The organism is Pseudomonas paracarnis (genome assembly GCF_904063055.1).
Lineage (GTDB): Bacteria > Pseudomonadota > Gammaproteobacteria > Pseudomonadales > Pseudomonadaceae > Aquipseudomonas > Aquipseudomonas paracarnis.
Window position 1 is genome coordinate 688,559 of the sequence record NZ_CAJFCN010000001.1, and the last position, 109,712, is coordinate 798,270.

Genomic DNA, 109,712 nt, shown 5'->3' on the forward strand with positions numbered 1-109,712 from the left:
GCGAGTACACGTTGTAGCCACTTTGCATGAACACAATCGTCGGGAACTCCAACAAATCCAGTCCCGTCTTGACCAGCTCGGGATTGGTGACGAGCACGTCGATGCCACGGTCCAGTTGCTCGGCGATCCAGTCTTCTCGGCGGCTGGCATCCACGCTTGCGCGCAGTACCGCCACCTTGAAGCCCTCCTGCTCCAGCAGCCCCTTCAGGCGCGACGTGGTGTCGCGCGTGCCGGTATAGACCGTGTAGGCCAGAACCTTGCGGCCCTGTTCCTTCTCCGCTTTGCAGATATCGATCAGCTCACGCTCCTTGGGGCTGATCTCGAACTCATTGAACTGAGCCGGGACAAACGCCAAGGTGTTGCGCGTGCGCGGATGCACCACGGTCTCCGACCGGAAGCAGCAATCCGGCCAGGCCAGCAGCACGTTGAGCACCACCCCCAGCAAGGTCGTATCGCGTCGCGCCAGAGCCTGTTTCAGCTCTGCGGTCAGCCGACTCGCCAAATCGCGGTAGGCCGCAGCTTGCGCCACGTCCATCTGGACTTCACGAAACTCCTCGTCATACGGCGGCAGGACGTTGCCACCGATGTCCTTGAGCTTGAGAAAGATCGTGAACGGCAGGATGCAGCGCAAGACGCCTTTCGGGCCGAAGCCGGGAGCCTTGACCGTGCGCACCGATACCTTGGTGCCCTTGGCCGTCTTGTGCGCCGTGCCGGCGCTCTCGGAGTAGATGTCCTTGAGGACGCCGTGATCGCGCATGAACGCCATCGCAGCCGAGGTCATGCTGCCGCTCGTGGTCGGGCGGTAGCCGTCTTCGATCATCCGTCCTGGCAGTGCCCGGAACAGCAGGTAGAACAGATCATCGCCGTAGCCGCCCATTAGCGTGCCGGTCAGCAGCAAGGTCTTGCGAGCCTTCGCCGCCAGCACGCCCATGGCCTGGCCCTGGGCACTGCCACCGTTCTTGTACTCGTGCGCCTCGTCGGCGATGAGCAGGTCGAACGTGCCTTGCGGCAGGTAGCGTTTGATGAACTCGGACGGTTGGTAGCCGCCCTCGCCAAAGCCAAACTCCATGTTGGCCATCGCACGTTCCATGCGCGTGGCCTGACGGTCGGAAAACACCAGCTCGCCGTTGCCATCCATGAGGTTGATGAACTCATGGATGTTGTCACCCAGCATCGAGGCCAGGAAGCCGTCACCGAACTTCTGCATCAACTTCTGCGCGGTGACTTCCCCGATGGTCGGGATGCGCTTCAAGGCTTTGAGGACGACCGAGGACTGGTCGCTGCCGGACAGGCTGCGCGGGCGGATCAGCGTCCACAGGGGCGCGGCGCAGTGGCTGCACTTCCTGCGGGACTCCTCGGCTTCGAGCCCGATCGGGTTGACCGGCTCGCCGTCGAGGTCGGTGATGAGTGTGCCGCAGTCCGGGCAGGCCGCCACGTCGCCGTGGCGGGTGCGCCGCTGGTTGAAGACCGGCTTCCAGTGAAACCCCATCCGCATCCTGACGCGCCCCAGGATGAAAAACTCCTGGCCCGTGGGCTGCACCCCCAACTGCTCGCGCAGCTTGATGAGCTTGACCAGCGTGTCCGGGCCATTGAGCACCCAGACCTTGGCGCCGGCCACCGTCTCCTGGATCTCGCGCCGCCACTTGTAGACCAAGTGGGGAGGCGAAAGCACCAGGGTGCGGCGGTAGCCTTCGGCGTTGAGCACGGCGGCCGTGGCGATGCCGACGGTCGTCTTGCCGCAGCCCATTTCACCGTTGACGATCGCAGCGCGTTCGCCTTGATCGACCAGCAGCTCGGCGGCGGCATGGACAACTTCGACCTGGGCTGGGAACAGCTTGCGCTTGAGGCTGGCAACGACGAGTTGTCGCTGTGCCTGTGGTTGGCCGGTATAGACCGGTGGGTTGGCACGGTTGAGAGAATCGAGCAGTTCGTCGCCGAACTCGCCGACGAAATCCTGAAGGCTCAGGGTGAGAGGGTTGGATTCCGCTTCGAGCAGTTCGCCCTGTACGGACGCTGCATCGTTGGCGGTGGTGTCGAGATCGAGGGACATGGTGATGCTCCAAAGAAAGAATGAGGCATGCACCACCCCAGCGGGGCGATGACATGCCCCGTGATGGGAAGAGAGACGGCGAACCGTCGGTGGTTGGACAGTGCAGGCGCTCGTGGCCTGCGGTGACAACTCAGGGTCAGTACTCGGACGGCAGCACGATGCGGGTCGCGCTGCGATCTGCTTCGGTGAAGATGCGGATGCTCAGGTCACGGGTGACGACGTAAAACGAGTCGAGGCGTTCGCCAGACTCCAACGCAGCGTTGTTCTGCTGCCATTGGTAGTCCGCGACGTCGCCCCAGTCGCCACGCATGTGGCGTTCGAAAAACGGCATGGGATCGAGCCGGCCTTCGTTCATCAGGCGTTCGACGCCTTCGCTGAACTCCAGTGCACCGATCTCGAACAGCCGTTTGCGGCGGTGCTTGTCATGTTGGTTGGAGGTCATGTGGCTTCCTTCGGAGTGAAGGGGCTACAGCACCCTTGCGGGGTGTCGGTGGCCCCGCGTTGGAGAAGATCAGTACTCGCTGGGCAACAGCAACGTGGTGACGCTGCGATCCCATTCGGTGATGATCCAGAGCTTCAGGCCGGGTGTGACCTGGTAGGAAGAAAACAGGCGATCCTCACCGGACTTCAGCGCGGCATCGTTCTGCCGCCTGTCGCTGTCGTCGAGGTCGCCCCAATCGCCGCCGAGGTGGCGGCGCAGATAGGGCGTCGGGTTGAGCCGGCCCTGTTGGACCAGGTCATCGACGCCGATGGTCATAACCACCTGGCCTGGCGAGAAGCGCAGGCTCGGTGTCTGGCTGATGGAAAGTGCTTGGGCTGCCATGGAAGGCTCCTGGAGATGGAGGGGCCACGGCACCCCATCGGGGCGACTGGACCCCGGTGGGTGGAAAAAATCGACGGCGAACCGTCGGCGGTGGAGAAGCGATCAGCGAATGGTCAACACCTCGCCCCGCGTGGCGGAACCCGGCGTCATGTCCCAAGCGCGGATGACAGGAACGAACTTGTCGGTGAGGATGCGCGTCTCGGCGATCGAGCCGTCGTCGCGTTCGGTGAATTCCCGCTGGAGCGTCTTGTCCTTGTGGGTGTCACCTTTGACGACGAGCACGCGCCCCGTCTTGGATTGCACGACTCCCGAGATCGCGCCCGCAGCCAGAGCCAGGGCGAGATGCCAGTGGGACAAGGCCCGCGCCGGTGGACGCAGCGTCTGCTGCGCGGCCCCCAAATGGGTATCTCGCGACGGCCAGAGGCCTTGCAGCCTGCCAACCTCATCGGCGAACTGCTCCGGCTCCATCGTCACGCGGAAGAAATGCCCCGGCTCCGCCGGGCTGGCGGGGACGATGTACGGCAGGAACGGCCATTCGCTCGGCAGTTCCTCGGCTTCGACTTCGCCAAGCCCAACCTGCAGCAGCAGATTGCGCACGGCCTTGACGCCATCGGGCGTCTGCTCGCGCTGGCGCACCCGGCGTCCGAAGATCACCACCTGCTTGAACTGCGTTTCCACCGCTCGGTAGATCCGCAGGTCTGTGTAGTGGCGCGTCAGCCAGCCGACCAGCTCCGCGTCGAGCACGTAGCCGGGGACAATGAAGACCAGCACGCCGCCGTACTGCAGCAGGGGCAGCGTGCGCTGGTAGAACAGCTTTTCGAGGCGGGCACGGCCCTGACCCTGATAGCCAATGTTGCCGTTGACGTCCTTGGACAGGTCGCCATACGGCGGATTGAGCCAGAGCAGCCCAAAGGACTGTTTGGAGATCATCGTATCCATCAGGTCCGCGTGCAGGCAGTGATCGACCAGGATGCGGGCATGGCGCGCCCGCTCTGCGTCGAACTCGACGGCGAACGCCCTGGCCTGCTCGCGCCCGAGGGCATGAGCCGCTTCGGCGATTGCCACGCCTTCGCCGGCACAGGGGTCGAGGATGCACATCGGCCCATTGGATTCAGGCGCACTGGGCATCAGTGCATTGAGGGCTCTTTCGAGCGTCGGTTCGTCGGTCGGGAAGTACCCGTTCTTCACAAAGTTGCGGGCGAGCCGCGGGAACATGAGCGCCATGGAAGTCTCCTGGTTGGCGGGATGAATGGCGCAGGCGGGCCTTGGCGTGCCTGCGCAGGTGGTTCAAGCCGCTGCCGTTTCCGGCGTCCAAATCTTGGCCGGGTATGGGTAGGCGGTGAGCACGTCACTGCGGATCAGCGAGCCGAGCGCCTGGGTCAGCGCCGGCACGTCGATGGCGAGCTGATGGCCCACCAAAGGCCCGAGGGCGAATGGCAGGCGGGTCAGCATCTCGTGGCTTTGCAGCAGTTCCAGCACGGTTTCGCGCCAGTGGTCGAGCAATGGCAGTGGGCAGGTGTCCTGCACCAATGTCCACAGGCGGTCAAGCCGGTGGTCGCTATCGCGGGGCAGCAATGGCAGTGCGCTGGCGTTGGCTTTGTCGGGCTTGACGCAGCGCCGATCGAACAGCCACACGTTGGACAGCGAACCGAACAGCGTTCGCCGGTAGGCGCGGGTCATGCGCTTTTCCAGGCGATCGACGTTGCCGACGAACACCGGGACGCTGCCGCCCTGGTCGGTGATGACGTGGAACTGCTCCAGCCCCTGTTCGTCGCGCCCGAGGGTCAGGCGAGCCAGGAACTGCTGGGCGGCGGTGTCTCGCGCCCAGATCGACAGAAAGATCAGGTTGCCCTGGTCATCGCCGACGCAAGCGTCGGCCATCACGTCCGGGCATTCGTCGATGCGGTACAGCGTGGTGGAAGAAGTGTTTGCGGGCATGGTGGTGTCCTCGGATGAACGGGAACAGCACCGCCCGCAGGGGGCAAGTGCTGCCCTTGGGGTGGAAGGAAAAACGCCCTGGTTCAGACCGTCAGCGTCGCATCTGGAGCGGTGGTCGCCTTGGATGTGCGCCGCCGTGCGTGGTAGGCGCGAACGCCTGCACGCCATTCGGCGGACTGCTCCGGTGCGAGGTCCAGATAGGACAGCGGGCACGAGTAGTAGTACGGGTGCATGGATTCGTCCAGCGGCTTGTAGCCCCACTGGCCGCCGCTGCGTTCCAGAAGATCGCAGCGGATGGTGCACAGGGATTGGCCCGGTGTGAGATCACGGTGTACGCCTTCGGCCTTGGCTGTGACTTGCGCAACGGACCAGAGGACGTTGCCATGCAGCGCGTGGGCGATGACCTTGACGCTGGCGCGCTCGGTCTCTTGCGGTGCGATCAGCTCCGCGATCAGTTCAGACCGCGATTGGGGTGAGAAATACCAGCCCATGAGAGGCCTCCTGGAAAAATTGAGCCAGAAGCCTCCCCGGTGGGGAAGACCCCCGGCGGGTGGATGAACACGGCAGATGCGGTGCCCAGTACTACGCAGGTTGCAGTTCGGCCTGGCGGCTCCACTCCTGCGTCTTGAAGTCCAGCGCGTAGCCCAGTTCGCCAAGGCGGGCGATCTGCGTGCGCAGGGTGCGGCGGTCGATGGTCGAATCCAGTTTCACGGACTCGCCCAGCGGCCAAAGCAAGCTGAACAGCGCGACGTCGCCATCTTCGGTACTGCCGGGAGCAGTTGCCGCAGCGGGCGTCGGCGCATCCACGCCGAAGGGCGTGGTATCGACCAGCGGGTCCGTGGATGCCTGCACGGGTGCGGGCTTGGCGGGCTTGGAGGTTTTGGTGGGCTTGGCCGGTGTTGCCGGCGTTACTGCAGGCTGTGCGCCCAACTCTTCATCAAGTGGATCGAGGTCCTGGGTGGCGAAGCTGCGTGCCTCGTCACGGCTCAGTTTGTCGATGTCGTAGAGCGTCATTCCGTCCAGGCTGGCACGGATCTCGAAGCGCATGCCGCCACCGACCGGGTAGGACTTCGGGAAGATGTACCTGATGATGAACTCCCCGTCGTACTTGCCTTCGGGGTATTGCTCCAGCTCCGGGTCCTTGACCTCGAACGTACCGAGGTGCGTGGCGAGGCGTCCGACCGTGAAGGGGCCGTTCTTGCCGCGGATGGTACGCAGCGTGAGCTGGCCGGGGACGACGATGGGCGAAACCGATCTCTCGGATGCCGATGTGGCTGCCATGATGGTTCTCCTTAGCGATTGGGAAAACGACAAGGCCCGCGAGGGCCTTGCCGATCAGAACGAAGCAGCCAATGCCGGCTCCTGCTCCTCGACTTCACCTTCGGGCTCGCGCTCGGCGGGCTCGGCAGGCTGATCGGCAGCGGTGTCGGCGTCCTCGGCTTCGGGCGCGGGAGCGTCCTGGGCCGGCGGCGTATCGGCTTGCGCGGGGCTCGTCGGATAGACCTTGGTGCCGTCGATCTTGATCAGGCCAATGTGGATCAGTGTCGATTCCAGGCTTGCGGCCGGTTCTCCGGCACGCTCACCCTTGGTGCGGATGTACGGATCGATCTTCATGTCGTTGAGACGGAAGGCGATCAGCACCTTGCAGTCCCCTTCGATGGCCTGCACGCACCGGCGAACCAGATGCTCGGCTTCAGGGGTGGTGACGATGGTGTCGAAGTACCGATACTCCGGTTCATCGACAGGCCCGGCCAGAGCGGCGACGGTGCAAGAGAGGAACGGGTCGCCATCTTTGGGCGTGACGTCCTTCGGACGGCTGAGGTAGCCGATGCCGCGGGTGACCAGCTCGTGCTGCCTGATCGAAGCCAGTTCGGCCCGGTCAAGCGGCTCGGCCTTGAGCAGTCGCGCCTTGAGGGACGCGGCGGCTTGGCCTTTCTGCTCACCCTTGTCGCGGATGTACGCATCGCCCCACAGGTCGCCGAGGCGAAAGCGCACCAGTGGGCGCTGCTTGGGATCGTCAACGCCGATGTAGCGCTCGACCAGCTTCTTGGCCTCGGCACCCGAGACCTTGACGTCGAAATAGCGATAGCTGGGGTCCTTTGCGGAACCGACCAACGCGGCGATGGTGCATGCCAGGAAAGGCTGCGCACGGCGGCCGCCCCGAACAGGCACTTCACGGACACGCTGGATGTAACCGATGCCCGAGGTGTGGAGGTCGAAATACGATTTCTCGTTGGACGTGGTGCTCATGGTGAATCTCCATAGGGATGAAGCGGAGACACACCGGCCCCACGCTGCGGGGAAAGGTGCGTAACCCCGCGATGGGTTGATAAGGCGAAAGCATCCACCACCAGAGACTGGTGGCCGCTCGCGGATGGATGCGGTGCGAGCTGGCTCGGTCACGCAGTGGGAACTGCGCCGCAACCTCGAAGACCGATGGTTGCCTGGCATGTCGCTGACAACGTCAGCAGGCATGGGCTCAGCATGGCCGGGCCTCGCGCGCGAGACAGCCATCAATCGGCATTCGGGCGATTCCCTTTGATGAAATCTCACACGGCAGAAAAAAGGCCCTCCTTCCGAATGGAGGGAGAGCCTGTGGGGGGCATGTCGCCTGGTTCTTTTCGTGGTGTTACGCCGGTACAGCGCGGCGCCGTCGGGACGTCTCCGCGCCGATCACGCTCACATCGATCAGACGCCAGCGCCCGTCGTCGATGAGCCGCTCCAGCACTTCGCCGAGCATGTCGAAATACACCTCGTCGTGCCGAACGACCAACTCGCCGTCGCGGCACAGCTCCACCGCATAGGTATCGCTGCCGCGCTGGTAGAGGATCGTCACCCGACCGTCGAACTTCGCGGTCGAAACCGTGAAACTGATCGCCGGAGGCGTTTCGATGATCTTGGCCGGCTTCGGATCGACCCAGGTGAAGTCGTGGGCGCCCGCATCGACCAGCATGTGGGTGATGCGCCGGAACCCGTCGGGCGCCGACATTTCCTCCAACTGCTCGATGAGCTGACCCAGTTCCATACACTGCGGCTCGGGAATGGGCAGCTTGGCCGGCGCGGAGCCGAGGATGTGTGTCTTGACGGTGTAGGGAGTGCCGTCGGACATCATCTCGGTGCGCTCTTCTGGCGTGTCCGCACGCAGACCGTCGAAACGACGACGGGCATAGGGTTGGACATGCACCTTGGTGCCCTCGCTGGGAATGCTGGTCACCAGGTTGGGATCGAGTACCGCGAACTCGCTGGGCTTGAGCTTGACGACGATGGCGTCCTCGCTGGCTGCGACCACCTTGCCGTCGAAGGGCTGGGGATCGATGACAAAGCCCAGTGTCGAGGACTGTGGCTGATCATCGAACACGCGGTACTTGAACGACCGCACGTTGCGGGGCACATGGCCTGCGACCAGCGAAGGCATCAGGGTCTTGATAAGAGAGCGATCCATGTGAATCTCCTTGAGGAAGAACAAGGGATTCCCCGCCCGCAAGGGAGAGGTCCCTTGTGGGTGAATGGGCGCGATGCGTCCGTAGGAAGAAACAACCAGCACGGTTTCCCGCGCTTGCAGCCTTGAAGGTCTTGACTGCCTGGGCATGTGTCGGCAACGCCGACGAACATGGGGCAAGGATGGCCCTTGAGTGAGCCGCCTGCGCTCAGGAAACCGCACCGCGCCGCACCCGCTTTCCTGCGTCGCGACAAGAAAAGGCCCCTCGAAAGGGGCTGGGTGGTCAGGCTTGGTACACGAAGTAGTGTTCGCGCTGGCGTGGAAAGAACACGTGCTTCCACGTGTCACCGCCGGTGTTACCACCGTCGAAGACAACCATTTCGTAGGCATCAATGTCGGTGTCTGCCAGATCGGCGCTGGCTAGATGGCGCATGTGCAGCATGCCGCTCAAGCGCTCGAATACCAGGATCTGGCCGATGGCGTCGTCCTGGCTCATGGCGTTGACGCAGGCTCCAAGCTGATGCTCGAAGTCGCGTGCGGGCGAGATGAGGTCGGGGAACATAAAGTGCTCCTATGAAATAGGACCAGCCTGGCTCCCAGAAAGGAGACAGGCTGGCATGGAGGGCAAAGAGGAAGGTGGGCGCGTGGTGTGTTTGCTAGGACTCGGCCAGCGGCAGGCCCAGCAACACGGGCGCGTCAGCGTCGAGGATGAGGATGCGCACATCGGCCTGGCCAGCCAGTTCCAGGATGTTCGCCAGGTCGTCGGGCATGCCCTTGCTGCGGTGCTCCTGCCGAAGCTGCTCGGCGCTGATGCCATCGGCGTACTCCAGGTTCTTGTCCGTCCAGGGCGTGGAGATCAGCTTGACGCCGATCGCCGGGCTGTACGGAACCCTAAAGGCGATGAACAAAAAGGCCTCCGGCGTGGCAAGGTCCGCCAGATTGGCGAGGTACTGGCCGGTTTCCGGGCTGATGTGTGCGCTGCTGATCTCCCAGCATCGGCTGTAGTAGCCGGTCTCGAAACTCAGGCGCCGCACAACTTCCCGCGCGGCCTCGACCGAATAGCTGTCACCAACGTGGATCAGGCGACCGTCGAAGTCCTCGCCATGAATGGCATAGACCACGGCACCGATCACGCCTTCGCCGTTAACACCTTCATCGGCATCGCATTCGGCCAGTACCTCGGCACTCACAGGTTCAGAGCCGTTCGTGACCACCGCGAAATCGCTGATGACGATGCAGGACGATGAAATCAGTTCCTGGTCGGACAGGTGTTGCTGGCTCGGGTGGATATTTCGCCAGACAGGCGGGCTTCCGTCCTCGTAGCTGATGGACAGCGTGCGGACGATTTTCAAATTCCAGTAGCCGCGAACAAAGGGATTGGGATTCTGAGACATGGGGACGCTCCAGATTGAATAATGGAGCCAATTCCCGCCACCGGGAATTGGACCCGGTGGGTTGAAAGGGGAAAATGCGTCAGGCAGAGGTGATCGTTGGCTTTGATTCAGCCGCCTTACGCTGGGCAACGGAAAGGAAATCGAGGGACATGACCGTGTAGGTGCATGTCCCTCGTGGGGAACGAAAAGACGGGGGTGTGCCAGAAACGGGCTCACCAGCCGCTGTAGTTCAGCATCAAGTCGGCAATGACCTGGCGGCGTTCCAGGTCGAGACCGTCGAAATCCGACAGCCCGTGGAAATGGCAGCGTTTGAGCATGGCACCGCCCTCGTGCGCGTTGTAGAAGCTGACCATGGCGGACAGAAACATGCGTTGCCCGCTGCTCAGGACACCGAGGGGATCGTTGAGCCGCAGCATGTTGGGACGCAGATCCCACTTGCTTTTGGCCTGGTTCAGGCCGTCACGGGTGCCGTCGCCGAACCATTCGGGGCCAGCGATCTCGGCACCACGCTTCCAGGCCTCGAAGAAGGCTTGGGGCGCGGCAGCGAAATGCTGCTCTTCCCGCATGATCTGATCGACGACTTCCTGCGGCAGCAGTTGATTCATGGCGTGATTCCTCCAGTTGGATCAGGGAATGGCGAGCTGGGACCAGCCGCCTCTTTCGAGGGCACGTTGAGCCGCCGCATGGCTGCGGAAGTACTCGTGCGATTCCCGCGAAACGGGACCTTCGGTATCGCGCGTGCCGATGTAGTGGCCGGCGGCGCTTTGCAGGACTTCGAGCGGCAGGAACTTGCCGCAATAGGTCAAGGCCAACTGGCTGAAAGAGGCTTTGTGGGACATGGGTAGGTTCCTTGGAAAAGCGAGGCCTTGTCCCTCACGGGATGGCAGCTCCCGCACGCGGTGGATAAAAAGCATCGGCGTCACGGGGACGCGCGTCCGCAGACTTGATGCGATACGGACTGGCGGGTTACGCGGGAAGAACCCGCGGCAGCCTGGAACCCATGGCTGCTGGCATGTGCTGACGAATCAGCGAACATGCGGGCAGCTTCATGCGGGGGCCGCGCTGCGTCAGTTGCAAAACGGCATTCGGCCCAGCCCGGATTGATCGGCGCAGAGACAGAAAACCCGCATCGAGTGCGGGTTGTCAGGGTGGTGTGCGGGTGCGTTGGCTCACTCGGGCGCGTCGCCCAGGACATGCTGCTTCCACAGGGCGAATGCCTCGTCCTGTCCCAGTTCGGCCAGGACCACAATGGGCTGCTCCTGCCGCGCACGCAGCGAAGCGAAATACGCCTTACGGTCGGCGATGGCCTTGAGGTTGATGCCATCGATAAACAGCAGCTTGCCGCCCTTGATGAACAGCACCTTGTTGCCAAGGTCGCGCTCGAATGCGGCTCGTACTTTCTCCGGTTGTTGCATGCGTCGGTTTCCTGTTGCTGTGGCCGGCCATTGGCTCGGAACGTTGATCGACGAGATAAAGGAGCCGAAGGCTCGCTGACCTTCGGCTCGGGAGGAAATAACCACCCGTGGGCTGTTGCAGGCCCGGTCGTCGCTAGAACCGTCTGCTCATCAGCAATCACACCCGGCCCATGTCGTGGCTGGGGCCGGCATCGTCTGGCGCACATCCGCGCACAAAGGGAGCCCGTTTTTGCGCCGGTGGGCGCCGGCACCGAATACCGCTGACCACAAAGGGTCTCCGGGTGGCTCGCGCTGCCTGGCAAGCCATCGGGGGACCCTTCGCAGTGGGCGGGAGAAACACAGACCAGCAGAACACGGGGGAGACGGTTCGCGGAAAAGATACCTTCAGGTCCCGCAGCCGGGGACGGCTGGACGGGACGCGCACACGGACAAGAAGGCGTTGCGCGCTGGGCGACCCGCAGGGGCGTGCGGGACACGGGCCACGCCTTTGAAACAGGGTGCGGCCCACGGGAAACGGAGTCGGTCAGGCGCCTTTGCGGCCGCTGCTACGCGAGCGCGAAGCGCCACGCTTGGGCGTACCGGATTCGACCGGCAGCGTGCCTTTGCAGTCTGGGTAGCGACTGCACGACCAGAATGGGCCGCTCTTGCCGGTGCGCTGGCGCGTCGCTGCGCCGCACTGCGGGCATGCTGGCCCATGGGAAAGCTTGATGGACAGGGACACGCAGCCGTACTGCGCGATCAACTGAGAAATCCAGGCGGCCTGCTTGCTGAGGAATACGTCCAGGGTGAGCTGTCCGGCCTCGATCATGTCGAGCGCCTGCTCCCACACCGCTGTGGTGCCGGGGTCTGCAATCGCTGCGGGCACGGCGTCGATCAGCGTGAACGCCGCATCCGATGCGCGAATGGAGCGGCCCTTCTTCACGATGTAGCCACGGGCGATCAGCACGCTGATGATGTTGGCCCGCGTCGCCTCGGTGCCGATGCCCGTTGTGTCTTTGAGCTTCTGTTTCAGACGCGGGTCGGTTACGAAACGCGCAACGCCCTTCATCGATTTGACCAGTTCGCCCTGGGTATAGGGCTTGGGCGGCATCGTCTTGAGCGCCTTGATCTCGACCTCGGCCACCTGGCACGCCAGGCCCTCACGCAGCGGGGGCTGCACCTGGCTGCGCGCTGCGGCGTCGCCGTCCTCATCCGCTTGCGGCTCGACCAGCACCAAACGCCAACCCTTGATGACCACCTGTTTACCGGTGGCCGCCAGCATCTGCTGCCCGCAGGAAAACTCAGCCACGGTACGGTCGAACTCGTGGTGCGGTAGGAACTGCGCCAGGTAATGCGCCCGGATCAGCCGGTACACCGCCAGTTCCTTCTCGCTCAGAGCAGAGAGGTTCGCGGGTTCGAGCGTCGGAATGATGCCATGGTGCGCCGTGACCTTGCCGTCGTTCCATGCACGTGAGCGCTGGGAGCGGTCGAGCTGCCCCATGATCGGGCGCAGCGACGGGTCGGTATTGAGCAGGCTGTCCAGGACGATGGGCACCTCGGCGAACATGCTTTCGGGCAGGTAGCCGGAGTCCGAGCGCGGGTAGGTTGTGGCCTTGTGCGTCTCGTACAGGGCCTGGGCGATCTGCAATGTCTCCTGCACGTCCAGCCCGACCTGCCTGGAACAGACCTCCTGCAAGGTGCTCAGATCGAACAGTAGGGGCGGGCCTTCACGCACGCGCTCGGTCCCGACCGACACCACCTGGGCGCTGCCCGCAGCGCGAATCTGCTGCGCCGCCTGCTGGGCGACCGGCTGTTGCAGACAGCGACCGGCGTCGTCGGTGCAATCATCGGGCGCAACCCACTGCGCGGCGAAAGCCTGACCCTCTGCGGACAGAGACACGTCGATGGCCCAGAACGGCACCGACTTGAAAGCCGCGATTTCGCGGTCGCGATCCACGACCAGCTTGAGGGTCGGGGTCTGGACACGTCCGACCGACAGCACGCCGTCGTAGCCCGCCTGCCGCCCGAGCAGCGTGAACAGACGGCTGAGGTTCATGCCGACGAGCCAGTCTGCCCGCGAACGCGCCAGCGCCGAGTAATACATCGGCAGCGTATCGGACGACGGTCGCAGCTTGCCGAGCGCGGTGCGGATCGACGCATCGTTGAGCGCCGATAGCCACAAGCGCTCGATGGGGCCACGGTAGCCGCACAGGTCGATGATCTCGCGGGCGATCAGCTCGCCCTCGCGGTCGGCATCGGTGGCGATGACGAGATGGGTCGCCTTCGCCAGAAGCGCCTTGACGACCTTGAATTGCGTGGCGGTCTTGGGTTTGACCTCGACCCGCCACTGCTGGGGAATGATGGGCAACTGCTCCAGCGACCAGCGCTTGAGCGCCGCGTCATAGACCTCGGGTGCTGCCGCTTCTACGAGATGGCCGATGCACCAGGTAATCGTGACGCCGGAGCCGTTGAGGCAGCCTTCACCGCGCTGCGTCGCGCCGAGAATCCGGCCAATATCCTTGCCCTGGGAGGGCTTCTCGCACAAGAACAGGCGCATGTCCGTCCATCCGATTTCCGTGGTTCATTGAGTTGCTGGAATCGAGGATGCCGGGCACAGCCAGGGGCGGCAGCAAACAAGTCGCAAGCGGTGGCGACCACTTTCACAGGATGGAATGGCTGGGGCGGAGATAGCGTGCAGCCGGGGTGTGCGAGCCGGGAGCCGCGATTTTCGGGAGCGCGTGGAAGCCGGTGGACGTAGATGGAGCTATCCCCTGGGGATAGCTCACGGGTGCATGGAGCTGCGAACAGTGGCCGGCCCATGCCGGGTCACTTCCTACGCCGCGGCTCTTTTGGCACAGCCGGTTCCTGGGCGGCCTGGGGCTTTGCCTCCGCATCCTGCGGCTTCGGACTGAGGGTCACGGACTCGATGCGAAACGGCAGGATGCCGACGCTGCGCGCGTTGATCTGCCAGGTCTCGCGCGGCTGATCTTCGTTGTCCGTCCAGGGCTCGCGCTCCATGCGGCCAACAACCAGGACGCGCATGCCTTTCTGGTAGAGGTTTTTCCAGTGCGCGGTGTCGCGGTGCCAGATTTCCACGGGCGCCCAGAAGCCACCGCGATCCTCGAAGTCGCCGCCTTTGGTGGGGACGGGGTTGTCGAAATACACGTTCAGCCGCAGCAAGCGCCGCGGCTCGTCGTTGCCGTTGGGGAACTCCCGGTACTCGGGCGGGGAGCCAATGTTGCCTTCGCCCCAAAAATGCGTGCTCATGTTGCAATCTCCATGGTGGTTGAAATACCCGTGCTGCGTCGGTGCCGGGCGCTTGCTGGAATGATTGACGCAATCACCGATCGCGCATCGCAGCGGGAATGGATGCGATCCGGCGCAGGTAGGCGTCTTCCGCCTTGGCGGCCTTGCTGGCGCACTCCTGGGCCTGCCTGCCCAGGGTGTGCAACAGGCTGATCTGCATGTTCAGCGTGATGCGCTGAAGCTCGATCGCGTGCAGCTCGGCCAGCAGGTTGACCGGCGTGCCGGTGCTCGCCATCAATTCCTGCCACAGGGCTACGCCCATGGCTGAGCGGTCGTGCTTGCGCCAGCGCAAAAACGCTGTGCCTGCGCCAGTGGTCTGCTGGGCCAGGTCGACGGGCAGCAGGTGGAAGGGATGCCCGACTACCTGTTGCAGCACCTGCCGCTGCGCCAAGCCAATCAGCTCGTCGCGCATGGCGAAGCACTGGCTGGCCCAGGCCTCAAGATCCCCCTTACCCTTAAAAGGCTTTAAAAGGCCTTTTAGAGAGGCAGCGTGTTCCAGCTTCATGAAGGCTGCCTGTTGCAGGCCCTGGAAGTAGCGGGGTTCGCGGTTCGGATCGCTCATGCCTGCTCGCCCTCGACCTCGCCGGCGCTGATTTCGGGTGCTGCGTCAGTGGCGGGCTCGTCGGTGGCGGCCTCGTCGTTGGGGGCAGGCGCTGCAGCAGGACTTTCGACACGCTGTTGCAGGCCACGGCGCACGATGGGCGGCGCGAACTTCGAGCGGAGCGTGCCTTCCAGCACGTCCTGCGGCAGTTCGCCGAATTTCTCCAACGCCGCCCGTGCTGCGGCGTTCTTTGACACGAAGTCGTCGCGCGTACAGCCCGAATAGCGGTATTGCTGGGCCAGCGAGAACAGGCTGCGCAGTGCATGGGCGCCCTCGTTGAGCCAGCGCTCCAAGGTGCTGCGGTCGATGAGCGCCGTGTGGTGGGCGAGGATCAGTTTGCGGGCGATGTCGTCGTAGTCGGCCAGCAGATAGACGGCGGCAAAGCCGAGCTGCGCATTGACGAACAGCGGCAACTTGACGGGCTGCACGTTGAGGTTCTCGCCCAGGCTGAGTGCCGGCGGCACGCTCGCCAGCGCCTGATCCACCTGCTCACGCAGCGATTGCAGCGTAGTCTTGGTCTGGTCGAGCTTGACTTCGATGCGCAGCATCCACCAGTCCGAGTACGGGTCGTCCTGCTCCGAACCGCGCCGCATCTTGTTCATTTGGGCGATGTAGCCGTTCAGGCCGACGATGCCCGGTCGCCCCTCGGCGGCGGCACGGCCATGCCAGATGCGCGAAGCGTGGTGCGTGTGAAGTGTCAGCGACATCGCGCTGCGCAGGGAGCCGAGATTCAGTTGCAGAGGTTCATTGGTTGCCATGGTGTCCGCTCGTTGTGGGAAAAGGAGCGGTCAGCTTCGGCAGGAAGCGGAAGGCAGTCAGTCAACAAACCGAAACCAGCCAGACCCCGGTTCAGCGCGTGGTGGCCGCCTGCGGCGCGAGCTATCCCCAGGGGATAACTCCATGCAGGGCCAGCGAACGCTGCGCGTCGGGATCAGGGCGGACAACACCGATGCTGCGGCAGATGTTCGAGGGGAGGCCTGCGACTGCACGGCATCCGCCCCAACGGTGGAACTATCCCCAGGGGATAGCTCTACTGGCATCCATGGGCGTCCACTTCACCGCCTTGTCGGTCGGCTCACTTGCTGGCGAGCAGATCTCGCAGCCGCTCGATGTGCTGCCTGGCGACTTCTGGTGGCACCGGCTTACCCTGCGTTTGGGGTGGCGGTGCGGGTGGTGGCCGTTCGTTTGGCTGAGTGGGTGCCGGTGGCGGGTCTTTCTTGGTCCAGGCATTGAACTCGCCGTGGATGGCCCGCTGGATGATGCCGAACAGATACCCAGCGGGATTGCGGATGCCGTGGTTGCTACAACGCGCGGCCCATTCGTCCAGCACGTCCTGCCTCAGCGAGGGATCAACCTGCTGCAATGCCACCTTGGCACCCGCCTGCTGCTCCGCCTTCAGTTGCGCAAAGCGCTTGGGCCATTGCAGATCGCCCAGTGCGCGCGCCTGCGCAGTAGTACGTATTTCATTAATACAACTACTACGTACTGTACGGGCCTGCTTCGGATTCCGAAGAGAGACGTCTGGCGCGGGTTTCAGCCCTGCTTCGGAATCCGTAGTGGGTCGTTCGCCATTCCGAAGAAGGCTCGGAGCCCCTTCTTCGGAATCGTGAATGGCGTCCTCCTGTGGATAACTATCGCTGGCCGTGAGGTCCTGGTTGGCGAGACGTTCGGCCATCACCTGCAACCGTGACGGGAGGGTGCGTCCGGCCAGTAATGGGTCTTCACCGATTTCCTTGAGCGTGTTCAGGCCCACGATCTGCACGGCCTTGGCAGAATGGCCGAGCGCCTGGCTGACGAGTTGCAGGTAGTCCGGGTCGAGCTGCATGGCCTCGAACGGTGTCAGGGGTTCGTCGTGCAGCACGTACAGATTGCCAAGGATGCGACCGGTCTTGGGGTCACGCCGTCGCCGAACCAGGCTCAGCCAGCGGGTCAGGCGCATCAGTGTCAGCGCTCGTGCCACGGTTTCATGCGAGGCCTGGCCTGCGCAGGGCATGGACGCCAGCCAGGGCCGCAACTGCTCGTAGGTGGGAAATGCGGTCACGCCGTCGTCGTTGAGCATCAGCCGGAACACTTGCCAGGCGTTTCGTTCCAGCGGCGTCAGGCGGCGGTCGAGGAACAACTTGCGTGGCACCGTCTCGTGCCGGTTGCCACTGAAGAGGAAAGCATCGCCGGAGGTGGGCGTGGGCGACTGTGCAGGTGTAGACGCAGGTGCGCTGGGGGCGGGCTTGGGCACAAGGTCTTTCAGCGCAGCATCGAACAGCTCTGCGAGTGCGATGGGGCCTTGGCGTCGGACTCGTGGTACGGTGTCGTCCACAGCCATGACTCAAGCCAATCCCTGATCGACCCAGCTCTTGATCGAGGCCCAGACCACCGACAGAGGCAGCGACATGCCTTCGGCCAAGTCCATGGCGGCATCAAGGATGGAGGTTTCGTCTTCGAGATCGACCGTTCTGCTGTTGGTCACGGCCTTCCATTGCCGCCACAGCTCCGTGTCCTGCTCCTCGTCCAGCACGGGGTGTCGGCCCTTGCGCTTGGGCAGACCGAGGATTTCACGGCGAAGCGCTACTTCCTGATGCGTCAAGCCATAGAACTTGCTGACCATCTCCGTGCTCGCGCCCAGCCTGAGCATGCGATCGACTGTGGCGATTTCCTTCTCCACGTCCTGCGCCTGCTGGAGCAGCCGCCGCAGCACTTCGCGGTTGACCGTCACTGAGCACCAGGAGACGTTGGCGTTGGCCAGCACGCTGATCAGCGCGGGATGCTTGAGGGCGTCCAACTCTGCCTCGCCAAACCCCATCAGTTTGCAGCGGCGCAGTTGCCCATTGCGCAGGTCATAGAGGGCCTGGGCGATGACAGCCTGGTTGAGTGGGTGTGCTGTGGACATGCTGGCCTCCCTCGCTTAGGTTCCAGAGTCCGCAGTGCCGGCTTCGAGATCGAGCAGGCGGCGGGCCAGTCGCAGCAGGCGGAACAGCTTGACCAGCGCGGTGTCGCTCAATCGCCCGGTTGCGTCGCCCTGGCCGTGCAGCAGCGCCGGCAGGTCGATGATGACTTGCCCGTTGTCCAGACCGACGTCGGCGGGCTGCTGACCGGCCAGGCAAGCCAACAGCGTATGGACGGCACGGCCCAGCGGCGCTGGGTTTGTGGTGCGAGCACGGCAGGCGAAGCCGATGCCGTCTGGGCGGTCATCGATGCACTCGCCCAGGTCTGCCTCGACCGCAATCTCGCGGGCAAACTGCGCGACGTGGATGCGCAGGTGCTCGGGTGTGTCCAGGCCGGGGGCGATGTACCAGACATCCGAGATCGGATAGAGCCCGCCAGCCTGCACCGGGATGGACTGCAAGACGTTCGCCGAGAAATCGTGCGGCAGTGCATCGCCCAACTGGTCGGCGACCATGCGCTGGATGGACTCAAGCCGCTCGGTTGTCGGCGCCGGCGAGACAATGTGCTCCTGAAGCAGGTCGTCATATACCGCCGAACTGACTGCGCCCGAATGACTGGCATCCGCGTCGCTCTCGCCCGTCGAGGGAGTTGCCGTCGGCATCGTGGTGGGTGGCGCGGTATTGACAGGCGGGCGCGCGATGGCCTCTGGCTCTGGCAAGGCAGGCGGCGTCGGGGGCGACGTCGGCTCGCTGACCAAGGCACGCTGGCGGCTCTCGGATTCGGTCATGTCCAGAGCGAGCACGTCGTAATCAACACCCAGCAATTCGGTCATCTGGCCGATCAGCTCGTCCTGTATGCGCTGCGCAGAGAACTCGTCGGCCTGGACATCGAATTGCGACAGCACTTCCTGAAAGAATTCGTCGAAGCCCTGAACCAGTGAGCGGCCTTTGGCGTAATGCTCCCAGGTGCGCTCGCAGGCCTTGCGCATGACCGACAACCGCTCGACCTGGTGACGCCCCAGGCCGGCGTAGAGCACGGTCGGGATTGCGGGCAGCAGGTAGCGTACCGCGTCGGCCATGCGGCTGATGTGCGACTGCTGCACGGGGTATCCGTCGGCGGCCAGGCGGCGGGCCAGCTCGGATTGGCTCAGGGTGGGGCCGCTTTCCAGTTCGTAGAACTCGCGCGCTTTCTCGACGCCCAAAGCGCGCTCGATGAAGGTGAGGCCACCGCGCAGTTCGTTTTCCGCAAGATGCCCGGTGAGCGCGACGATCTCGCCACGCTCGGGCCATGGGCGGAACAGGCATGAGACCCGAAAAAAACGTTCGTCCCTGGTCTCCGACCAGAGTTCGCGCAGGATTGCCAGTCGCGTGTTGCCGCCATTGCGGATGATGTAGTGATCGTCGCCGGGCCGCCGGGTGATGGCCGGAGCCGCGTCCAGGCCACGCTCGCGGATGGATGCCTTGATTTCCTCGTACACCGGATTGCGCTTCTTGCGCGGGTCGTGGTCGTAGGGGCGCAACTGGTCGAGCGTCACGATCATGGGCGTGTCGGCGATCGGGTCGCTCAAGGTCGTTGCTGACGGGCCGCTGCGCTCGAACCCGGACGCGAGCAGTTTGCCGGCCATCTGCTGGGAGGTGATCTCAGTCATGGCCGCCCCCCTGCGCTAGGGATCGGGTCTCGCGCTCGGCGCGACGGATCTGCGCACGGGCGTTGAGGGCTGCCCGGTGATCGCTGGCCGTCGAGCTGGTGTAGATCGCGGCGCAGCCTGCCTTGGTGAACTTGAGGTGACCGCCCCCCGTGCGCTTGACGTGCCAGCCTTCGCCGACGGCGAACTCGATCAGGGCGCGCAGCCGGCTGTGGCCTCGGGCCAGTTCATGTGCGTTGGCCATGGGGCCTCCTGGTATCAAGAGGCTGTGGCGGACGGCCGGACACTGCGGCAAATCGATCCTGCCACTGCGGGAGCAATTCGCCAGCAAGATCGCGCATGGTGGCGAGCGCGGCAGGAGCGACTCTGCCCACTGGCTGGCGGTACTCGACCCGATGCACCGGTAGGCCGCGCGTCGCGGCACGCGGATAAGCCTCAATGGCCGGCACGTCGGTGGCCAACACGCCGATGTCGGTATGGTCTTGAAACAGATCGCGCAGCGCCTGCTGGATCAGCCGGGCGTTGGCGGACACCGGATGGACGCGGTTGATGAGCAGGTGCAGCGGCGGCGGCTCGATGCCCAGCTGCCGGTACGGCGCAATGTCCGCGAGCAACTGCATGGTGCCGCGCCGCAGCTCGCGGGCGGCGAGGATTTCTGGGGTCACTGGCGACAGCGCGAGGTCGGAGGCCAGCACCGCCATCTCCAGCAGTACCGAGCGCGCGCCCTGGGTGTCGATCAGCACCAGGTCGTAGAGGGGTTTGAGCGCCGGAAGCAGATGCCGCAGCCGCAGGCGCCCGTCTGGCGCGTGCAGCAGCAAGGTGTTCAGTTCGCCTCGGTGGTCGTTGGAGAGCACCAAGTCCAGGCCCGTGATGATCGTGCGGGACACAAGCTGGTCGAGGTCGCGCTCGTTGAAGGCCAGCAATTCATAGATACCGCCCGGCGCGCGGTGAGCCAGCTCGTAGTAGGAGGACAAGGTGGGCTGCACATCGAGATCGAGCAGCAGCACGCGCAGCCCGGCGTCCGCAGCGAGACCACCCAGGTTTGCAGCCGTGGTGGTCTTGCCGACCCCACCTTTGGTTGAAATGATGGATACGACCTGCATGGCGTTCTCCGTATGAGGATGGAAAGTCCGCGGGAGGACGGGTCAGGCCCGGTTGTTGACGCGCTCGTCGATCCACTGATCGATTTCGCTGGAATCCCAGCCCACGGCGCGCACGCCCAGACGCAGCGCCTGCGGGAACTGGCGTTTCTTCATCAGGTTGTAGATGTGGGCGCGCTTGAAACCGGATTTCGCTTCGACTTCTTCCAGGCGCAGGATGCGGCGCTCGTTTGGCTGCAGTACAGGTGTTTGCGACATGGCGGTCACTCCTGAACGCTCAGTGGCGTTTGTTGGCGTGACCTCTATTCAATAGACACGGCTGCGAAAAGACATTGCAAATGCAATCTCCGCGACTGCACATACAAGCTGGCAAATCTCAGAGGGAAGTGCTACGCAGCCGGCGCCTGGCGGTGGCGAACTTGCCGTTCAATGTCCGCTCCGCGATGCCCATGGCACCGCTGTGATGGGCGACCAGCGCGCTGACCACGGCCTCCTGCGTCTTGAAGCTGGAGTACGGCGTGCCCGATGGCGACTGGCCGAGCATCAGCTCCAACAGGCCGCCAACGATGTTCAGGTAGGTGGCCTCGGCTCGATCACTGATCGGACACTGCGCGCATGCCGGAATCACCGTGGGCTGCTTGAGCAGCGCGTCATGCTTGTCCTGCAACTCGCGAAGCTGACGTTTGGTCTGTTCCAGGACGGATTTCAAAGCCTGGCGTTCGACCAGCATGGCTTGCCCTGTTTCCAGAGAGATGAAGGGATGGGTGATGCGCTCGCCGCGGGAGAAGAGAAAGCCGGGCCGCTGCTCGGGGTAGTGCTGGCGCATCCAGCACTTCAGATCGACATGGCGTACCGTCAGATCAGGCGATTCGATCAACGCGGTGTCGCGCGTCGTGATGCCGTGCTGCCCGAAGGGCAGTTCCCCGTTGAGGATGCCGTCATAGATGCGGTCGGTGTACAGCCGCAGTTCGCCCAAACGTGGGCAGTCCAGCGACTGCGGCAGATTCATAGGCGACGAGACCGAAGCCAGGATCACCTGCTCGTATCGCAGCAGTCCGGCCCAGCGGATGGATGCTTCGAGCGGGCGGTAGAACACCTTTGATGTTGGTGCATCATTTTTGTTCTCGTGCATGCTCCGTCTCCTTCCAGGAGAAGAACTACAGGGCCGACTGCTTTTGCAGCCGTCCTCATGGTCGGCCTGTTGTCCGCGCAAGACGCGAGTGATGACACCCGCTTTTGATTACTTCTGATCAGTTCGCGCAACGAGTAGGCGTTGTGTGCTCGATGTGCAAAAATCCATCGAGCACAAGAAAATCGAGCGTCCGTCGCGGCTCGACAGTGACGCTTGCGCTATCAGGATCGTGAGAAGTTGCGGCTCCCGCAAAACCGTATCGGTATGGTCTGATACGCCAGCGGTTTCAAAAAGCGGCGAGCGGTCGGAATCTATTGCTCGGGGCTTGGGATTGGCAACGGAAATCTGCTGGCGTCATATCCGATCTGGATACTGATATAGCGAGATAGCATCACAGAGAAGTCGCCCATGGTGACTGCCAGGCGCAGATTCGACGCGAAACGCTACCTGCTACTGAACATTGCGAGTTGGCCGCGCAGAAGACGGAGGGTTGGTCATGCGAAGCGATCAACCTTTGTTCCCTGCTTTGACCTTGACCGGACGGTGCTGCCGTCCGGCCTCAGCTCAACGGGCGACTAGATCTTCGGGCGTATCAACCAACATTGCCGTTTTTACCAGGCGCTCTACAGTCTGCCTGGCCAGCACCGGAGACGCCTCCGATTGCTCTGCAAGCTCATCGGTTTCTATGGCATGTGCGGCGACCAGTCGAGCTGCAAGATGCAGGTTGGTCGGATCGACTGCCTCGATGACTGGACACTTGCCCAGGGCATCGTATGGCCGCAGCAGTGCGTGATAGATGTGCCAAGTGTCGATGCCGCGCGGCACCAGCTTCAGGACAGCCTGAATCAGCTTGCGTTTGATGGGGTCGAGTTGCCAGTCCGGGACGCGCTGCCCACGGTGACCCAGATGGATCGACAGGAGATTGCCGGCCTGAATCTCGTAAGTGATCCAGCGGCGGGACTTGCCAACCAGCTTGGCGTAATCGGCGACTGATAGGTTGTGAGGCGCCTCGAACATCTCCAGCAATTGCAAGCGCTCGCGCTGCACCTCTGACAGCGTGGGTCGCGCGTACTCGGGCAGATGCACCGCCGAAAGTCGATAGACGGAAGCTGGAACCGCTGGCGCATCCGGTGCAGGCGCAACGATCAACTGAGGGGCGTTTGGATTCAGGGCGGGCGGCTGCGCTGCCGCCTGTCCGGCAATCGTGGGCAGGCCCTGCAGCGTGATGGTCAGGTGTGTGCTGGCAACTTCGACCTGATTCTGCTCGAACAAGTCCAGACGGTCGGCCCAGTCCTGCATCATGACGCGGCGCTGCTCGACGTACTCGGCGTGGTTGTAGGTCGCGCTGATCCGATCCGGATCGGCATGCGAAAGTTGGGCGTCTACCCACTTGGGCGGATAGCCCAATTCATTGAGCGCGGTCGAGATTGTGGCGCGAACGCCGTGCCCAGTGAGCTGGTCTTCATATCCCATACGCTTGAGCGCGCCATTGAGCGTGTTCTCGCTGAGAGGGTTTTTCAGGCACCAATCACCGGGGATGAGATAGACCTGCGCTGGCTTCAGATTTCCCAGCAGATGACGAACGACTTCTTGTGCCTGCAACGACAGTGGCACGATGTATGGCGGGATGTCGGCGAAGCGCTGGCGCTTCTTCTTGGTGAGTTGCTTGCGTTGCTTGAGCCTGACAACCGGGATAATCCACAGACCGCGTTCTAGATCGAACTGATCGGGCGTGGCGTAGCGCAATTCACCGGTGCGCACGCCCGTGAGCAGCAGCAGACGTAGACCCAGTTGCGTATTCAGGCGACCGCTGTACTTGCGCAACGTCTGCAGCATGGCCGGCAGCTCGGGCATGCGCAAAAAGGGGTTGTTCTCGACCGGCGGCAGCGGCATCGCCACCACATCCAAATCCTTGGCCGGGTTGTCGCCCATGTTGGGCACCACCACCGAGGCGTAGGTGAATAGCTGGCTGAACCAGGTGCGCAGTTTCTCGGCGACCGACAGCGAGCCACGCTTTTCCACTCTGCCGATGATGTCCAGCAGATGGGCGCGGGTGACGTCATAGATGGTCAGGTGGCGCAATACGGGAAACACATCCTTGGCGAAGACGCGCCCGATCTGTTTGGGCGTGCTCTGGCGGCCCTCATTTTCCAGAGAGAGGCTGCGGTGGGCCAGCCATTTGTCGTAGATGGCCTGGAAGGTGTGCTCGCCCGCCAGGACGATGGCGTGGCGCTTGCGCTTGCGCTCCGAATGCGGGTTGATGCCCTTGGCCAGCATTGCCCGGGCCTCGTCGCGCAGATTACGAGCGTCTTTCAGGGAAAGCGCGGGATAGCCGCCGAAGGACATGCGCTCGCGCTTGCCGCCCCAAGTGAAGCGGAAGTGCCAGGCCTTGAAGCCGGTGGCGGAGATGTGGAAGTAGAGACCGTCGAAATCGACAAGCGAGTACGCCTTGCCGGTCACCTTGGCCTGTCGAACCTGGAGGTCTGAAAGCATGAGCCCAACTCCTGCGAAGCGAGTTGGATGCCATGTTCCCGACGGAACCCCGGCTCCTCCAGCAACAATACGGTTTTGGGAACCTCCGCATTGCCAATGTACCGCTCAACGTACCAGTTAGAACCGGCTGGGAGTGGATTTCGCTGGATGTCAGTGGATCGAGGTTGGGTGGAAATCCTCAATCCTGACAATGACTTACGGCGTTCTATGGACTCCGGTGGAAGTCCCTGGAAAGTCGAAGTGGAGCGGGTAGAGGGAATCGAACCCTCGTCGGAAGCTTGGGAAGCTACTGTTCTACCATTAAACTATACCCGCTCAGAACGGCTGACTTTGTACCAGATGTTCGGCTGGATTTGAAGTTTTTCTTTGAAAAATGTGAGAGTTGCGTGTGGCGAGGGAGCATGCTCGCCACAGTGTCAGGCTTGATCTCAAAGCGCCCACGCATGTTGCGCCTGGCCCTGGCTATACCGCAACGGGCTGGCGGGCCGCTGCCCTTTCAAGAAGCCCACCACGGCCTCACGGCTATCGCGGCACGCGGCTTTATGTTCCATGTCCAGGAAATGCCCCGTTGCCTGGATGGTGCTGAAGCAGCTCTTGGCCACATGCTGGCCAAACAGCTTGGCGTCGTCTGCGCTGGTGTATTCGTCCCACTCGCCGTTCAAGAACAGCACCGGAATGTCGATTTGCCTGGCCGCCTTGAGGTAGCACTGCCGGTCGCTGTTGAGCACGTGGCTGATGTGGAAGTGCATTTGCCCGTATTCGTGTGCGGCCAGGCTGCTGACATGGCGGTAATTGAAGCGTTTGAACAGCGAAGGCAGGTGCTTGCCAATGGTGCTGTTGACCAAGTGGCCGACACGGTCGCGGTCGAGGTTGCCCAGGTAGTCGACGCCTCGTTCGAGGTAGTCGCGCATCGGCGCATTGATTACCGGCGAGAAGGAGCTGATCACGGCTTTTTCTATCCTACGGGGCCGGTGTGCAAGGGCGACCAACGTGGCGGCGCCGCCCCAGGAGAAGGACAGCACATATTCAGCTGCGAAGTGGTCGAGCAGTTCCAGGAGGATCTGGCCTTCGACTTCCTTGGTGAGCATCTGCTCATGACGGTTATGGATTTTGGAACGGCCAGCGTAGGGCTGGTCGTACAACACCACATTGAATTGCGGGTACAGGCTTTTGACGGTTTGAGCGAAGGACGCCGTGGTCGCCATGGAGCCGTTGACCAGGACGATGGTCTTTGCCGCCGCGTCCGCGCGATAGAACTCCGTGTAAACCCGATACTGACCCTGTATATCCAGCACAGCGATTTCTGGCCTCATGTCGTAAGACTCCTGGCAAGCGGGTAGTGCGCGCAAATCACTTTGCACGTGCTTTATGACAGGTAGGCATACGCCTGGAAAATGAAGGCTCACGTCGGTCCGATGACGGCTGGCCGGCGGGTGTTGTTATGGCGGGCGGTTTGCCGGGAGGGCCCGACGATCAAGCACGGGCGCGGCAGGTGTTTCTTGGAGGTTATAGGGCGACTCATCAGTCATCATCTGGCTGAAGCCTTGATTCAAGCAGCACCGAAGGCAGGTCGCAAGGTAAGCGGTTGGTTTTTTGCCATCACCGGCTGAACGGTCGTCAGATTAGTCGGATCTCGTCGTCAGTCAGTGGCCGATACTGACCCGGCGCAAGCGAGGTATCCAGCACCAAGGGGCCCATTCGCTCGCGGTGCAGGCCGATTACCTTGTTATCAAAATGCCCGAACATGCGCTTCACCTGGTGATAGCGGCCTTCGACGATGCTCAACCGGGCCGTTCTTGGGCCCAGCCGTTCAAGTTTGGCAGGTTGGGTAGTGAGATCTTCAAAGGCGAAATACACCCCTGCCGCGAACGTCATCGCATACTGCGGGCCGATGTCCTGTTCGGTTTGCACGTGGTACACCTTGGGCAACTTGGTCTGTGGTTGCGTGAGGCGCCGTGACCATTGGCCATCGTTGGTGATCAGCATCAGGCCCGTGGTGTTGAAATCCAGGCGCCCGGCGATATGCAGGTCGGCTTTGTCCGGTTCGTGCAGCAGGTCCAGGACCGTGGAGTGTTGCGGGTCCGACGTGGCGCTGACGCAGCCCTGGGGTTTGTGCAGCATGAAATAGCGTGCCGGCTTGCCCGCTTGCAGAATTTCACCGTCAACGCAAACCTGGCTGAACTCACGTACGTCATGGTGCGGATCGCTGACTGCAACACCCTCGACGGTCACCCGGCGCTCCACCAGCAACAAGCGCACTTGTTTACGATTGAACTGTGGCAGGTTGCTTAGGAAGCGATCAACGCGCATGGCGGTTACGCAACTGTTCGTCCACTTGGGCGCAGCGTGGGCACAGGCAGGCTTTATTGCGCACCTCATCCGGCAGGGCTTCAAGCACCGCCGGGTCGATGATGACGCTGTAGCACCAGCAGGCTTGATCGGCCGTGCGCGGATCGGCCAGGGAGCAGTCGTTGCGGGCACCGCAGGCGGGGCATAGGGTCGGTGTGGTCATGGGTCGGTTCAGGCAGGCATCGGGTAGGACAGCGGTAGTTGTTGCACGATACAGCGCGGCTGGGCGGCATTCCATCATCATGGGTTTTTGGCAGACCTTCACTTCGTCTGAAACAGATGTTTCCACTTGTGTCGCGAACGCACCAGATTCGGTTTTTGATGTCAGATGTTTCGTCATTCAGTGAAAGCTGAATGCCGCTCGCCAGCGTCGCTGGAGGAGCTCTTCCGCGGTCCAGGAGGCCGCCATGTATCGACGACTGCTGCTCATCGCTTTGCTCGGCCTGACCCTTTCAGCCTGCGTGCCCTATTACGATGGAGGCGCCACCTACTATCGCTCCGAGGTCTACACCGCGCCGGCGCCAGCCTATTACTACGGCGGCCCGCGTTATTACCCTTCTGGGCGCAGCTATTACGCGCCAGCGCCTCGCTACTATGCGCCACAGCCTCGCTACTATTCGGCGCCGCGCTACTACCAACCAGCCCCGCGCTATTACCCTCGCGCCGGCTACCGACCCTACCCCAACCAGGGGTGGGGCGACCGCTGGGGTAATGGCGGGCGTGGACGCGGTTCCGACCACGGAGGTGGTCGCGGCGGTCACCGTTAAATATCTTGAAAAACAAGCGGCGCATCATGCGCCGTTTTTTATAGGTACCGTATGTCCGTACTGTCAGATTTAACAGCTATCTTTGAGGCGCTAGCTGTACTTCACTAACGAGAAGCCTTGTGCTTTTGCGTGGTGAGACTGAGCAGATGGAATCCCTATGTTCAAACAATTGATTTGCGTGCTCCTGCTGATGAACTGCTTCATTGCATCGGCAAGTGCGGAGCAAGGCTGTCCTTATCCGTCGCAGATCGTGTACGCCGATGGCCATTATCGCGCCCAAGACAACGGCCTGCGCTGGCAAAGTCCGAAGGTCGCGTCGCGTGGTGTTGTCGACGGGTTCATTGGCGCAGTCTTCATGCCGGGCGACGGCGAGGAGAGAGGAAACGGCTACATGGACAAGTGCATCTACCGCACCAACTGGAGCGGGGTAGTAGTAGCGTTGAGGCCAAGCAGGGGCAATGAGATTATCAACATGTCGTTGACCAGCTCCTTGTATTGGAAGCTGCAGCCCGATGCGTTCGAGTTGCCGGTGTATACGTGCGTGGACAGCCAACCGGACAATTGCAAGTTCAAGGTCAACGACAAACGTACAGACCTGTCAGTAGTCAGATAAATCTGCCAGAGGATTTCTACCTTCCCAGGCCTTGTCAAAGTGCGCCTGCACCACCGCTTCCGGGAGTGTGTTGATATCCGGCCAGTGCCAATGAGGCGCCTGGTCTTTGTCGATCAGGCGCGCCCGCACCCCTTCGGCAAATTCCGGATGACGGCAGCAGTTGAGGCTCAGGGTGTATTCCATCTGGAACACCTGGGCCAGGGATAGGTGGCGGGCGCGCTGGAGCTGTTCCCACACCAGATGCGCCGTCAGTGGGCAGCCCTCACTCAGGGTTTTGCCGGCCCGGCTCAATAGCGGGTCGCTGTGGTCGCGCAGCAGGTTCAAGGCGCGCCAGGCACAGCGTACATCTCCTACATCCAGCCATTCGTCGATCTGTGTGCGGCGTGGTAGCCATTGCGCGTCGGGTTGATCGCTGATCGCCTCCTGCGCCAGGGCCTTGAGCAAGCTGTTGAGTTGCATCGCGCTCTGTTCCTGCCAGTTCAGCTGCAGCAGGCCATCGAGCAATTCGTCTTGCTGGTCATCACGCAGAAAACGGTCTGCCAGGCCCAAGTCCAGCGCGTCGCGACCGTTGATATGGGCGCCGGTGAGGCCCAGGAACAGGCCGAGCTTACCCGGCAAGCGGGACAAGAACCAACTGGCCCCCACATCCGGGTACAAGCCAATGCTGATCTCGGGCATGGCCAAACGACTGCTTGGCGTAACGATACGCACGGCGGCGCTTTGCAACAGGCCCATGCCACCGCCCAATACATAACCGTGGCCCCAGCAGATCAACGGCTTTGGGTAGGTGTGCAGGCGGTAGTCAAGGCGATATTCAGCGGCAAAAAACTGCGCGGCCAGAGCCGGAACTTCGCCGGGCTGCTCACGGCAAGCCTGAGCCAGGCTGCGCACTTCGCCACCGGCGCAAAAGGCTTTGGGACCGTTACCGCGTAGCAGCACGCAGACGATCTGCGGGTCTTTGGCCCAGGCCTCCATGCGCTCATCCAGGGCCAGAATCATTGGCAGGGAGAGGGCGTTAAGGGACTTTGGCGCGTCCAGGCTGGCGATACCGATGCGAGCGCCGCCACTGCCGGTCAGTTCTTCGAAATGCAGGTTCATCGTGACCTCAATCGAGAAGGTGAAGGATGAGTATGATCCCTTCGTGGGAAAGTGCCGGTGCTGTGTCAGATCAATTGACAAGCGGGGTCGGCTTTCCTAGGGTTCGCCTCATTCTTTTTTACAAGACAATTCAACTATGACCGATGGCGACCGTATCAAACTCGAACCCAGCTGGAAACACGCTCTGCGTGAGGAGTTCGAGAAGCCTTACATGGCGCAATTGCGCGAGTTTCTGCGCCAGGAACATGCCGCAGGCAAAGAGATCTACCCGCCCGGCCCATTGATTTTCAACGCACTCAATTCAACACCGCTGGACAAGGTCAAGGTCGTGATCCTCGGCCAGGACCCCTACCACGGCCCTGGCCAGGCCCATGGCCTGTGTTTCTCGGTGCAACCGGGCGTGCCGGCGCCGCCGTCGCTGGTCAATATCTATAAAGAGCTCAAGCGCGACCTGAACATCGACATCCCCAACCACGGCTACCTGCAAAGCTGGGCCGACCAGGGCGTGCTGATGCTCAACACCACCATGACCGTGGAGCGCGCCAACGCCAACGCCCATGCGGGCAAGGGTTGGCAGTTCTTTACCGATCGGATTATCGAGGTAGTCAGCGAGCATCAGCCGCACCTGGTGTTCCTGCTGTGGGGCGCCCATGCTCAAAGCAAGCAGAAGCTCATCGACGCCACCAAGCATCTGGTGCTGACCTCGGTGCATCCTTCGCCGTTGTCGGCGTATCGCGGGTTTCTGGGCTGCGGGCATTTCAGCCGGGCCAACAAGTTTCTCGAGCAGAATGGCGAGGCCCCCATCGAGTGGCGTTTGCCACCCGTCTGAGGCCTGGCACATTCAACATGTGGGAGGTTTTAGAGGGGGGCGGGCTGACGGTTCCAGTGCCGAAACAAAGGCTCGGCCAAGAACAGCACGAACAACAAGCGCATCACCTGCATCGCCGTCACCAAGGGCACCGACAGCTGCAGGGTTTCAGCTGTCAGGCTCATCTCAGCGATACCGCCTGGCATCATGCCCAGGGTCAGTGATCGCAGGTCGAGGTGAGTGAGGGCGCTCAAGCCCACCGCCGCTAACGTCGCCAGCAGCATGGTCAATGCCGTGCCAATCAAAGTGCGGCCCATGAATGAGGGCGCGCGACGGAAGAACTGCCGATTGAAGTGGCAGCCCAACCCGCTGCCGATCAACCATTGGCCGATCTGGCTGCCGCCGTCGGGCAGGCCAATGTGTAAATCCCAGGTCACACTGGCAATCGCACTCACCAACAATGGCCCGAACAGCCAAGGGTTGGGTTGGCGCAAGCGTTGCCAGCCCCAGGCAACCAGCGCACCCACCGGAAACAGCAGGGCCAGCCACGCCCAGTCCACCGGCGCCGGGTGAAACTGCGGTGCGCCGCCTCCGAGCAAATACTTGAAGATCGCCGGCACACACAACACCACCACCAGCACACGCAAACTCTGCCCGGCCGCAACCCGGCTGAGCACCGCGCCGTTGCGAGCGCCCAGGTTGACCATCTCCCCGGAACCGCCCGGCATGCTGGAGAAAAACGCCGTGGCGCGGTCTTCCCCGCTGCGGCGCATCAACCACACGCCGACCACACTCGACAAGCTGGTGACCAGTGCACCGAAGAAGATCAGGCCGAAGTGGCTCATCACCTGCTCGATCACCAGTGGGGTGAAGTGCAGGCCAATGCCGATGCCCACCACCCATTGGCCGCATTTGCGCCCGCCGGGAATCTCCGCCAACTGCCAGGGCGTGAGGCAACGCACCAGGATAATCGCCAGCAACGAGCCGACCATGTACGGCAACGGCCAGCCCACCAGGCTGGCCAGGTAACCGCCGGCCAGGCCGACCAGCGGTGTTCCCCACCAATGTTTAAAGGTGACCTCAGACATCGGCCAGGGCACGACGCTGTTGCACGCGTTTACGCCAGATACGCAGCAGCGGTACAAGCAGCATGATTGCGGTCAGCACCCAGACGCCAAAGGTGATCGGGCTCGACCACAGGATTTCCAGCGCACCGTTGGAGATCGACAGCGCACGGCGCAGGTTCTGCTCCATCAAACCGCCGAGGATAAAGCCCAGCAGCAGCGGCGACAGCGGGAAGTCCAGCTTGCGCAGGATGTAGCCGAAGATGCCGATGGCGATCATCAGGAACAGATCGAAGGTGGTGGCATGCACGGCGTACACGCCAATCGCGGTGATGATGGCGATCACCGGCACCAGCGCCCAGTTCGGCACGGCGAGGATACGGGTGAAGATGCGGATCATCGGGATGTTGAGCACGACCAGCATGATGTTGGCGATGAACAACGAGGCGATCAGGCCCCAGACAATGTCCGGTTGCTGTTGGAACAGCAGTGGGCCGGGAGTGATGTTGTACAGCGACAGGGCGCCGATCATCACCGCTGTGGTGCCGGAGCCAGGAACGCCGAGGGTCAGCATCGGCACCATGGCGCCGCAGACCGATGCGCCAATGGCGGTTTCAGGAGCGGCCAGGCCGCGCATGTCGCCTTGGCCGAACTTGCCGCTGGCGCCTGCGATGCGTTTCTCGGTCATGTAGGCAACGGCCGAGGCCATGGTCGCACCCGCACCCGGCAATACGCCGATGATAAAACCCGATACGCCGCAACGAAGGTTCACGGTCAGTACCGATAAGGCTTCCTTGACGTTGAACATCATGCGCCCGGTGGCTTTCACTGCTTCCTGGCCACGGTGGGTTTTTTCCAGCAGCAGGAGAATCTCGCTGATGGAGAACAGGCCGAGTACCAACACCACGAACTGGATGCCATCGGTCAGGTGAATATTGTCGCCGGTAAAGCGGTACACACCGCTGTTGGCGTCGATGCCCACGCAGGAAAGGAACAAGCCGATCAGCGCCGCAACAAAAGTCTTCAGTGGTTTGTCACCGGCCATGCCGCCCAGGCAGACAATCGCAAACACCATTAAGACAAAATATTCCGCCGGGCCGAACGCAATTGCCCACTTGGCCAGCAGCGGGGCGAACAGCACCATGCCGCAGGTGGCGATAAACGCCCCAATGAACGAACTCCAGGCCGACAACGACAGTGCCACGCCGGCCAGGCCTTTGCGGGCCATCGGGTAACCGTCGAGGGTGGTCATCACGGTGGACGCTTCGCCCGGGATGTTCAGCAAAATCGAACTGATGCGGCCACCGTATTCGCAGCCCAGGTACACGGCTGCCAGCAGGATCAGCGCCGACTCTGGCGGCAAGCCCAGAGCAAAGGCGATGGGGATCAACAGTGCCACGCCGTTGATCGGGCCCAGGCCCGGCAACAGGCCGACCACGGTGCCAATCAGGGTGCCGCACAACGCGGTCACCAGGTTATAGGGGCTCAGCGCAACGCCGAAACCCTGGCCCAAATAGCCAAAAGTATCCATGTCAGTTCTCCAGAACGTCGAGCAGGCCGAGGGGCAACGGTACGTCCATGGTTTTATCGAACAGCAGATAAAGACCGACGCTCATCAAGGTGATGATCACCACGCTGGGCAACCAGCGGCCGCCGTACAGCCGTGCCATCGGAATACCGATCAGCATGCTGCTGAGAATGAAACCCAAGGATTCGAATGTGCCGGCAAACACCAGCAGCAGGGCCACACAGATGCCGATCTTGATCAACGTGGGTTGATCCAGCGCGGGTTCATCGTCGGTGTGTTTGGTCGCCTGCGGGCGAATCATCATGTAGATGAGCGCCAGGCCCATCAGCCCGAGCAGCAGCAGGGGAAAGGCCCTGGGCCCTACAGGTTCGTAGGAAAAGGCCGCCTGATACGGCCAGGCCATGAGCGCCAGGCCGATACAGGCCAGTAACAGCGCGGCAGCGAAAATGCGTTGTAAGAGCATAGAAAACTCCAAGGCCCCTGTAGGAGCGAGCAAGCTCGCTCCTACAGGGGCATTACACAAAAAAAGGAGCGATTACTGGATCAGGCCGAACTCTTTGGCCAGCACTTTGTAGTCAGCCACCTGTTTCTTCACGTAGGTGTCCAGCTCCTGGCCCGTCATGGCGAACGGGAACAGCTCGCGCTGGTCACGCAGCTTGGCGAACTCCTCGGAAGCCAGCAGTTTGTCGAAGGCGTCTTTCCACCAGGCGTAGTCGGCATCGCTGACCTTTGGCCCCAGGTAGAAGCCACGCACCACCGGCCAGACGATGTCGTAGCCTTGCTCTTTGGCGGTCGGGATGTCCTTCATTTCCGGCTCATCCAGGCGTTGCTCGGAGAACACCGCCAGCAGGCGCATATCGCCGCTCTGGATATGCGGCATGGAGTCGGAGATGTCGGTACTGCCCACCTGGATGTGCCCGCCCAGCAGAGCCGTAGCGATTTCACCGCCACCCTCAAGGGCGACGTAACGCAGTTCGCGCGGGTTGATCCCGGCGGCCTTGGCGATCAGCGCGGTTTGCATCCAGTCCTGGCTGCCGACGGTGCCGCCGGAGCCGATCACCACGCTGCCTGGGTCTTTCTTCAGGGCTTTAACCAGGTCATCGAGGGTCTTGTAGGGCGAGTCGCTTTTCACCGCGATGGCGCCATAGCTGGTGCCCACTGCCGCCAACCAGCGCACGGCGCTTTCATCAAAACGGCCGAACTTGCCCTGGGCCAGGTTCAGCAACGAACCGCTCGACCAGGCGACCAACGTGCCGGCATCTGCAGGGCGCTGGGCGACGACCGCGTTGTAGGCCACCGCGCCCACGCCGCCTGGCATGTAGGTCACACGCATCGGCTTGGTCAGCAGCTTCTGGTTCACCAGCGCGCTTTGCGCCAGTTTGCAGGTCAGGTCAAAACCGCCGCCAGGGGAGGCCGGGGCGATGCATTCCGGACGCTTGGGTTCGTCGGCGGCCAGCAGTTGGCCGGCGAACAGCATGCAGCCGGCGGCGAGGGCAAATTTACGCAGTGAAGGGGTCATGGCGATCTCCATCGTTGTTGTTATGAGGGGTACTACCAAAGTGCGACGCTATAGCTGACCAGCAAGCGCATTTCATCCGCATCACGGGCCGAGTAGTTGGAACGATAGGTGGCGTTACGCAGGCGCACGGCCACATCTTTGAACGTGCCGCTTTGCACCACGTACTTGATCTCGCTGTTGCGTTCCCACTCCTTGCCGGTCTCGCCGTTCTTGAGCTTGATGTTGTCACCCGAGAGGTAACGGCTCATGAAACTCAAGCCAGGAATGCCCAGCTTGGCGAAGTCGTAGTCGTAACGTGCCTGCCAGGAGCGTTCTTCGGCGCCGGCAAAATCGTTGATCTGCACGAAGTTGACCAGGTACGGGTCGCTGCCATCCACATACGGGAAGGCGCTGTCGCCGGACATGTGCTGGTAGCCGGCGCTGAGCTTATGGCCATTGAGGGCATAGCTGAACAGGCCGTTGAGGGACTTGTTGTCGATATTGCCGCCGCGGGCCGAGCCGGTGTCATCGCTGATGGCCAGCCGCAGGTCGGCGGCGAAAGTGCCAGGGCCCATCGGGCGTGATGCGACCATGCCGAAGAAGTGTTGGCGATACACGTCGTCGAGTTGGGCGAAGTGGTAGCTGCCGGTGATCTTGTCGGCGAACTTGTAGTCGACGCCACCGAAGTTGAAGTGCTTGCCGGTGGCACCGCTGAGGAAGCGGCTGTTCTTGTTATTGAGCGCGATGTCTTCGTAGTTGGTGTCGTCGCGGTCCTTGGCTTTGTCCAGGCGGCCACCGGTGAACACCAGGTTCTTGAATTCCTTGGAGGTGATCAAGCCACCGTTGAAGGTCTGCGGCAGGATGCGCCCGTCGTTGGGCTTGAGGATCGGCAGTTCGGGGATCAGCGAGCCGATTTTCAGCTCAGTCGCCGAGATTTTCACTTTGCCGGTCAGGCCCAGCTTGGCGTACTCGTTGGCGGCGCGGCCGTCATCGTGGGTCGGCAGCAGGCCGGTGCCGGTGCGGTCGGGGCTGGAGTCGAGCTTGACGCCGAGCATGCCCAGCGCATCCACGCCAAAGCCGACGGTGCCGTCGGTGTAGCCCGATTGCACGTTGAGCATGAAGCCCTGGGCCCATTCGTCGCGCTTGGATTGCTGGGCACTGGTACCGTCGCGAAAGTCGCGGTTGAAGTACATGTTGCGGGTTTCCAGGGTCGCGCTACTGTCTTCGAAGAAGGCAGCCTGGCTGAGCGGCGAAAAGCCGGCAAGGGCAGCGGCACTGGCGAGGGCGGTGTGGGTCAGGCGGGAAGAACGAACAGGCGGGCAAGCCTGTGGCTGGGTCGACAGCATCGTGGTGTACTCCGTTATTGTTCTTATTTTGGCGAAAACGCTTCGAGGCGTTTTTCGGGCGCTACGGGTCAGGCAACTCGGCGGGCATAGACCACCGTGGTTGGATGCTAAAGGGCGAAGCTTTCACTAACCTTTCAATCGCCTTTCAATGTTTTCGGGCTTCACAGGCCAGGTTGCGGCTGTAAACTGCCGGGCAAAGCGTGGCGCCGACCACCCCTGAACGAGGTAGAAATCCATGCGTGTCCTCCTGGTTGAAGACCATCTGCAGCTCGCCGAAAGTGTCGCCCAAGCGCTCAAGAGCATGGGTTTGACCGTTGATGTGTTGCATGACGGCGTGGCGGCGGACCTGGCCTTGAGCAGCGAGGAATACGCCGCGGTGATCCTGGACGTAGGGCTGCCGCGCCTGGATGGTTTCGAGGTGCTCGCGCGTTTGCGGGCACGTGGAAAAAACCTGCCGGTGCTGATGCTGACTGCTCGCAGTGATGTAAAAGACCGCGTGCACGGCCTGAACCTGGGCGCCGATGACTACCTGGCTAAACCGTTTGAACTCACGGAACTCGAAGCACGGGTCAAGGCACTGTTGCGGCGCAGCGTGTTGGGCGGCGAGCGTCAGCAAACCTGCGGTGTGCTGGTGTACGACCTCGACACTCGGCGCTTCACGGTCGCAGGCGAGCTGATGACCTTGACCTCCCGAGAACAAGCGGTGCTCGAAGCCTTGATCGCCCGGCCGGGGCGCGTGATGAGCAAGGAGCAATTGGCTTCCCAGGTATTCGGCCTGGACGAGGAGGCCAGCCCCGACGCCATCGAAATCTACGTGCATCGCCTGCGCAAGAAGCTCGATGGCCAACCCATCGCCATCGTCACCTTCCGCGGCCTTGGCTATTTGCTGGAAGCCCGTGATGCATAAGCCCAGCAGCCTGCGCTGGCGCTTGCTGTGCAACCTTGCGTTATTGCTGGTGTTGTTGATGCTCGCCAGCGGCATGAGCGCTTATTGGAACGGTCGCGAAGCCGCCGACACCGCTTATGACCGCACGCTGCTGGCCTCGGCACGCACCATTGCCGCCGGTTTGACCCAGGTGGACGGCACCCTCAGCGCCAATGTGCCCTATGTGGCCCTGGACACTTTTGCCTACGACAGTGCCGGGCGCATTTATTACCAGGTCAATGATATTGATCAGAAACTGATTTCCGGTTACGAAAACCTGCCCGGCCCGCCGCCCGGCACGCCCCGCACCGACGATTACCCGGCCTTGGCGCGGTTCTACAACGCCATGTATTTGGGCCAGCCTGTGCGCGTGGTGAGCCTGCTCAAGGCCGTCTCGGAGCCGAACATGAACGGCATGGCCGAAATTCGTGTTGCGGAGACCGACGAAGCCCGGGTGGCCATGGCCCGCAGCCTGATGGCCGACACCTTGTTGCGCCTGGGCATGCTCGCCATCGGTGCGTTATTGCTGGTGTGGTTCGCGGTGAGCGCCGCGCTGCGCCCGCTGGAACGCCTGCGTACAGCGGTGGAAGAGCGCCAGCCTGATGATCTGCGGCCCCTGCCCTTGGTGGAAGTTCAGGACGAGTTCGGCCCACTGGTACGCTCACTCAACCATTTCACCGAACGTCTGCGCGGGCAGTTCGAGCGCCAGGCGCAGTTTATTGCCGACGCTGCCCACGAGCTGCGCACCCCCCTGGCGGCGCTCAAGGCCAGGCTGGAACTGGGCTTGCGTGCCGAAGAACCCGCCACCTGGCGCAACACCCTGGAAACGGCCGCCCAGGGCACCGACCGCCTGACGCACCTGGCGAATCAATTGTTGTCCCTGGCCCGCATCGAAAACGGTGCCCGGGCCATTGCCGAAGGCGGTGCGCAACTGCTTGATTTAAGCCAATTGGCCCGTGAGCTCGGTATGGCCATGGCGCCGCTGGCCCACGCGCGGGGCGTGGCCCTGGCGCTGGAGGCCGACGAGCCGGTATGGCTGCGCGGCGAACCGACGCTGTTGAATGAGCTGCTGAGTAACCTGGTGGATAACGCCTTGGCCCATACCCCGCCCGGCGGCAATGTGATTCTGCGCGTGACGGCCCCGGCGGTGCTGGAGGTGGAGGATGACGGCCCCGGCATCCCGCTGGATGAGCGGGACCGGGTATTCGAGCGCTTTTATCGACGCAGCCAGCAGGGCATGGGGTCGGGCTTGGGGCTGGCGATTGTCGGGGAGATTTGCCGTGCGCACCTGGCGCAGATCAGCCTGCATGATGGCGAGCTGGCGGGGCTTAAGGTGCGCGTGAGTTTTATCGCGGGTTGATCAGTAAAACATCGAGCGCGCTTCGTCCAGTTCGCTGCGCAGGGCGTCGCTGTGCAGGTCTATGCGTAACTTCGTGATGGCCGGCAATGTGGCAATCGGCGCGGTCCCCAGGGGATGGTCGGTGCCGCGGTGGCAGTACAGCGCGGCGACCTGCACCAGGTCGACGTAGTCCAGGCTTGCAGAGTCGCGCGTCAGGTCCAGGTATTGGCCTGGCACGTTCACCAGCATCTCGGGAAAGTCCCAGACCCGCAGCAGCTTGTCGCCCAGCACCGGGTGGATGCTGTCGATGACGTGGTTGAGGCTGACGGGGTCGGCCAGCAGCTCATAGTGATCCTCGGCATAGGTGAGGATCGGCAGCACGCCGATCTGATGCACCAGGCCACCCAGGGCCGCCTGGTCTGGCTTGAGGTGGCTGTGGCGACGGCACAAGGCGTAGCTCACGCCCGCCACCTCCAGGCTGCGGCGCCACACGTCGCGCATTTTCTGTTCGACCACCTCGGAGCGGGCGTGAAAGATCTGCTCCATCACCAGGCCGATGGCCAGGTTGCTGCTGTAGTTGGTACCAAGCCGGGTGATGGCGGTGTGCAGGTCGGTGACTTCCTGGCTGGCCCGTAGCAACGGGCTGTTGACCACTTTGATCAGGCGCGCCGACAGGGCCGTGTCACGACTGATCACTTTGCTCAGGTGGCTGATGCTGATGTCCGGGTCTTCGGCGGCCTGGCGAATTTTCAGGGCCACCTCCGGCAATGTCGGCAGAACCAGGTCATCGTTGTCGATGGCCGTTACCAACGCTTGTTGGACTTTTTCCGCCAGCTTGTTCATTCATGCTCTCTAGGGTGCTGCAAAAAAGTACGGCGATTAACGCTGGATCTCGCGATCACGGTCCAGTTGGTAGGGCAGGTCAAGCAGGTGCAAGCCCGGGCCCTCCAAGGTGCCCAAGCGCACGTCGCCACTGTCGGCAGCTTCGGCTTGCAGCACAGCGAGAAGTTCAATCGACTGGTCAGCTTTTGCCGCGATGACCACTTCGCCGATTGCGCTGTTATGGCTGGGGGAAAACAGCGGCGTGCCTGGCTCGGGAAGTTCGTCGGCCTCCAGGCTCAGGCGATACAGGCGCCGCTTGAGTTTGCCCAGGTACTGCATGCGCGCGACGATTTCCTGGCCGGTGTAGCAGCCTTTCTTGAAGCTGACGCCACCCACGGCCTGCAGGTTGAGCATCTGCGGGATGAACAACTCGCGCGTCTGGGGCATCACCTGGCCGATACCGGCACGGATCTGACCAAGCAGCCATGCATTCAATTGAGCTTGTTGCAACTGCGCGGCCAATTGGCTGCGCACGGCGTCGGCGTGTTCGGCAGGTACCCAGAGTTCGGCACGGCCCGGGGAAACGCGGACGGCGATCAATGCTTCGTTGCGCGCCACGCTATCGGTCTCGACCGGCAGCGCGAGGCCCAGGGCGCTCAGGGCCGCGTCTGCGTTCGCCAGGCCGAAGCGCGCCCAGGCAGCGCTTTCGTCGGTGAGCTTGGATTTGGAGAACACCGCGTACTTTTTCAAATCTGCCAGCTGCGGTTCAAGCAACTCGGTGGCCATGGCCAGGAGTACGCCATCACCCTGCAGCAGGATGCGGAAGCTCGACTGCATCCGGCCTTTTTGCGTGCAGCGCGCGCCCAGGCTGGCCTGGGTTTCACTCAGGTAATTGAGGTTGCAGGTCAGTTGGCCCTGCAGGAACTTGGCAGCATCAGAGCCGCGGACGGCGAGAACGCCTTCGTGGGACAGGGAGCAGAAAAAAGCGGAGTCAGCCATGGGTCATCGCAGGTCAAAAAGTCATGGGTGCATCATAGAGGGGCGTCCGGCAAATGCATAGTTTCGTCGCGGTCGACCAAAGCCGACTGTTCCGGTGTCGCCTGGGCTGTATACTTGCGCTCTATTTTAGGAGGGCTCCATGGTCGAAGATGTAGAAATCAATCGCCTCTACTGGCACAGCCGTCGCGGCATGCTGGAGCTGGATGTGTTGCTGGTGCCTTTCACCAAAGAGGTGTACGCGACGCTCAATCAGGTGGACCGCGACCTCTACGTCAGGTTGCTTACGTGCGAAGACCAGGACATGTTTGGCTGGTTCATGGAGCGCGCCGAATCCGAAGACCCGGAGCTGCAGCGCATGGTTCGGATGATCCTGGACCGTGTCCAGCCCAAGTAATCGTTTCGAATGCCGCTGGCAGGCCTCGCGGCTGTTGCTGGCGGCCTATGTGCTTGCCCAACTGATCGCGCTGGGCAGCCTGCTGGTTCTAAACCTGCCTTACTCAAGCCTGGGCATCCTGTTATGCCTGGCTCATTGTGCCTGGGTGTTACCGCGGCAAATTCTGCTCACTCACCGTTCGTCGATTCGTGGCCTGCGACGTGACGACGATGGCTGGCAATTATGGAGCGCCGCACGCGGGTGGCACCCTGTGCAACTGCGGCCCGACAGCCTGGCGTTGCCGCTGATCGTGGTGTTGCGTTACCGGGCGCAGGGTGAACGGCGAGTGCGGTCCATCTGCGTGCCAAGGGATGCACAGGCCGCCGATGTGCACCGGCGCCTGCGGGTACGCCTGAAGTTCAGCCGGCGTAGGTGGTTGGCACCAGGATAGTGTCCCGGGCTTCGGGCAGCATCTGTGGATAGTCGAGGGTGTAATGCAAGCCGCGGCTTTCCTTGCGCTCCATGGCCGACCGGATCATCAGCTCGGCCACTTGGGCCAGGTTGCGCAATTCGATCAGGTCGCGGCTGACCTTATAGTTGCTGTAGAACTCGACCCTGTGAGGCTAAACCCAATGGATACAGGGGTTTCAGCCGATGACCGTCAACCACCGCTCCCAAAGTGGGACAAACCTGTTACAAACTGCGCTCGCCAAGCCATACCACTATCGCCGGTCTGGTCGCTATTACCTTCGCCTTCGCCCGCAAGGAACCGTTAAGGGCTTCTTCACGCTGTCACTCAGGACCACCGACAAGGCCACCGCAATGACCATCTCAGACGACATCCTTTCGACCCTCAAGGCCTACCACTTGGACAACCCAGAGGCGTCATGGGATGAACTGCGCGCGCGCCTGACTGACTTCGCTGAGTACAACTTGACGATGGCACACGGTGACAGCTCACTGGTCGCTTACGAGATGATCAACGATGAGCATCACTTGGCGTTGCGTAAGGCGTCCGCAACGTTGCCTCTGAGTGTGAATCAGCAGCGGGCAGTCAGTAAGGCCCTTGAGATCCTTGAGGCCTCTCAGGAGCGTATGCGGGGCCGTTCAGGGAAGCTGGTCGAGATCGTTAAGGACCTCAACGATGAACCTTGTGGCACGCCTGAAGCCCTCTTTCTCTCCCAATCTGTAAATGCTTCTCCGGGTCTGACCTTTAAGTCTCTCTCTGCGCTCTACATGGAGGAACGCAAGGACAGCATTCAGGCCAGCACCATGCGGGACGTGAAGTCATCGTGTGAGGCCATCGGTGCGGTCCTTGGTGACTTGGACATGAAGAGCCACACACGGGAGGACATGAAGGGCCTCAGGGAAAAGCTCCTTGAGGCCCGTAAGCCTTCGACAGTTAAGAAGCTGCTGACCCGGCTATCAACGGTCATGGATTGGGCTGTGAACAATGGCTACCTCGATAAGAGTTTCGATAAGGGCCTGAAGCCAACTAAAGGAGCTGACAGCTCCCGTGAGGCGCTCTCTCAGGATCAGGTAAAGGCCCTGATGGCTCACGCTAAGTCGCTTCCAGTGGACGCTTGGCAGCGCTGGGCGTCGTCCCTTGGAGTGATCACTGGGACCCGTATTGAGGAACTCAGGCAGTTGACCAAGGCTGACGTTAAGCAGGTCGGGACTGTGTGGGTCATCGACATCAATAGGAACGATGGCAAGACAGCCAAGACCAAGAATGCTCTACGTGTCGTACCGCTGACTGACGGGGCCTATGGCTTCGACCTTAAGGCGTTCCTTGAGTTTGTCAGGAAGGCCGACTCTCGGCTGTTCACCTTGGGCGCTGGTCAGTTCTCGAACCTGCTTAATGGTGCGTTACGGGATGTCTTGAGCTTGAACGCTGATCGGACCCAGACTTTCCACTCATTGCGTCACTCACTGGCCGGTGCCTTGAAGGCCGCTGAGGTGCCTGTGGGAACCGCTGAGTCCATCTTGGGTCACGCTTCAGGGTCTATCAGTTATGACCTGTACGGGGCTGGGAGTGCCGTTGAGGTGGGCCGTATGGCGGACGCTCTGGTGAAAGCTTTGAAGCTGGTAAGCTAAGGCTGCATCTATGCTGGTCGCCAACGAGCGCTTAGTATGCGGACATCATGGAACATTAACTAAGTAACGGAGCTGTCAATTGAACAATGGACGTTTCTTCAGTGGCCTCGCTCTTTGTGCAGTGCTTCAAGTCTTTGCGGCTCATGCGCTGGGGCAGGAAAAACTATGGGTCACCACAGATCGTACTGATCGACACACTTGCCCATCTACAGAGTGTGGGGTCGCAGGCCGTCTTATGTTCAGGGAAGGCGTTGACATCTTAGAGCGTAAAGGTCAGTGGGTGCGTATTACTAAAACCTATTCTGCATCCTGTACTGGCGGCGTCAGCGAGTACATTAAGTCTGGAAATAAAGCCTGTACGGCCGTTAATGGCATCAAGGACGGGAAGTTTGCTGAATGGGTTCAGAGCAAAGATTTTAGCCGAGATCGCCCTAAGGACCCTTCAGAGGATGCAAGTGGAGATTACTCTCTCGTAAAAGGTTCAAACGATTATAGGATTTATAAGGACCCATTTGCTAAAGCAGCGCGGGCATTGATAGATGACGGCACTTGTACTGAGGATGACTTCAAGGAAATTGGTGGCTGGATGGCCTCAACGAATCGTGGCGAAGGTGTGTACTTCACTTATTGCGGCGGTATGAAAGTCAACAATAAGGTCTACCTTGATGTCACTTCAGGGAAGACCAGCCGTTAGGTTCGATAAGGACATGCGAGCGGTTGTGAGTCCTGACGTGTTAGCTACACGTTCGTCGAAGATTTAAAAACCCTCACCCAAAGAGGGACAGGCTAAATCAGCGTTGCTTTCCTTTCAAGATGCCGCAAGGTCACCTCAAAGGTGGCCCTCTGCGGGCAAGGCGTGTACGTCCAGTGATCAACGTTACCTCTTTCAGGTAGACCAATGTCCAAGACACCACGACCACCAAGCGCAGCCCTAACGGGATCTGCGGGGCCAGCATCAGGTCCACTGTAGCGATTCTGTCTGCGCACTTCGTGTGAATAGACCCTTGATAGGTTTGGGCCTCCTATCTCTGATCGCACAGTATAAAGGGGCCTTTTAACTTAAAGATCTCTACAAGATGACTCTAAGATTAAGTTTTATTAGTTTAGTTCTATAAATAATAAAAACTTAAAGAGAATGCTCTTAGAGTTACCTTAAGGTCGATCATTAAGATCTTGGGTCTACCTTCGATGTCGTGGTTGTAGAAGTGTGACCGTAGCGGCTCGTTGGTGCTCCAGTATGACCAGATTAAAAACCCTCACAAGAACAGGGACAGACCGCTAAGCTAATCGGTCGTTCTGAATTCCTCTACGCCCGTCGCTGGGCTTTTATCAACGTCAAGTCTTTCTGAATGCTTCTTGAGCCATAGTCGATGCCCGTAGTGGGGCCTTGACGGTCGGCCTGTGGGAGCGAACTCAGGGGGCACTCAAAAGGAGTCCACTACTATGCTGGCCAGCACCAATAACCAAACTGATCTGCTGCCTATCGTGATTGAGGGGCAGACCTTCAAGCCGAACGAAGATGGAATGTGGAATCTCAACGAGATCGCCAAGACTCTGAATGTTCGGGAACCGGGTCAGTGGCGTAATGCTGTTCAAGCTGCCCTGATCAAAGATGCAAATTTGCATGTCTCCCACGGTAACGGGACCCTTGCAACAGAAGAGGGCGCAATTGCATACGCCATGTGGGTTTCAACCGACTTTTACCTGATGGTCATTCGTGCGTTCATCGCCATGCGTAACAGTGCCGTCCGTGAGCTGCGCCATAAAGATGCCCTTCTGGACGCAAACATGCCCAAGGCTACGACTCTCGACATGAAGGCTCGCGGCGCGGGTCTGACATGGACCGAGGCTTGCCGTGTGGCTGGTATTCAACAGCCTCGACTTGCTCTTGAATTTCTCGCAAAGGGGCCGATGTTCGTTCACGTCTGTGACGATTTTGGTAGCCGTACTGGTCAGATCCGACCGAAGCAGCAAGGTTTCTCATCAGGCGCCTTTGTGGCGATCTCATCGGACTTCGGCAACCGTGAAGGCTGGAGGGTCAAACCCCGTGGCCTTGACTGGTTGCGTGCAAATACTGAGACCATCAACGTCGGCGTAGCTGAAGCCAAGGCCGCTCAGGCCAAAGCTAAGAAGGCCACTCAGGCATCCCGTGTGGATCGCTGGGGCCGTGCATGCAAGGAGGCACAGCTATGAGCAGTTCCTTCCTCGACCAGCTCAATGCCCTGTGCGTCACCCCCGCGTCCCGCGTGAAGTTGCTGACCCTCCGTGGCATCTGGCGTGATCGACGTGCCCGTAACAGCTTCTATTGCGAGTCATCATGCGGGGTCCATTTGGATTCCCTACTGGCCCACCTCGAAGCCAATCACCCCGGTCTGAGCGCCTTCGTTAAGTCGATCATCGGGTCACCATCGCTCCACATCGACGGGGTACTCCGTGCACGCTTAAAGGTCCCTTTAGGGAAAGCTCAACGCATCATCCATCTATTGTAACGCCGTCCGCTATCGGCACCAAGATCACACCCCGCCAAGTTACAGACCCGTGATCGCACCAACCCAAACCCAGAAGATATTGATCATGTCCTTGAGAGGTCCGTGCGGCTACTCCTTGCCATCTGGTCACGTTGCCTCTATGCGGCAGGGCCATGAATCAATGTCTCGAATTTAGGAGACACCTACCATGCAATTGAACATTCAAAACGTAACGCCCGAAACTGTTGAAGTCCAAGGCCAGAGCGTGACCCGTACCTTCACTGAAGGCGTGATGCTGTCTGGGCTGATCGCTGGTGCAGGTAAGAATGATTCGGCCCGTGAGGCCATCGTTAAGCAATACCTTGACGCTGGTCTGATCGCTGATGCGTTCCCCGCTGTGGTCCGAGCAGTTCGTGCTCGTGAGGCCCATTCAGCAGCCGAGCGTGAGCGCCAGTTAGCTGAGTCTCGTGCCCATGCTGAGCGCGTTGCTTCCTATGCGACCCCTACGGCCCTTGAGGTCGCCCGTCGCCGTGCCAAGCGTGAGGCCCGCGAAGCTGAATACCGTGCACGTGGTGCTGCTATCCGTGCCGCTAATGGCCGGTCCTCATGGTCCTCGTGGGAATGACTCACGGGCAACCTACTGACTCACACCGTCTTGCCTCCGGTGGCGCTGGCTCTTGTTGGCGTCCCGTTGAACCCCTTCAAGTAAACTTTCAGGAGATACTCAATCATGCCTACTCGTAAACAGAACGCTTTCAAATCCGCCGACCACCGCGAGAACACTGACCGTTACAGCGCACCGACTGCCTATGAGCAGGCCGTGTGGGGCAATGGTGGTAACCTTCAGTTCAACACCCAGGCATCCACAAGCGCCCCATGCAGTGACGGCAGCGTCGCCGCTGAAGGTATCGTTGCGGTCCTTGACGACTTCTTTAATGGTGGCGAATGGCACCAGAACGCCGTTGATGCTATCCCGTGTGAGTTTCGACCTAAGGGCACTGAGCCGACCCCTGTGCAACTGGTCAACATGGTCGACCGCAACGTCGAGTTCGACCCACGTAAGTCGATCTACGACACCTCGACCATTACAAAGGGTGAAGCTGTTGCCGGTGACGTGATCTTTACGGAGCCCACTGATACCGCCGCGTTCTTCTCGCACCGTATGACTCTGTTAGATGCTCATGTGGTGGCAGGTTTCACCAGCAACTCCATCGGCCAAATGCTGGATAAGGCCATGCAGGACTTTGAGAAAGCGTGCGGCTCTACCATCGTGGACATTCTCCTGAAGTCCCCAAGTGTCGAGGTCAAGGAAGTCACCATTGCTGGCACTGGACCACGTGATCGTGCTGAGGATTGGATTGACCAACTAACACTGAGCATCAACCACTCAGTGGGCAACTCCCTGAGTGACTTCGTGCTGCTGATGCACATGACCGAACAGGCAATCCTTGAGCGTGCTGCCCAGCGTGCAGGCGTAGATGATATTGAGGACCTGTTGGGCTGCCGTACCCAGTTCTATTCGGATGGCAACCGTGGCGTCTTCATGCTCCCTAAAGGCTTCGCCTCCCTGTCGTTCCGTGAAGGTAACGACGGTGATGTGTGGTCAATCCTCGCCAGCCGTAACGCCTCGGTACAGGGCTGGGACATCGAAATCACCGGTATCGCTGACGTAATGGCTCAGGCCAAGGTCAAGCTGAAGCTGGCAAACCCAGCGGACCCTACTGAGAAACTTCAGGTCGAGACCGTAGACTTTCCGCTGATCACCCGTGTGGTCGTCAAGCCGTAACACCCGCTGTATCCATGAGGTCCGTAATGGGCCTCATGGGCGAGCTGTTTAGTTGCTATGCTTGGGCATCGACCATGTTACGGCAAGGCCAGCCATGAGTTTTACTCTCTGTTATACCTACAAGGACAAACGGGTGGTTACGAAGATACAAGTCGATCACCTGACCCCATATGCAGCCGTTTGCTTTGCCCTGCTCCAGTCAGGGGCCACCAACGACTCAAGTGGTGGAGGCTGGCCTAAATCCTATGAGGGCATCCTTGAGATTGCCACTCAATACGGTCTCACAAACCTGACGGTTCACCGATCCCTTAACTCTTAGGACAACTTCATGGACACGTTTAGCGCGGCCTACGGGCCTGCGTTGGTGTTCATGTGGCCTTCTGGCTGTATGGGTGCCTCAAGGGCACCTCATGAGGATCTGGCACAAAAATCTGAGTGACCACCTGTAACTACTAACCTGCGCGCTTACCCCCATAGGCCCTCGCATGCTCGCTCAGGCGCACGATAAGGACCCTTGCGGGCAGGTGATAAGGACCTCAGCGTTGGGACAAATGTGCGCCAAAGCTGTTACAAACTGGGGCCCCATGGTGCTACGCTATGGCTCCTAACGTGCCTCATTTGTCGGGTGTAAGGATCGTATCCTTCGCCTCTGGCAGCAGCTCTGGATAGTCCAACGTGTAGTGCAGACCCCGAGATTCCTTACGTTTCATGGCAGACCTGATCATCAGTTCCGCTACTTGAGCAAGGTTCCTCAATTCAATCAGGTCTCTGCTTACGCGATAGTTGCTGTAGAACTCGTCGATCTCATCCAGCAGCAAGCGCACCCGATGTTGCGCCCTTTGCAGGCGCTTGTTGGTGCGCACGATGCCCACATAGTCCCACATGAAGCGTCGCAGCTCGTCCCAGTTGTGAGCGATGATCACGTCTTCGTCCGAATCAGTGACCTGGCTCGCATCCCAGCGGGGCAGGGCGGCTGGTACCGGGATGCGCGGCAGTTGCTCAAGAATGTCCGCTGCCGCCGAGCGGGCATACACGAAGCATTCGAGCAATGAATTGCTGGCCATGCGGTTGGCGCCGTGCAGGCCAGTGAAGCTGGTTTCGCCGATGGCATACAGGCCCGGCACGTCGGTGCGGCCATGCTGATCGACCATCACGCCACCGCAGGTGTAGTGCGCGGCCGGCACCACGGGGATCGGGCCCTTGGTGATGTCGATATTGAAGGTCAGGCAGCGTTCGTAGACGGTCGGGAAGTGGGTCTTGATGAAGGCTTCGGGCTTGTGGCTGATGTCCAGATACACGCAGTCGATACCCAGGCGCTTCATTTCGTGGTCGATGGCGCGGGCGACGATATCGCGTGGTGCCAGCTCGGCGCGTGGGTCGAAGCGCTGCATGAAGCGTTCGCCATTGGGCAGCTTCAAATGTGCGCCTTCGCCGCGCAGGGCTTCGGTGATCAAAAAGCTCTTGGCCTGCGGGTGATACAGGCACGTGGGGTGGAATTGGTTGAACTCCAGGTTGGCGACCCGGCAGCCCGAGCGCCAGGCCATCGCAATGCCGTCGCCGCACGCACCGTCGGGGTTGCTGGTATAGAGGTAGACCTTGGCGGCGCCGCCCGAGGCGAGAATGGTGAAGCGTGCGCCATAGGTATCGACTTCACCGCTGGTGCGGTTCAGTACGTAGGCGCCCAGGCAGCGTTCGCCCGGCAGGCCCAGGCGTTTTTCGGTGATCAGGTCGACGGCGACGCGCTGCTCCAGCAATTGGATGTTGGGGCGTTGGCGGGCCTGATCGAGCAGGGTCTTGAAAATCGCGGCCCCGGTGGCATCGGCAGCGTGAATGATTCGGCGATGGCTGTGGCCGCCTTCGCGGGTCAGGTGGAACTCAAAGCCACCGTCGTCGCTGCCGGCATGTTCATCGCGGGTGAAGGGCACACCTTGGTCGATCAACCATTGGATGGCTTCCCGGCTGTGCTCGACGGTGAAGCGCACGGCGTCTTCGTTGCACAGGCCACCGCCGGCGTTAAGGGTGTCTTCGACGTGGGATTGCACGGTGTCTGTGTCGTCCAGCACCGCAGCCACGCCGCCCTGGGCCCAGAAGGTCGAGCCGTTGGCCAGGTCGCCTTTGCTCAAAACCGCTATACGCAAATGGCTGGGCAGGGTCAGGGCCAGGCTCAAGCCGGCGGCGCCGCTGCCGATGACGAGGACATCGTGTTGAAACTGTTGGCTCATTTGACGGATTCCGCAAAAAGCGATCCAAAGGGGGGCGCAAACAGGACGCCTGGATCGGCGAATCAAAGGGTCACACGGGCCACTAGTATATAGAGGGGTGGAGCGGCACAATAGCCACGCCTTCGTGGCATTGTGAGATTATGCTGCGCAGCGTTGGGAAACGGCCGGTTGGCGGGACGGGAACTTTTTGCATAAGCCCCGACTCAATAGCAGGTTGCCCGAAAGCTGGGAAAACGTTGAGTTTATTGGCCCGTCGGGAGCATTGGACGCGTCACGAAACCGGCGACAAGATTATTCGCGCAGCCGGCACCGACCGTGCTGCGTTTTTCGTGTGTGCCAAATCAGTGCATGCCGGAAACTTGCTTGAAGGGGGAGAACTTTTGCGAAAAGCCCGAGTCTATGTTTGCAAGCCTGATCGTTTAGTTATGCAAGCCTCCTTCAAGTACAACGAGGAGTGTTCATGCTAACCCAGGAAGAGGATCAGCAGCTGGTCGAGCGCGTACAGCGCGGTGATAAGCGAGCATTTGATCTGCTAGTGCTGAAATACCAGCACAAAATTCTCGGGTTGATCGTGCGGTTTGTGCACGACACCCATGAAGCGCAGGACGTTGCACAGGAAGCCTTTATCAAGGCTTACCGTGCACTTGGAAATTTCCGCGGTGACAGTGCGTTTTATACGTGGCTGTACCGCATCGCCATTAACACGGCGAAAAACTATCTGGTGTCACGCGGTCGCCGCCCACCAGACAGTGATGTCAGTTCAGAAGATGCAGAATTTTACGATGGTGATCACGGCCTCAAAGATCTCGAGTCGCCGGAGCGTGCATTGCTGCGCGACGAGATCGAAGGCACCGTTCATCGCACTATTCAGCAACTGCCAGAAGATTTGCGTACGGCGTTAACTTTACGTGAATTCGATGGTCTGAGTTACGAAGACATTGCGAGCGTCATGCAATGTCCGGTGGGGACTGTGAGGTCACGGATTTTCCGGGCCCGAGAAGCCATCGACAAAGCCTTGCAACCGTTGTTGCAGGAAAACTAAAGACAGCGGCGACAGCCAAGAGAGGAACCGCCATGAGTCGTGATGCCCTGCAGGAATCGCTGTCCGCAGTGATGGATAACGAAGCGGATGAACTGGAACTTCGTCGAGTGCTCAACGCATTTGATGACGCCGAAACCCGTGATACCTGGTCTCGTTACCAAGTCGCTCGGGCGGTGATGCACAAGGATCTCCTAATCCCTCGTCTGGATATTGCTGCGGCCGTTTCTGCTGCACTGGCGGATGAAGCCGTTCCGGCAAAAGCCTCGCGTGGTCCATGGCGTAGCCTGGGTCGTCTGGCAGTGGCCGCCTCGGTGACCGTTGCTGTGTTGGCAGGCGTTCGCCTGTACAACCAGGACGAGATCGCAGGCAACGAGCTGGCCCAGCAGACTCAGCAGCCGGTCATGGCCGGTCCGCAAGTCAAAGGCCCGGCCGTGCTGGCTGGCTACAAGGAAAGCACCGATACCACCGGCCCTATGGCCAATGGTGTACTTCAGGGGCAATCCGGCTGGCAAGATCAGCGCCTTCCAGGCTACCTGCGTCAACATGCGCAGGAATCGGCCGCCAAAGGCACTGAAAGCGCTCTGCCATACGCTCGCGCAGCAAGCCAGGAAAACCGCTGATTCGCTAAGGAGCCCTATGCGCGCCATACCGCTCCTTGCGCTTTTGCTCAGTAGTTGGTTTGCACTATCCGCCCATGCCGATGAAGCCCAAGACTGGCTGACTCGACTTGGGCGTGCAGAGCAGCAGCAAAGCTTCGAAGGTACGTTTGTCTACGAACGTAACGGCAGTTTTTCAACCCATGACATCTGGCACCGCGTCCAGGATGGTCATGTCCGTGAACGATTGTTGCAACTTGACGGCTCCGCCCAAGAAGCGGTCAGGGTTGATGGTCGGGCACAATGTGTCAGTGGCACGTTGGTTGCCGGTCTCGGTCATTCGCCTGAGGCACCCTCGCGTATTCTTGATCCAAAAAAACTCACTTCATTCTATGATCTGGCCGTCATTGGCAAATCCCGTGTGGCCGGTCGTAATGCGGTGATTGTGTCGATCAGCCCGCGTGACCCCTACCGTTATGGGTTTGAATTACACTTGGACCGTGAAACTGCGCTGCCGCTCAAGTCCTTGCTGCTAAATGACCAGGGGCAGTTGCTGGAGCGTTTTCAGTTCACCCGCCTGGATACTTCGGCCACTCCTTCTGACCAGAGCTTGCAGCCCGGCAGCGACTGTTCGCCGGTAACAATGTCCGCCGCTAAATCTCCTGACATGTCTGCCACGCAAAAGTGGCATCTGGACTGGCTACCGCCTGGTTTCCAACGGATCAGCAGCGCTACGCGCAAAGATCCCCAAACGAAATCTACCGTCGACAGCCTGATGTATGACGATGGGCTCGCGCGTTTTTCGGTGTTTCTTGAGTCAGCCAACGGCGCTGATGTAAATGAAACCCGCGCTCAGCTTGGGCCGACCGTGGCAGTATCCCGGCGATTGAATACGGTGGATGGCGAAATGATGGTTACGGTGGTGGGCGAAATTCCCATCGGCACAGCTGAACGTATCGCGTTGTCGGTGCGTGGTGAAAAAGCCGCCGCCAAGCCCTGAGATTGTTAATCTTATGTTCATCCTGGTCTATCAATCTGGGCCCGAATTTCGTTGGGTGCTGGGCGTATGAAATCTCTGGACAGCATTTTCACTTGCAAAAACTTCCCATGTTTTTTATAGGTCAGGGTTTGATGGCTCTGGCCTTGTTTGTTCGCGGAGCAAAAATGCCACTCGCAGTATCCGGCGTTTATTGAACCCTGTCGCTTAACCCTGCTCGTCGTAACGGGAGCTGTATGTCGATACCACGTTTGAAGTCTTACTTATCCATAGTCGCCACAGTGCTGGTGCTGGGTCAGGCCTTACCTGCGCAAGCGGTCGAGCTGCCTGATTTCACCCAGCTGGTGGAGCAGGCCTCGCCTGCCGTGGTGAACATCAGTACCACGCAGAAGCTGCCGGATCGCAAAGTCTCGAACCAGCAGATGCCCGACCTGGAAGGCTTGCCGCCCATGTTGCGCGAGTTCTTCGAACGCGGGATGCCCCAACCTCGCTCTCCCCGTGGTGGCGGTGGTCAGCGCGAAGCCCAGTCCCTGGGCTCCGGCTTCATCATTTCGCCTGACGGCTACATCCTCACTAACAACCATGTGATTGCCGATGCCGACGAGATTCTCGTGCGCCTGGCCGACCGCAGTGAACTCAAGGCCAAGCTGATTGGCACCGATCCACGTTCCGACGTGGCTTTGCTCAAAATCGATGGCAAGGATTTGCCGGTGCTTAAGCTGGGCAAGTCTCAGGACCTGAAAGCCGGTCAGTGGGTGGTCGCGATCGGTTCACCGTTCGGCTTTGACCACACCGTTACCCAAGGCATCGTCAGTGCCATCGGTCGCAGCCTGCCAAACGAGAACTACGTACCGTTCATCCAGACCGACGTGCCGATCAACCCGGGTAACTCCGGTGGCCCGCTGTTCAACCTGGCCGGCGAAGTGGTGGGGATCAACTCGCAGATCTACACCCGCTCCGGTGGCTTCATGGGCGTGTCCTTCGCGATCCCGATCGATGTGGCCATGGATGTCTCCAATCAGCTCAAAAGCGGCGGCAAGGTCAGCCGCGGCTGGTTGGGCGTGGTAATCCAGGAAGTGAACAAGGACCTGGCTGAGTCCTTCGGTCTCGACAAGCCGGCCGGTGCCCTGGTTGCGCAGATTCAGGACAATGGCCCTGCGGCCAAAGGCGGCCTGAAAGTGGGCGATGTAATCCTGAGCATGAACGGCCAGCCGATCATCATGTCGGCAGACTTGCCTCATTTGGTCGGCGCGCTCAAGGCCGGCGGCAAAGCCAAGCTGGAAGTGATTCGTGACGGCAAGCGCCAGAACGTCGAACTGACCGTTGGGGCAATTCCGGAAGAAGGCGCGACCCTGGACGCCCTGGGCAACGCCAAGCCAGGTGCCGAGCGCAGCAGCAACCGCCTGGGTATCGCCGTGGTTGAACTGACCGCCGAACAGAAGAAAACCTTCGACCTGCAAAGCGGTGTCGTGATCAAGGAAGTTCAGGACGGCCCAGCCGCCTTGATCGGCCTGCAACCGGGTGACGTGATCACCCACTTGAACAACCAGGCAATCGATACCACCAAGGAGTTCGCCGACATCGCCAAGGCGTTGCCGAAGAATCGCTCGGTGTCGATGCGCGTCCTGCGTCAAGGCCGTGCCAGCTTCATCACCTTCAAGCTGGCTGAGTAATCCGCTAGACCTATAAAAAAGCCCCGCTGCCGGTTAACGGCAGTGGGGCTTTTTTGTGGGCGACGGGTTCAGCTCATCATGCCTTTCACCAGGCGCTCCTGTTCGATCAGCTCACGCTGACGGGCGTCGATGCGCGAGGACAGCGGGAAGTTATTGCCAGCACGCCGCTTGGCAAAGTCCAACTGCTGGATGGCTTGTTGGAAATCCCCCACCAATGCGAAATATTCAGCGCGAGCCTGATGCAGGCCAATAATGTTGCCGGACAAACCGCGTGTTTCAGCAACCTGATACCACACGTCCGGATCGTCCGGCCGCGACTTGAGCAGCCCATCCAGCGCCTTTTCTGCATCGGCGGTACGGTTCTGTTTAAGCAGCAGGTCTACTCGCACCTGGTTCAGCGGATAGTTGCTGGGGTACTGGGTGAGCATGCGGTCGGTACGTTGCTGCGCATCCGGCATGCGGTTGCTGGTGATGTCCAGTTCGATTTGGGCCAGGTTGTAGGTGATGTCGTTAGGCGCCTTGGCCAGCAACGGCGCCAGGCTTTCCCGCGCTTCCTTGAGTTGAGTACCCTTGATCTGGGCGATGGCCAGGCCATAACGCGCTACATCATTTTTAGGGTTTTCATCCAGCTGTGCCTGGAAGCGCTTGGCGGCCAGACCTGGAGTGTCTTCGTATTTGAGCTGCACCCGTGCGCGAATCAATTGATAGCGCAGGCTGTCTTCCTTGCCGCCAGGTTTGGCTTGTTCGGCGCGGTTGCGGGTGTCGGCGATACGCGATTCGGTTACCGGGTGAGTCAGCAGGAATTCCGGCGGCTTGGCGTCGAAGCGGTATTGGCGCATCAGCCGTTCGAACATGGTGGGCATGGAGCGCGGGTCGTAGCCGGCTTTCTCCAGGTTGAGAATACCGATGCGGTCGGCCTCTTGCTCGTTCTGGCGGGAGAAGCGGCGCTGTTCCTGGATCGCGGCGGCTTGTGAGCCGGCAATCGCGGCGATACCGGCATCACCGGCACCCGCAGCAGCGGCGATAATGCCCCCAAGCAGGGCGGCCATCATCGGCAGTTGCATGCGTGATTGCGCTTCCACGCCTCGGGCGAAGTGGCGCTGGGACAAGTGTGCCAGTTCGTGGGCCAGTACCGACGCGTATTCACCTTCGGTCTGTGCATTGAGAAACAGGCCGCCGTTGACCCCGACGATCCCACCGGGAGCCGCAAAGGCGTTGAGCTGTGGGCTGTTGATCAGGATGAATTCCAGGCGCCGGTCATTGACCTGGCTGGTCTCCACCAGCTTGTACACGCTGGTTTCAACGTAATCCTTGAGTTGCGGGTCGTTGAGTTGCGAAACCTGGCCGCGCAGGTAGGCCAGCCAGGCGCGGCCCAGTTGGTATTCCTGTTGCGGCGAGACAATGGCAGAACTGGCATCACCAAGTGACGGCAGGTCGTCAGCGAAGGCCGGGGAGGCCAGCAGGCAGGCCAGCGTCAGCAGGGTAGGGCGCAAAAAAGTCATGCACAAAGCCTTTCGACAAAGAGCTTACTGTAGCCGGACACTGAGCTTGGGACCAGATATTCTAAGCAGCCCGAATGTTTGCCTGGAGTAACACCATGACCGACGCTGTAGCCTGTGACGCCGAACTCGACGCCAGCGGTCTGAACTGCCCTTTACCATTGCTAAAGGCCAAGCTGGAGCTCAATAAAATGGCCAGTGGTGCCGTGCTCAAGGTGACTGCTACCGACGCCGGCTCCCAGCGTGATTTTCGCACCTTTGCCAAGCTGGCCGGCCACACCCTGGAGCATGAAGACGCCGCCGAGGGTGTGTACCGTTATTGGTTGCGCAAGGCCTGAAGGCCTTATCGAGGCAAGATCAAGCCTTGTTCAGCGCCTGCGCTGCCGCCAGAACCGCATCAACATGGCCCGGCACTTTCACGCCGCGCCATTCCTGACGCAGGACGCCTTGGCTGTCGATCAGGAAGGTGCTGCGATCCACGCCCAGGTATTCCTTGCCATACAGCTTCTTCAACTTGATTACATCAAACAGCTGGCAGACCGCTTCGTCCTTATCGCTGATCAGCTCGAACGGAAATTCCTGTTTGCCCTTGAAGTTCTCGTGGGACTTCACGCTGTCACGCGACACGCCGAACACTTCGGTGTTGGCGGCCTTGAACGCGGCGTACTGGTCACGAAAACCCTGGCCTTCGGTGGTGCAGCCAGGGGTGCTGTCCTTCGGGTAAAAGTAGATCACCACTTGCTTGCCCTTGAAGGCTGCAAGGCTGAAGGTCTGGCCGCTGGTGGCCTGGGCCTCGAAATCGGCCACGGGTGTGTCGATGGCTACCGGCATAGAGAAGTACTTCCTTACATTGGGTTCTGTGGGCGCCATGGCTCAATCAAGGCGTCGAGGTTCAGGGCATCGGCGAAATCCAGGAACTGGTCGCGCAACCAACTGATCTGTACACCGGCCGGCAAGGTCACGGTAAAGGTGGCATTGAGCATGGTGCCGCCGGTTTGTGGCGCCTGGTAGGTGTCACAGGTCAGGTTTTCCAGCTCGACGTTGTGGTCGATAAAGAACTGGCACAACTCGTTGACGATGTCCGAACGGTAGGCCGAGCTGACATAGGCTACGTAAGGCAGGGCCTGGGGACGGTTTTCCAGGGCAGCGCTGCGTACCACGTTGACGGTGAAATCATGCTTCTTGGCCAGGCCTGGCAGGCCGGTTTCCAGGCGCGCCAAGGCATCCCAGGAGCCAGAAATCTGCAGGACCAGCGCACTGCACTCGCCATGGCGGGTCAGGCGGGAGGTCACGACGGCGCAGCGGTTCTCATGGCTGGCGCGGCACAGGACGTTGGTCAGCTCCATGGGGTTGGCGCCGAGGGCACTGATAACAAGGAATTGTTCGCGAACTGTGGGGGTGGACATGCAGCCTTCCTAAAGCGATGAGCGGTCGATGCCGTGTGGGCGGTATCGATCAAAGGATCAAGGGTAGCGAAAAGCGTCGCCAAGGGCTAGGAGGTGGCGTTTTCATTGCGTGATCAGCCCGCTTCGGGCGGTGCTTTGGCCTAATGATGGCATTGCCCGTCGTTTAGTTGCGCCAGAACGCATCCTCACGCGGTACTTCGCTTGTACAAGCATCTTGGCGCCAGTACCATTACGGCTCTCTTTTTCCGGCAGGAGCGGTTGCATGATTGCGGGCAGTATGGTGGCACTGGTCACACCCATGGATGCACAAGGTCGTCTCGACTGGGACAGCCTGGGCAAACTGGTGGACTTCCACCTGCAAGAGGGCACCAACGCCATTGTGGCGGTCGGCACCACAGGTGAATCGGCCACCCTTGATGTGGAAGAACACATCCAGGTGATCGAATTCGTGGTCAAGCGCGTAGCGGGCCGCATTGCCGTGATCGCCGGTACGGGCGCCAACTCGACGCGTGAAGCGATCGAGCTGACCAAGAACGCCAAGAAGGCCGGCGCCGACGCTTGCCTGCTGGTGACTCCGTACTACAACAAGCCGACCCAGGAAGGCTTGTACCAGCACTTCAAAGCCATCGCCGAAGCCGTGCAGATCCCGCAGATCCTCTACAACGTACCGGGTCGCACCGCGTGCGACATGAAGGCCGAGACCGTGATCCGCCTGTCCACCGTGCCGAACATCATCGGCATCAAGGAAGCCACCGGCGACCTGCAGCGCGCCAAGGACATCCTGGCCGGCGTGAGCAGCGACTTCCTGGTGTATTCCGGTGACGACGCCACCGCTGTCGAGCTGATCCTGCTGGGTGGCAAGGGCAACATCTCCGTGACCGCCAACGTGGCCCCGCGCGCCATGAGCGATATGTGTGCCGCCGCCATCGCGGGCGATGCAGCCACCGCGCATGCGATCCACGAGAAGCTGATGCCGCTCAACAAGACACTGTTTATCGAATCCAATCCTATTCCCGTGAAGTGGGCGCTGTTTGAGATGGGCCTGATGCCGGACGGTATCCGTCTGCCGCTCACCCGCCTCAGCGAAGCCTGTCACGAACCGCTGCGACAGGCCCTGCGCCAGTCCGGCGTCCTGGTTTAATTGAGGAAGCACTACGCATGAAGCGATTGGCCGGACTTTCCGCACTTGCCTTGATTATCTCCAGCACCAGTGGCTGCGGTTGGGTATGGGGCCCGGAAGGCTACTTCCGTGACCGCGGCAGCGATTACCTGGAAGCGCAAGCAACCAAACCGATGCAACTGCCGCCTGATGTCAATGTCGCCAAGCGCCTTGACCCGCTGCTGCCGATTCCACGCAACGTTGCCGACGACACGGTCAAGGGTGAGTACGTAGTGCCACGCCCACAGCCGATTATGTCCGTGGCCGATGCCAGCGACTACAGCCTGCAAAAAAGCGGCGACAATCGTTGGATCGTGGCTCAGCGTCCGCCTGCCGAGGTCTGGCCGGTGGCGGTGCAGTTCTTCCAGGACAACGGTTTTAGCATCGACCAGCAACGCCCGCAGACCGGTGAGTTCACCACCGCGTGGCAGCAAGGTCGCGAGCTGTCCGCCAACATGGCCCAGCGCCTGCTGGCGGGCGGTGTTGCCGCCGACAGCGAAGCTCGTGTGCGTGTGCGCATCGAGCCAGGCGTGCAGCGCAACACCAGCGAAGTCTATGTGGTCAGCGCCGAGCGTCCTGCAGGCAGCACAGCCAACGTCGATTTCACTCCACGTTCGGTCAACACGGGTGTTGACGCCGCGCTGGTCGACGAAATGCTCGCCAGCATGAGCCGTATTTCCGAGAAGGGCGGTTCCGTATCCTTGCTCGCCGCCCGTGATTACGACACCCCTAGCCGCGTCAGCCTCACCGAAGACGGCAGTGGCAACGTCGTGCTGAACCTGGGTGAAGACCTAGACCGTGCCTGGGCCAGTGTAGGCCGCGCGTTGGAGCAGGGCCCTTGGCGCGTTGAAGACATCAACCGCAGCCTGGGCCTGTACTACATCAACGTGGCTGAAAAGGCTGAGAAGAAGGACGACGAGCCAGGTTTCTTCGGCAAATTGTTCGGCAGCGCGCCGACCAAGGAAGAGATCGAAACCCGTGCCGAGCGTTATCAGGTTCGTTTGAGCAAGGTGGGCGAAAGCGTGCAAGTCACCGTCGAGAAGAACATCAACACCGTCGCGCCAGCTGAAACAGCGCGCAAAGTGTTGGGCGTGATTCAAGACAACCTGGGCTGATCCGATGCGTTTTGCCGTTCTCGGCAGCGGTAGCCAAGGGAACGGTACGCTGGTCGCCCACGATGACACGTATGTGCTGGTCGATTGTGGTTTCTCGTTAAGAGAAACCGAGCGACGCCTGCTGCGCCTCGGTGTTCACCCGGCGCAGTTGAGCGCGATTCTAGTGACCCACGAACATGCCGACCACGTGCATGGCGTGGGTTTACTGTCTCGGCGCTACAATCTGCCGGTGTACATGAGCCGCGGCACGTTGCGCGGGATGCGCAAACCCATCGAGCCGGCAGGTTTTCTGGCTGGTGGCGAGCAACTGCAAATCGGTGCCCTGAGCATCAATGTCGTCGCGGTTGCCCACGATGCCCAGGAGCCGACGCAATACGTATTCAGTGACGGTGAGCGGCGCTTCGGTGTGCTCACCGACCTGGGTTCTTATTGCGCCAAGGTGCTGGAGGGTTACCGGGACCTCGATGCCTTGATGATCGAGTCCAACCACTGCCGAGACCTGCTGGCACGCGGTCATTACCCTTACTTTCTCAAGCAACGGGTGGGCGGCGAGCTGGGACATTTGAACAACCACCAGGCCGCATACCTGGTGTACGAGTTGGGCTGGCAAGACCTGCAACATCTGGTCCTGGCTCACCTCAGCAGCAAGAACAACCTGCCGACGCTTGCCCGGCAATGTTTTGTCGACACCCTAGGGTGCGACCCGGACTGGCTGCAACTGGCCGATCAAGATTCAGGGCTCGACTGGCGACACATCGCCTAGCCCACCTTACTCAAAGCGGAGCCCATCATGGAAAAACGTGAAGAACTCTACCGCGGTAAAGCCAAGTCGGTGTACAAGACCGACGACGCCAACCGCCTGATCCTGCTGTTTCGCAACGACACCTCGGCGTTCGACGGCAAGCGCATCGAACAACTGGATCGCAAAGGCATGGTGAACAACAAGTTCAACGCCTTCATCATGCAGAAGCTCGAAGCGGCCGGTATCCCGACCCAATTCGACAAACTGCTGGGCGACAACGAGTGCCTGGTCAAGAAGCTCGACATGATCCCGGTGGAATGCGTCGTGCGCAACTACGCCGCCGGCAGCCTGGTCAAGCGCTTGGGCGTGGAAGAGGGCCTCAAGCTCAACCCTTACACGTTCGAACTGTTCTTGAAGGACGACGCCAAGGGCGACCCGTTCATCAACGAATCCCACGTCGTGGCGTTCGGCTGGGGCACCGCTGAGCAACTGGCGCGCATGAAGGAGTTGTCCCTCAAGGTCAACGACGTGCTGACCAAGCTGTTCGACGACGCCGGCCTGTTGCTGGTGGACTTCAAGCTCGAATTCGGCGTATTCCACGACGGCTCCATCGTCCTGGGCGACGAATTCAGCCCGGACGGCTGCCGCCTGTGGGACAAGGACACCAAGAAGAAGATGGACAAAGACCGCTTCCGCCAGGGCCTCGGTGACGTGATCGAAGCTTACGAAGAAGTCGCCAATCGTCTCGGCGTACCGCTGTAATCGACGCAAGCATCTGATAGAACGGAAAAAAATCACCTTTGGGGTTTGCTTCCGCGAAACACACTGTTATGATGCGCGCCGTTGGAGAGATGCCAGAGTGGCCGAATGGGACGGATTCGAAATCCGTTGTACCTTCACCGGTACCTAGGGTTCGAATCCCTATCTCTCCGCCATTACATAGAAAAAGCCCCGCAGCTGAATAAGCTGCGGGGCTTTTTCATTTCCAGTCTTTATCAGCGACTGCTTCAGGGATATTTTCCAGTCCTGCCTAACGCTGATCAAGGCGCTCAGACGCTTTGCGATAAGCCTGATCACGCTCATGTTTATCAACGGCGACCACGAACACCGTAATTTCCTGATCGATCACTTGATACACCAGCCTGTACCCGCCACTCCGCAGTTTGATCTTGTAGCAGTCAGGCAGGCGATGTAGGCGATTAGCCTCAATACGTGGGTTGTTCAGGATTTCGACCAGCTTCTTTTTGAGTTGCTGACGGAGGGTGTCACCGAGCTTTTGCCATTCTTTCAATGCACGCGCATCAAAATCAAGGCTATAGGTCATCCAAAGAAACCCTTACGCGTTGAGGCGATGCAAGACGCTCACGTACGGTCGCCATCAAGGCTTCATCCTCTTCAGTCATCAGCACAGGCTTAAATGGCAACTGGCCGCGCTCGGCAACATATTGCAACGCCTGGCGTATCAGTTCGGAAGGGGTGACACCAAGTTTCTCCAGCTCCAGGTAGGCGCGAGCTTTCAGGTCGTCATCGATACGAATGTTGATAGATGCCAAGGGATAGCTCCTTGTGTAATGACGTTGGTCATTACATTGGAGCAATCGGGTTTCATTGGCAAGTTTGTCTGGACATACGGCAGTCGCTCTCATCTGTTGATCCTACTTTTTGGCCGTCGGCTTTGCCGGGCGCTTTTTATCGGTTTCTTTCACCGTTTCCCTTGGTCTTTTCTTCGCCTCTTGCTCGGTTACGTATTCACCTGTGACCGCATCGCGATATCTCGTTGGCATATCAGCACCCTTGACAGTATGTCGCCACGGCGGCGACTTTTTGAGACTAGCTCGCAGGCTTATGCACACAAGGTTCCCGGTGGAGATTCTGGTTACCAAGCTTTGCCGAAACAGGTGCTTACGTTGTGCAGGTTCGGCAGTTTTCGTGCAGGGTTGCGTTGGCTGGGGTTACATCATGAATAAGATCACCGCTGATTCTACCGAAGGGCATGCACGCAAAATCTTTTGCGTAGCCGATGATGTCGGCACCGAAGAAACCCTTATAAACGCCACCGAAACCCTCTCATCCGCCCTTCAATCCGCCTACCAATGCGCCGAAGATCCAGTCAGCACGCAGTCGCCCGTGATCATGGCCCTGGCTCAATTGATCGAGAACGCGCAAGCCTTGGTGGATGCTGTCCTCGAGCGTGATTTCCCCGCGGCCAAATAAATACCTGCTCCCTGAAACGAAAAAAGCCTGCTGAGCTCAATGCTCAGCAGGCTTTTTTGCGCCTACAACCCGGTCAGGCTGGCTGCGCCACCAGGCTATTACTCACCTTGCGTCCCAACACCAGCACGGTCGCAAATCCGAAACCCACCAACACCGTGGCCAGGCTCAACAGCACCGAGCTGCCCATCTGGTCGACGATCCGCCCGCCAAAGAACGAGCCCAGGGCAATGATCACCTGAAACAGCGCCACAAACAGCGGCATGCCGCGTTCTACATCCTTGGGCGCCACGACGAACATCCAGATGCTCGCGCAGGCCGGGAAAGCCCCGAAGGCGAAGCCCCACAGGGCGATCAGCATCGCCGCGCCGGTCATGCCGGTGGCGAAGTAGGGGAACAGCGCGGTGCTGGTGCCGATCATCAGTGCGACCAGCAACAGGGTGTTGCGTACGCTGCGGTTGGCGGCAAAGCCGGCGAAGATATTGCCCAGCACCCCAGCCACGCCATACAGCAACAACAGCGAGCCAATCGTCGGTCCGTCGAAGCCGGAGCTGTGTTTAAAGAACGGTGCGACATAGGTGTATGCGGCAAAGTGTGCGAGACCGATCAGCAGCACGGCGATCAACCCGACCCGTGCTTGTGGGTTGATAAACAAAGCCGGCAGGTCACGGATCTGAATGGCTTTCTCCGGGGTGAGTCGCGGCAGCAGGAAGATCTGCGCCAGCAGTACCGGAATGCCCACCAACGCCGTGACCAGGAAGGTCATGCGCCAGCCCATCAGGCCGCTGAGCCATGTACCTACCGGTACGCCCAACACGGTGGCCAGGGTTACGCCCATCATGATGATCGAGGTGGCTTTCGCAACCCCCACGCCTTTGGGCGCCAGCCGCCCGCTGAGGGCAATGGCGGTGGCCCAGAAGCCGCCGATGCTGATGCCGAGCAATACGCGGCCGAACAGCAGCAGGCTGAAATCGGTGGCAAAGGCCACCACCGAGTTGGCGATGATCATCACCAGTGTCAGGCCAATCAGCAGGTAGCGACGGTCCATGGCGCCAATGCTGACCGACAGAAACGGCGCGGCGAGGGCGGCCATGATGCCGGGTAATGTGACCATCAATCCGGCGTGACCGGCACTGATACCCAGGTCGCTGGCGACGTCGTTGAGTACGCCCACCGGCAGGAATTCACTGGTCACCAGGGCAAAGGCACCCACGGCGACCGAAAGAATCGCCAGCCACTGCTGTTTGACGCTTTGTTGATTATGTTCGGGAAGGCCGTTAGAGGCCTGGCTCGCGCTTGGCATGGTGTGGGATTCCAAGGTGAAAGTCGCCTGAGGTCAGACGCAGGAGAGGGAAGCTGGGGGCGATTATAGGAATCAGTGTTGGCAATCGAGCAGGCGCTCGTTTCGATAGTAATCATCAGTGCTATCGATGTGAGGTTTTTGAAGAGTCCTCACTCAGCATCACAAACGAAAAAGCCCGAAGTTGAGTCAGCTCCGAGCTTTTCCGGTTATGACGATGTTTAAGGTGCAGGGGGGGAGTTTTATTTTAGCTAGCCAGCGCGTTCAGTACATGTACCGGGTCGTTATGGATAGCTTTCAACAACGCCTTTGCCGGCCCAGTAGGTTCGCGACGACCCTGCTCCCAGTTGCGCAACGTACCGAGCTGAACGTCAATCAGCGCTGCGAATTTAGCCTGGGTCAGCCCTGTTGCCTTACGGATCTCTTTAACTCGCATTGAGTCGACATGAAATTCACGGGATGGCTCCCGTTCTCCGCGCAGGATCTCGTTCATCTCTTGAACGCTTTCCATCAATTCATCAAAAAGTCGGCTCATAGCTATCTCCAGTGCTCAATCGCAGCCTTCAGTGACTTGCGTTCGTCGGCGCTCAAGTCCTGCTGTTCATTTTTGGGATAGATCATCAGTAAAACAATCTGTGATGCCGAGGCGAAGTGGTAATAGATCACACGTGCCCCGCCTCGTTTACCATGGCTCTTGGCTGCTACTCGTATTTTGCGGATACCGCCCGTACCCTCAATCACATCGCCTGCAGCGGGATTCGCTACAAGCACGTTCTGAAAGGCCGTGTAGGCATCTTCGTTGATCAATTCTTTAACGCGACGTGTGAAGACCGATGTCTCAATGAAAATCATCGCTAATGTACGCCATTGGCTTAGTTCGCTGCAATCCTAGCCGTGCGCGCTTCGGTGCGCATCCGGTGAGTTGTAACTGCTTTTTGGCGCACTCGGATGCGGCCAATTATGTTCTGGCCAACCGCTCCAAAAGGCACTCAATAAACACCCCCTCCGCCCGACTCATCTTCTGCTCCCGGTTCCAAAGAACGTGAATATCCACATCCGCAATGCCCTCATCCGGCGGCAGCCGCCAGAGCAGCCCGTTCTGCACATCTTCGGCCACTACATGCACCGGCAGGCATCCCAGGCCATACCCGGCAATCACCAGGCGCCGCACTTCTTCCAGGCTGGATGACGACGCCACAATCCGCCCGCCGAACCCTTGCTGATCACGGAAAATAGTCAGCGGCGAGAGCATCCCGCCAATCTGGTCGCTGGTAAAGCTCACGAAATTTTCCGATTGCAGATCCCCTTCGACCAACCCTGTGCGTCCGAACAATGGGTGGTGTTTCCCACAAAAAAACGCATAACGCTGACGCAGAAACAGATGCTGTTCCAGGCGCGGTTGTGGCCGGCGGTTGAGGCTGAGCCCCAGGGTCGCGGTTTTTTCCAGCAGGGCGGCAACGATGTCGGAGCTGCGCATCACTTCGACCTCCAGGTCTACCCGTGGGTGCTCGCGATGAAAGCCTGCGAGAAAGTCATCGAAAGTGTCGGAATTAATCCGGCTGATCATCAGCAAGCGCACTTTGCCGATCACTTCATCACCCGGCTTTTGCAGGGCGTTGCTCATCTGCGAAACCTGGCCGTACATCTCCCCGGCAATGGCGAAGATCTGTTCACCCGCCTCGGTGAGTACGAAGCGCGGGCCACGGCGCAGGATGAGCTGGCAATCCAGCTGTTCTTCCAGGCGCTTGAGCGCCTGGCTGATCGCCGGTTGCGTCAGATGCAGGCGGGCAGCAGCGCGGCTGATGCTCAGTTCCTGGCCGATCACGCGGAAGGTGCGCAGCAGGTTCCAGTCCAGGCGGTCGTTGAGCAGGGGGTGAATATCGCGGCGGGATTCGGGCATGGCATCGCTCGATAATAAGCAGTTTTTATAATTAAGATAATAAATAGAAAATTGACTAATCATAGCCCCAGGCCGAAAAATCGGGCTTAACGAGCGCCACCAGAGCGCACTGGTTTGATCTTCTCCTGCCAAAAAAATAACCAAAGGAGCCAGCCCCATGAAGCCTTCCGCTTCGCCGCAGCCTCGCCGTGCCGCGGCCGCCGCCTTTATCGGCACCATGATCGAGTGGTACGACTTTTACATCTATGCCACCGCCGCCGCGCTGGTGTTCGGTCAGCTGTTCTTCCCTTCCGACGATAAACTGTTCAGCACCATGGCCGCCTTCGGCACCTTCGCCGTGGGCTTTTTCGCACGGCCGTTGGGCGGCATCGTGTTTGGCCATATCGGCGACCGCATCGGGCGCAAGAAGTCCCTGGTGATTACCCTCGTGATGATGGGCGTGGTGACGGTGTGCATCGGCCTGTTACCGACCTATGCGCAGATCGGCGCTGCCGCGCCAGTGCTGCTGATACTGTTGCGAGTGGTGCAGGGCATTGCGGTCGGCGGCGAGTGGGGTGGGGCGGTGTTGATGGCCGGGGAACATGCGCCAAAGGGGCGACGTAACTTCTTTGCATCTTTCGCGCAGTTGGGCAGCCCGGCCGGTTTGATTCTGTCCTTGCTGGCGTTCAGCGCCGTCACTCGTCTGCCGGAAGAAGACCTGCTCAGTTGGGGCTGGCGCCTGCCGTTCCTGGCCAGCGCCTTACTGCTAGTGGTCGGCCTGGCGATTCGCCTGGGTGTGAACGAGTCGCCGGAGTTCCTTGAAGACAAGGCCCTAGCGGAAAAGGCCCGTGCTATTAAAAAGGACCAAGCCCCCGTCCTCGAAGTGCTGAAGACCGCTTGGCGCCCGCTATTGCTGTGCATTGGCGCCAATACGTTGGGGATTGCCGGCGTGTATTTCACTAACACCTTCATGATTGCCTACAGCACTCAGCAATTGGACCTACCGCGATCGCTGATCCTGGAATGCCTGTTCTTCGTTGCCATTATCCAGTTCTGCGTTCAGCCATTGGCCGCCTGGGTGGCGGAGAAGGTCGGCGCTACGCGGTTCCTGTGCGCCATGTGTGTACTGGCAATGGCTTCGCCGTATCCGATGTTCGTCTTGGTCAGCAGCGGCCAGGCGCCCTTGATCATCCTCGGCATTGCCTTGGCGGTGGTGTGCATGGCGTCGTTCTACGCCGTCATCGCAGGTTTTGTCAGCGGCCTGTTTGAAACCCGTGTGCGCTACACCGCGATTTCCCTCGCCTACCAGGTATGCGGCGCGTTGGCCGGTGGTTTGACGCCGCTGATCGGCACCTGGCTGGCTCATCAATACCTGGGCCAATGGTGGCCGATGGCAGTGTTTTACAGCGTGATCGCGGCGGTCTCGTTGGTGTGCGTGCTGGCCTTGTCCCGCCGCCACGCCACGGCTCACCGCCTGGAAATGGCACACAGTTGAGGGAGTCAGTAATGTTGAAGATTAATGGCGAGCGCCTGTGGCATAGCCTGATGGACATGGCCGAGATCGGCGCGACGGCACGCGGTGGCAGCTGCCGTCTGGCATTGAGCGCTGAAGACAAGGCCGGTCGTGAGCTGTTCAGTCACTGGTGTACAGCCGCTGGCCTGACGTTGAGCGTGGACGCTATTGGCAACCTGTTCGCCCGCCGCGGCGGCACCGATAAGGACGCAGCCCCTGTGATGATGGGCAGCCACCTGGATACCCAGCCCGAAGGTGGACGCTTCGATGGGGTGTACGGCGTGTTGGCTGGCCTGGAAGTGATCCGCAGTCTCGACGACCACGGCATCCAGACGCGCAAGCCGTTGGAAATTGCAGTGTGGACCAACGAGGAGGGCGCCCGTTTCACGCCAGCGATGCTGGGCTCGGCGGTGTTCACCGGCACGCTCGCCCTGGATAAGGCACTGGCAACCGCCGATGTAGACGGTATCAGCGTGAACGAGGCGTTGCGCACCACCGGCTACAACGGTGAGCGCCCGTTGGGTGGCGCAGTGGATGCGTATTTCGAAGCGCATATCGAGCAAGGCCCGATTCTGGAAGACAACGCCAACAGCATCGGCGTAGTCACCGGTGGTCAAGCGATTCGCTGGCTCGATGTACGGGTCGAAGGCATGGCCGCGCACGCCGGGACCACGCCGATGCCATTGCGTAAAGATGCGCTGTACGGCGCGGCGAAAATGATCCAGGCCCTGGAAAACCTCGCTGCCGATTTTGCCCCGCAGGGCCTCACCACTGTGGGTGAACTGAGCATCGCCAAGTCGTCGCGCAACACTATTCCCGGCTTGCTCAATTTTACCGTCGACCTGCGCCATCACCGCGACGCCGACATCGACGCCATGGAGCAGCAAGTGCGTGCACGCCTGCAGGCTATCGCTGACCACCGTGGCCTGAGCGTCACCATCACGCCTCACTGGATCAGCCCGGCCACGCCGTTCGACGCCGAATGCGTGGCTTGCGTGCAGGCTGCGGTGGACGGCTTGGGCTACAGCCAGCAGACCATCGTCAGCGGTGCCGGCCACGATGCGATTCACCTGGCGCGCTATTGTCCCACCGCCATGATCTTCATCCCCTGCGTTGGCGGCCTCAGCCACAACGAAGCCGAAGATGTCTTGCCCGACGATGTGCGCCAGGGCACCGATGTCTTGCTCAACGCCGTCTTGAAACGCGCCGGGCGCGTTCATGTCTGAAGGCTGACGCCATGCCCATAGGCAAGTCAGCTCCCACAGGTTTTGTGTTTATTCAGGAGCAACTCATGAAGGCGTTTTTCCACCCCGAACAACTCCTGCATCACCCACGTAGTTACTACTCCCGCGGCCAGATGCGCACGCCCCAGGAGGTTCCCGAGCGCGCGCGCAACCTGTTGCTGGCTGCGCAAACCCTGGGCTTCGATATCCAGCAACCGGCCGACTACGGTCTGGATCCGTTGCTCGCCGTGCACGGCGGCGACTACCTGGCTTTTCTTCAAGAAGCTCACCAGCGCTGGAAAGAAATCCCCGAAGACTGGGGCGACGAAGTCATGTCCAACATCTTCGTGCGTGAACCCAATGCCTTGCGCGGCATCCTGGCCCAGGCGGCACGCTACCTGGCCGATGGCAGTTGCCCCATCGGTGAGTTGACCTGGCGCTCGGCTTATTGGTCAGCCCAAAGCGCCATCGCCGCAGCGGGAGACATCCTCGATGGCGCCCCTGCCGCCTACGCCTTGTGCCGGCCCCCGGGCCATCACGCCCGCTTCGACGCGGCCGGTGGCTTCTGTTACATCAACAATGCGGCCGTGGCTGCGCAAGCACTGCGCCAAGGTTTCCAGCGTGTCGCCGTGCTCGATGCCGATATGCATCACGGCCAAGGCATCCAGGAAATTTTCTACGACCGCGACGACGTGCTGTATGTGTCGATCCACGGCGACCCGACCAACTTCTATCCTGGCGTGGCAGGCTTTGCCGAGGAAAAAGGCGGTGGCGCCGGCGAGGGGTATAACCTCAACCTGCCGATGCCCCATGGTGCCAGCGAAGCGGTGTTCTTCGAAAAGCTGGAGCAGGCCCTGGCAGCGGTGAAGGACTTTTCGGCGGATGTGCTGGTGTTGTCACTGGGCTTCGATATCTACGAGCTGGACCCACAAAGCAAAGTCGCGGTGACGCGGGAAGGCTTTGCGCGGTTGGGAGCCCGCATCCGCGCGCTGGGGTTACCCTGCGTGATCGTGCAGGAAGGCGGGTATCACTTGGAAACGTTGGACAGTAATGCCCAGGCGTTTTTCGGTGCACCAACGGCGTGGAACGCGCTATCAGGCCCTTCACTAAAGGGTGATTGAACGCTAAAAGCCTGCTGATCAGTTTTCAGCAGGCTTTTCAGCCCTTGTCGGGTGTTCGTTCTCATCTGCATGCAACAACGCCGTGTAGTCTTGCCCGCCGTAAAACACCCCCACTATCGATACCGTTTTGAAGTCAGGCTTCACCCTGAACGCAATAATGGTGCTGCGACGATAGTGAGTGATGCGCAAGTCTTTCAGCAGGTTGTCACGGTGCATGCCGCGCAAGGGAAACAGGGCAAGGCTTTCGCAGTAGCTGACAAGATTGTCGATAAAACGCACCGCTACAAGAGGGGAGCCCACATCGCTGATGTAGTCTTCGAGGGCATCGAGCTGCGCCAAGACCTCGGGCGAAAAAACTACCGAGTAGCTCACGCTTGCCCTGTGCCTTTGCCCCGTCGTCTGGCGGCCATATGTTCGCGGACCTGTTCTGGCGATAACCCAAGCTCAGGCTTCGCCTCAAGGGCGGTCGCTGCTGGGATGACTTCGTCTCTGAGCCAATCTTCCATGGCACGATCACGCGCCAGCAACGCCCGCAGGCCATCGCGAATCACTTCACTTTCGCTGGCATATTCGCCAGCAGCCACCTTGGCTTTGACCATGGCAGCCATTTCAAGGGGCAAGGTGATGCTCATTTGCTGGGTTGAGCGCATGGGGTTATCCGCCAGGGTTGAGTAGGATTCAATCCTACTCGACCATTGGCGCGATGCAAGAAGCAACTGATCGATGCCGATGCCCGGCGACTCGTCGTCCATCCAGAAGGGGTAGGTTTCCATGAGTTGCTACGTCTCCAGTTGTGTAGGTCAGGCCCCAAGTATTGACCCGTTTTGGCGATCGCGTGGCCGCAGGCGGCCGATAACTTGCTGATATGTATGACTTCATATGTGTAACAGGATGATCTCGGCAAACCGTCTCGGCATACATGGCGTCCCACCGGCTCCCATACGATAATGCTTGTCACCTCGACCACCTTGGCCAGCCTCCCGTGATCATCAACTTCGACCTCAACGACCTCCAAGCCTTCCGCGCCGTGGTGGACAAGGGCAGTTTTCGTGGCGCTGCCGAGGCCATCCGTATCTCGCAACCGGCCCTCAGCCGGCGTATCGAAAAGCTCGAATCCGCGCTGGATGTAAAGCTGTTCGAACGCACCACGCGGCGGGTCAGCCTGACCATGGTCGGGCGTGCGTTTTTGCCCCAGGTGGAGCGAATGCTCGATGATCTGGACATCGCCTTGATGGGCATCAGCAACGTCGCGTCCACCCGCATGGGCAACGTCACCATCGCCTGCGTGCCGTCTACCGCGTACTACTTCATGCCCCACGTGATCTCCGAATTCCATAAGCTGTACCCGAAGATTCGCCTGCGGGTGTTGGATGCCAGTGCCGGCGAGGTGTGCAATGCGGTGGCCAGCGGCGAGGCGGACTTTGGTGTGAGTTTCAGCGGCAGCCTGGCCGATGAGGTGGAATTCGAGTTGCTGTTGCAGGAGCGCTATGTGTTGGCGTGTCGGCGTGACCACCCGTTGGCTGAGCGTGACAGCGTGAGCTGGACCGAGGCCTATGAGCATGACTACATCGAGGTGGACAAGACGTCAGGCAACCGCTTCCTGCTCGACCAGGCCCTGCGTGGGGTGCGGGTGAAAAAGCCGAGTATCTGCGAGACGCACCACGTGACCACCATGATCGGGCTGGTGGAGGCGGGGCTGGGCGTAGCGATGGTGCCGTCGATTGCGATGCCGGCGCACACTCACCCGATTCTGGTCAGTGTGCCGCTGGTGGAGCCCCAGGTGCTGCGCAATGTGGGCTTGATCAAGCGCCGCGGGCGGACATTGCCACCGGCGGCGCTGGAGTTGGAGCGACTGGTGCGGGAGATGCCGTTCCGGTCAGCGTGACACCGAGTCCAGGCCGGTGGATTGCACCTCCTGCTGGGCCTCGGGCGATGCCATGAACTGCAACAGTGCCTTGGCCTGCTCAGGGTGTTTGGCGTTTACCGGAATGCCCGCGGCAAAGCGCGTCACCGACTGCACGTCTTCCGGGATCTTGCCCACAAACGTTACGCCCTTGACTGGCAACAACTCCGCCACTTGTTGCAAGCCGACCTCGTAATCACCCTTGGCCACCTGTTCGCCCACCGGCACGCGTTGGATCATGGTGCCCTTGGCCGGCATGCCGAGCTTCTTGAACAATTCCTTCTCGACATAAACGCCGCTGGCGCTATCCGAATAGGCCACCGATTTGGCTTTGCTCAGCACGGCCTTCAACTCGGCGTCTGTATTGATCACAGGTTTGGCCGCACCTTCCTTCACCACCAGGCCAATCCGCGAGTCGGCCAGCTCCACGCGGGACGCGGGATCGACTTTGCCTTGTTTGATCAACTCATCCAGGGCATAGCCGACCATGATCACCACATCGGCCTGTTCGCCACGGGCCAGGCGGTTGGGAATCGCTTCCGGCGCCTTGCCCATGGACGGGCCAAGAATGGTCTCGAGGGTGTCACCGCTTTGCTCGGCGTATTGCGGGCCGAGCAATTTATACGCGGCGGTGAAGCCGCCCGAGGTCATGACCTTGAGTTGTTCGGCCTGGGCTGATAGCGCCAGGGTGCCGAGGACGACAGCAGCGAGGGTCTTGAACAGCGGCTTCATTGCGCAGCCTCCTGCATGACTTGGCCGCGGGTATTGGCGCGGCGATACAACGCCAGGGTCGAACACAATGCACACAGCGCGGCGAAGATCATCCAATACGCAGGTGAAGCCTTGTCTTCGGTGATGTGAATGAACCAGGTGGAGATCGCTGGCGTGAAGCCACCGAACACTGCTGTCGCCAGGCTGTAGGCCAGGGAGAAACCCGCCACACGCACTTCCACCGGCATGATTTCAGTCAACGCCGGGATCATCGCGCCGTTATACATGCCATACAGGAACGAGAACCACAGCAGGGTTTCCAGCATGTGCGCAAAGCTTGGTGCGTTGACCACGTAGGACAATGCCGGATAAGCCGTAAGGACAGTCAGCACTGTCATGGCAATCAGCACCGGTTTGCGGCCGAAGCGGTCGCTTAACGTGCCGCCGATTGGCAGCCAGAAGAAGTTCGAAATCGCGACCAGCAAGGTCACCAGCAGGGCGTCCGAGGTGCTCAGGTGCAACACGGTTTTGCCGAAGGTCGGTGCGTACACAGTGATCAGGTAGAACGCGGTGGTGGTCATGGCCACCATCAGCATGCCGCCGATGACCACGGTCCAGTTCTTCACCAGGGTCGCCATCACTTCACGCATGGTCGGGCGATGCTTGCGGTTGGCGAACTCTTCGGTTTCCTGCAGGTTGCGACGCAACACGAAGATAAACGGAATGATCACGCAACCGACGGCAAACGGAATACGCCAGCCCCAATCGGCCACCACCGCAGGTTCCATCCACACGTTCAGGCCATAACCCAGGGCCGCGGCGACGACGATGGAGATCTGTTGGCTGCCCGACTGCCAGCTGGTGTAGAAGCCTTTACGGCCCGGCGTAGCCATTTCGGACAGGTACACCGACACGCCACCCAGCTCCGCGCCGGCCGAGAAGCCTTGCAGGAGGCGCCCCAACAGCACCAGAAACGGTGCCCATAGGCCGATGGTCTGATAACTGGGCACCAGTACGATCAGCAGCGTACCGCTGGCCATGATCGACAAGGTCACGATCAAGCCTTTGCGACGGCCCACGTCGTCGATGTAGGCACCCAGAATGATCGCGCCCAATGGACGCATCAGGAAGCCAGCGCCGAACACGGCGAAGGTCATCATTAATGACGCAAACTCATTAGCGGCCGGGAAGAACGCGGCAGCGATATAGGTGGCATAGAAACCGAACAGAAAGAAGTCGAACTGTTCGAGGAAGTTGCCCGAAGTAACGCGCAATACAGCGTCTACTTTGGAGGGGGCAGCCGTAGGCCGGGAAGGGGTCGTCATGGTTTTGTGTCTCCAGCGTTCTTTTTAAAGTGCTTGTTTCGCTTAAGACTTGGGATAGTGGCTGACACATTTAGAAATGATAAGTGACTAATTTGGATGAATTGATGCGTATTTGCTATCAATCTGGGCCGGCTTCAAAACAGCCTGCTGTGTTCTATGCTTGAAGCTGTATCCAATTCTTATGGGCGCAGACCTTTATGGGGAACGAACAGAAGCAGCACCACGAGCCGGAGCGTGAAGAGCATCGGCAGAAGCCTGAAGAAGAAAAGCCGCAAACCTGGAAGCATCCGGACGACGGCACCGAGCTTTCCGAGCGTGACCAGGAGCGTCCGCTCAAACCCTGAGTAACAGGTCAAACGCGGTCAAATTGTGGGAGCGGGCTTGCCCGCGATGGCGGTGTGTCAGTCAACCAATATGTGACTGACCCACTGCATCGCGGCCAGGCCCCCTCCCACATGTCTATGTGCTCACGCTCATTGGCGGGAAATCATTTGACATATTTGATTTGTGATCACATATTGAGGCCATAACAACCACAACACAGGTTTTGCCTCATGACCGATGGTCCGCTCCTCCTGCCCACCTTGCGTCAGGTGTCCCGCGATACCTTGCAAGACCAGGTCTACCGCCAGATCCGAGAAGCGCTGATGAGTGGCCGTTTCCAGCCTGGCCAGAAACTCACCATCCGTGGCCTCGCCGAAGCGCTCGGCTCCAGCCCCATGCCGGTACGTGAAGCGTTGCAACGCCTGAGCGCCGAAAACGCCTTTGAAGTCACCGAAACTTCCCGCCTGCGAGTGCGTTTGATGACCGCCGAACGCTTGCGTGAAATTCGCGACACGCGGGTAGCCCTTGAAGGCTTGCTGGCGGAAAAAGCCGTGCTGCTCCTGCAAAAACACGACCTCGACGAAATCACCGATCTGTGCAACCAGATGCAACACGCCGCCGATGAGGTCGACGTATCCCGCTACCTGTGGACCAACTTCGCCTTTCACCGTCGCATTTATGCAGTGGCCCAGGCCGAATTGACCATGGCAGCGGTGGAGAATTTCTGGCTGCACATGGGGCCGTGTTTTGCCCTGGTAGCCCCCGATAAAGCCCACCTGCAACGTTCGATGGAAGCGCATACGCGCATCGTTGAAGCCCTGGCTGCCCGCGATGGCGCCGGCGCGCGGGCAGCGGTGACCGACGACATCATGCAGGCCGCCGATTCCCTGGCGCGCTTGCTCGTCAAAAACGACCGTGCGCGGTCGTCTGTATCAGGAGGTAAACGTGCATGAGTGTCCTACAACGGCTACAGCCTTATCCTGGGTTACGTGTGTTGATTTCCGGCGGGGCTGCCGGCATTGGTGAAGTGTTGGCCGCGGCCTATATGGAAGCCGGCGCCCAAGTGCATGTGTGTGATGTGAGCGAGCCGGCGCTGGCGGCGTTTCGGGATAAATACCCTGGCAGCGTCGCGACCCGCGCCGATGTCAGCGATGCCGCGCAGGTCGAGGCGGTATTCAAGGTGCAGCGCGAGCAGTTCGGCGGTTTGGACGTGTTGGTCAACAATGCCGGAATTGCGGGGCCTACGGGAGGTATCGACACCATCAGCGACGCCGAGTGGCAAGCCACCATCAACATCAATCTCACGGCCCAATACCGCTTTGCCCACCACGCAGTACCGCTGCTCAAGGAATCGTCCCACGGCCATTTGCTGCATATCGCCTCGGTGGCGGGGCGGCTAGGCTACGCGTGGCGTACGCCCTATGCGGCGACCAAATGGGCCATTGTCGGCCTGATGAAATCCTTGGCTTCGGAGTTGGGCGAGAGCGACATCCGCGTCAACGCCTTGCTGCCCGGCATTGTCGAAGGCCCGCGCATGGACGGTGTGATCCGCGCCCGCGCTGAGCAACTCGGCGTGCCCGAAGCTCAGATGCGCCAGGAATACCTCAACAAGATCTCCCTCAAGCGCATGGTCACCGCCGAAGACGTGGCTGCCATGGCCTTGTTCCTCTGTTCGCCCGCCGCACGCAACGTGACCGGCCAGGCGATCAGTGTCGACGGTAACGTCGAGTACCTGTAAGCCACGCAAGCACATATCGCGCTGCACCCAGGATTTTTTTCATAAGAATAAAAGTCGGAGAATCGTCATGCCCAAAAATCGCCCTGTCATCATTACCTGTGCTGTTACCGGCGCCATTCATACGCCGTCGATGTCACCGCATTTGCCCATCACCGCGCAGCAAATCGCCGACGCAGCCATCGGCGCCGCCCAAGCTGGCGCGGCCATTGTGCACTTGCATGCCCGTGACCCGATTGATGGGCGCCCTAGCCAGGACCCGGCGCTGTTCGCCGAATTTTTGCCGCAGATCAAGGCGGCCAGTGACGTGGTGATCAACATCACCACCGGCGGCGCGCCGACTATGGGCGTGGAGGAGCGCCTGCAACCGGTGATGCAGTTCAAGCCGGAATTGGCCTCGTTGAACATGGGGTCGATGAATTTCGGGCTGTACGAAATGCTTAACCGCTTTACCGAGTTCCAGCACGATTGGGAACGCCCGTATCTGGAAGAGAGCGACGACCGGATCTTTCGCAACACCTTCCGCGACATTGCCCACATCCTTAATGCCTGTGCCGATAACCGCACCCGCTTTGAAATCGAGTGCTACGACATCGGCCACCTCTACACCGCCGCGCATTTCCTGGAACGCGGCCTGCTCAAACCACCACTGTTTATCCAGTCGGTGTTTGGTCTGCGTGGCGGCATCGGTGGGCACCCGGAAGACCTGGCGCACATGCGGCGCACTGCCGACCGCCTGTTTGGCGATGACTACGTGTGGTCGATCCTCGGTGCCGGGCGTGGGCAGATCCCGCTGGCGACCATGGGCCTGTCCATGGGCAGCAACGCACGGGTGGGCCTGGAGGATTCGTTGTGGGACGGGCCGGGCAAGCTGGCGGCTTCGAATGCCGACCAGGTACGGCGCATTCGCACGGTGATCGAGGCTCTCGGCCACCGCGTCGCCACGCCCGATGAAGCGCGGGAAATCCTCGGGCTCAAGGGGCGTGACCAGGTCAATTTCTGATCCCGTTTATTTATCGACAAAAAGGCCGCGTCATGACGTGGCCGACATTCCCGCACAACAACAATAAGGGGATCACACCATGCGTATCGAAGTGCCCAAGCACGTCAAGACCGGTTCACCCCGTGAACCGCAGGCCCTCAACAGACTGATGTTTGCCAAGTTGATGCCACTGTTGATCATTGCCTACATTCTGAGCTTTCTGGATCGCACCAACATCGCCCTGGCCAAGCATCACCTGGACGTCGACCTGGGTATTTCTGCCGCCGCCTACGGGTTGGGCGCCGGACTGTTTTTCCTGACCTATGCACTGTCAGAAATCCCCAGCAACCTGATCATGCACAAGGTTGGAGCGCGGTTCTGGATCGCCCGCATCATGGTGACCTGGGGCCTGATCTCTGCGGCGATGGCGTTTGTGCAGGGCGAAACGTCGTTCTACGTATTGCGCCTGCTGCTGGGTATTGCCGAAGCCGGTTTATTTCCCGGTGTCATGCTGTACCTGACCTACTGGTTCAACCGCGAACAGCGGGCGCGCGCCACCGGGTATTTCCTGCTGGGCGTGTGCTTTGCCAACATCATCGGTGGCCCTGTGGGCGCGGCTTTGATGCGTATGGACGGTATGCTCGGCTGGCACGGCTGGCAGTGGATGTTCCTACTCGAAGGCCTGCCCGCCGTGGCGTTTGCCTGGGTGGTGTGGCGCAAGTTGCCGGACCGTCCGAGCAAGGCGCCGTGGCTGTCGGCCGAAGAAGCACGCGGTATTGAACAGCGTATCGCCCAGGAAACCGAGGAAGGTGCGGGGGCGGGCGGCCATGCGTTGAAAAACTGGCTGACGCCGCAAATCCTGCTGGCGATCTTTGTGTATTTTTGCCATCAGATCACCCTCTACACCGTGATCTTTTTCTTGCCGAGCATCATCAGCAAATACGGCGAGTTGAGCACCATGAGTGTCGGCCTGCTGACCTCGTTGCCGTGGATCGCGGCGGCACTGGGTGCGGTATTGATCCCGCGTTTTGCGACCACGCCCGGGCGTTGCCGCCGGCTGCTGGTCACTGGGTTGCTGACCATGGCATTGGGGCTGGGCATTGCGTCGGTGTCGGGGCCGGTGTTCAGCCTGTTGGGTTTTTGCCTGTCTGCAGTGATGTTTTTTGTGGTGCAGTCGATCGTGTTTCTCTACCCGGCCTCGCGCCTCAAAGGCGTGGCCTTGGCGGGAGGGCTGGGGTTTGTGAATGCGTGCGGGTTGTTGGGCGGCTTTGTCGGGCCGTCGGTGATGGGCGCCATTGAGATGAGCACGGGCAATGCCATGAACGGCTTGAAAGTCATTACCGTGGTGTTGGTGGTGGCTGCGTTGTCGGCTTTACGCCTGCGCCAGGGCCAGGAAGCGTCTCACACCAGCAACGAAGTGGGGAATCCGGAAGCCAGCACCAGGTAAACCAGCACCGCCGCCAGGCACAAGCCGACAAATGCGCGCAGCAGTGTCCTGGCGGTGGGGTGCACAATGAATTTGATGGCCCAGAGCAAAGCCCCGCTGAGCAGGACGCTTAAGGCGAAAATGACCAGCACAAGGGGGTACCTGCAACCTTCAAGACCTGATTTATAGTCCCAAACCCGTTTATTGAACAGTGCGCACATAGACGCAGCCCCGCAGCCTTCCTAAACTGCCGCTTGTCTTGGGCAAAGGGGCAGGCGCCGATGAATCGCAATGAATTACGCAAGGCCGACATCAACTTGATGGTGGTCTTCGAAGCACTGATGCTCGAGCGCAATGTGACGCGGGTGGCGGAGAAGCTGTTTCTCGGCCAACCAACCATCAGCTCGGCCCTCAACCGCCTGCGTACCCTGTTCAACGACCCACTGTTTATTCGTGTCGGCCATCGCATGGAGCCTACGGCGCGCGCCGAGGAGATCATCCAGCACCTGTCGCCAGCCCTGGACTCGCTGTCTTCGGCCCTGAGCCTGACCCATGATTTCGACCCGTCCATCAGCACCATGACTTTCCGCATCGGCCTGTCCGATGACGTGGAGTTCGGCCTGCTGCCACCCTTGCTGCGCGCCTTGCGCCAGGAGGCGCCGCAGGTGGTGTTTGTGGTGCAGCATGTGGATTACTGGCGCATTCCGGACCTGTTGGCTTCCGGCGATATTACCGTCGGCATCACCCAGACCCGCGGGCTGCCGGCCAATGCCAAGCGTAAGCTGTTGCGGCACATCCGCCCGTGCCTGCTGCGCGCCGATGCCTCGGACACACCGCTGACCCTCGACGAATATTGCGCACGGCCCCATGTGCTGGTGTCCCACACCGCCAACGTCGCCGGGTTTGCCGATGAGTGGCTGGCCGAGGTGGGCCGCAAACGCCATGTAGTGCTCTCGGTGCCGCAATACAGCTCGTTGCCGGCCTTGCTTGCCGGCACCGACATGATCGCCAGCCTGCCCGATTACACCGCCCAGGCCATGGCTGCCAGCGGGAACCTGTTCTGCGAGCCGTTCCCGTTCGAAACCCCGACTCTGGATTTGTCGATGGTGTGGCTCAGCCATGTCGACACCGACCCGGCGGAGCGCTGGATGCGCTCGCGGCTGGAGGCATTCATGAGTGATAGAGGGCTGGTGGCCAAGGCTTGAGGTGTTTTTCCGTGGTATATAGCTTGGCATCTTCCTACAAAAAACTCGGAGAAAAGCATGCCGCACCTGCACTTGGAACACACCGCCAACCTGACGCAACTGGACATCGACAAGGCCCTGTTGCGCCTTAACCATGCGTTGGTGGCCTCCGGTCAGTTCGGCGCCGAGTTCGACATCAAGAGCCGTGCGGTGGCGGTCGAGCGATTTCGGGTCGGCACTGGCCTGGGTGAGCGCGGTTTTGTCGCGGTGCGTCTGGCGTTATTGAGCGGGCGTTCACCGCAGATCAAGAAGCAGCTATCAGAAAGCCTGCTGGCGGTGCTTCAGGACCTGGGCCCGTGGCCCGAAGGTGTGCAGGTACAACTGAGTGTCGAGCTGCTGGATATTGATCGCGATTCCTACAGCAAAATCGCCATCGGCTGACTTCCACCATCGCCATCCAATTACAAAAGGCCCTGATCCGCACACACCTTCACCACTTGCTCCCGAAACCAGGTATTGGCGCTGTCCTGCCCACTGGTTTCGTTCCACTGCATATCCAGGGTGAACCCCGGCAAACCGTTAGGTGCTTCGCAAACACCGAATGCCGGCGCCGGTGCCAGTAACTTTTGCACGCGGCGGGGCAGGGTGACGATGAAGTCGGTGCCGGCAATCATCTTCAATGCCGCGCTGTAGCTGTTGGCCCGTGCAATCACCTGACGCTTGCGCGCCTGGCGCGCAAGCCAGCCGTCGATCATGTTGGTGTCGGAGGTCCAGGGTGTGGGGAATACGTGGCGCCGCTCAACGAAGGACTGCAGGCTGAACGCCTGTTCCCTCGGCGCTGAGCGTTGGTCGCACACGCAGACCAAGTCGTCCTCCAACAGCATCTGGGTCTTGAAGTCTTTGTGAGCGCGGTGAAAGTGCGGGCCGAAACAGATCACCAGGTCCAGGCGACCCTCACGCAGGTCGTCGGCGGGGATGTCGGTTTCCAGCTTCTGCACGTTGACGATCACCGGCAGGTCGGCATGGTCGAAACGCTTCAACAGGCGCGGCAGAATCAGCTGCTCGAAATATTCCGGCGCACACACATTGAAGGTCACGGCCTGTTGGGTCGGATCAAAAGCCTGGCCACCGGCATGGCACAGGTTGATGCTTTCCAGAATCTTCTGCACATGCTCGTACATGGTGGTGGCCTTGTACGTAGGACGCATGCCTGCGCGGGTGTTGATAAACAGCTCATCTTCAAAGCTGGTGCGCAGCTTCTTCAGGCTATAGCTCACGGTGGACTGGCTGACGAACAGCGTTTCAGACACCTCGGTAACGCTGCTCTGGTCGTAGACGGCGATAAACACCATCAAATCCTGCATATCGAGCTTTCTGAGCAAGTTACTGTTTAGCATCGGTTTCGTCCGTAAACCCTTTGTACCGAACTCAGTACAAGACTGAGCAAAATGTTAACGGAACGCTCGTACCAATAGAAAGCGCTGTAGGACCTTTCAATGTTTTGGGTGGGACAAAAAATGTTTTTAATACGACGTCAGCGGATATGGCGTGCGTAATGCGCCGGGTTGAAACGCATGACGATCAGCAGCATCAGCCCGCTCACTGCCATCAATGACCACCAGGCCCATTCGAAGCTGCCCAACTGGTCGCGGATCATGCCGGCGATCAGCGGCGACAGGCCGGCGATCAGATAACCGATGCCCTGCACAAACGCGGTAAGGCCACCGGCACGGCGCGGGTTGTCGAGGTGGTCCAGGGACAGGATCAGGCTCATCGGGAACAGGCCGCCAATCCCCAGGCCTAGCAGGCAGGGCCACAACAGGCTCCAATGTTGCGGGCTGAGGATTAGGCCGCAGAAACCCAGGATGATCAGCACCAGCAGCACCGCCACCACGCCGCGTTTATCCTGGCGGCGGTTGGCGATGGCCGGTGTGACCAGGCCGGAGATCACTTCCATGGCAGTCAAGAAACCCAGCAGCAAACCGGAATTTTGTTCACTCCAACCCTGCTCGACGTAGTACGGCGCCAGCCATGCCAGCACACAGGTGTAGGACGCGGTGCCGAGGCCAAAAAAGATCGCCAGCAACCAGGCGCGGCGATTGCTGAAAAAAGCCTCCTGGGGGCCCGAACCGGCGTGGGGTAAGGGCGGCAGGGCCGAACGCTGCGCATACCAGAACACCAGGGCCAACAACGCCAGCAGTGCCCAGATCGCCAGGCCGATACGCCAGCTGCCGGTCTGGGTTTGCACCAACGGCGAGAACGAAGCAGCCAGGGCCGCGCCGCCCATGATCGCGGTGACATACAGGCCCATGAATAACGAAACATTGGCGCTGAAACGCGACTTGATCAGCGCCGGCATCAACGCCTGGATCAGCGCAATGCCGACACCGGCCGCAATGGCACTCGCGATCAGCTCCAGTGCCGAATCCAGGAACAACCGCGACACAGTCGCCAGCCCAATCACCAGCAACGACACCACAATGCTGCGATGCTCGCCCACGCGCTTGGCCAGGCCCATGCCAAAGAACATCGCCAGGCCCATGGCCATGACTGGCAACATGGTCAGTAAGGCGGCGGTGCTGAAACTTAGCGGCACATCCGCACGAATCGACGCCAATAACGGCCCCACGGCCGCCATCGACGGACGCAAATTGAGGGCGACGAGCACCACGCTGATCATCAGCCATAGTGCGCAGGTGGATTTTGCCTGAACGTTTTCCATGGGCCTGCCTTGAATGCACAAGGGCGAATCAGGCCATGGAGTGTGTAGCGGGGCAAATCAGAAAGTCGCAGGGGCTATTGAAAAAATGCGGATGCGAAGTGGTGAGGTAAAAGCGCATTGGGCGTCGGCTGTCAGGCCGTCACGGGAGCAAGCTCCCTCGCCACAGGCCCAACTTAGCGGGATTACAGACTCGGCAACTCCCACCGCGCCTGGTCGATTTCAAGCAATGTGGGCCCCTGGCGATCAGCGGCGGCACGTAAAGCCGTGCGCAACCCTTCAATGCCATGGACGCTTTGTGCCGCGCAGCCCAGAGCCTTGGCCACACCGATAAAGTCCGGCGTGTAGATGTCCACACCCACCGGCTCGATGTCACGGTTGACCATGTACTTCTTGATCTCTTCATAACCCTGGTTATTCCACAACAGCACGATCACCGGTGTACGGGCCTCCACCGCGCTGGCCAGTTCCGGCAGGGTGAATTGCAAACCGCCGTCGCCGATCAGGCACACCACCGGTTGGCCATCGCCGCGCCCGAGCCAGGCCCCCATGGCGGCGGGCAGGGCATAACCCAGGGTGCCGTAACCGGTAGAGGCGTTGAACCAGCAGCGTGGGTGGTCGAGGTTCAGGGTCAGGTTGCCGCTGTACACCGGTTGAGTGGAGTCGCCCACGAACACTACGCCCGGCAGTTCCTCCAGAACGGCGTTGAGAAACCGGGTTTGCACGCGCGTCGCAGCGTCCCACGTAGGTTCCAGCTCGGCCCATAAACGGGCGACGCGTGCTGTGCCCCAGTCGGTAGTGCGCGGCGTCAGCGGCTGGCGGTTGATTTCGGTGAGCAGGGCCTGGGCGGCGATGCGTGCGTCGGCCACTAGTGCCACTTGGGGCGGGTAGTTGCGTACGGTCTGGTCCGGGTCAATATCGATGCGCAACAGCGCACCGGGAATGTTGAAACCACCGGCGAAGGTGACGTCGTAGTCGGTCTCTGCCAACTCGGTGCCGATCGCCAATACCACGTCAGCCTCAGCCACCAGGGCACGGGTGGCGGGCAGTGTTTGCGTGGAGCCGATCAGCAGCGGGTGCGCGGCCGGCAACATACCCTTGGCGTTGATGGTCAGGGCCACGGGCGCGCCGAGGGCTTCTGCGAGGCGGGTCAGTTCGGCGGCTGCGTCAATGGCGCCGCCACCGGCCAGGATCAGCGGGCGCTTGGCCGCAGCCAGCCTCTGGCTCATCTGCTGCACGGCCGCCGGTGCCGCGCCAGCGCGGGTGACGCTGACAGGCGTGCTACCCAGCAACGCGTCGGCATTTTCCACCAACACATCCAGGGGGATCTCGATATGCACCGGGCGCGGCCGACCGGCCTGAAACAACGCAAACGCCCGCGCCAGCACGGCGGGCAGTTCAGCCGCCGACATCAAGGTGTGGGAGAACGCCGCCACCCCGGCCACCAGCGCGCTCTGGTTCGGCAGCTCATGCAACTTGCCGCGCCCACCGCCCAGTTGGCTGCGTGACTGCACGCTGGATATCACCAGCATCGGGATCGAGTCGGCATAGGCCTGGCCCATGGCCGTGGTGATATTGGTCATGCCGGGGCCGGTGATGATAAAGCACACGCCGGGCTTGCCAGAGGTGCGCGCATAACCGTCGGCCATGAAGCCGGCGCCCTGTTCGTGGCGCGGGGTGACATGTCGAATGCTGGAGCGCGCCAAGCCCCGGTACAGCTCCACGGTATGTACGCCGGGAATGCCGAATACGTGGTCCACGCCGTAGCGTTCCAGGAGGTGCACCAATACTTCGCCGCAGGTCGCCATACAGGTCGCTCTTGTGATGGGGTCGAAGCGCTATTGGAGCGGTTGGCCGGTGGCGGCAACAATCGATAAAAAGTCATACTCGCCATGTCCTCCCGTCATGGCTGCGCCCCGATGAAACGCCTCCCACCGTTACCTGCGTTGCACACCTTCTGGGTCACAGCCCAGTGCTGCAACTTCACCCGTGCCGCCGAACACCTGCACATTACCCAGGGCGCGGTGAGTCGACAGGTGGCCGGGTTGGAAAGCCAGTTGGGCTATGCCTTGTTTCAGCGCCAGGCGCGTGGCTTGAGCCTGACGGAGGAGGGGCGCGAATGGCTGGCATGCGCGCAACAGGTGTTTGGCTTGCTCGCTGACGCGGTGGAGCACATCGGTGACCGGCGCCGCACCTTGCAGCTCAAAGCGTCCACCTGCGTGATGCGCTGGTTGTTGCCGCGCTTGCTGCAATGGCAAAAAGAACGCCCGGATGTGCCGGTGGAGCTCACCACGACGGTGGCCTATAACGTCGACTTTCGTCGTGAGCCGTTTGACGCGGCGGTGATCTACGGGCCCATCGCCGAGCAGTCGGCCGAGGCGCGGCATCTGTTCGACGAGCGTCTCACGCCGGTCTGCGTGCCTGGGTTGCTGGGCAGTTTGCGTACGCCGCAGGATTTGCAGCATCAGGTACTGTTGCACCCGACCCGAGACGAGCGCGATTGGACGTTGTGGCTCAAGGCTGCCAATGCCTGCTTGAGCGACCCCATCCAACGGCACCACTTCGAAACCTTGGACTTGGCAATGACCGTAGCGTCCCAGGGCTCCGGGGTGGCGATGGGCGACAGTGCGTTGATTGGCGAGGATCTGAGGGCGGGGCGGTTGGCGATGCCGTTTGAACTGCGGGTGTCGACGGGGATGGGGTATTTCCTGGTGTATCCGCCGGGGAAGGAACCGTCGGTTGGGTTGGTCGCGCTGATGGATTGGTTGGTGAGTGAGGCCAGTGTGGGATGACAGCCTACGCCTATCTACCTGACTCGCCGCGATCCAACTGTGGCTGGCTTGCCTGCGATGACGGCCTGAAAGCCGACACCTATCTACCTGACACCCCGACGATCCAGATGTGGGAGCTGGCTTGCCTGCGATGAGGGCCTGAAAGCCAACGCCTATCTACCAGACACCCCACGATCCAACTGTGGGAGCGGGCTTGCTCGCGAAGGCGGACTGACAGTCAACACAGTTGGATTGTGTACATATCCATTGCTGCGGTAACGGCCGCTTAGGGTTCCGCTCTGACAGCGGGTCACTTTGGAAAAGAGCCGGAATGCCGGCCCAGCCCAAAGTAACCAAAGGGCTCTTGCCCCACCACTCGGCACCTCGCCTAGGCTCGGTGTGCCCGTAATCCGCCAGTGATTTGGGGGGCCGCCGCCACGCGCCATTCATGGCGCGGGGCGGTTAAACCGGCATCCCTGCCGGTTTACCCCCCAAATCACTGTCGAATTCCGGCCAGCGTGGTTTAATGGGGCGCCTAAGATCAAGATCAAAAGCAGATCAAAAGCAGATCAAAAGCAGATCAAGAGCGGCTCGCTTCGCATCGTGGTTAGCGTTGACGGCGTTGGGTCAGTAACCGACCGTAAAGCGCTGGCGCGAGTGCTTCGGTGTTTCCACTTCATCCAGCATGGCGATGGCGAAGTCCGCAAAACTGATCGAGCTGTTGCCGTCACTGTCCACCAGCAGATCATCCGTGCCCAGGCGGAATTTGCCGGTGCGCTCGGTGCCGTCGAACAGGGCCGATGGCGACAGGAAGGTCCAGTCCAGCTCCTTTTCCTGGCGCAGCGTTTCCAGGAATTGCGCCCCGGCACTGGCTTCAGCTTTATATTCAGCCGGGAACCCTTCGCTGTCGATCACGCGCCCGCCACCGGGCAACAACAGCGAACCTGCGCCGCCGACCACCAACAAACGTTTCACACCAGCCTTTTTCACCGGGCCGATCACGGCGCTGGCGGGAAGCGTGGCGAAGTGCGCCGCGCTGATCACCACGTCGCTGCCGCTGATGGCGTGTTGCAAGGCTTCGGCATCCAGGGCATCAACCTGTTTGACCGTAACGCCAGGACGCACAGCCAGCTTGTCGGTATTGCGGGCGATGGCGATGACGGTATGCCCGCGGCGCAGCGCTTCTTCCAGCAGTTGGCTACCGGCGCGGCCAGTGGCACCAATGATTGCGATCTTGCTCATGATGTTCTCCAACAGGGTTAAGGTTTAAAGCCAGTTACCACTTCATTTCGCCCTTGGCGACTTTGGCGCTCAGTTCCAGCGAGCTTTCGTCGGCGAGGGTGGGGTAGCGTTTTTTCATGGCCGCAATCAGGGCGGCGGAGTCCTTGGCCTTGGCGGTTTCGAGGTCGAAGGCCTTGATGTAATCGGCGGTGAAGGTGACCGAGGCCAGCGATGGCGTGCCCAGGTAATGGCCCGGCACCACGGTGTTCGGCTTCAGGTCTTCAATGCGCGTGAGGGTAGCCAGCCAGTCTTTATGGGATTGCGCGCTCTGGGTATCGGCCATCCAGACGTGGATGTTTTCAGCGACCACCACACCACCGACCACGGCCTTGATCGACGGAATCCACACAAAGCTGCGATCTGGCTGCGGGCCGTCAAGGCCAACCACTTCAAGCTGTTGCCCTTCCAGGGTCAGGCTGTGGCCTTTAAGCACTTGCGGCACAAGGGTCTTGGCCGGCTTGTCGGCGCCCATTTTCGGGCCCCAGAAGGCCAGCTTGTCGGCGACGGTGGCGTTGATATGGTCCACCACTGGCTGTGGCGCCAGCACTTTGGCGTCGGGGAAGGCGGCGGTCAGGGTGTCGAGGCCGAAGTAGTAGTCCGGGTCGCCATGGCTGATGTAGATGGTGGTCAGGTGCTTGCCGCTGGCGCGGATCTTCTGCACCAGTTGCTCGGCTTGGCCTTTGCCGAATTGCGCATCCACCAGGATCGCGTCTTTCTCGCCGCTCACCAGCACCGAGCTGACCGGGAAGATCGCGGCTTCGCCTGGGTTGTACACGTCGAGTTTCAGCTCTGCCGCTGCTGCGTGGGCAGCGAAGGCCAGGGCGGCGGTGGCCAGGGTCAAGCGTTTGAAGGTCGAGAACATCGGGCAGCTCCTGCCATCGGTAAGGGATGTACAGAGCTTAGTTGCATAAAACACGACAAAAAATGCGATGCTGGGACATAGTTTGTTTCTAAAATCGGGCAAATCATGGATCGTCTTCAAGCAATGCGCGTGTTTGTCACCGTGGTGGACCTGGGCAGCCAATCCGCCGCTGCCGACCACCTTGACCTGTCGCGCCCGGTGGTCTCGCGCTACCTGGCCGAGCTGGAAGACTGGGTGGGCGCACGCCTGCTGCACCGCACCACGCGCAAGCTCAGCCTCACCGCCGCCGGCGGAGAAACGCTGCCGCGTTGCCGGCAATTGTTGGAACTGTGCGGTGATATGCAGGCCGCCGTCAGCGAGCCCGATGATGCGCCCCGAGGCCTGTTGCGCCTGAGCGTCAGCACTTCGTTCGGCCAGGCGCAGCTGGGCGCGGCGATTGCCGAATACGTCAAGCTTTACCCCCTGGTGACGGTGGATTTGCAGATGCTTGATCGCACGGTGAACCTGGTGGACGAACGCATCGACCTGGCGATCCGCACCAGCAACGATCTGGACCCCAACCTGATCGCCCGGCGCCTGACCGTATGTCGCTCGGTGGTGTGCGCCACACCGGCTTATCTGCGCGAGCATCCGGCGCCGCAGAAGGTCGAAGACCTGGCCCGGCACAACTGCCTGACCCACTCTTACTTCGGCAAGAGTCTGTGGCATTTCGAAGAAAACGGAGAGCACGTGTCGGTGCCGGTCCACGGCAATATCACGGCCAACGAAGCCAGCACGTTAATGCGCGTGACGCTGGCCGGGGCAGGGGTGGCGATGCTGCCCAGTTATCAGGCCGGCGAGCTGATTCGCAGTGGGGAGTTGGTGCGCTTGCTGCCGCACGCCGAGCCGCGACAGATGAATATCTATGCGGTGTACGCCTCACGCAAACACATGCCTTCGGCGCTGCGTAGCCTCCTGGATTTCCTGGTGCTGCGGTTTCCCGAAGAGCCGGTTTGGGACATAGGGCTCTGAGGTGAAATAAGCGCGCTGAATGGCAGCGCATCATGGCAAGTTGCCCTGACTGACCTATGCTTTAAACAGCACCCTGTAGATCCGTTCAGAGGTCTGTGCCATGAGCATCAAAACCAGAAAGTACCTGACGATTTTCACCCTCTGCGCATTGGCGACAGCGCTGTATGGGACTGCCGCCTACCGCGTCGAGCAAACACGCATGCAGCCGGCGGCATTCGCCATCAGCTGCCATCAGGACCAATGCGTTCCCCGCACCGGCAGTTTCAGTGCGCTCAGGTAGGCTGCTCTGCCTTCAGTTGTTCACGAAACGCCTTGGGTGAAAAACCGACCCTGCGGCGAAACAGCCGTGAGAAATTGGTCGGGTCGGAAAAGCCCAGCACCTCGGACATCTCGTTGATGGTCATGCTGGTGTAGGTCAGCAGGCGCTTGGCTTCCAGCAACTGGCGGTCATGCATGATCTGCAACGCCGGTTGCCCACCCAACTCCCGACACGTCCCGTTCAAGTGTGAGACCGAGATACCCAGCTTGTGGGCCAGGTCTTCAATCTTGGGGTGTTCGCGGTAATGCTGTTCGACCAGTTGCGTAAACCGCCGAAAGTACTCACGACCCCGTGGCGCCCGTGGGTGGCGGCGCTGGATCGCCTGGCGGCTGACCCACACCAATAACACGCTGACCAGGGCGTGCAGCATCATGTCCCGTGCCGGTTGGTCATCGGCGTATTCGTCCTGCAAACGTACGAACAGGCTGTTCAAGTAATCGCTGTCCTTGCCCGCCGGGTAGCTGCCGAGTGTGTGCAGGCCATCGACGGTAGAGCCCAGTTGCGCCTGCAAGTGGCTGACCAGCGGTGCCGACAGCGTTACCACAAACCCTTCCACATCCTCGGAAAAACGAAAGCCGTGCACGCAAAGCGGTGGCAGCACTTGTAGGCTCGACTCATTGAGCGTGGTGCGCTGGCCTTCGATTTCCAGTTGTGCCTGGCCTTTGTGCACATACAGCAACTGGCACAGGTCCGCGTGCCGGTGGGGCTGGATTTCCCACTGGTATTCCCGACTGCGCCGGGAAATGGTTTCGCAGTGCAACAAATCGGGAGTCGGCCACTGCTGGCTTTCCCCGTAAAGCTTGAAGACCGGAATCGCGGTTTTGGTCATGGTTTCAATCCGATACTCAGGATAGTGGTTCGGTAATCGCCCCGATTGGCGAAAAGCACAGGTTTTGACGCAGTTTTCACCTTCTTATGAGCCTCACTCAAGTGAAAAATGTCAGCCACAAGAGCAATGACAACTCTTTCACTCCATACGTTCGCGTGAAGCTTGAAGGTCATAAAAATAATGAAAACCCTGAAAACCCAAGTCGCCATTATCGGTGCCGGTCCTTCCGGATTGCTGCTCGGCCAACTGCTGCACAATGCTGGCATCCAGACCCTCGTTCTAGAGCGCCAGAGCGCCGATTACGTACAAGGCCGTATCCGCGCCGGTGTGTTGGAACAGGGCATGGTCGACCTGCTGCGCGAAGCCGGCGTCAGCCAACGCATGGACGCCGAAGGTTTGGTGCACGACGGGTTTGATATTGCCCTCAATGGCCAACTCACCTCTATCGACCTCAAGGCCTTGACCGGCGGCCAGTCGGTGATGATCTACGGCCAGACCGAGGTCACCCGCGACCTGATGGCCGCCCGCGCAGCCGCCGGTGCCATCACCCTGTACGAAGCCTCCGATGTTCAACCCCATGACCTGAAAAGTGAACAGCCGTGGCTGACCTTTGAGCACGAAGGCCAAGCCTACCGCCTGGAGTGCGACTACATTGCCGGCTGCGACGGTTTCCATGGTGTGGCCCGCCAGTCGATACCGGCGCAAGCGCTGAAGGTGTTCGAACGCGTCTACCCCTTCGGCTGGCTGGGCGTGCTGGCCGACACGCCGCCGGTACATGCCGAACTGGTGTACGCCAAACATGCGCGGGGTTTTGCGCTGTGCAGCATGCGGTCGCCGACCCGCAGCCGTTACTACCTGCAAGTGCCGGTCGAAGAGAAGCTGGAAGACTGGGCGGATGAACGTTTCTGGGATGAACTCAAGAGCCGCCTGCCCGGCTCATTGGCCGAACAATTGGTGACCGGCCCGTCGATCGAGAAAAGCATCGCGCCGCTGCGCAGCTTTGTGGTGGAACCCATGCAGTACGGGCGCCTGTTCCTGCTCGGCGATGCCGCGCACATTGTGCCGCCCACCGGTGCCAAGGGCTTGAACCTGGCGGCCAGTGATGTGAGCACCTTGTTTCGCATCTTGCTCAAGGTGTACCACGAAGGGCGCCTGGACTTGCTGGAAAAATACTCGGCAATCTGTCTGCGCCGAGTGTGGAAAGCCGAGCGGTTTTCCTGGTGGATGACCTCGATGCTGCATCAGTTTCCCCAGGCGGACGCCTTCAGCCAGCGCATTGCCGAGAGCGAGCTGGACTATTTCATCCACTCCCAGGCCGGGCGCAAAACCATCGCAGAAAATTACGTCGGCCTTCCTTACGAGCCTATCGAATAGCCTGCTATCGTATCGAGCATTCCCACCGGTGACCGTTGCCTGTGGGCCCTGCTCGAAGGTTCTGCCGTGACTCACCTCAATCAGCCCGCTCCAACCGTTCCCGCCGTGCGCAGTATCCTGGTCGCGCTGATGATGGCGATCTTCCTGGGTGCCCTGGACCAGACCATTGTCGCCGTGTCCATGCCGGCCATTTCCGCACAGTTCCATGACGTCAACCTGCTGGCCTGGGTGATCTCCGGCTACATGGTGGCGATGACCGTGGCGGTGCCGATCTACGGCAAGCTCGGTGACCTGTATGGGCGCCGGCCCATGATGCTCATCGGCATGGGCCTGTTCACCCTGGCGTCGTTGTTTTGCGGCCTGGCGCAAAGCATGGAGCAACTGGTGCTGGCGCGGGTGCTGCAGGGCATCGGCGCTGGCGGGATGGTCTCTGTGAGCCAGGCGATCATTGGCGACATTATTCCTCCCCGCGAACGGGGACGTTATCAGGGGTATTTCAGCAGCATGTACGCGGTGGCCAGCGTGGCCGGGCCGGTGCTGGGCGGTTATATGACCGAGTACCTGTCGTGGCGCTGGGTGTTTTTGATCAACCTGCCACTGGGCGTCGGCGCCTGGTACGTGGCCCATCGCACCCTGGTGGGGCTGCCGGTGCCGCAGCGCAAGCCGATCATCGATTACCTCGGCACGGTGCTGATGATCGTCGGCCTCACCGCCTTGTTGCTGGGCATCACCGAAATCGGCCAGGGCCATTCGTGGCGTGACGATCAAGTGCTGGGGTTGCTGGCCTGCGCACTGCTGGCGTTAAGCGTGTTTGTGTGGCACGAACGCCGCGCACGGGAACCGCTGTTGCCGATGCACTTGTTTGCCAACCGCAGTGCGGTGTTGTGCTGGTGCACGATTTTCATCACTAGCTTCCAGGCGATTTCCCTGACGGTGCTGATGCCCCTGCGCTACCAGACCGTAACCGGCGCCGGTGCCGACAGCGCGGCCCTGCACTTGCTGCCCTTGGCGATGGGCTTGCCGATGGGCGCGTATTTTGCCGGGCGCATGACCTCGGTGACGGGCCGCTATAAACCGATGATCCTCAGCGGCACAGTGTTGAGCCCGCTGGCGATTCTCGGCATGGCCTACAGCGCGCCCCAGGCGGTGGCGCTCACCAGCGTCTTCATGTTGTTGTGCGGTATCGCCGCGGGCATGCAGTTCCCGACCTCGTTGGTGGGGACGCAGAACTCGGTGGAGCAGCGGGATATCGGTGTGGCCACCAGCACCACCAACCTGTTTCGCTCCCTGGGCGGGGCAGTGGGGGTGGCCTGCATGTCGGCGTTGCTGCTGGCGCTGTTACACGATTCCAGTTTCGCCCATCTGGCAAGCGGCGCACTGGTGGCCGAAGGCAGTTCCGGCAACGTGCTGCTCGACGGCCTCAACGCCGCACCCGGCCCGGCGCAAGATGCGTTGCGCGGCGAGCTGGCGGTGACGTTCCGGCATTTGCTGATGGTGAGTGCGGCGGTGTCGCTGCTGGGGTTGGCCGCTGCGATAGCGATGCCGAATCGGGTACTGCGCGGCCGTGAAGACAAAGTTAGATAAGCGGACGCGGAGCGTCCCAGGCGGCGTTCCCACGCAGAGCGTGGGAATGATCAGGATCAGGGGCTGTAATACCCCACCGCAACCATGAAATGCCCGCTCTTGCGCACATAGGCATGCTTGTTCTCGACCTTGCCGGTCACCGGGTTTTTCCAGCGGTATTTGTATTCGCCCTGGTCCTGTTCAGCCATCATCTGGAGGATCGGCACACCCACCGGTTTGCCATCCGGGTCCTTGATCTTGGCAAAATCGGTGTTGATCAGGCGCAGGTTGGTGCCATGGGCGACGTAGCGCCGCGTGTTCAGGTCCACCACGAATACGTAGAGATCATCTTGCAGGAAGCCGCCTTGCAAGGAGTTGATCGCCTTGAGCGTGCCGGCTTCATCCTTGACCAACGCCTCCACCGCCTTGTTGCGCAGCGCCCGTGCCTGTTCCGGTGTGGCGCGCGGCAAGTAATAACCGACCGCCAGGATGCGTTCGCCCACGCGCTGATAAAACACGTGTTTATGTTCGACCTTGCCGTCATTCCAGTTCTGCCAGCGGTAGTCAGCCTGCTGGATACCCTGGTTTTCGGGCACCTTGAGCGCGTCCTTGAAGGATTGGCGCAAATCCGGTCCGAGTACCTCGGACACATCGCGACCTATGAGCGCGGAGGAGGGCCCGCCACTGGCCAGCAGTACGCCTTTTGTATCGACCACAAACACATAACGGTCCTGGTCGATGAACTCGCCCTGACGGCTGAAGGCGGCGAACGCCTTGTCACCTTGCTTGTGGTAGTACGCCAAGGCCTTTTCCAGCAGGGCCTTGGCGGCTTGGGCATCCGCTTCCTGTGCCGTGGCGACATGCACCTGGCTGCAACACAACAGCAGCAGCCAGGTGAATCGGAGCAGTCTCTTCATTTACCCGTCCCTCGTTCTTGTTGGTGTGCCAAGAGCGTAGACGGTTGGCGGCGAATCAGAAGGGTTTGGTCGGCAGGTATTTGCCGTCCAGGGTGATGACCGCACGGGAGCCGCCGTCCGGGTCTTCGACTTTCTTGATGTCCAGTTTGAAGTTGATGGCGCTGATGATGCCGTCGCCGAATTGCTCATGCACCAGGGCCTTCAAGGTAGAGCCGTAGACTTGCAGCATTTCATAGAAACGGTACATGGTTGGGTCGGTCGGCACACCGCTCGGGAAGCTGCCGCGCAGTGGGACGCTTTGCAGCAGGCGGCTGGCGTCCTCGTCAAGGCCGAGTTTGCCGCACACGATGTCGGCCGCTTCCTTGGGCAGCGGGTGCTGGCCGAGCAGGGCTGCGGTGACGAATGCCAGGCTCAGCCCGGTGCCGTCGGTGAGGTCCTGCCACGACAGGTTTTTGCGTGCCTTGAGGTCGATAACGGTGTCGGCCAGGGCCAGGCGTGGGGTTTGAGCGAATTGGGATTGCAACATGGTGACGTCCTCTTGGGTTGATTAGGGTTCAGGCGGCGTGGGCGCGGGTGCTGGGGTGGTCGAGCAGGGAGACGAAGCGCCCGGTGTGCCCGTCCAAAGCGTCAATGCCGCCGGTTTCGATGTCGTACACCCAGCCATGCAGGTTCATCCGGCCTTGTTCCAGCGCCAGGGCGACCGAAGGGTGAGTCTTGAGGTTGGCCAGTTGGGCGACCACGTTTTCGCGCACCAATGAATCCAGGCGTGCAGCGTCCGAGGCATGCGTACGGGCGGCATTGATCACCTTGGCCGACTCGGCATGGCGCAACCAGTTGGCCACGGCGGGCAGGTGGTCCAGGCATTTGCAGGTAGAAATTGCAGTCATCGCGCCGCAGTCCGAGTGCCCGCAAATCACGATGTCGCTGACGCCCAGCACCGCTACGGCATATTCGACTGTGGCCGACACACCTCCCGGCTCCGGGCCGTAGGACGGCACTATGTTGCCGGCGTTACGGATGACGAACAGGTCGCCGGGTTCCTGCTGGGTCAACAGCTCGGGGACTACGCGGCTGTCAGAGCAGGACACGAACAAGGTGCCGGGGCTTTGCGTGGTCGCCAGGTGTTTGAACAAGTCACTGCGAGGGGTAAAGGCTTCACGTTGGAATTTGCGAAAGCCGTCGATGAGATGATGCATGGTGGTTCTCCTTGCGTCGCTGATGGGGGCAAGGATGGGAGTTTTTGGCTATAGGGTCCAAGACCGGTTTATTATGCTTTCTATAAGTCATGCCTATAGTTGGAGCGCTGCCCATGCTGTTGCGTCATATCCGTTACTTGCTGGCCGTTGCTGAGCACCGCAACTTCACGCGGGCTGCAGAGGCGCTGCACGTGTCGCAGCCGACCTTGTCGCAACAGATCAAGCAACTGGAAGAAAGCCTGGGCGCGCCACTGCTGGACCGCTCCGGGCGCAGTGTCAGCCTGACCGACGCGGGGCAGGCCTATGTGCGTTATGCGCGGCTGGCCTTGCAGGATCTACAAGCCGGCACCCGCGCGATACATGACGTGCAGGACCTGCGCCGAGGGCATTTGCGCCTGGCCATGACGCCGACTTTCACCGCCTACCTGATCGGGCCATTGCTGGCGCGTTTCAACCAGCTGTATCCGGGCATCACCCTGAGCATCGAGGAACTGACCCAAGACCGTATCGAAGCCGCGCTGGGCGAGGACCTGCTGGATATCGGCATCGGCTTTACCGGCGAGCATGGGCTGGAGATCGACTGTGAGGCGCTGTTTGTCGAAGAGCTGAGCCTGGTCGTCAGTGCCAGTCACCCCGAACGCACACAACCGGCCTGGCTCGAACAGCCTCTGGTGCTACTGAACACAGGCTTCGCCACCCGCCGCTACATCGACGACTACTGCCACCAGCAAGGGGTTAAACCGCAGATTGCCGTGGAGGCCAATTCCATCAGCGCGATTATCGAAATCGTGCGCAGCACGCCCCTGGCAACCATCCTGCCCCGCGCACTGGCCGAGGCCCAGGCAGGCCTGCATGCCGTGGCGATTGCCCCACCGTTGCCGCAGCGCACCGCGGCACTGCTGAGCCGCAAGGGCGCGTATCGCAGCGCTGCGTGTGCGGCGTTTGTAGCGTTGATCAAGGCGTAGGGCCGGGCTGACGCCCCAGGATCCAAATGTGGGAGCTGGCTTGCCTGGGATGACGGCCGGACAATCAACGCCGATCTACCCGACACCCCGCATTCAAGGCGCAGCCAACCACTGCCCCACAATCCCCGCATACGCCCCCGTCGCTACACTTAAATGCAACCACTGATCTACGTAACTCTTCCAGGCCACATCATCGCGCGGCAACAAAAACGCTTTTTCACTGTACTGCATCGGTTGCTCCGGGTTGACCGCGCACAACCCAGGCTTGAGCTTCTGCTGATAACGCGCCTCGCTGGCGTCGGTAATCATCACATCGGCTTTGCCCGCCAGCAGCTCATCAAAAATCGTCACGTTGTCATGCAGGCGAATCTGCGTCTGGCCCAAGTGCGCACGGGCAAACACTTCGTTGGTGCCGCCCGCTGGTTCGATCACTCGCACCTGGGGCTGGTTGATCTGCTCCACCGTCTGGTAACGCTGCACGTCGGCGCAGCGCACCAGCGGGATCTTGCCGTCGACTCCGAGTGATTGGCTGAAGAAGGCTTTTTTCTGACGTTCCAACGACACGGAAATACCGCCCACCGCGATGTCGCAGCGTTGGGCGAGAAAGTCCGGCATCAGGGTTTTCCAGGTGGTAGGCACCCAGGTGATTTTGGCGTTCAGGCTCTTGGCGAGAGACTCGGCCATGGCAATGTCGATGCCTTCATAGCCGCCGTCGCTGCGCAGCGAGGTGTAAGGCTTGTAGTCGCCGGTGGTACACACGGTGAGGGTGCCGCGCGCAATCACGTCGTCAAGGCGAGATGCAGCGGTGTCGGCCTGGGCGACAGTGGCCAGGCTTGCCAGCACACAGAGGGCCAGAGGCGCTTTCATGGGGTCGAATCCTTGGGGCACGGTCGGGGGCTCATTATTTCCAGCACAGGGCAGGGTGGCAAGGCGCGGTGAATGTTTAGCCAAACTGCAACCAAACTCCGTCAAGCCTGAATTTACCCGCGTATCCCCGCGTGTGACGCTCAAGTCTTTCTATCACTGTGAAGCGCGCATGCACGCTTGCCCCGACATTCACACCGCGACATTGCCGTCTGCGCTTGCGTTCTGGGCTCTGTTCCATTGCCGACACGCGCGCCCGCCAGATACCTCTCTCCTACGTTGATCTACCCCATGGATGACGCGCACCTGTGCGCATCTGCCCGGCGGCGCCTGCGCGCTTGCCTGACGCAAACGTATGAGAATTCCCATGAGTGTTTTTGCCCGCCTGCATGAAGCCCAGACCTTCCTTGAACAGAACCCCGACATTGAGATGTTCGAGCTGTTTATCCTCGATAACAACGGCGTACCGCGCGGCAAGCTGCTGCACCGCGACGAACTGCTGGCGGTGTACGAAAGTGGCCGGCCTCTGCCCAGCACCATCCTCGGCCTGACTATCAATGGCGATGACGTAGAAAACTCCGGGCTGGTTTGGGAGGTGGGGGATATCGACTGCCGCGCCTATCCGATCAGCGGCAGCTTGCAGCGCATGCCATGGCGCTTGATCCCCACCGCGGCGGTGCAAGTCAGCATGCACCCCACCGAAGGCCTGCCCGCCACCGTGGCCGACCCCAGGCACCTGCTGGCCAATGTTATCGAGGCGCTCAAGGCCGACGGTTATTACCCGGTGATGGCGGCGGAGCTGGAGTTCTATCTGCTCGACCAGAAGCCCGACAGCAACGGCCGCCCACAACCGGCGCGGGATGTGGATGGCAAGCGTCCGCGCTCGACCCAGGTGTACGGCCTGCGCGAGCTGGAGCAGATCGAGCCGTTTCTTGCCGACCTCTACAGCGCCTGCAAACTGCAAGGGATTCCGGCGCGCACGGCCATCTCCGAGTACGCGCCAGGCCAAGTGGAAATCACCCTCGAACACCGCACCGACGCGCTGCAGGCGATGGACGAAGCCGTGCGCTACAAACGCCTGGTCAAGGGCGTGGCGCACAAACATGGAATGACCGCCTGTTTCATGGCCAAGCCGTTTGACGACCTGGCCGGTACAGGCATGCACATGCACGTCAGCTTGGCCGATGCCCAGGGCAATAACCTGTTTGCCAGTGAAGCGGCCGACGGCACGCCACTGCTGCGCCAGGCCGTGGGCGGCATGCTCAGCACCTTGCTCGATTCACTGTTGATGTTCTGCCCCAACGCCAACTCTTATCGACGCTTCCAAACCAACAGCTATGCGCCGCTCGCTGCCACCTGGGGCGTGGACAACCGCACCGTCAGCCTGCGAGTGCCCGGTGGCCCGGCACAATCGCGGCATATCGAACACCGCATCTGCGGGGCCGACGCCAACCCCTACCTGGCGGCCGCCGCGATCCTGGCCGGCATTCATCGAGGCATCCGCGAACAGCTCGACCCTGGCGCCCCGGTGCAAGGCAACGGCTACGCCCAGGCCAAGGAACTGTTGCCCACCGACTGGCTGACCACCTTGCGCGCGCTGGAAACCTCCCGCTGGGCACCGGATGCGTTCGGGCGCCAATTCCTCGGCGTTTACCTGGCGGTCAAACGTGCCGAATACCGCCAGTTTATGGGCGAGGTAGGGGAGCAGGATTGGCGCTGGTACTTGCATCAAGCGTGACCGGTTTTAGTGGGGGGCTTTCGACCTTTTTTTCACGTTGCGGCGGTTAAGCTGCGAATCAAGGTCGTTTACTACCGTTTCATTCACATGAGCCCGCGATGTCGCCACAACCTCCATCCTCCATCGAGACCGAATTCACCGAGCGCTATGACCGTGAGCATGCCAGGGGCTGTGGCGACCCGCGTCCGCCCAGGCTGTTGCAGCGCCTGTCGGCGTGGCGCGATGCGCGGTTGGTACGCCAAGCCCTGAAGGTGGCGGGGGAGCCAGGGCTTATCCTCGACCTGGCGTGCGGTTCCGGGCGCTTCTGGCCGGTGCTGGCCGAACACGTCAACCGCGTGATACTGGCCTCGGACAACTCCCAGGCGATGCTCGATCACGCGCGCACCCATCACCCCGGCGGGTTGCTCAAGCGTGTCAAAACATTCCAGGGCTCGGCGTTTTCCATTGGCCTTTCGGCGAATGCGGTGGACTGCATTTTTTGCCTGGATTTGTTTCGCCATGTGCCCGACAGTGATGCGCGGCTCATGTTATTGCACGAGTTTCACCGCGTCAGCCGCGACACGGTGATTGTTGCCGTGAACGTGGGCACGCCCGTAGAGAGCGAGTTTCGGCAAGCCGGCTTCAAAATCCTCAATTACCAAGAGTTCCTGCCGGGCTCGCGGCGATGGTGCGTCTACGTTTTGCGTAAGAGAGGATAACGCCCCTTTGTCGGACTATTCTTCATCTCCTGTCGGAGTTTTCATGATGGCGTGTGCACTGCGGATGCTCGCAAGCCCCTTTCGCGATATATACTGCGCGCCATTCTTCAAGGGAGAGCCGTGTGGCCATCGATATTCACTGGATCTGCGACAACGATAGCCTCGGCCAGCATTGCGCCGAATGGCAGCAGTTGCCATTCGTCGCCCTCGACACCGAATTCATGCGGGTCGACACCTTTTACCCTATTGCCGGGCTGATCCAGATCGGTGATGGCGTGCGCGCTTACCTGATCGACCCCCTGACCATCGACAATTGGCAACCCTTGGCCGCCTTGCTGGAGAACCCAGCGGTGATCAAGGTGGTGCACGCCTGCAGTGAAGACCTGGAAGTGCTGTCGCGCCTGACCGGCAGCTTGCCGGTGCCATTGTTCGACACCCAATTGGCAGCGGCCTACCTCAACCTCGGTTTTTCCATGGGCTATTCGCGCTTGGTGCAGGCGGTGTTGGATATCGAGTTGCCCAAGGGTGAAACCCGCTCCGACTGGCTGCAGCGGCCATTGTCGGAGACGCAGATCAGCTACGCCGCCGAAGACGCGGTGCACTTGGCCGAGGTTTACACCCGTCTGCGCCCGCAACTGTCGGATGACAAATACGCCTGGGTACTGGAAGACGGCGCCGAATTGGTGGCCAACCTGCGCCGCGAGATCGACCCCTACGAGGTGTACCGCGACGCCAAGCTGGCGTGGAAATTGTCCCGTGCCCAACTCGCGGTGTTGCGTGAACTGTGCGCCTGGCGCGAGCAGCAGGCCCGTGCTCGCGACTTGCCGCGCAACCGTATTATTCGCGAACACTCGTTGTGGCCCCTGGCCAAATCCCAGCCGGATAACCTCGCCGCCCTGGGCAAGATCGAAGACATGCACCCGCGCACCGTGCGCCAGGACGGCCAGTTTTTGCTGGACCTGATCAAACGCACCGGTAGCGTGCCCATGGACCAATGGCCGCCTGCCGTGGCTGAGCCGTTACCCGTGGACGCTGCCGCGTTGATCAAGCAACTGCGGGCCCTGGGCCAAACTTTCGCCGAGCGCCTGGACATGGCGCCGGAACTGATGCTGCGCAAGAAAACCCTCGAAGCCCTGGTTAAAAGTGGCTACCCCGATGGGCCTTACCAATTGCCAGACTCGCTGCGTGGCTGGCGCCGCGAGTTGATGGGCCAGGCGTTGCTCGACAGCCTGGCCAATGCCGGAGAACAGCCTTGAAACGTATTTGCTCCATCTACCGCAGCAAGAAAAAAGACGGCATGTACCTCTATGTGCTCAAAAGCGATGCCCTGGAGCGCGTACCCGAGCCGTTGATGGAAGCCTTCGGCAAGGCGCATCACGCCTTTGACATGGTGCTGACGCCTGAGCGCAAGCTGTCGCGCGAAGACATCACCGTGGTGCTGGAAAACCTCGACAAGCAGGGCTACCACCTACAAATGCCGCCAGCTGAGGACGAGTACATCGAGCACTTGCCCGAAGAGCTGCTGCGCCGCAACGACCCGATGTGATCGACCCGTGCCCGGCTCAGGGCACAGTTTCAATGGAATCGTATTAGAGGACGGTGGCCGTAAGGATGCGGGCGGCCGTCTGCACTGTTTTTTCAAAGGTTTGAACCATGCGTGTTCTGATTGCTGAACAGGATCATCCGCTCTACGCCCAATTGCTCAGGGACGCCGCCCCAGACCTCGAAGTGCTGACCAGCGGCGATTCGGCCGAACTCTCGCGCCTGGCCGCCGACTGTCCGGTGTGGCTGGGCCAGCCCGATCTGTTGGCGACCCTGCTGCGCCAGGGCCATCATCCGCAATGGCTGCAATCGACGTGGGCGGGCATCACGCCACTGCTGGCCGACGGCTTGCCACGCGACTATCGGCTGACCCGCGCGGTAGGCATTTTTGGCCAGGTCATGGCCGAGTTTGTCCTCACCTACATGCTGGGCCACGAGCGCGAAGTGCTGGCGCGGTTGGTCAGCCAGGTGGAGCGCAAATGGGATAACCGCATGGGTCAGAGCCTGGCGGGGCGTAAGGCGCTGATCGTCGGCACCGGTGACATTGGCCAGAGCGTGGCCGAGTTTCTGCTGCCGTTCGGCGTGCAGTTATATGGCATCGCCAGCCAGGCCCGCGAGCAGGCACCGTTTATCGAAGTGGCGGGGCTCGACCAGTTGGGCCGGCTGGTGGGGGAGGTGGATTACGTGATCAACCTGCTGCCCAACACGCCTGATACCCATGACCTGTACGACGCGGCGCTGTTCAAACAATTCAAACCCACCGGTTTGTTTATCAACGTCGGACGCGGCGTGGCGGTGGTGGACGCCGACCTGGTCGAGGCGCTCAAAGAAGGGCACCTGGCCGGCGCGGTGATCGACGTGTGCCGCCAGGAGCCCTTGCCGCAACGCCATCCGTTCTGGACGGCGTGGGGTTTGCTGTTGACCGGGCACAGCTCGGCCCCGACCTCGCCGCCGATGATGGTGGCGTTGTTTGTGCAGAACCTGCGGGCGTATCAGGCCAAGCAAGCGCTGCGCGGGGAAGTGGATTTCGAGCGCGGTTACTGACAAAACGCGGAAAAAAATGTGGGAGCGGGCTTGCTCGCGAATGCAGGGGATCAGTCAACACATTGGGTGGCTGCCACACCGCATTCGCGAGCAAGCCCGCTCCCACATTGAGTGTATGCAAGTCTTAGAGACTGAAGTCACCCTCGGACACCAGCTCGCTCAACGGCTTGCGCGGGCTCGGCATTTCGCGCCCTTGCAGGTACTCCGGCAAACTCGACTTGTCGCCCAGCTTGCCCACCGCCACGGCCGCATGCAGCGCATAACCCTGGGGAATCTTCAGCTCCTTGCGGGTCAGTTCCTGATCGAAGCCGGCCATGCCGTGGGTGTGCCAGCCACTGAGGCTGGCTTGCAGCGCCAGGTGGCCCCAGGCCGAGCCGGTGTCGAAGGTGTGCCACAGCGCCGGGGTTTCTTCTGTGGCGCCGGGGGCGATGAAGTCGGTTTTCGACGCGATAATGACCAGAGCCGACGCATGCTGCGCCCAATTGCGGTTGAATTCATTCAGCAGGCCCAGGAAACGCTCCCAATCCGGCGTGTCACGGCGCGCATACAGAAACCGCCACGGCTGCGAGTTGTAGGCCGAAGGTGCCCAGCGTGCCGCTTCGAAGAAACTCAGCAGCGTCTCCTGCGGGATGCTCTCGCCGGTAAAGGCGCGGGGCGACCAGCGCTCGGTAAATTGGGTGTGGATCGGATAATCGGCAACGCGGGGGTTATTGCTCATGGACAGACCCTGATGAAAAAACCGGGATTCAAAACTACTGCGCCCACCCAGGCCTGACAAGTCTTGCAACACCGTCAGTCGTAAGCGCTTGGCCCCAACGGGCTTGGGCACTAGACTGGCGGCCTTTTCACCTTCCGATACTGATGCAGAGCCATGGCCGCCAAAGTCGAACCTTTCTGGATACGCAAAACCCTTGAGCACCTCGACCAAGAGGAGTGGGAGTCCTTGTGCGACGGCTGTGGCCTGTGCTGCCTGCAAAAGCTCGAGGATGAGGACGACAACAGCGTCTATTACACGCGTATCGCCTGCAAACTGCTCGACCTGAAAACCTGCCAGTGCACCGATTACCCCAACCGCCGTGCCTCGGTGCCTGATTGCATCCAGCTCACGCCGGGCCAGGCCGACCAATTCAAATGGTTGCCACCGACCTGCGGTTACCGCCTGGTCAGCGAGCGCAAGGACTTGCCGCTGTGGCATCACCTGGTCTGCGGCGACCGTGACGCGGTGCACCATGAACGCATTTCCCAGTCCGGGCGCATGCTCAGCGAAGGCAGCGTGCCCGAGGACGACTGGGAGGATTACCTGATTTTCCGCGCGGGTTGAACGAGGAGTGTGTATGAAGGTGGCCGCCAAGTGGGCAGCGGGCCTGGTCGTGCTGGCGCTGAGCGGGCCGGGCTGGTGCGCGAAGAAAGTCGACCTGGATTACCACGTCAAGCTGTTGCCCCAAAGCCAGCAGGCCGAGGTGCGCGTCAGCCTGTCCCAAGGCGCGGCGGTGCGCAGCCTGAACTTCGACCTGGGCCGCGACGGTGACTACAGCGACTTCAAGGCCGATGGCCAGTGGCAAATCACGGGCAACCGTGGCCTGTGGCAACCCAGTGCCGACAAGGCCAGCCTGACCTACCGGGTGCGCCTGGCCCATGCGCGCAAGCCCGGCGTGTATGACACACGCATCACGCCCGGCTGGGCGTTACTGCGCGGCGAAGACCTGGTGCCGGCCGCCCGTCTCGACCAGCAAGACGGCGTCGAACTGGTCTCACGCCTGATGTTTGAACTGCCGACGGGTTGGAAGAGCGTCGAAACCGCCTGGCCGCGCATCGGCCAGAACAAATTCCGCATCGACAACGTGTCCCGCCTGTTCGACCGCCCCACCGGCTGGATGCTGGCGGGCAACCTCGGCAGCCGCCGCCTGCGCCTGGGTGATACCGACGTCACCGTGGCCTCGCCCAAGGGCCAGGGGATGCGCCGCATGGACGTGCTGACGTTACTGACGTTTGTCTGGCCCCAGGTGGAGGCCGCGTTCCCGCGCCATCCTGGCAAACTGTTGATTGTCGGTGCCAGTGACCCGATGCGGCGGGGCGCTTATTCGTTACGCGATTCGATCTACCTCAACAGCCGCACGCCGCTGGTTGGCGAAAATGGCAGCAGCCCGTTGCTGCGCGAAGTGGTGCAGGCCATCGGGCGCTTTAATGACCACGACAGCAGTGACTGGATCAGCGAGGGCTTGGGCGAGTACTACGCAATCGAGTTGATGCGGCGTGCCGGCGGTATTACCGATGAGCGCTATGCGGCGATCCAGGCACGGCTGACCAAAGAAGGCAAAGACGTCAGCACCCTCAAAGGCGAGCACGTCAACGGCGCGACGCTGGCGCGTTCGGTGGTGGTATTGCAGGAACTGGACCGTGAGATCCGCGTGAAGACCCACAACAAGCGCTCCCTGGACGATCTGGCGCAGGCAGTGATGCGGGTGAACAGCATCAACACCAAAGAGTTCGTGCAGTTGGCCGAGAGTGTGATGGGTGAGTCTTCGGTGGTACTGGACTCCAAATTACTGCGCTGAGCAACAAAACTGTGGGAGCAAGCCAGCTCCCACATTTTAGATCTTCACAGTCTTGAAGACAGGGATCAGGCTTTAGGTTTCACCGCCTTTTCAGCCGCCACTTCAGCCTTGGTCTTCAGGTTCTTCAACTCTTCCCCGGCGCGCTCGATTTTCGTGCGCACGCTGTTCATTTCCTGGCGGCCCTGTTCCAGTTTGTCCTTGAGCGAACTGTGCCCGGTAAAGCCACGGGCCAGTGCCACGCCACCAATCGCCACCTGGATCAAGCCGAAAATCCCACCACGGCGCAAGCCTTTACCCACCATCATTACCCCGCCGGCCACCGAGCCGATGCGCTCCCAGCCATGCACGTTCTGGGTGGGTTGAGGCTTCAACGGTGTGGCTTCGATGATAGGTCGCAAGGTTTTGCTGTCGCTCATGATCAGTCTCCAACAAGGGCAAGTGTTACTAGCTGACTGCGCGCATGTGCCGGATGTTCCCGCAATGTCAGTACTTGGGGCCCGAACGGGTGTTGTTGCCCTTGGCCAGGCGGTCATAGAGCACCACGTTGACCGTGGCCGCCAGGTTCATGCAGCCGGTGGTGGGGATATACACCACGTCCTCGCACCAGTCGCGGATCTCTTTGTCCAGGGAGCCGTCTTCGGGGCCGAAGATATACAGCGCGCGGTCGGGGTGGGTGTATTCAGGCAACGGGCGGGCGCCGTCGACCAATTCCACGGCGACCGGGATGCAGCCTAAGGGCAGGATCTTTTTCAGGTCGTCGATGCCGATCAGCGGGATATCGTGGTGCACTTTCTTGGTGTCGGTGATGAAATCCCGGGCGCGCTCGTAACGCACGCCGGTGTAGAACACCGAGGCCACGCCGTAACAGCCGGCGGCACGCATCACCGAGCCGACGTTTTCGGGGGATTTGGGGTTGTACAGACCGATGCAACTGTAGCGTTTATTGCCCACGGGGAAGGGTGCCTTGAGAAAAACGGCGATTATACGGCCTGGGGGGATGCAGTGCTTGGACGATCGTCATCGCGGGCAAGCCCGGCTCCCACCGGGAAATGCATTCCTACTGTGGGAGCTGGCTTGCCTGCGATGAGGCCGGAACAGGCAAAGAAAAGCTTCAGTCGTCCTTCTTCATCAACCCCGCCAACGCCGCAAACGGGTTGTGCGTCGCCTTGGCAATGCTCGGGCTGCTGGTGGAGCCTTCGCCGAAGTACTGCTGGTCGGTGTAGCGCGAGTGTTCGTTGTCGTGGCAGTACAGGCACAGCAACTCCCAGTTGGAACCGTCCTGGGGGTTGTCATCATGGTTGTGGTTGCGGTGGTGAACGGTCAGTTCACTCAAGCGCTTGCCGGCAAATTCACGGGCGCAGCGGCCACACACGTGGGGGTACATCTTCAAGGCTTTATCGCGGTAGCCCATTTCGCGGTCGCGCTGGGCATCGGCAAGGATGCGGTCCAGCTTGGCGGTGTGGGAGGGCGGGTTGTTCGAGCTCATCATGGCTCCTGGCTATTATTGGGTGGTTCACGGACAAGGTTGATTCTAGCTGCTCCCACAGGGGATTGGCGCGATTGAATCAACCGCGATCAGCCCTTGAGCTTCTCTGCAATCCAGATGGTATGCCGCGTACCCTTGTTGCCATGGGCAAATACTTGCACTTCTTCGGCCTTGAAGCCGGCCTTGCGCAGTTTGTCACTGAACAGCTTGTCGGCGCTGGCCGACCACACGGCCAGCACGCCCTTGGGGCGCAGGGCCTTGGCACACGCGGCCAGGCCACTGGCCGAGTACAACCAACTGTTAGCCTTTTGCGTGAGCCCTTCAGGGCCGTTGTCGACGTCGAGCATGATCGCGTCAAAGCCTTGGGGCTCGGCCTGCAGTACCTTGGCCACGTCTTCCTGGCGGACCACGGTGCGCGGGTCCAGCAGCGGGCGTCCGGATTTCTCCCCCAGCGGCCCCCGGTTCCACTCCACGACGCCGGGCACCAGTTCGGCCACCACCACTTCGGCGCTCTTGCCCAAATGCTTGAGCGCCGCGGCCAGGGTAAAGCCCATGCCCAGGCCGCCGATCAGCACCCGCGAACCCGGGCGCCCGGCCACTTTGCGGCAGGGAATCTCCGCCAGGGCATCTTCGGAGCCGTGCATGCGCGTGTTCATCAACTGGCCACCGTCACCGCCCTGGATCTTGATGACAAAGTCCTCGCCGTATTCGAACAGGCACAAGGCGCCGCCGTTGTCGGGGATTGGGGTGGTGTCCAGCAGAACGAAACGTTTCATGGAAATCTCATTGGGAAGGGCATTCTTGCGCGGTTGGGAGTAGCCTTAGGGCATTCCGGTCAGGCCATGGAGCCATCGATGAAGTGCAGCATTCTAACGGTCATTGTGTTGAGCGCGCTCGCATTGGGTACCGCGCAGGCTCAGGAGTTACAAACCGTACCGGTCGCGCCCGCGCCAACCCCAGGCGCGCCGGGCACGCCAACGCCCACGTTGTACCCGCAAGTCACGCCGCCCGTTGCGCCCAAGACCCATAATGGCTCGCCACCGCTGGCGCCCATCGTGCTGCCGGCGCCGCCCAAGGACCAGACGGTCCCTGGCCTGCAGCAAAACGACAGCAAGCCGAAAACGCCGGGCGGTTAGACCAGACCGAGGGCCTTGAACACAAAGGCATATTCGAGGGCCACGTCACGTAAGCCCTGATAGCGCCCGCTCATGCCGCCATGGCCGGCACCCAGCTCGGTCTTGAGCAGCAGCAGGTTGTCGTCTGTCTTGGTATCCCGCAGCTTGGCCACCCACTTGGCGGCTTCCCAGTACTGCACGCGGCTGTCGTTATAGCCGGCGATCACCAGCGTGGCCGGGTAAGCCTGGGCACGGACGTTCTCGTAGGGCGCGTAGGCCTTGATGCGCGCATACACTTCGGGTTCCTCGGGGTTGCCCCATTCGTCGTACTCGGTGATGGTCAGCGGCAGTTCCGGGTCGAGCATGGTATTGAGCACATCGACGAACGGCACTTCCGCAATCGCCGCCTGGAACAATTCCGGACGCTGGTTGAGCACCGCGCCGATCAGCAGGCCGCCGGCACTGCCGCCGCTGATCGCCAGTTGTGGGGAGGTGGTCAGGCCCTCGGCGATCAAATGTTCGGCGCAGGCGATAAAGTCGCTGAAGGTGTTCTGCTTGTGTTCCTGCTTGCCGCTGCGATACCAGGCCTCACCCAGCTCACCGCCGCCGCGCACATGGGCGATGGCAAACGCCACCCCGCGGTCGAGCAAGCTCAGGCGCGCATGGGAGAACCACGGGTCCAGGCTTGAGCCGTAGGCACCGTAGCCATACAGGTACAGGGGCGTCGGCTTGCCGAGCTGGTCACGCTTGACCACCAGGCTGATGGGTACCTGGGTGCCATCGGCAGAAGTGGCCCACAGGCGTTGGCTGACGTAATCGTCGGCGTTGAAGACGCCCAGCACCGGGGTTTCCTTGAGCACGACCTGCGCGCCTGTCGCCAGCTCGAGCTGGCGCACTTGGGCCGGGCGATTCAAGGCCTCATAGCGCAGGCGGATCTTGTCGCTGGGAAACTCGAGGCTGTTCTGTACGTAGAGGCTGTAGGCGGCGTCAGGCAATTGCACCCGATAGGCCGGCACGTTCTCGGGGTGTACTTCGATAACCGGCAGGCCACCAATGCGCAGGCTCAAGGTCATGGCGTTGGCGTTCAGGCTCACGCCGTCGAGCATGACCTCGTCGCTGTGGGGGATCAGGTTCTGCCAGTCGGCTTCGGTGGGCGGCGTGCCGGTGTCGGCGGCCACGTACAGCGCATGGTTGATGCCGTCGCGGTTGCTGCGGATAAACCAGGTCCACTGGCCATTGCGCTTGCCGTGGTCGACGTCGTATTCGTGGTCTTCGACCCGTGGCGCCAGGCAGGTGAAGGCCAGGTGCGGTTGCTCGGCGTCCAGCGCCCAGACTTCGCTGGTGGTCTTGCTGCCCAGGGCCAGCAACAGTTGGCGCTCGGAGCTTGAGCGGTAGCAATGCAGGAAAAAACGGCCGTCGGGCTCGTGGAACACTTCCTGCGCGGCGGTGCCGTCCAGGCGATAGCGATACAGTTTGTGCGGGCGATGGGTGTCGTCCAGCTCACCGAAAAACAGGGTCAGGCTGTCATTGGCCCAGGTCATGCTGCCATCGCAGTTGTCGAACGCCAGTTCGCTGACCTTGTCGGTCGCCAATTCCTTCACGAACAGGGTGTAAATCTCTTCGCCGCTGGTATCGAGGCTGTAGGCCAGGCGTTGGTGATCGGGGCTGATGCTGAACGCGCCCAGGGAGAAAAAGCCGCCATTGGCCAGCACGTTCGGGTCCAGCAACAGTTCTTCGCTGCTGGCGTCCACCTGGTTGCTGTCATCGGCCGGGCGGCGGCAGCGGTAGTGGCGGGCGTACTCGTCACCGGCGGTGGTGCGGGTGTAATACAGATACGGGCCCCAAGGGGAGGGCAGGGACAGGTCGGTTTCCAGAATGCGGCCCTTGATCTCGTCGAACAGGGTCTCGCGCAACGCCTGCTGGTCGGCGAGTTGGGCTTCCTGCCAGGCGTTTTCGGCCTTGAGGTAGTCGAGTACCTCAGGGTTGTCGCGTTCTTGCAGCCAGGCGTACGGGTCTGGGCCTGGGGCCTTGCGGGCAATCGGTGCGGTGGAAATAGGCATGGATAATTCCCTATCTGGCAGACGGTGGCAGGCATTGCAGCCGCGACACGCAAAAGCCGTTATCATAGCCGCCTGTTTGCCAACCTTGCCATGGACACCATGACCGAGAACGACTATCTGACCGCTTGGGGCCTTTACGCCTTCGCCGCTTTGGGCTGCCTGTTGGTGTGGTGGCGCATGACCCGCTGGATCTGGCGCTGGCTGCGCGAGCCCCTGCAATTGCTGATGGCAGTGTTGCTGCTCAGCCCGACCATTGTCGACCCGGTCAAGACCCAGTTTGCGCCGGCCGTGGCCATTACTGCCCTGGACCTGGTGCTCAAGGTCGGCAACAACGCCTGGCGCGCCATTTCCGACCTGTTCATGTACACGATGATCGTGTTTGCCCTGTACATCGTGTTTGTGCTGATCCGCTGGCCCATCGAACGCGCCGCCAACGCTCGCCGTGAGCGCAAGGCGGCTGCGGATGCCGCCTTGGCCGCCGAACCGGAAGACGACGAACCGTTCCGTCGCCCGGCGCCTGCCGGTGGTATGCGGGTCGAACCGCGCCTTTAACGTTGTTTGCCCTGCAGCGAGAGCCCTGGCATGTGTGAATTATTGGGCATGAGTGCCAACGTCCCCACCGATATCGTGTTCAGCTTTACCGGGCTGATGCAGCGCGGTGGGCGCACTGGCCCGCATCGCGACGGTTGGGGCATTGCTTTCTATGAAGGCCGCGGCCTGCGCCTGTTCCAGGACCCGGCTGCCAGTAGCGAGTCGGAAGTCGCATTGCTGGTTCAGCGTTACCCCATCAAGAGCGAAGTGGTGATCGGCCATATCCGCCAGGCCAATGTGGGCAAGGTCAGCCTGGCCAATACCCATCCGTTCGTGCGCGAGCTGTGGGGGCGTAACTGGTGTTTTGCCCACAACGGCCAACTGGCAGACTTCGATCCCCGCGCCACCTTCTACCGCCCGGTGGGCGATACCGACAGCGAAGCGGCGTTCTGCGACTTGCTCAACCGTGTGCGCGAAGCCTTCCCCGAGCCGGTGGACATCGAACAGGTGCTGCCCGACCTGATCGCCGCCTGCGCCGAATACCGCAGCAAGGGCGTGTTCAACTGCCTGCTCAGCGACGGCGACTGGCTGTTCTGCTATTGCTCGACCAAGCTGGCACAGATCACCCGGCGTGCGCCTTTTGGCCCGGCGCGCTTGAAAGATGTCGACGTGATCGTCGATTTTCAGGCCGAAACCACCCCCAATGACGTGGTAACGGTGATCGCCACCGAGCCGTTGACCGACAACGAAAACTGGACCCGCTACGAACCGGGCCAATGGAGCCTGTGGCGACGCGGTGAATGTGTCAGCCAGGGCGTTACCAAGTAAGGAATCGAGCATGTTGCTTAGCTATCTGCGGTTGGTGCTGTTTGCCGTTGGCTTGTTGGTCGGCGTGCAGGTGCCGGGGTTTATCAATGACTACGCCAAGCGCGTCGAAGCCCACTTGATCGAGGCCCAGACCGGCTTGCGCGGTTTCGAGTCCACGGCGCAGCAGTTCTTCAACGGTGATATGCAAGCCTTGGTGGCGCATTACCGCGCCAGCGATGACCCGGTATTCCAGAGCGACGCCAGCAGCCTGGGCGCCATGCTCGACCGCCAGCTCGAGCTGGACAAGCAATTCCAGGCCATGCAGGGTCCGTGGTACATCCGCGCCCTGCAAGTGGCCGTGGCTGCCGACCCGGATATCCGTTCGGAGACCTGGAATGGCTACAGCTACCAGATTCTGCTGACGCCTGAAGCCATGGGCTGGGGCCTGGGCGGGGCGATGCTGTTGTCGTTCGGCATCGAGTGCCTGTACCGCTTGATCGACTGGGTGGTGCTGGGTGGCCGGCGCCTGCGCCAGAGCCGGCCCATCGAAGAACGGGACCTCAAGGGCCTCTAACGACCCACTGATCGTTCCCACGCTCCGCGTGGGAATGCTTTTTCTGACGCTCCGCGTCGCGCGTGAGGGCGCAGAGCGCCCTGTGCTGCATTCCCACGCAGAGCGTGGGAACGATCAGTCGGGTTTATTCAGTTGCATGCGTTCTGCACCTACTTGCTCGGCATAGCGGGCAACGACTTTCTGGCACAACCCCACAATCTCCTCCACCAACTCCACCCCCACACGCCACGACACCACCACCTGCAAGTTCGGCAGACGCTGGGCCATGGGCAGCATGACCAATTCCCCTCGCTCCAGTTCTTCGCTCACCAGCACCGGCGGCAGTGCGCCGATGCCGAAGCCATCGCGCAGCAACCGGGTAATCGCCGACACCGAGTTCACGCAGTTCATGCGCGGTGCGGCCACGCCATTGGCCTGCATCAAACTCAATACGTCCTGATGCGGGTGGGAGTTTTTCGAGTAAGTGATGATGCGCTCCTGGGCCAGCTCGGCGAGGGAGGCGTAGTCACGGTTGTAAATCGACTGGCTGGCCACGATCCAGGCCATGGGGTGGCTGGCCAGTTCCAGGCTGCGCACGGTTTCCAGGCGCAGCAGGTCGGTTTGCAGGATCAGGTCGAGGAAACCTTTTTGCAGTTGATCGCTGAGGTTCAGCGCAGTGTCGGCGACCAGCTCGATTTCCACCAGTGGGTACAGCTTCATCAGCTCAGCAACCAGCGGGCTTAGCCAGGTGTGGATCACCGTGTCCATTGCGCCGATCCGAATGCGCCCAACCTTGCTGCTGGTGGTCTCCAGGGACTGCTTCAAGCCCTGCATGGTCACCATCATCTGCTCGGCATAGTCGAGCACTTTCAAACCTTCCGGGGTCAGGCTCACGCCACGCGAATCACGCAGGAAAAGTTTCACCCCCAGCTCGCTTTCCAGCACCGCGATGCGGCTGGAGATCGAGGCCTGGGTGGTGAACAGCTTCTCGGCCGTGAGCCGGAAGCTCTTGAGCTTGGCCACCCAGACGAAGGTTTCGAGGAACTTCAAATTCATGGGATCAACTTTTTCTTATGCATGGATCGGTTTTTATTAGTTGGACGTCGCACCGGGCAAGCGCCAAAAATCGAGCTATTCCACGATAAGCGTCGTTGGGGTGTCAGGACAAGTTGCGAGTTCTGCGTAAAAAATCCCACACTACAAGAAAACAAAGCCTACAGGAGCGACCCCCGTGAGCCGCCTGCTACTGAACTGCGACATCGGCGAAAGCTTTGGCAACTGGACCATGGGTCTGGACGCCGAAGTCATGCCGTTCATTGATTGCGCCAACGTGGCTTGCGGTTTCCATGCCGGCGACCCGAGCATCATGCGCAAGACCGTCAGCCTGGCGTTCAAGCACGGCGTGCAAGTGGGCGCTCATCCGGCCTACCAGGACCTGCAAGGCTTCGGCCGGCGCTCCATGAACTACACGCCGCAGGAAATTCAGGACCTGTTGCACTACCAGATCGGTGCGCTGGACGGCATCTGCCGCGCCCAGGGCGGGCGCGTC

The 109,712-nt window shown here is 60.9% G+C and carries 120 protein-coding genes, 2 tRNA genes and 1 pseudogene (2 of these 123 running past the window's edge); 53 read left to right on the forward strand and 70 right to left on the reverse strand.

Annotated features, from left to right (window positions below; translation table 11 throughout):
• From JMV15_RS03100 to JMV15_RS03245, 30 genes are all read right to left on the reverse strand, one after another.
• A protein-coding gene (locus tag JMV15_RS03100) for a helicase-related protein (RefSeq protein ID WP_014603605.1) crosses the window boundary here: on the reverse strand, positions 1–2,050 show its 5' portion. Its footprint begins 230 nt before the window's first position; 2,050 of the gene's 2,280 nt are visible here — the first part of the coding sequence; it begins with the start codon at positions 2,048–2,050; its stop codon lies beyond the left edge, outside the window.
• Between the two features lie 136 nt (positions 2,051–2,186).
• Complete coding sequence (locus tag JMV15_RS03105; protein WP_008266046.1) at positions 2,187–2,492, reverse strand: hypothetical protein; 306 nt, start codon at positions 2,490–2,492, stop codon at positions 2,187–2,189.
• Positions 2,493–2,561: 69 nt separating this feature from the next.
• Positions 2,562–2,807, reverse strand: a complete 246-nt coding sequence (locus tag JMV15_RS03110) for a plasmid related protein (protein ID WP_425312357.1) — start codon at positions 2,805–2,807, stop codon at positions 2,562–2,564.
• A 168-nt stretch (positions 2,808–2,975) separates the two neighbouring features.
• Positions 2,976–4,124, reverse strand: coding sequence for a DUF6094 domain-containing protein (locus tag JMV15_RS03115; protein ID WP_371354986.1), 1,149 nt, complete (start codon positions 4,122–4,124; stop codon positions 2,976–2,978).
• Between the two features lie 36 nt (positions 4,125–4,160).
• Positions 4,161–4,811 carry a hypothetical protein gene (locus tag JMV15_RS03120; RefSeq protein WP_201491263.1) on the reverse strand — a complete coding sequence of 217 codons (651 nt, stop codon included), beginning with the start codon at positions 4,809–4,811 and terminating at the stop codon, positions 4,161–4,163.
• An 83-nt stretch (positions 4,812–4,894) separates the two neighbouring features.
• Complete coding sequence (locus JMV15_RS03125; protein ID WP_008265771.1) at positions 4,895–5,302, reverse strand: hypothetical protein; 408 nt, start codon at positions 5,300–5,302, stop codon at positions 4,895–4,897.
• Between the two features lie 91 nt (positions 5,303–5,393).
• Positions 5,394–6,092 (reverse strand): DUF3275 family protein, encoded by a 699-nt coding sequence (locus JMV15_RS03130; protein WP_014603607.1) that lies wholly within the window; start codon positions 6,090–6,092, stop codon positions 5,394–5,396.
• 54 nt (positions 6,093–6,146) lie between these two features.
• Entirely contained in the window at positions 6,147–7,061 is a 915-nt protein-coding gene (locus JMV15_RS03135; protein WP_008268542.1) for a DUF3577 domain-containing protein, read from the reverse strand.
• Between the two features lie 379 nt (positions 7,062–7,440).
• On the reverse strand, positions 7,441–8,253 hold the full coding sequence (locus tag JMV15_RS03140) for a GTPase (RefSeq protein WP_033940514.1): 813 nt from the start codon (positions 8,251–8,253) through the stop codon (positions 7,441–7,443).
• Between the two features lie 280 nt (positions 8,254–8,533).
• Entirely contained in the window at positions 8,534–8,812 is a 279-nt protein-coding gene (locus JMV15_RS03145) for a hypothetical protein (protein ID WP_008267470.1), read from the reverse strand.
• Between the two features lie 94 nt (positions 8,813–8,906).
• Complete coding sequence (locus JMV15_RS03150) at positions 8,907–9,644, reverse strand: DUF5983 family protein (RefSeq protein ID WP_008264880.1); 738 nt, start codon at positions 9,642–9,644, stop codon at positions 8,907–8,909.
• Between the two features lie 212 nt (positions 9,645–9,856).
• Positions 9,857–10,249 (reverse strand): hypothetical protein, encoded by a 393-nt coding sequence (locus JMV15_RS03155; RefSeq protein ID WP_201491264.1) that lies wholly within the window; start codon positions 10,247–10,249, stop codon positions 9,857–9,859.
• A gap of 21 nt (positions 10,250–10,270) precedes the next feature.
• Positions 10,271–10,483: a hypothetical protein gene (locus JMV15_RS03160; RefSeq protein ID WP_014603608.1), complete on the reverse strand. Its 213-nt coding sequence runs from the start codon at positions 10,481–10,483 to the stop codon at positions 10,271–10,273.
• A gap of 330 nt (positions 10,484–10,813) precedes the next feature.
• Positions 10,814–11,059 (reverse strand): hypothetical protein, encoded by a 246-nt coding sequence (locus tag JMV15_RS03165; protein ID WP_008265051.1) that lies wholly within the window; start codon positions 11,057–11,059, stop codon positions 10,814–10,816.
• 523 nt (positions 11,060–11,582) lie between these two features.
• Positions 11,583–13,595, reverse strand: a complete 2,013-nt coding sequence (locus tag JMV15_RS03170) for a DNA topoisomerase III (RefSeq protein WP_201491265.1) — start codon at positions 13,593–13,595, stop codon at positions 11,583–11,585.
• Positions 13,596–13,864: 269 nt separating this feature from the next.
• Positions 13,865–14,305, reverse strand: coding sequence for a single-stranded DNA-binding protein (locus JMV15_RS03175; RefSeq protein WP_008267200.1), 441 nt, complete (start codon positions 14,303–14,305; stop codon positions 13,865–13,867).
• A 73-nt stretch (positions 14,306–14,378) separates the two neighbouring features.
• Entirely contained in the window at positions 14,379–14,906 is a 528-nt protein-coding gene (locus tag JMV15_RS03180) for a DUF3158 family protein (protein ID WP_008268255.1), read from the reverse strand.
• Entirely contained in the window at positions 14,903–15,703 is an 801-nt protein-coding gene (locus tag JMV15_RS03185; protein WP_008267528.1) for a PFL_4669 family integrating conjugative element protein, read from the reverse strand. The genes JMV15_RS03180 and JMV15_RS03185 overlap by 4 nt, the downstream gene beginning before the upstream one ends.
• 317 nt (positions 15,704–16,020) lie before the next feature.
• Positions 16,021–17,265, reverse strand: a complete 1,245-nt coding sequence (locus JMV15_RS03190; protein WP_033940508.1) for an STY4528 family pathogenicity island replication protein — start codon at positions 17,263–17,265, stop codon at positions 16,021–16,023.
• A gap of 3 nt (positions 17,266–17,268) precedes the next feature.
• Entirely contained in the window at positions 17,269–17,829 is a 561-nt protein-coding gene (locus JMV15_RS03195; RefSeq protein WP_008267477.1) for a DUF2857 domain-containing protein, read from the reverse strand.
• 15 nt (positions 17,830–17,844) lie between these two features.
• Positions 17,845–19,473: a ParB family protein gene (locus JMV15_RS03200; protein ID WP_014603610.1), complete on the reverse strand. Its 1,629-nt coding sequence runs from the start codon at positions 19,471–19,473 to the stop codon at positions 17,845–17,847.
• Entirely contained in the window at positions 19,466–19,714 is a 249-nt protein-coding gene (locus tag JMV15_RS03205) for a type II toxin-antitoxin system HicA family toxin (RefSeq protein ID WP_201491266.1), read from the reverse strand. The genes JMV15_RS03200 and JMV15_RS03205 overlap by 8 nt, the downstream gene beginning before the upstream one ends.
• Positions 19,698–20,573: a ParA family protein gene (locus JMV15_RS03210; protein WP_008268124.1), complete on the reverse strand. Its 876-nt coding sequence runs from the start codon at positions 20,571–20,573 to the stop codon at positions 19,698–19,700. The genes JMV15_RS03205 and JMV15_RS03210 overlap by 17 nt, the downstream gene beginning before the upstream one ends.
• A 42-nt stretch (positions 20,574–20,615) precedes the next feature.
• Entirely contained in the window at positions 20,616–20,828 is a 213-nt protein-coding gene (locus tag JMV15_RS03215) for an AlpA family transcriptional regulator (RefSeq protein ID WP_201491267.1), read from the reverse strand.
• 118 nt (positions 20,829–20,946) lie between these two features.
• A complete protein-coding gene (locus tag JMV15_RS03220) occupies positions 20,947–21,702 on the reverse strand; it encodes a hypothetical protein (RefSeq protein WP_008265643.1) in 756 nt (251 codons plus the stop codon).
• 564 nt (positions 21,703–22,266) lie between these two features.
• Entirely contained in the window at positions 22,267–24,195 is a 1,929-nt protein-coding gene (locus JMV15_RS03225) for a tyrosine-type recombinase/integrase (protein WP_008264493.1), read from the reverse strand.
• Positions 24,196–24,436: 241 nt separating this feature from the next.
• Positions 24,437–24,510: transfer RNA gene (locus JMV15_RS03230), tRNA-Gly, on the reverse strand.
• A gap of 113 nt (positions 24,511–24,623) precedes the next feature.
• Entirely contained in the window at positions 24,624–25,508 is an 885-nt protein-coding gene (locus JMV15_RS03235; protein ID WP_032903200.1) for an alpha/beta fold hydrolase, read from the reverse strand.
• Positions 25,509–25,812: 304 nt separating this feature from the next.
• On the reverse strand, positions 25,813–26,505 hold the full coding sequence (locus JMV15_RS03240) for a pseudouridine synthase (protein ID WP_014717350.1): 693 nt from the start codon (positions 26,503–26,505) through the stop codon (positions 25,813–25,815).
• Positions 26,495–26,707 (reverse strand): cysteine-rich CWC family protein, encoded by a 213-nt coding sequence (locus JMV15_RS03245; RefSeq protein WP_019818502.1) that lies wholly within the window; start codon positions 26,705–26,707, stop codon positions 26,495–26,497. The genes JMV15_RS03240 and JMV15_RS03245 overlap by 11 nt, the downstream gene beginning before the upstream one ends.
• Positions 26,708–26,951: 244 nt before the next feature.
• Between JMV15_RS03245 and JMV15_RS03250 the strand changes: the two genes are divergently transcribed.
• Entirely contained in the window at positions 26,952–27,311 is a 360-nt protein-coding gene (locus JMV15_RS03250) for a hypothetical protein (RefSeq protein ID WP_019818497.1), read from the forward strand.
• Between the two features lie 157 nt (positions 27,312–27,468).
• Positions 27,469–27,924: a DUF3757 domain-containing protein gene (locus tag JMV15_RS03255; RefSeq protein WP_069868315.1), complete on the forward strand. Its 456-nt coding sequence runs from the start codon at positions 27,469–27,471 to the stop codon at positions 27,922–27,924.
• Here JMV15_RS03255 and JMV15_RS03260 read toward each other — a convergent pair.
• Positions 27,910–29,022: an enoyl-CoA hydratase/isomerase family protein gene (locus JMV15_RS03260; protein ID WP_020301022.1), complete on the reverse strand. Its 1,113-nt coding sequence runs from the start codon at positions 29,020–29,022 to the stop codon at positions 27,910–27,912. The two genes, JMV15_RS03255 and JMV15_RS03260, sit on opposite strands and share 15 nt — an antisense overlap.
• A gap of 136 nt (positions 29,023–29,158) precedes the next feature.
• On the opposite strand from JMV15_RS03260, the gene ung reads away from it, so the two are divergent.
• The gene (gene ung / locus JMV15_RS03265; RefSeq protein WP_020301023.1) at positions 29,159–29,851 is read left to right on the forward strand and encodes a uracil-DNA glycosylase; all 693 of its coding nucleotides are present in this window, start codon (positions 29,159–29,161) and stop codon (positions 29,849–29,851) included.
• 29 nt (positions 29,852–29,880) lie between these two features.
• Here the strand turns inward: ung and JMV15_RS03270 are convergent, their stop codons facing one another.
• From JMV15_RS03270 to JMV15_RS03290, 5 genes are all read right to left on the reverse strand, one after another.
• Complete coding sequence (locus JMV15_RS03270; protein WP_014717354.1) at positions 29,881–30,918, reverse strand: AbrB family transcriptional regulator; 1,038 nt, start codon at positions 30,916–30,918, stop codon at positions 29,881–29,883.
• The gene (locus tag JMV15_RS03275; protein ID WP_014717355.1) at positions 30,911–32,425 is read right to left on the reverse strand and encodes a tripartite tricarboxylate transporter permease; all 1,515 of its coding nucleotides are present in this window, start codon (positions 32,423–32,425) and stop codon (positions 30,911–30,913) included. Before JMV15_RS03275 ends, JMV15_RS03270 begins: the two co-directional genes overlap by 8 nt.
• A 1-nt stretch (position 32,426) precedes the next feature.
• The gene (locus JMV15_RS03280; RefSeq protein WP_019818488.1) at positions 32,427–32,885 is read right to left on the reverse strand and encodes a tripartite tricarboxylate transporter TctB family protein; all 459 of its coding nucleotides are present in this window, start codon (positions 32,883–32,885) and stop codon (positions 32,427–32,429) included.
• A gap of 72 nt (positions 32,886–32,957) precedes the next feature.
• Positions 32,958–33,941: a Bug family tripartite tricarboxylate transporter substrate binding protein gene (locus tag JMV15_RS03285; RefSeq protein ID WP_014717356.1), complete on the reverse strand. Its 984-nt coding sequence runs from the start codon at positions 33,939–33,941 to the stop codon at positions 32,958–32,960.
• A 32-nt stretch (positions 33,942–33,973) separates the two neighbouring features.
• A complete protein-coding gene (locus JMV15_RS03290) occupies positions 33,974–35,266 on the reverse strand; it encodes an OprD family porin (RefSeq protein WP_038449416.1) in 1,293 nt (430 codons plus the stop codon).
• A 235-nt stretch (positions 35,267–35,501) separates the two neighbouring features.
• On the opposite strand from JMV15_RS03290, the gene JMV15_RS03295 reads away from it, so the two are divergent.
• Together JMV15_RS03295 and JMV15_RS03300 are read left to right on the forward strand one after the other, a co-directional pair.
• Positions 35,502–36,173 (forward strand): response regulator, encoded by a 672-nt coding sequence (locus tag JMV15_RS03295; protein WP_014717358.1) that lies wholly within the window; start codon positions 35,502–35,504, stop codon positions 36,171–36,173.
• Positions 36,166–37,551 (forward strand): sensor histidine kinase, encoded by a 1,386-nt coding sequence (locus JMV15_RS03300; RefSeq protein ID WP_014717359.1) that lies wholly within the window; start codon positions 36,166–36,168, stop codon positions 37,549–37,551. The genes JMV15_RS03295 and JMV15_RS03300 overlap by 8 nt, the downstream gene beginning before the upstream one ends.
• On the opposite strand, the gene JMV15_RS03305 is transcribed toward JMV15_RS03300, so the two are convergent.
• Complete coding sequence (locus JMV15_RS03305; RefSeq protein ID WP_014717360.1) at positions 37,552–38,373, reverse strand: HDOD domain-containing protein; 822 nt, start codon at positions 38,371–38,373, stop codon at positions 37,552–37,554.
• 36 nt (positions 38,374–38,409) lie between these two features.
• The gene (ygfZ, locus tag JMV15_RS03310) at positions 38,410–39,351 is read right to left on the reverse strand and encodes a CAF17-like 4Fe-4S cluster assembly/insertion protein YgfZ (protein ID WP_014717361.1); all 942 of its coding nucleotides are present in this window, start codon (positions 39,349–39,351) and stop codon (positions 38,410–38,412) included.
• A gap of 139 nt (positions 39,352–39,490) precedes the next feature.
• Here ygfZ and JMV15_RS03315 point away from each other — a divergent pair, with 139 nt between their 5' ends.
• Both JMV15_RS03315 and JMV15_RS03320 read left to right on the forward strand, forming a co-directional pair.
• Positions 39,491–39,745: an FAD assembly factor SdhE gene (locus JMV15_RS03315; protein WP_014717362.1), complete on the forward strand. Its 255-nt coding sequence runs from the start codon at positions 39,491–39,493 to the stop codon at positions 39,743–39,745.
• Positions 39,729–40,175, forward strand: a complete 447-nt coding sequence (locus JMV15_RS03320) for a protein YgfX (RefSeq protein WP_003189446.1) — start codon at positions 39,729–39,731, stop codon at positions 40,173–40,175. The genes JMV15_RS03315 and JMV15_RS03320 overlap by 17 nt, the downstream gene beginning before the upstream one ends.
• Here the strand turns inward: JMV15_RS03320 and JMV15_RS03325 are convergent.
• Positions 40,144–40,335 (reverse strand): annotated as a pseudogene (locus JMV15_RS03325) (L-aspartate oxidase); the annotation flags it as partial. The gene JMV15_RS03320 and the pseudogene JMV15_RS03325 overlap by 32 nt on opposite strands.
• A 43-nt stretch (positions 40,336–40,378) precedes the next feature.
• On the opposite strand from JMV15_RS03325, the gene JMV15_RS03330 reads away from it, so the two are divergent.
• From JMV15_RS03330 to JMV15_RS03355, 6 genes are all read left to right on the forward strand, one after another.
• Positions 40,379–41,821, forward strand: a complete 1,443-nt coding sequence (locus tag JMV15_RS03330; protein WP_201491268.1) for a tyrosine-type recombinase/integrase — start codon at positions 40,379–40,381, stop codon at positions 41,819–41,821.
• A 79-nt stretch (positions 41,822–41,900) separates the two neighbouring features.
• Entirely contained in the window at positions 41,901–42,515 is a 615-nt protein-coding gene (locus JMV15_RS03335) for a hypothetical protein (protein ID WP_201491269.1), read from the forward strand.
• A 749-nt stretch (positions 42,516–43,264) separates the two neighbouring features.
• A complete protein-coding gene (locus JMV15_RS03340; protein ID WP_201491270.1) occupies positions 43,265–44,014 on the forward strand; it encodes a hypothetical protein in 750 nt (249 codons plus the stop codon).
• Positions 44,011–44,310 carry a hypothetical protein gene (locus tag JMV15_RS03345; protein WP_120247646.1) on the forward strand — a complete coding sequence of 100 codons (300 nt, stop codon included), beginning with the start codon at positions 44,011–44,013 and terminating at the stop codon, positions 44,308–44,310. Before JMV15_RS03340 ends, JMV15_RS03345 begins: the two co-directional genes overlap by 4 nt.
• A 187-nt stretch (positions 44,311–44,497) precedes the next feature.
• Positions 44,498–44,914 carry a hypothetical protein gene (locus JMV15_RS03350; RefSeq protein WP_201491271.1) on the forward strand — a complete coding sequence of 139 codons (417 nt, stop codon included), beginning with the start codon at positions 44,498–44,500 and terminating at the stop codon, positions 44,912–44,914.
• Positions 44,915–45,019: 105 nt separating this feature from the next.
• Positions 45,020–46,075, forward strand: coding sequence for a hypothetical protein (locus tag JMV15_RS03355; protein WP_020301034.1), 1,056 nt, complete (start codon positions 45,020–45,022; stop codon positions 46,073–46,075).
• A 614-nt stretch (positions 46,076–46,689) separates the two neighbouring features.
• On the opposite strand, the gene nadB is transcribed toward JMV15_RS03355, so the two are convergent.
• Positions 46,690–48,297 carry an L-aspartate oxidase gene (nadB, locus tag JMV15_RS03360; RefSeq protein WP_020301035.1) on the reverse strand — a complete coding sequence of 536 codons (1,608 nt, stop codon included), beginning with the start codon at positions 48,295–48,297 and terminating at the stop codon, positions 46,690–46,692.
• A gap of 460 nt (positions 48,298–48,757) precedes the next feature.
• On the opposite strand from nadB, the gene rpoE reads away from it, so the two are divergent.
• From rpoE to JMV15_RS03380, 4 genes are all read left to right on the forward strand, one after another.
• Complete coding sequence (rpoE, locus tag JMV15_RS03365) at positions 48,758–49,339, forward strand: RNA polymerase sigma factor RpoE (RefSeq protein WP_003172477.1); 582 nt, start codon at positions 48,758–48,760, stop codon at positions 49,337–49,339.
• 32 nt (positions 49,340–49,371) lie between these two features.
• A complete protein-coding gene (locus tag JMV15_RS03370; protein ID WP_003189451.1) occupies positions 49,372–49,959 on the forward strand; it encodes a sigma-E factor negative regulatory protein in 588 nt (195 codons plus the stop codon).
• A 16-nt stretch (positions 49,960–49,975) separates the two neighbouring features.
• Complete coding sequence (locus JMV15_RS03375; protein WP_038449419.1) at positions 49,976–50,935, forward strand: MucB/RseB C-terminal domain-containing protein; 960 nt, start codon at positions 49,976–49,978, stop codon at positions 50,933–50,935.
• A gap of 233 nt (positions 50,936–51,168) precedes the next feature.
• Positions 51,169–52,605, forward strand: coding sequence for a DegQ family serine endoprotease (locus JMV15_RS03380; RefSeq protein WP_014717365.1), 1,437 nt, complete (start codon positions 51,169–51,171; stop codon positions 52,603–52,605).
• Positions 52,606–52,673: 68 nt separating this feature from the next.
• On the opposite strand, the gene JMV15_RS03385 is transcribed toward JMV15_RS03380, so the two are convergent.
• Positions 52,674–54,107, reverse strand: a complete 1,434-nt coding sequence (locus tag JMV15_RS03385; RefSeq protein ID WP_003189458.1) for a M48 family metalloprotease — start codon at positions 54,105–54,107, stop codon at positions 52,674–52,676.
• Positions 54,108–54,202: 95 nt separating this feature from the next.
• Here JMV15_RS03385 and JMV15_RS03390 point away from each other — a divergent pair, with 95 nt between their 5' ends.
• Positions 54,203–54,442 carry a sulfurtransferase TusA family protein gene (locus tag JMV15_RS03390; RefSeq protein WP_014717366.1) on the forward strand — a complete coding sequence of 80 codons (240 nt, stop codon included), beginning with the start codon at positions 54,203–54,205 and terminating at the stop codon, positions 54,440–54,442.
• A 19-nt stretch (positions 54,443–54,461) separates the two neighbouring features.
• Here JMV15_RS03390 and JMV15_RS03395 read toward each other — a convergent pair whose 3' ends face one another.
• Positions 54,462–54,935 (reverse strand): peroxiredoxin, encoded by a 474-nt coding sequence (locus JMV15_RS03395; RefSeq protein WP_014717367.1) that lies wholly within the window; start codon positions 54,933–54,935, stop codon positions 54,462–54,464.
• 14 nt (positions 54,936–54,949) lie between these two features.
• A complete protein-coding gene (locus tag JMV15_RS03400; RefSeq protein WP_003189463.1) occupies positions 54,950–55,510 on the reverse strand; it encodes a glycine cleavage system protein R in 561 nt (186 codons plus the stop codon).
• Positions 55,511–55,772: 262 nt separating this feature from the next.
• Here JMV15_RS03400 and dapA point away from each other — a divergent pair, with 262 nt between their 5' ends.
• The 5 genes from dapA to JMV15_RS03425 all read left to right on the forward strand — a co-directional run bounded on the left by dapA (position 55,773) and on the right by JMV15_RS03425 (position 59,461).
• Positions 55,773–56,651, forward strand: coding sequence for a 4-hydroxy-tetrahydrodipicolinate synthase (gene dapA / locus JMV15_RS03405; RefSeq protein WP_038449421.1), 879 nt, complete (start codon positions 55,773–55,775; stop codon positions 56,649–56,651).
• A 17-nt stretch (positions 56,652–56,668) separates the two neighbouring features.
• Positions 56,669–57,784: an outer membrane protein assembly factor BamC gene (bamC, locus tag JMV15_RS03410; RefSeq protein ID WP_014717369.1), complete on the forward strand. Its 1,116-nt coding sequence runs from the start codon at positions 56,669–56,671 to the stop codon at positions 57,782–57,784.
• 4 nt (positions 57,785–57,788) lie between these two features.
• Positions 57,789–58,547 (forward strand): MBL fold metallo-hydrolase, encoded by a 759-nt coding sequence (locus JMV15_RS03415; protein ID WP_014717370.1) that lies wholly within the window; start codon positions 57,789–57,791, stop codon positions 58,545–58,547.
• Between the two features lie 27 nt (positions 58,548–58,574).
• On the forward strand, positions 58,575–59,288 hold the full coding sequence (gene purC, locus JMV15_RS03420) for a phosphoribosylaminoimidazolesuccinocarboxamide synthase (RefSeq protein ID WP_005786030.1): 714 nt from the start codon (positions 58,575–58,577) through the stop codon (positions 59,286–59,288).
• A gap of 83 nt (positions 59,289–59,371) precedes the next feature.
• Positions 59,372–59,461, forward strand: a tRNA-Ser gene (locus tag JMV15_RS03425).
• A 95-nt stretch (positions 59,462–59,556) separates the two neighbouring features.
• Here the strand turns inward: JMV15_RS03425 and JMV15_RS03430 are convergent.
• Together JMV15_RS03430 and JMV15_RS03435 are read right to left on the reverse strand one after the other, a co-directional pair.
• The gene (locus JMV15_RS03430) at positions 59,557–59,850 is read right to left on the reverse strand and encodes a type II toxin-antitoxin system RelE family toxin (protein WP_038449426.1); all 294 of its coding nucleotides are present in this window, start codon (positions 59,848–59,850) and stop codon (positions 59,557–59,559) included.
• On the reverse strand, positions 59,840–60,079 hold the full coding sequence (locus tag JMV15_RS03435) for a type II toxin-antitoxin system RelB/DinJ family antitoxin (protein ID WP_014717442.1): 240 nt from the start codon (positions 60,077–60,079) through the stop codon (positions 59,840–59,842). The genes JMV15_RS03430 and JMV15_RS03435 overlap by 11 nt, the downstream gene beginning before the upstream one ends.
• Positions 60,080–60,485: 406 nt before the next feature.
• On the opposite strand from JMV15_RS03435, the gene JMV15_RS03440 reads away from it, so the two are divergent.
• A complete protein-coding gene (locus JMV15_RS03440; protein ID WP_032903173.1) occupies positions 60,486–60,740 on the forward strand; it encodes a DUF6124 family protein in 255 nt (84 codons plus the stop codon).
• Between the two features lie 73 nt (positions 60,741–60,813).
• On the opposite strand, the gene JMV15_RS03445 is transcribed toward JMV15_RS03440, so the two are convergent.
• From JMV15_RS03445 to JMV15_RS03460, 4 genes are all read right to left on the reverse strand, one after another.
• On the reverse strand, positions 60,814–62,040 hold the full coding sequence (locus JMV15_RS03445) for an MFS transporter (RefSeq protein ID WP_014717445.1): 1,227 nt from the start codon (positions 62,038–62,040) through the stop codon (positions 60,814–60,816).
• Between the two features lie 244 nt (positions 62,041–62,284).
• Positions 62,285–62,572 (reverse strand): NadS family protein, encoded by a 288-nt coding sequence (nadS, locus tag JMV15_RS03450; RefSeq protein ID WP_014717446.1) that lies wholly within the window; start codon positions 62,570–62,572, stop codon positions 62,285–62,287.
• Between the two features lie 2 nt (positions 62,573–62,574).
• Positions 62,575–62,889 carry a type II toxin-antitoxin system RelE/ParE family toxin gene (locus JMV15_RS03455; RefSeq protein ID WP_038449428.1) on the reverse strand — a complete coding sequence of 105 codons (315 nt, stop codon included), beginning with the start codon at positions 62,887–62,889 and terminating at the stop codon, positions 62,575–62,577.
• Positions 62,890–62,995: 106 nt separating this feature from the next.
• Entirely contained in the window at positions 62,996–63,937 is a 942-nt protein-coding gene (locus tag JMV15_RS03460; RefSeq protein ID WP_014717448.1) for a LysR family transcriptional regulator, read from the reverse strand.
• A gap of 157 nt (positions 63,938–64,094) precedes the next feature.
• Here JMV15_RS03460 and JMV15_RS03465 point away from each other — a divergent pair, with 157 nt between their 5' ends.
• The 3 genes from JMV15_RS03465 to JMV15_RS03475 all read left to right on the forward strand — a co-directional run bounded on the left by JMV15_RS03465 (position 64,095) and on the right by JMV15_RS03475 (position 67,773).
• A complete protein-coding gene (locus JMV15_RS03465) occupies positions 64,095–65,411 on the forward strand; it encodes an MFS transporter (RefSeq protein ID WP_014717449.1) in 1,317 nt (438 codons plus the stop codon).
• 11 nt (positions 65,412–65,422) lie between these two features.
• On the forward strand, positions 65,423–66,655 hold the full coding sequence (locus JMV15_RS03470) for a Zn-dependent hydrolase (RefSeq protein WP_038449430.1): 1,233 nt from the start codon (positions 65,423–65,425) through the stop codon (positions 66,653–66,655).
• 65 nt (positions 66,656–66,720) lie between these two features.
• Entirely contained in the window at positions 66,721–67,773 is a 1,053-nt protein-coding gene (locus tag JMV15_RS03475) for a histone deacetylase family protein (RefSeq protein WP_038449432.1), read from the forward strand.
• Between the two features lie 18 nt (positions 67,774–67,791).
• On the opposite strand, the gene JMV15_RS03480 is transcribed toward JMV15_RS03475, so the two are convergent.
• Both JMV15_RS03480 and JMV15_RS03485 read right to left on the reverse strand, forming a co-directional pair.
• Entirely contained in the window at positions 67,792–68,145 is a 354-nt protein-coding gene (locus tag JMV15_RS03480; protein WP_014717452.1) for a type II toxin-antitoxin system RelE/ParE family toxin, read from the reverse strand.
• Positions 68,142–68,546, reverse strand: a complete 405-nt coding sequence (locus tag JMV15_RS03485; protein ID WP_014717453.1) for a ribbon-helix-helix domain-containing protein — start codon at positions 68,544–68,546, stop codon at positions 68,142–68,144. The genes JMV15_RS03480 and JMV15_RS03485 overlap by 4 nt, the downstream gene beginning before the upstream one ends.
• Before the next feature lie 209 nt (positions 68,547–68,755).
• Here JMV15_RS03485 and JMV15_RS03490 point away from each other — a divergent pair, with 209 nt between their 5' ends.
• Complete coding sequence (locus JMV15_RS03490) at positions 68,756–69,658, forward strand: LysR family transcriptional regulator (RefSeq protein WP_020301045.1); 903 nt, start codon at positions 68,756–68,758, stop codon at positions 69,656–69,658.
• Here JMV15_RS03490 and JMV15_RS03495 read toward each other — a convergent pair.
• Positions 69,650–70,408 (reverse strand): substrate-binding domain-containing protein, encoded by a 759-nt coding sequence (locus JMV15_RS03495; RefSeq protein WP_038449435.1) that lies wholly within the window; start codon positions 70,406–70,408, stop codon positions 69,650–69,652. The genes JMV15_RS03490 and JMV15_RS03495 overlap by 9 nt on opposite strands.
• Entirely contained in the window at positions 70,405–71,712 is a 1,308-nt protein-coding gene (gene tcuC, locus JMV15_RS03500) for an MFS transporter (RefSeq protein ID WP_201491272.1), read from the reverse strand. The genes JMV15_RS03495 and tcuC overlap by 4 nt, the downstream gene beginning before the upstream one ends.
• 197 nt (positions 71,713–71,909) lie before the next feature.
• On the opposite strand from tcuC, the gene JMV15_RS03505 reads away from it, so the two are divergent.
• The 7 genes from JMV15_RS03505 (at position 71,910) to JMV15_RS03535 (ending at position 77,804) form a co-directional block, all read left to right on the forward strand.
• Entirely contained in the window at positions 71,910–72,056 is a 147-nt protein-coding gene (locus tag JMV15_RS03505) for a hypothetical protein (RefSeq protein ID WP_014717457.1), read from the forward strand.
• A gap of 210 nt (positions 72,057–72,266) precedes the next feature.
• On the forward strand, positions 72,267–72,989 hold the full coding sequence (locus JMV15_RS03510) for a GntR family transcriptional regulator (RefSeq protein WP_014717458.1): 723 nt from the start codon (positions 72,267–72,269) through the stop codon (positions 72,987–72,989).
• Positions 72,986–73,774, forward strand: a complete 789-nt coding sequence (locus JMV15_RS03515; protein WP_014717459.1) for an SDR family oxidoreductase — start codon at positions 72,986–72,988, stop codon at positions 73,772–73,774. Before JMV15_RS03510 ends, JMV15_RS03515 begins: the two co-directional genes overlap by 4 nt.
• A gap of 67 nt (positions 73,775–73,841) precedes the next feature.
• The gene (locus JMV15_RS03520) at positions 73,842–74,774 is read left to right on the forward strand and encodes a BKACE family enzyme (RefSeq protein WP_019818448.1); all 933 of its coding nucleotides are present in this window, start codon (positions 73,842–73,844) and stop codon (positions 74,772–74,774) included.
• Between the two features lie 79 nt (positions 74,775–74,853).
• Positions 74,854–76,200: an MFS transporter gene (locus JMV15_RS03525; RefSeq protein WP_019818444.1), complete on the forward strand. Its 1,347-nt coding sequence runs from the start codon at positions 74,854–74,856 to the stop codon at positions 76,198–76,200.
• A gap of 260 nt (positions 76,201–76,460) precedes the next feature.
• Complete coding sequence (locus tag JMV15_RS03530) at positions 76,461–77,384, forward strand: LysR substrate-binding domain-containing protein (protein WP_014717462.1); 924 nt, start codon at positions 76,461–76,463, stop codon at positions 77,382–77,384.
• A gap of 57 nt (positions 77,385–77,441) precedes the next feature.
• Positions 77,442–77,804 carry a 5-carboxymethyl-2-hydroxymuconate Delta-isomerase gene (locus JMV15_RS03535; protein WP_014717463.1) on the forward strand — a complete coding sequence of 121 codons (363 nt, stop codon included), beginning with the start codon at positions 77,442–77,444 and terminating at the stop codon, positions 77,802–77,804.
• 20 nt (positions 77,805–77,824) lie between these two features.
• Here JMV15_RS03535 and JMV15_RS03540 read toward each other — a convergent pair whose 3' ends face one another.
• The 3 genes from JMV15_RS03540 to JMV15_RS03550 all read right to left on the reverse strand — a co-directional run bounded on the left by JMV15_RS03540 (position 77,825) and on the right by JMV15_RS03550 (position 81,890).
• Positions 77,825–78,760 (reverse strand): LysR family transcriptional regulator, encoded by a 936-nt coding sequence (locus JMV15_RS03540; RefSeq protein ID WP_014717464.1) that lies wholly within the window; start codon positions 78,758–78,760, stop codon positions 77,825–77,827.
• A 137-nt stretch (positions 78,761–78,897) separates the two neighbouring features.
• Positions 78,898–80,085, reverse strand: a complete 1,188-nt coding sequence (locus tag JMV15_RS03545; protein ID WP_038449441.1) for a cyanate transporter — start codon at positions 80,083–80,085, stop codon at positions 78,898–78,900.
• A gap of 182 nt (positions 80,086–80,267) precedes the next feature.
• Positions 80,268–81,890 carry a 5-guanidino-2-oxopentanoate decarboxylase gene (locus tag JMV15_RS03550; RefSeq protein ID WP_020301048.1) on the reverse strand — a complete coding sequence of 541 codons (1,623 nt, stop codon included), beginning with the start codon at positions 81,888–81,890 and terminating at the stop codon, positions 80,268–80,270.
• Between the two features lie 111 nt (positions 81,891–82,001).
• Here JMV15_RS03550 and JMV15_RS03555 point away from each other — a divergent pair, with 111 nt between their 5' ends.
• Complete coding sequence (locus tag JMV15_RS03555) at positions 82,002–82,874, forward strand: LysR substrate-binding domain-containing protein (protein ID WP_020301049.1); 873 nt, start codon at positions 82,002–82,004, stop codon at positions 82,872–82,874.
• Between the two features lie 606 nt (positions 82,875–83,480).
• Here JMV15_RS03555 and JMV15_RS03560 read toward each other — a convergent pair.
• Together JMV15_RS03560 and JMV15_RS03565 are read right to left on the reverse strand one after the other, a co-directional pair.
• The gene (locus JMV15_RS03560; RefSeq protein WP_014717468.1) at positions 83,481–84,095 is read right to left on the reverse strand and encodes an NAD(P)-dependent oxidoreductase; all 615 of its coding nucleotides are present in this window, start codon (positions 84,093–84,095) and stop codon (positions 83,481–83,483) included.
• A gap of 34 nt (positions 84,096–84,129) precedes the next feature.
• Complete coding sequence (locus JMV15_RS03565) at positions 84,130–84,996, reverse strand: MBL fold metallo-hydrolase (protein ID WP_019818268.1); 867 nt, start codon at positions 84,994–84,996, stop codon at positions 84,130–84,132.
• Positions 84,997–85,101: 105 nt separating this feature from the next.
• On the opposite strand from JMV15_RS03565, the gene JMV15_RS03570 reads away from it, so the two are divergent.
• A complete protein-coding gene (locus tag JMV15_RS03570; RefSeq protein WP_014717470.1) occupies positions 85,102–86,007 on the forward strand; it encodes a LysR family transcriptional regulator in 906 nt (301 codons plus the stop codon).
• 100 nt (positions 86,008–86,107) lie between these two features.
• Positions 86,108–86,287, forward strand: coding sequence for a hypothetical protein (locus JMV15_RS03575; RefSeq protein WP_003189580.1), 180 nt, complete (start codon positions 86,108–86,110; stop codon positions 86,285–86,287).
• Here JMV15_RS03575 and JMV15_RS03580 read toward each other — a convergent pair.
• The gene (locus JMV15_RS03580; protein ID WP_014717471.1) at positions 86,280–87,155 is read right to left on the reverse strand and encodes a helix-turn-helix domain-containing protein; all 876 of its coding nucleotides are present in this window, start codon (positions 87,153–87,155) and stop codon (positions 86,280–86,282) included. The two genes, JMV15_RS03575 and JMV15_RS03580, sit on opposite strands and share 8 nt — an antisense overlap.
• 189 nt (positions 87,156–87,344) lie before the next feature.
• Here JMV15_RS03580 and pobA point away from each other — a divergent pair, with 189 nt between their 5' ends.
• Both pobA and JMV15_RS03590 read left to right on the forward strand, forming a co-directional pair.
• Complete coding sequence (pobA, locus tag JMV15_RS03585; RefSeq protein WP_172832688.1) at positions 87,345–88,529, forward strand: 4-hydroxybenzoate 3-monooxygenase; 1,185 nt, start codon at positions 87,345–87,347, stop codon at positions 88,527–88,529.
• Positions 88,530–88,595: 66 nt separating this feature from the next.
• Complete coding sequence (locus JMV15_RS03590) at positions 88,596–90,113, forward strand: MDR family MFS transporter (RefSeq protein WP_069868317.1); 1,518 nt, start codon at positions 88,596–88,598, stop codon at positions 90,111–90,113.
• 56 nt (positions 90,114–90,169) lie between these two features.
• On the opposite strand, the gene JMV15_RS03595 is transcribed toward JMV15_RS03590, so the two are convergent.
• The 3 genes from JMV15_RS03595 to JMV15_RS03605 are packed head-to-tail and all read right to left on the reverse strand — an operon-like array spanning position 90,170 to position 92,205.
• Positions 90,170–91,009 carry a cache domain-containing protein gene (locus JMV15_RS03595; protein ID WP_038449446.1) on the reverse strand — a complete coding sequence of 280 codons (840 nt, stop codon included), beginning with the start codon at positions 91,007–91,009 and terminating at the stop codon, positions 90,170–90,172.
• A 55-nt stretch (positions 91,010–91,064) separates the two neighbouring features.
• Positions 91,065–91,535, reverse strand: a complete 471-nt coding sequence (gene cynS / locus JMV15_RS03600) for a cyanase (protein WP_014717475.1) — start codon at positions 91,533–91,535, stop codon at positions 91,065–91,067.
• 28 nt (positions 91,536–91,563) lie between these two features.
• Positions 91,564–92,205, reverse strand: a complete 642-nt coding sequence (locus tag JMV15_RS03605; protein ID WP_038449448.1) for a carbonic anhydrase — start codon at positions 92,203–92,205, stop codon at positions 91,564–91,566.
• Between the two features lie 113 nt (positions 92,206–92,318).
• On the opposite strand from JMV15_RS03605, the gene cynR reads away from it, so the two are divergent.
• Entirely contained in the window at positions 92,319–93,170 is an 852-nt protein-coding gene (gene cynR / locus JMV15_RS03610; protein ID WP_038449450.1) for a transcriptional regulator CynR, read from the forward strand.
• A 93-nt stretch (positions 93,171–93,263) separates the two neighbouring features.
• On the opposite strand, the gene JMV15_RS03615 is transcribed toward cynR, so the two are convergent.
• Positions 93,264–94,037 (reverse strand): transporter substrate-binding domain-containing protein, encoded by a 774-nt coding sequence (locus JMV15_RS03615; protein ID WP_014717478.1) that lies wholly within the window; start codon positions 94,035–94,037, stop codon positions 93,264–93,266.
• 364 nt (positions 94,038–94,401) lie between these two features.
• On the opposite strand from JMV15_RS03615, the gene JMV15_RS03620 reads away from it, so the two are divergent.
• The 5 genes from JMV15_RS03620 (at position 94,402) to JMV15_RS03640 (ending at position 99,056) form a co-directional block, all read left to right on the forward strand.
• On the forward strand, positions 94,402–95,772 hold the full coding sequence (locus JMV15_RS03620) for a glutamine synthetase family protein (RefSeq protein WP_014717479.1): 1,371 nt from the start codon (positions 94,402–94,404) through the stop codon (positions 95,770–95,772).
• Between the two features lie 98 nt (positions 95,773–95,870).
• Complete coding sequence (locus JMV15_RS03625; RefSeq protein ID WP_014717480.1) at positions 95,871–96,470, forward strand: class I SAM-dependent methyltransferase; 600 nt, start codon at positions 95,871–95,873, stop codon at positions 96,468–96,470.
• Between the two features lie 122 nt (positions 96,471–96,592).
• Positions 96,593–97,726, forward strand: coding sequence for a ribonuclease D (rnd, locus tag JMV15_RS03630; protein ID WP_014717481.1), 1,134 nt, complete (start codon positions 96,593–96,595; stop codon positions 97,724–97,726).
• Positions 97,723–98,016 (forward strand): YcgL domain-containing protein, encoded by a 294-nt coding sequence (locus tag JMV15_RS03635; protein WP_014717482.1) that lies wholly within the window; start codon positions 97,723–97,725, stop codon positions 98,014–98,016. The genes rnd and JMV15_RS03635 overlap by 4 nt, the downstream gene beginning before the upstream one ends.
• A gap of 107 nt (positions 98,017–98,123) precedes the next feature.
• Positions 98,124–99,056: a D-2-hydroxyacid dehydrogenase gene (locus JMV15_RS03640; RefSeq protein WP_019818262.1), complete on the forward strand. Its 933-nt coding sequence runs from the start codon at positions 98,124–98,126 to the stop codon at positions 99,054–99,056.
• Positions 99,057–99,180: 124 nt separating this feature from the next.
• Here the strand turns inward: JMV15_RS03640 and JMV15_RS03645 are convergent, their stop codons facing one another.
• On the reverse strand, positions 99,181–99,774 hold the full coding sequence (locus JMV15_RS03645) for a nitroreductase family protein (RefSeq protein ID WP_003189601.1): 594 nt from the start codon (positions 99,772–99,774) through the stop codon (positions 99,181–99,183).
• Between the two features lie 153 nt (positions 99,775–99,927).
• Between JMV15_RS03645 and JMV15_RS03650 the strand changes: the two genes are divergently transcribed.
• A complete protein-coding gene (locus tag JMV15_RS03650; RefSeq protein ID WP_003172524.1) occupies positions 99,928–100,377 on the forward strand; it encodes a YcgN family cysteine cluster protein in 450 nt (149 codons plus the stop codon).
• A gap of 13 nt (positions 100,378–100,390) precedes the next feature.
• Complete coding sequence (locus tag JMV15_RS03655; protein ID WP_019818261.1) at positions 100,391–101,611, forward strand: hypothetical protein; 1,221 nt, start codon at positions 100,391–100,393, stop codon at positions 101,609–101,611.
• Between the two features lie 65 nt (positions 101,612–101,676).
• On the opposite strand, the gene JMV15_RS03660 is transcribed toward JMV15_RS03655, so the two are convergent.
• The 4 genes from JMV15_RS03660 to JMV15_RS03675 form a co-directional block, all read right to left on the reverse strand.
• Entirely contained in the window at positions 101,677–102,027 is a 351-nt protein-coding gene (locus JMV15_RS03660; protein WP_019818260.1) for a YgaP family membrane protein, read from the reverse strand.
• A gap of 67 nt (positions 102,028–102,094) precedes the next feature.
• Complete coding sequence (locus JMV15_RS03665; protein WP_014717486.1) at positions 102,095–102,562, reverse strand: RNA methyltransferase; 468 nt, start codon at positions 102,560–102,562, stop codon at positions 102,095–102,097.
• Between the two features lie 160 nt (positions 102,563–102,722).
• The gene (locus tag JMV15_RS03670) at positions 102,723–103,097 is read right to left on the reverse strand and encodes a YajD family HNH nuclease (protein ID WP_014717487.1); all 375 of its coding nucleotides are present in this window, start codon (positions 103,095–103,097) and stop codon (positions 102,723–102,725) included.
• Positions 103,098–103,186: 89 nt separating this feature from the next.
• Positions 103,187–103,873, reverse strand: a complete 687-nt coding sequence (locus tag JMV15_RS03675; RefSeq protein WP_003189610.1) for a spermidine synthase — start codon at positions 103,871–103,873, stop codon at positions 103,187–103,189.
• A gap of 78 nt (positions 103,874–103,951) precedes the next feature.
• Between JMV15_RS03675 and JMV15_RS03680 the strand changes: the two genes are divergently transcribed.
• A complete protein-coding gene (locus JMV15_RS03680; RefSeq protein ID WP_014717488.1) occupies positions 103,952–104,233 on the forward strand; it encodes a hypothetical protein in 282 nt (93 codons plus the stop codon).
• Here JMV15_RS03680 and JMV15_RS03685 read toward each other — a convergent pair.
• The gene (locus JMV15_RS03685; protein ID WP_019818258.1) at positions 104,230–106,272 is read right to left on the reverse strand and encodes a S9 family peptidase; all 2,043 of its coding nucleotides are present in this window, start codon (positions 106,270–106,272) and stop codon (positions 104,230–104,232) included. The two genes, JMV15_RS03680 and JMV15_RS03685, sit on opposite strands and share 4 nt — an antisense overlap.
• Before the next feature lie 24 nt (positions 106,273–106,296).
• Here JMV15_RS03685 and JMV15_RS03690 point away from each other — a divergent pair, with 24 nt between their 5' ends.
• From JMV15_RS03690 to JMV15_RS03700, 3 genes are read left to right on the forward strand one after another with little or no spacing between them, the layout of a single operon-like run.
• Positions 106,297–106,824, forward strand: coding sequence for a hypothetical protein (locus tag JMV15_RS03690; protein WP_019818257.1), 528 nt, complete (start codon positions 106,297–106,299; stop codon positions 106,822–106,824).
• A gap of 30 nt (positions 106,825–106,854) precedes the next feature.
• Positions 106,855–107,631, forward strand: coding sequence for a class II glutamine amidotransferase (locus JMV15_RS03695; RefSeq protein ID WP_014717491.1), 777 nt, complete (start codon positions 106,855–106,857; stop codon positions 107,629–107,631).
• 10 nt (positions 107,632–107,641) lie between these two features.
• Positions 107,642–108,184: a DUF2937 family protein gene (locus JMV15_RS03700; protein ID WP_014717492.1), complete on the forward strand. Its 543-nt coding sequence runs from the start codon at positions 107,642–107,644 to the stop codon at positions 108,182–108,184.
• A gap of 114 nt (positions 108,185–108,298) precedes the next feature.
• On the opposite strand, the gene JMV15_RS03705 is transcribed toward JMV15_RS03700, so the two are convergent.
• Complete coding sequence (locus tag JMV15_RS03705; protein WP_003189619.1) at positions 108,299–109,219, reverse strand: LysR family transcriptional regulator; 921 nt, start codon at positions 109,217–109,219, stop codon at positions 108,299–108,301.
• Between the two features lie 175 nt (positions 109,220–109,394).
• Here JMV15_RS03705 and JMV15_RS03710 point away from each other — a divergent pair, with 175 nt between their 5' ends.
• On the forward strand, positions 109,395–109,712 hold the start of the coding sequence (locus tag JMV15_RS03710; protein ID WP_014717493.1) for a 5-oxoprolinase subunit PxpA. The gene runs 423 nt beyond the window's last position; 318 of the gene's 741 nt are visible here — the first part of the coding sequence; the start codon lies at positions 109,395–109,397; the stop codon falls past the right edge of the window.

Excerpts from the sequence above, each read along its gene's own strand:
- JMV15_RS03105 (WP_008266046.1), bottom strand. The coding sequence starts at position 2,492 with ATGACCTCCAACCAACATGACAAGCACCGCCGCAAACGGCTGTTCGAG.
- JMV15_RS03110 (WP_425312357.1), bottom strand. The coding sequence starts at position 2,807 with ATGACCATCGGCGTCGATGACCTGGTCCAACAGGGCCGGCTCAACCCG.
- JMV15_RS03120 (WP_201491263.1), bottom strand. The coding sequence starts at position 4,811 with ATGCCCGCAAACACTTCTTCCACCACGCTGTACCGCATCGACGAATGC.
- JMV15_RS03125 (WP_008265771.1), bottom strand. The coding sequence starts at position 5,302 with ATGGGCTGGTATTTCTCACCCCAATCGCGGTCTGAACTGATCGCGGAG.
- JMV15_RS03130 (WP_014603607.1), bottom strand. The coding sequence starts at position 6,092 with ATGGCAGCCACATCGGCATCCGAGAGATCGGTTTCGCCCATCGTCGTC.
- JMV15_RS03135 (WP_008268542.1), bottom strand. The coding sequence starts at position 7,061 with ATGAGCACCACGTCCAACGAGAAATCGTATTTCGACCTCCACACCTCG.
- JMV15_RS03140 (WP_033940514.1), bottom strand. The coding sequence starts at position 8,253 with ATGGATCGCTCTCTTATCAAGACCCTGATGCCTTCGCTGGTCGCAGGC.
- JMV15_RS03145 (WP_008267470.1), bottom strand. The coding sequence starts at position 8,812 with ATGTTCCCCGACCTCATCTCGCCCGCACGCGACTTCGAGCATCAGCTT.
- JMV15_RS03150 (WP_008264880.1), bottom strand. The coding sequence starts at position 9,644 with ATGTCTCAGAATCCCAATCCCTTTGTTCGCGGCTACTGGAATTTGAAA.
- JMV15_RS03155 (WP_201491264.1), bottom strand. The coding sequence starts at position 10,249 with ATGAATCAACTGCTGCCGCAGGAAGTCGTCGATCAGATCATGCGGGAA.
- JMV15_RS03160 (WP_014603608.1), bottom strand. The coding sequence starts at position 10,483 with ATGTCCCACAAAGCCTCTTTCAGCCAGTTGGCCTTGACCTATTGCGGC.
- JMV15_RS03165 (WP_008265051.1), bottom strand. The coding sequence starts at position 11,059 with ATGCAACAACCGGAGAAAGTACGAGCCGCATTCGAGCGCGACCTTGGC.
- JMV15_RS03170 (WP_201491265.1), bottom strand. The coding sequence starts at position 13,595 with ATGCGCCTGTTCTTGTGCGAGAAGCCCTCCCAGGGCAAGGATATTGGC.
- JMV15_RS03175 (WP_008267200.1), bottom strand. The coding sequence starts at position 14,305 with ATGAGCACGCATTTTTGGGGCGAAGGCAACATTGGCTCCCCGCCCGAG.
- JMV15_RS03180 (WP_008268255.1), bottom strand. The coding sequence starts at position 14,906 with ATGAGCGATCCGAACCGCGAACCCCGCTACTTCCAGGGCCTGCAACAG.
- JMV15_RS03185 (WP_008267528.1), bottom strand. The coding sequence starts at position 15,703 with ATGGCAACCAATGAACCTCTGCAACTGAATCTCGGCTCCCTGCGCAGC.
- JMV15_RS03190 (WP_033940508.1), bottom strand. The coding sequence starts at position 17,265 with ATGGCTGTGGACGACACCGTACCACGAGTCCGACGCCAAGGCCCCATC.
- JMV15_RS03195 (WP_008267477.1), bottom strand. The coding sequence starts at position 17,829 with ATGTCCACAGCACACCCACTCAACCAGGCTGTCATCGCCCAGGCCCTC.
- JMV15_RS03200 (WP_014603610.1), bottom strand. The coding sequence starts at position 19,473 with ATGACTGAGATCACCTCCCAGCAGATGGCCGGCAAACTGCTCGCGTCC.
- JMV15_RS03205 (WP_201491266.1), bottom strand. The coding sequence starts at position 19,714 with ATGGCCAACGCACATGAACTGGCCCGAGGCCACAGCCGGCTGCGCGCC.
- JMV15_RS03210 (WP_008268124.1), bottom strand. The coding sequence starts at position 20,573 with ATGCAGGTCGTATCCATCATTTCAACCAAAGGTGGGGTCGGCAAGACC.
- JMV15_RS03215 (WP_201491267.1), bottom strand. The coding sequence starts at position 20,828 with ATGTCGCAAACACCTGTACTGCAGCCAAACGAGCGCCGCATCCTGCGC.
- JMV15_RS03220 (WP_008265643.1), bottom strand. The coding sequence starts at position 21,702 with ATGCACGAGAACAAAAATGATGCACCAACATCAAAGGTGTTCTACCGC.
- JMV15_RS03225 (WP_008264493.1), bottom strand. The coding sequence starts at position 24,195 with ATGCTTTCAGACCTCCAGGTTCGACAGGCCAAGGTGACCGGCAAGGCG.
- JMV15_RS03235 (WP_032903200.1), bottom strand. The coding sequence starts at position 25,508 with ATGAGGCCAGAAATCGCTGTGCTGGATATACAGGGTCAGTATCGGGTT.
- JMV15_RS03240 (WP_014717350.1), bottom strand. The coding sequence starts at position 26,505 with ATGCGCGTTGATCGCTTCCTAAGCAACCTGCCACAGTTCAATCGTAAA.
- JMV15_RS03245 (WP_019818502.1), bottom strand. The coding sequence starts at position 26,707 with ATGACCACACCGACCCTATGCCCCGCCTGCGGTGCCCGCAACGACTGC.
- JMV15_RS03250 (WP_019818497.1), top strand. The coding sequence starts at position 26,952 with ATGTATCGACGACTGCTGCTCATCGCTTTGCTCGGCCTGACCCTTTCA.
- JMV15_RS03255 (WP_069868315.1), top strand. The coding sequence starts at position 27,469 with ATGTTCAAACAATTGATTTGCGTGCTCCTGCTGATGAACTGCTTCATT.
- JMV15_RS03260 (WP_020301022.1), bottom strand. The coding sequence starts at position 29,022 with ATGAACCTGCATTTCGAAGAACTGACCGGCAGTGGCGGCGCTCGCATC.
- ung (WP_020301023.1), top strand. The coding sequence starts at position 29,159 with ATGACCGATGGCGACCGTATCAAACTCGAACCCAGCTGGAAACACGCT.
- JMV15_RS03270 (WP_014717354.1), bottom strand. The coding sequence starts at position 30,918 with ATGTCTGAGGTCACCTTTAAACATTGGTGGGGAACACCGCTGGTCGGC.
- JMV15_RS03275 (WP_014717355.1), bottom strand. The coding sequence starts at position 32,425 with ATGGATACTTTTGGCTATTTGGGCCAGGGTTTCGGCGTTGCGCTGAGC.
- JMV15_RS03280 (WP_019818488.1), bottom strand. The coding sequence starts at position 32,885 with ATGCTCTTACAACGCATTTTCGCTGCCGCGCTGTTACTGGCCTGTATC.
- JMV15_RS03285 (WP_014717356.1), bottom strand. The coding sequence starts at position 33,941 with ATGACCCCTTCACTGCGTAAATTTGCCCTCGCCGCCGGCTGCATGCTG.
- JMV15_RS03290 (WP_038449416.1), bottom strand. The coding sequence starts at position 35,266 with ATGCTGTCGACCCAGCCACAGGCTTGCCCGCCTGTTCGTTCTTCCCGC.
- JMV15_RS03295 (WP_014717358.1), top strand. The coding sequence starts at position 35,502 with ATGCGTGTCCTCCTGGTTGAAGACCATCTGCAGCTCGCCGAAAGTGTC.
- JMV15_RS03300 (WP_014717359.1), top strand. The coding sequence starts at position 36,166 with ATGCATAAGCCCAGCAGCCTGCGCTGGCGCTTGCTGTGCAACCTTGCG.
- JMV15_RS03305 (WP_014717360.1), bottom strand. The coding sequence starts at position 38,373 with ATGAACAAGCTGGCGGAAAAAGTCCAACAAGCGTTGGTAACGGCCATC.
- ygfZ (WP_014717361.1), bottom strand. The coding sequence starts at position 39,351 with ATGGCTGACTCCGCTTTTTTCTGCTCCCTGTCCCACGAAGGCGTTCTC.
- JMV15_RS03315 (WP_014717362.1), top strand. The coding sequence starts at position 39,491 with ATGGTCGAAGATGTAGAAATCAATCGCCTCTACTGGCACAGCCGTCGC.
- JMV15_RS03330 (WP_201491268.1), top strand. The coding sequence starts at position 40,379 with ATGACCGTCAACCACCGCTCCCAAAGTGGGACAAACCTGTTACAAACT.
- JMV15_RS03340 (WP_201491270.1), top strand. The coding sequence starts at position 43,265 with ATGCTGGCCAGCACCAATAACCAAACTGATCTGCTGCCTATCGTGATT.
- JMV15_RS03345 (WP_120247646.1), top strand. The coding sequence starts at position 44,011 with ATGAGCAGTTCCTTCCTCGACCAGCTCAATGCCCTGTGCGTCACCCCC.
- JMV15_RS03350 (WP_201491271.1), top strand. The coding sequence starts at position 44,498 with ATGCAATTGAACATTCAAAACGTAACGCCCGAAACTGTTGAAGTCCAA.
- JMV15_RS03355 (WP_020301034.1), top strand. The coding sequence starts at position 45,020 with ATGCCTACTCGTAAACAGAACGCTTTCAAATCCGCCGACCACCGCGAG.
- nadB (WP_020301035.1), bottom strand. The coding sequence starts at position 48,297 with ATGAGCCAACAGTTTCAACACGATGTCCTCGTCATCGGCAGCGGCGCC.
- rpoE (WP_003172477.1), top strand. The coding sequence starts at position 48,758 with ATGCTAACCCAGGAAGAGGATCAGCAGCTGGTCGAGCGCGTACAGCGC.
- JMV15_RS03370 (WP_003189451.1), top strand. The coding sequence starts at position 49,372 with ATGAGTCGTGATGCCCTGCAGGAATCGCTGTCCGCAGTGATGGATAAC.
- JMV15_RS03375 (WP_038449419.1), top strand. The coding sequence starts at position 49,976 with ATGCGCGCCATACCGCTCCTTGCGCTTTTGCTCAGTAGTTGGTTTGCA.
- JMV15_RS03380 (WP_014717365.1), top strand. The coding sequence starts at position 51,169 with ATGTCGATACCACGTTTGAAGTCTTACTTATCCATAGTCGCCACAGTG.
- JMV15_RS03385 (WP_003189458.1), bottom strand. The coding sequence starts at position 54,107 with ATGACTTTTTTGCGCCCTACCCTGCTGACGCTGGCCTGCCTGCTGGCC.
- JMV15_RS03390 (WP_014717366.1), top strand. The coding sequence starts at position 54,203 with ATGACCGACGCTGTAGCCTGTGACGCCGAACTCGACGCCAGCGGTCTG.
- JMV15_RS03395 (WP_014717367.1), bottom strand. The coding sequence starts at position 54,935 with ATGCCGGTAGCCATCGACACACCCGTGGCCGATTTCGAGGCCCAGGCC.
- JMV15_RS03400 (WP_003189463.1), bottom strand. The coding sequence starts at position 55,510 with ATGTCCACCCCCACAGTTCGCGAACAATTCCTTGTTATCAGTGCCCTC.
- dapA (WP_038449421.1), top strand. The coding sequence starts at position 55,773 with ATGATTGCGGGCAGTATGGTGGCACTGGTCACACCCATGGATGCACAA.
- bamC (WP_014717369.1), top strand. The coding sequence starts at position 56,669 with ATGAAGCGATTGGCCGGACTTTCCGCACTTGCCTTGATTATCTCCAGC.
- JMV15_RS03415 (WP_014717370.1), top strand. The coding sequence starts at position 57,789 with ATGCGTTTTGCCGTTCTCGGCAGCGGTAGCCAAGGGAACGGTACGCTG.
- purC (WP_005786030.1), top strand. The coding sequence starts at position 58,575 with ATGGAAAAACGTGAAGAACTCTACCGCGGTAAAGCCAAGTCGGTGTAC.
- JMV15_RS03430 (WP_038449426.1), bottom strand. The coding sequence starts at position 59,850 with ATGACCTATAGCCTTGATTTTGATGCGCGTGCATTGAAAGAATGGCAA.
- JMV15_RS03440 (WP_032903173.1), top strand. The coding sequence starts at position 60,486 with ATGAATAAGATCACCGCTGATTCTACCGAAGGGCATGCACGCAAAATC.
- JMV15_RS03445 (WP_014717445.1), bottom strand. The coding sequence starts at position 62,040 with ATGCCAAGCGCGAGCCAGGCCTCTAACGGCCTTCCCGAACATAATCAA.
- nadS (WP_014717446.1), bottom strand. The coding sequence starts at position 62,572 with ATGAGCCGACTTTTTGATGAATTGATGGAAAGCGTTCAAGAGATGAAC.
- JMV15_RS03455 (WP_038449428.1), bottom strand. The coding sequence starts at position 62,889 with ATGATTTTCATTGAGACATCGGTCTTCACACGTCGCGTTAAAGAATTG.
- JMV15_RS03460 (WP_014717448.1), bottom strand. The coding sequence starts at position 63,937 with ATGCCCGAATCCCGCCGCGATATTCACCCCCTGCTCAACGACCGCCTG.
- JMV15_RS03465 (WP_014717449.1), top strand. The coding sequence starts at position 64,095 with ATGAAGCCTTCCGCTTCGCCGCAGCCTCGCCGTGCCGCGGCCGCCGCC.
- JMV15_RS03470 (WP_038449430.1), top strand. The coding sequence starts at position 65,423 with ATGTTGAAGATTAATGGCGAGCGCCTGTGGCATAGCCTGATGGACATG.
- JMV15_RS03475 (WP_038449432.1), top strand. The coding sequence starts at position 66,721 with ATGAAGGCGTTTTTCCACCCCGAACAACTCCTGCATCACCCACGTAGT.
- JMV15_RS03485 (WP_014717453.1), bottom strand. The coding sequence starts at position 68,546 with ATGGAAACCTACCCCTTCTGGATGGACGACGAGTCGCCGGGCATCGGC.
- JMV15_RS03495 (WP_038449435.1), bottom strand. The coding sequence starts at position 70,408 with ATGAAGCCGCTGTTCAAGACCCTCGCTGCTGTCGTCCTCGGCACCCTG.
- tcuC (WP_201491272.1), bottom strand. The coding sequence starts at position 71,712 with ATGACGACCCCTTCCCGGCCTACGGCTGCCCCCTCCAAAGTAGACGCT.
- JMV15_RS03505 (WP_014717457.1), top strand. The coding sequence starts at position 71,910 with ATGGGGAACGAACAGAAGCAGCACCACGAGCCGGAGCGTGAAGAGCAT.
- JMV15_RS03510 (WP_014717458.1), top strand. The coding sequence starts at position 72,267 with ATGACCGATGGTCCGCTCCTCCTGCCCACCTTGCGTCAGGTGTCCCGC.
- JMV15_RS03515 (WP_014717459.1), top strand. The coding sequence starts at position 72,986 with ATGAGTGTCCTACAACGGCTACAGCCTTATCCTGGGTTACGTGTGTTG.
- JMV15_RS03520 (WP_019818448.1), top strand. The coding sequence starts at position 73,842 with ATGCCCAAAAATCGCCCTGTCATCATTACCTGTGCTGTTACCGGCGCC.
- JMV15_RS03525 (WP_019818444.1), top strand. The coding sequence starts at position 74,854 with ATGCGTATCGAAGTGCCCAAGCACGTCAAGACCGGTTCACCCCGTGAA.
- JMV15_RS03530 (WP_014717462.1), top strand. The coding sequence starts at position 76,461 with ATGAATCGCAATGAATTACGCAAGGCCGACATCAACTTGATGGTGGTC.
- JMV15_RS03535 (WP_014717463.1), top strand. The coding sequence starts at position 77,442 with ATGCCGCACCTGCACTTGGAACACACCGCCAACCTGACGCAACTGGAC.
- JMV15_RS03540 (WP_014717464.1), bottom strand. The coding sequence starts at position 78,760 with ATGCTAAACAGTAACTTGCTCAGAAAGCTCGATATGCAGGATTTGATG.
- JMV15_RS03545 (WP_038449441.1), bottom strand. The coding sequence starts at position 80,085 with ATGGAAAACGTTCAGGCAAAATCCACCTGCGCACTATGGCTGATGATC.
- JMV15_RS03550 (WP_020301048.1), bottom strand. The coding sequence starts at position 81,890 with ATGGCGACCTGCGGCGAAGTATTGGTGCACCTCCTGGAACGCTACGGC.
- JMV15_RS03555 (WP_020301049.1), top strand. The coding sequence starts at position 82,002 with ATGAAACGCCTCCCACCGTTACCTGCGTTGCACACCTTCTGGGTCACA.
- JMV15_RS03560 (WP_014717468.1), bottom strand. The coding sequence starts at position 84,095 with ATGAGCAAGATCGCAATCATTGGTGCCACTGGCCGCGCCGGTAGCCAA.
- JMV15_RS03565 (WP_019818268.1), bottom strand. The coding sequence starts at position 84,996 with ATGTTCTCGACCTTCAAACGCTTGACCCTGGCCACCGCCGCCCTGGCC.
- JMV15_RS03570 (WP_014717470.1), top strand. The coding sequence starts at position 85,102 with ATGGATCGTCTTCAAGCAATGCGCGTGTTTGTCACCGTGGTGGACCTG.
- JMV15_RS03575 (WP_003189580.1), top strand. The coding sequence starts at position 86,108 with ATGAGCATCAAAACCAGAAAGTACCTGACGATTTTCACCCTCTGCGCA.
- JMV15_RS03580 (WP_014717471.1), bottom strand. The coding sequence starts at position 87,155 with ATGACCAAAACCGCGATTCCGGTCTTCAAGCTTTACGGGGAAAGCCAG.
- JMV15_RS03595 (WP_038449446.1), bottom strand. The coding sequence starts at position 91,009 with ATGAAGAGACTGCTCCGATTCACCTGGCTGCTGCTGTTGTGTTGCAGC.
- cynS (WP_014717475.1), bottom strand. The coding sequence starts at position 91,535 with ATGTTGCAATCCCAATTCGCTCAAACCCCACGCCTGGCCCTGGCCGAC.
- JMV15_RS03605 (WP_038449448.1), bottom strand. The coding sequence starts at position 92,205 with ATGCATCATCTCATCGACGGCTTTCGCAAATTCCAACGTGAAGCCTTT.
- cynR (WP_038449450.1), top strand. The coding sequence starts at position 92,319 with ATGCTGTTGCGTCATATCCGTTACTTGCTGGCCGTTGCTGAGCACCGC.
- JMV15_RS03615 (WP_014717478.1), bottom strand. The coding sequence starts at position 94,037 with ATGAAAGCGCCTCTGGCCCTCTGTGTGCTGGCAAGCCTGGCCACTGTC.
- JMV15_RS03620 (WP_014717479.1), top strand. The coding sequence starts at position 94,402 with ATGAGTGTTTTTGCCCGCCTGCATGAAGCCCAGACCTTCCTTGAACAG.
- JMV15_RS03625 (WP_014717480.1), top strand. The coding sequence starts at position 95,871 with ATGTCGCCACAACCTCCATCCTCCATCGAGACCGAATTCACCGAGCGC.
- JMV15_RS03640 (WP_019818262.1), top strand. The coding sequence starts at position 98,124 with ATGCGTGTTCTGATTGCTGAACAGGATCATCCGCTCTACGCCCAATTG.
- JMV15_RS03645 (WP_003189601.1), bottom strand. The coding sequence starts at position 99,774 with ATGAGCAATAACCCCCGCGTTGCCGATTATCCGATCCACACCCAATTT.
- JMV15_RS03650 (WP_003172524.1), top strand. The coding sequence starts at position 99,928 with ATGGCCGCCAAAGTCGAACCTTTCTGGATACGCAAAACCCTTGAGCAC.
- JMV15_RS03655 (WP_019818261.1), top strand. The coding sequence starts at position 100,391 with ATGAAGGTGGCCGCCAAGTGGGCAGCGGGCCTGGTCGTGCTGGCGCTG.
- JMV15_RS03660 (WP_019818260.1), bottom strand. The coding sequence starts at position 102,027 with ATGAGCGACAGCAAAACCTTGCGACCTATCATCGAAGCCACACCGTTG.
- JMV15_RS03670 (WP_014717487.1), bottom strand. The coding sequence starts at position 103,097 with ATGAGCTCGAACAACCCGCCCTCCCACACCGCCAAGCTGGACCGCATC.
- JMV15_RS03675 (WP_003189610.1), bottom strand. The coding sequence starts at position 103,873 with ATGAAACGTTTCGTTCTGCTGGACACCACCCCAATCCCCGACAACGGC.
- JMV15_RS03680 (WP_014717488.1), top strand. The coding sequence starts at position 103,952 with ATGAAGTGCAGCATTCTAACGGTCATTGTGTTGAGCGCGCTCGCATTG.
- JMV15_RS03685 (WP_019818258.1), bottom strand. The coding sequence starts at position 106,272 with ATGCCTATTTCCACCGCACCGATTGCCCGCAAGGCCCCAGGCCCAGAC.
- JMV15_RS03695 (WP_014717491.1), top strand. The coding sequence starts at position 106,855 with ATGTGTGAATTATTGGGCATGAGTGCCAACGTCCCCACCGATATCGTG.
- JMV15_RS03700 (WP_014717492.1), top strand. The coding sequence starts at position 107,642 with ATGTTGCTTAGCTATCTGCGGTTGGTGCTGTTTGCCGTTGGCTTGTTG.
- JMV15_RS03705 (WP_003189619.1), bottom strand. The coding sequence starts at position 109,219 with ATGAATTTGAAGTTCCTCGAAACCTTCGTCTGGGTGGCCAAGCTCAAG.